The 115343-nt window shown below is 49.6% G+C and carries 102 protein-coding genes and 1 tRNA gene (1 of these 103 running past the window's edge); 53 read left to right on the forward strand and 50 right to left on the reverse strand.

What is annotated here, in order from left to right:
- Nucleotides 1-611 precede the first annotated feature (611 nt).
- From DCW36_RS17285 to DCW36_RS17295, 3 genes are all read right to left on the reverse strand, one after another.
- Nucleotides 612-1256, reverse strand: coding sequence for a LolA family protein (locus tag DCW36_RS17285; protein WP_114781351.1), 645 nt, complete (start codon nucleotides 1254-1256; stop codon nucleotides 612-614).
- Between the two features lie 26 nt (nucleotides 1257-1282).
- Complete coding sequence (locus DCW36_RS17290; protein WP_114781352.1) at nucleotides 1283-3916, reverse strand: FtsK/SpoIIIE family DNA translocase; 2634 nt, start codon at nucleotides 3914-3916, stop codon at nucleotides 1283-1285.
- A gap of 77 nt (nucleotides 3917-3993) precedes the next feature.
- Nucleotides 3994-5025, reverse strand: coding sequence for a quinone-dependent dihydroorotate dehydrogenase (locus tag DCW36_RS17295; protein ID WP_114781353.1), 1032 nt, complete (start codon nucleotides 5023-5025; stop codon nucleotides 3994-3996).
- Nucleotides 5026-5299: 274 nt separating this feature from the next.
- Between DCW36_RS17295 and DCW36_RS17300 the strand changes: the two genes are divergently transcribed.
- Complete coding sequence (locus DCW36_RS17300; protein ID WP_125185327.1) at nucleotides 5300-5938, forward strand: hypothetical protein; 639 nt, start codon at nucleotides 5300-5302, stop codon at nucleotides 5936-5938.
- Between the two features lie 189 nt (nucleotides 5939-6127).
- Here DCW36_RS17300 and DCW36_RS17305 read toward each other — a convergent pair whose 3' ends face one another.
- The 4 genes from DCW36_RS17305 to xerD form a co-directional block, all read right to left on the reverse strand.
- A complete protein-coding gene (locus DCW36_RS17305) occupies nucleotides 6128-6433 on the reverse strand; it encodes a type II toxin-antitoxin system RelE/ParE family toxin (RefSeq protein WP_114781354.1) in 306 nt (101 codons plus the stop codon).
- The gene (locus tag DCW36_RS17310) at nucleotides 6426-6650 is read right to left on the reverse strand and encodes a hypothetical protein (protein ID WP_114781355.1); all 225 of its coding nucleotides are present in this window, start codon (nucleotides 6648-6650) and stop codon (nucleotides 6426-6428) included. Before DCW36_RS17310 ends, DCW36_RS17305 begins: the two co-directional genes overlap by 8 nt.
- Nucleotides 6651-6799: 149 nt before the next feature.
- A complete protein-coding gene (locus DCW36_RS17315) occupies nucleotides 6800-7267 on the reverse strand; it encodes a MaoC family dehydratase (protein WP_114781356.1) in 468 nt (155 codons plus the stop codon).
- 456 nt (nucleotides 7268-7723) lie between these two features.
- Complete coding sequence (gene xerD, locus DCW36_RS17320) at nucleotides 7724-8623, reverse strand: site-specific tyrosine recombinase XerD (protein ID WP_114781357.1); 900 nt, start codon at nucleotides 8621-8623, stop codon at nucleotides 7724-7726.
- A gap of 386 nt (nucleotides 8624-9009) precedes the next feature.
- Here xerD and aroQ point away from each other — a divergent pair, with 386 nt between their 5' ends.
- The 5 genes from aroQ to DCW36_RS17345 all read left to right on the forward strand — a co-directional run bounded on the left by aroQ (nucleotide 9010) and on the right by DCW36_RS17345 (nucleotide 13071).
- The gene (aroQ, locus tag DCW36_RS17325; protein ID WP_114781358.1) at nucleotides 9010-9465 is read left to right on the forward strand and encodes a type II 3-dehydroquinate dehydratase; all 456 of its coding nucleotides are present in this window, start codon (nucleotides 9010-9012) and stop codon (nucleotides 9463-9465) included.
- A gap of 66 nt (nucleotides 9466-9531) precedes the next feature.
- Nucleotides 9532-10593 (forward strand): aminotransferase class V-fold PLP-dependent enzyme, encoded by a 1062-nt coding sequence (locus tag DCW36_RS17330; RefSeq protein ID WP_114781359.1) that lies wholly within the window; start codon nucleotides 9532-9534, stop codon nucleotides 10591-10593.
- 308 nt (nucleotides 10594-10901) lie between these two features.
- The gene (locus DCW36_RS17335) at nucleotides 10902-11468 is read left to right on the forward strand and encodes a MarC family protein (RefSeq protein WP_114781360.1); all 567 of its coding nucleotides are present in this window, start codon (nucleotides 10902-10904) and stop codon (nucleotides 11466-11468) included.
- A gap of 79 nt (nucleotides 11469-11547) precedes the next feature.
- A complete protein-coding gene (gene rnhA / locus DCW36_RS17340) occupies nucleotides 11548-12012 on the forward strand; it encodes a ribonuclease HI (protein ID WP_114781361.1) in 465 nt (154 codons plus the stop codon).
- A gap of 342 nt (nucleotides 12013-12354) precedes the next feature.
- The gene (locus tag DCW36_RS17345) at nucleotides 12355-13071 is read left to right on the forward strand and encodes a tRNA1(Val) (adenine(37)-N6)-methyltransferase (RefSeq protein WP_114781362.1); all 717 of its coding nucleotides are present in this window, start codon (nucleotides 12355-12357) and stop codon (nucleotides 13069-13071) included.
- 24 nt (nucleotides 13072-13095) lie between these two features.
- On the opposite strand, the gene DCW36_RS17350 is transcribed toward DCW36_RS17345, so the two are convergent.
- Entirely contained in the window at nucleotides 13096-14436 is a 1341-nt protein-coding gene (locus DCW36_RS17350; protein WP_114781363.1) for a saccharopine dehydrogenase family protein, read from the reverse strand.
- 106 nt (nucleotides 14437-14542) lie between these two features.
- Nucleotides 14543-14935 carry a VOC family protein gene (locus DCW36_RS17355; protein ID WP_114781364.1) on the reverse strand — a complete coding sequence of 131 codons (393 nt, stop codon included), beginning with the start codon at nucleotides 14933-14935 and terminating at the stop codon, nucleotides 14543-14545.
- 149 nt (nucleotides 14936-15084) lie between these two features.
- Between DCW36_RS17355 and DCW36_RS17360 the strand changes: the two genes are divergently transcribed.
- Entirely contained in the window at nucleotides 15085-15927 is an 843-nt protein-coding gene (locus DCW36_RS17360) for an NHL repeat-containing protein (protein WP_114781365.1), read from the forward strand.
- A 72-nt stretch (nucleotides 15928-15999) separates the two neighbouring features.
- Here DCW36_RS17360 and lgt read toward each other — a convergent pair whose 3' ends face one another.
- The 3 genes from lgt to DCW36_RS17375 form a co-directional block, all read right to left on the reverse strand.
- Nucleotides 16000-16854, reverse strand: a complete 855-nt coding sequence (gene lgt, locus DCW36_RS17365; RefSeq protein ID WP_114781366.1) for a prolipoprotein diacylglyceryl transferase — start codon at nucleotides 16852-16854, stop codon at nucleotides 16000-16002.
- Nucleotides 16855-17187: 333 nt separating this feature from the next.
- On the reverse strand, nucleotides 17188-18612 hold the full coding sequence (pyk, locus tag DCW36_RS17370; RefSeq protein ID WP_114781367.1) for a pyruvate kinase: 1425 nt from the start codon (nucleotides 18610-18612) through the stop codon (nucleotides 17188-17190).
- 2 nt (nucleotides 18613-18614) lie between these two features.
- Nucleotides 18615-19043, reverse strand: a complete 429-nt coding sequence (locus DCW36_RS17375) for an IPExxxVDY family protein (protein ID WP_114781368.1) — start codon at nucleotides 19041-19043, stop codon at nucleotides 18615-18617.
- Between the two features lie 350 nt (nucleotides 19044-19393).
- Between DCW36_RS17375 and DCW36_RS17380 the strand changes: the two genes are divergently transcribed.
- The 4 genes from DCW36_RS17380 to nadE all read left to right on the forward strand — a co-directional run bounded on the left by DCW36_RS17380 (nucleotide 19394) and on the right by nadE (nucleotide 23768).
- Complete coding sequence (locus DCW36_RS17380) at nucleotides 19394-19630, forward strand: acyl carrier protein (protein ID WP_114781369.1); 237 nt, start codon at nucleotides 19394-19396, stop codon at nucleotides 19628-19630.
- Nucleotides 19631-19693: 63 nt separating this feature from the next.
- Nucleotides 19694-20947, forward strand: coding sequence for a beta-ketoacyl-ACP synthase II (gene fabF, locus DCW36_RS17385; RefSeq protein ID WP_114781370.1), 1254 nt, complete (start codon nucleotides 19694-19696; stop codon nucleotides 20945-20947).
- Nucleotides 20947-21687, forward strand: a complete 741-nt coding sequence (rnc, locus tag DCW36_RS17390) for a ribonuclease III (protein ID WP_114781371.1) — start codon at nucleotides 20947-20949, stop codon at nucleotides 21685-21687. Before fabF ends, rnc begins: the two co-directional genes overlap by 1 nt.
- 197 nt (nucleotides 21688-21884) lie before the next feature.
- Complete coding sequence (gene nadE / locus DCW36_RS17395; RefSeq protein ID WP_114781372.1) at nucleotides 21885-23768, forward strand: NAD(+) synthase; 1884 nt, start codon at nucleotides 21885-21887, stop codon at nucleotides 23766-23768.
- 237 nt (nucleotides 23769-24005) lie between these two features.
- On the opposite strand, the gene rpsT is transcribed toward nadE, so the two are convergent.
- Together rpsT and DCW36_RS17405 are read right to left on the reverse strand one after the other, a co-directional pair.
- Entirely contained in the window at nucleotides 24006-24269 is a 264-nt protein-coding gene (gene rpsT / locus DCW36_RS17400; protein ID WP_114781373.1) for a 30S ribosomal protein S20, read from the reverse strand.
- Nucleotides 24270-24517: 248 nt separating this feature from the next.
- On the reverse strand, nucleotides 24518-24937 hold the full coding sequence (locus DCW36_RS17405) for a hypothetical protein (protein WP_114781374.1): 420 nt from the start codon (nucleotides 24935-24937) through the stop codon (nucleotides 24518-24520).
- Between the two features lie 187 nt (nucleotides 24938-25124).
- Here DCW36_RS17405 and DCW36_RS17410 point away from each other — a divergent pair, with 187 nt between their 5' ends.
- On the forward strand, nucleotides 25125-26024 hold the full coding sequence (locus DCW36_RS17410) for a YheT family hydrolase (RefSeq protein WP_394344818.1): 900 nt from the start codon (nucleotides 25125-25127) through the stop codon (nucleotides 26022-26024).
- Nucleotides 26025-26075: 51 nt separating this feature from the next.
- Here the strand turns inward: DCW36_RS17410 and rsmG are convergent, their stop codons facing one another.
- The 3 genes from rsmG to DCW36_RS17425 form a co-directional block, all read right to left on the reverse strand.
- Nucleotides 26076-26714 (reverse strand): 16S rRNA (guanine(527)-N(7))-methyltransferase RsmG, encoded by a 639-nt coding sequence (gene rsmG, locus DCW36_RS17415; protein ID WP_114781376.1) that lies wholly within the window; start codon nucleotides 26712-26714, stop codon nucleotides 26076-26078.
- A 347-nt stretch (nucleotides 26715-27061) separates the two neighbouring features.
- A complete protein-coding gene (locus DCW36_RS17420) occupies nucleotides 27062-27670 on the reverse strand; it encodes an RNA polymerase sigma factor (protein ID WP_114781377.1) in 609 nt (202 codons plus the stop codon).
- Nucleotides 27661-28764 carry a glycosyltransferase family 2 protein gene (locus tag DCW36_RS17425; protein ID WP_114781378.1) on the reverse strand — a complete coding sequence of 368 codons (1104 nt, stop codon included), beginning with the start codon at nucleotides 28762-28764 and terminating at the stop codon, nucleotides 27661-27663. The genes DCW36_RS17420 and DCW36_RS17425 overlap by 10 nt, the downstream gene beginning before the upstream one ends.
- A 375-nt stretch (nucleotides 28765-29139) precedes the next feature.
- Between DCW36_RS17425 and tgt the strand changes: the two genes are divergently transcribed.
- From tgt to DCW36_RS17440, 3 genes are all read left to right on the forward strand, one after another.
- The gene (gene tgt, locus DCW36_RS17430) at nucleotides 29140-30270 is read left to right on the forward strand and encodes a tRNA guanosine(34) transglycosylase Tgt (protein WP_114781379.1); all 1131 of its coding nucleotides are present in this window, start codon (nucleotides 29140-29142) and stop codon (nucleotides 30268-30270) included.
- Between the two features lie 156 nt (nucleotides 30271-30426).
- Nucleotides 30427-31503 (forward strand): LptF/LptG family permease, encoded by a 1077-nt coding sequence (locus tag DCW36_RS17435; RefSeq protein WP_114781380.1) that lies wholly within the window; start codon nucleotides 30427-30429, stop codon nucleotides 31501-31503.
- On the forward strand, nucleotides 31503-32453 hold the full coding sequence (locus DCW36_RS17440) for a DMT family transporter (RefSeq protein WP_114781381.1): 951 nt from the start codon (nucleotides 31503-31505) through the stop codon (nucleotides 32451-32453). The genes DCW36_RS17435 and DCW36_RS17440 overlap by 1 nt, the downstream gene beginning before the upstream one ends.
- Here DCW36_RS17440 and ispE read toward each other — a convergent pair.
- Nucleotides 32409-33218 (reverse strand): 4-(cytidine 5'-diphospho)-2-C-methyl-D-erythritol kinase, encoded by an 810-nt coding sequence (gene ispE, locus DCW36_RS17445; RefSeq protein WP_114781382.1) that lies wholly within the window; start codon nucleotides 33216-33218, stop codon nucleotides 32409-32411. The genes DCW36_RS17440 and ispE overlap by 45 nt on opposite strands.
- A 592-nt stretch (nucleotides 33219-33810) precedes the next feature.
- On the opposite strand from ispE, the gene DCW36_RS17450 reads away from it, so the two are divergent.
- From DCW36_RS17450 to DCW36_RS17460, 3 genes are read left to right on the forward strand one after another with little or no spacing between them, the layout of a single operon-like run.
- On the forward strand, nucleotides 33811-34440 hold the full coding sequence (locus DCW36_RS17450) for a sugar transferase (RefSeq protein ID WP_317127256.1): 630 nt from the start codon (nucleotides 33811-33813) through the stop codon (nucleotides 34438-34440).
- Nucleotides 34437-35093, forward strand: coding sequence for an acetyltransferase (locus DCW36_RS17455; RefSeq protein ID WP_114781384.1), 657 nt, complete (start codon nucleotides 34437-34439; stop codon nucleotides 35091-35093). Before DCW36_RS17450 ends, DCW36_RS17455 begins: the two co-directional genes overlap by 4 nt.
- On the forward strand, nucleotides 35083-36216 hold the full coding sequence (locus tag DCW36_RS17460) for a DegT/DnrJ/EryC1/StrS family aminotransferase (protein WP_114781385.1): 1134 nt from the start codon (nucleotides 35083-35085) through the stop codon (nucleotides 36214-36216). The genes DCW36_RS17455 and DCW36_RS17460 overlap by 11 nt, the downstream gene beginning before the upstream one ends.
- A 277-nt stretch (nucleotides 36217-36493) precedes the next feature.
- Here the strand turns inward: DCW36_RS17460 and DCW36_RS17465 are convergent, their stop codons facing one another.
- From DCW36_RS17465 to DCW36_RS17480, 4 genes are all read right to left on the reverse strand, one after another.
- Nucleotides 36494-37624 carry a trans-sulfuration enzyme family protein gene (locus DCW36_RS17465; RefSeq protein ID WP_114781386.1) on the reverse strand — a complete coding sequence of 377 codons (1131 nt, stop codon included), beginning with the start codon at nucleotides 37622-37624 and terminating at the stop codon, nucleotides 36494-36496.
- A gap of 175 nt (nucleotides 37625-37799) precedes the next feature.
- Complete coding sequence (atpC, locus tag DCW36_RS17470) at nucleotides 37800-38045, reverse strand: ATP synthase F1 subunit epsilon (protein WP_114781387.1); 246 nt, start codon at nucleotides 38043-38045, stop codon at nucleotides 37800-37802.
- A gap of 107 nt (nucleotides 38046-38152) precedes the next feature.
- Nucleotides 38153-39658 carry a F0F1 ATP synthase subunit beta gene (atpD, locus tag DCW36_RS17475; RefSeq protein WP_114781388.1) on the reverse strand — a complete coding sequence of 502 codons (1506 nt, stop codon included), beginning with the start codon at nucleotides 39656-39658 and terminating at the stop codon, nucleotides 38153-38155.
- A gap of 288 nt (nucleotides 39659-39946) precedes the next feature.
- Complete coding sequence (locus tag DCW36_RS17480; protein ID WP_128396991.1) at nucleotides 39947-40168, reverse strand: hypothetical protein; 222 nt, start codon at nucleotides 40166-40168, stop codon at nucleotides 39947-39949.
- A 618-nt stretch (nucleotides 40169-40786) separates the two neighbouring features.
- Between DCW36_RS17480 and DCW36_RS17485 the strand changes: the two genes are divergently transcribed.
- The 6 genes from DCW36_RS17485 to DCW36_RS17510 all read left to right on the forward strand — a co-directional run bounded on the left by DCW36_RS17485 (nucleotide 40787) and on the right by DCW36_RS17510 (nucleotide 46168).
- Nucleotides 40787-40859 (forward strand) — tRNA-Gln (locus tag DCW36_RS17485).
- Between the two features lie 150 nt (nucleotides 40860-41009).
- Nucleotides 41010-41939 (forward strand): ribose-phosphate pyrophosphokinase, encoded by a 930-nt coding sequence (locus DCW36_RS17490; RefSeq protein ID WP_114781389.1) that lies wholly within the window; start codon nucleotides 41010-41012, stop codon nucleotides 41937-41939.
- Nucleotides 41940-42172: 233 nt separating this feature from the next.
- Nucleotides 42173-42757: a 50S ribosomal protein L25/general stress protein Ctc gene (locus DCW36_RS17495; protein WP_114781390.1), complete on the forward strand. Its 585-nt coding sequence runs from the start codon at nucleotides 42173-42175 to the stop codon at nucleotides 42755-42757.
- 490 nt (nucleotides 42758-43247) lie between these two features.
- A complete protein-coding gene (gene pth, locus DCW36_RS17500) occupies nucleotides 43248-43811 on the forward strand; it encodes an aminoacyl-tRNA hydrolase (protein WP_114781391.1) in 564 nt (187 codons plus the stop codon).
- Nucleotides 43812-43931: 120 nt separating this feature from the next.
- Nucleotides 43932-45191: an MFS transporter gene (locus tag DCW36_RS17505; RefSeq protein WP_114781392.1), complete on the forward strand. Its 1260-nt coding sequence runs from the start codon at nucleotides 43932-43934 to the stop codon at nucleotides 45189-45191.
- 104 nt (nucleotides 45192-45295) lie between these two features.
- Nucleotides 45296-46168, forward strand: a complete 873-nt coding sequence (locus tag DCW36_RS17510; protein WP_114781393.1) for a hypothetical protein — start codon at nucleotides 45296-45298, stop codon at nucleotides 46166-46168.
- A 228-nt stretch (nucleotides 46169-46396) separates the two neighbouring features.
- On the opposite strand, the gene metG is transcribed toward DCW36_RS17510, so the two are convergent.
- Nucleotides 46397-48436, reverse strand: a complete 2040-nt coding sequence (gene metG / locus DCW36_RS17515; protein ID WP_114781394.1) for a methionine--tRNA ligase — start codon at nucleotides 48434-48436, stop codon at nucleotides 46397-46399.
- Nucleotides 48437-48957: 521 nt separating this feature from the next.
- On the opposite strand from metG, the gene DCW36_RS17520 reads away from it, so the two are divergent.
- Complete coding sequence (locus DCW36_RS17520; protein WP_114781395.1) at nucleotides 48958-49173, forward strand: hypothetical protein; 216 nt, start codon at nucleotides 48958-48960, stop codon at nucleotides 49171-49173.
- A 146-nt stretch (nucleotides 49174-49319) separates the two neighbouring features.
- On the opposite strand, the gene DCW36_RS17525 is transcribed toward DCW36_RS17520, so the two are convergent.
- The 3 genes from DCW36_RS17525 to msrB form a co-directional block, all read right to left on the reverse strand.
- On the reverse strand, nucleotides 49320-49664 hold the full coding sequence (locus DCW36_RS17525) for a hypothetical protein (RefSeq protein WP_125185328.1): 345 nt from the start codon (nucleotides 49662-49664) through the stop codon (nucleotides 49320-49322).
- A gap of 138 nt (nucleotides 49665-49802) precedes the next feature.
- Complete coding sequence (locus tag DCW36_RS17530; protein ID WP_240676226.1) at nucleotides 49803-50072, reverse strand: hypothetical protein; 270 nt, start codon at nucleotides 50070-50072, stop codon at nucleotides 49803-49805.
- A 121-nt stretch (nucleotides 50073-50193) separates the two neighbouring features.
- Nucleotides 50194-50745 (reverse strand): peptide-methionine (R)-S-oxide reductase MsrB, encoded by a 552-nt coding sequence (gene msrB, locus DCW36_RS17535; RefSeq protein WP_114781396.1) that lies wholly within the window; start codon nucleotides 50743-50745, stop codon nucleotides 50194-50196.
- 214 nt (nucleotides 50746-50959) lie between these two features.
- Here msrB and typA point away from each other — a divergent pair, with 214 nt between their 5' ends.
- Nucleotides 50960-52771 (forward strand): translational GTPase TypA, encoded by a 1812-nt coding sequence (typA, locus tag DCW36_RS17540; RefSeq protein ID WP_114781397.1) that lies wholly within the window; start codon nucleotides 50960-50962, stop codon nucleotides 52769-52771.
- 144 nt (nucleotides 52772-52915) lie between these two features.
- Here the strand turns inward: typA and DCW36_RS17545 are convergent, their stop codons facing one another.
- From DCW36_RS17545 to DCW36_RS17555, 3 genes are all read right to left on the reverse strand, one after another.
- Nucleotides 52916-54733: a hypothetical protein gene (locus tag DCW36_RS17545; RefSeq protein WP_114781398.1), complete on the reverse strand. Its 1818-nt coding sequence runs from the start codon at nucleotides 54731-54733 to the stop codon at nucleotides 52916-52918.
- Nucleotides 54734-54793: 60 nt separating this feature from the next.
- The gene (locus DCW36_RS17550; protein WP_114781399.1) at nucleotides 54794-56521 is read right to left on the reverse strand and encodes a hypothetical protein; all 1728 of its coding nucleotides are present in this window, start codon (nucleotides 56519-56521) and stop codon (nucleotides 54794-54796) included.
- 366 nt (nucleotides 56522-56887) lie between these two features.
- Nucleotides 56888-59668 carry a DEAD/DEAH box helicase gene (locus tag DCW36_RS17555; RefSeq protein WP_114781400.1) on the reverse strand — a complete coding sequence of 927 codons (2781 nt, stop codon included), beginning with the start codon at nucleotides 59666-59668 and terminating at the stop codon, nucleotides 56888-56890.
- Nucleotides 59669-60199: 531 nt separating this feature from the next.
- Here DCW36_RS17555 and DCW36_RS17560 point away from each other — a divergent pair.
- The 7 genes from DCW36_RS17560 (at nucleotide 60200) to DCW36_RS17590 (ending at nucleotide 69229) form a co-directional block, all read left to right on the forward strand.
- Nucleotides 60200-61186: a sulfatase-like hydrolase/transferase gene (locus tag DCW36_RS17560; protein WP_114781401.1), complete on the forward strand. Its 987-nt coding sequence runs from the start codon at nucleotides 60200-60202 to the stop codon at nucleotides 61184-61186.
- A 434-nt stretch (nucleotides 61187-61620) separates the two neighbouring features.
- Nucleotides 61621-63339 carry a dihydroxy-acid dehydratase gene (gene ilvD, locus DCW36_RS17565; protein WP_114781402.1) on the forward strand — a complete coding sequence of 573 codons (1719 nt, stop codon included), beginning with the start codon at nucleotides 61621-61623 and terminating at the stop codon, nucleotides 63337-63339.
- Nucleotides 63308-65041, forward strand: a complete 1734-nt coding sequence (gene ilvB / locus DCW36_RS17570) for a biosynthetic-type acetolactate synthase large subunit (RefSeq protein WP_205702961.1) — start codon at nucleotides 63308-63310, stop codon at nucleotides 65039-65041. Before ilvD ends, ilvB begins: the two co-directional genes overlap by 32 nt.
- Nucleotides 65042-65078: 37 nt before the next feature.
- Nucleotides 65079-65699 (forward strand): acetolactate synthase small subunit, encoded by a 621-nt coding sequence (ilvN, locus tag DCW36_RS17575; protein ID WP_114781404.1) that lies wholly within the window; start codon nucleotides 65079-65081, stop codon nucleotides 65697-65699.
- 99 nt (nucleotides 65700-65798) lie between these two features.
- Nucleotides 65799-66845, forward strand: coding sequence for a ketol-acid reductoisomerase (gene ilvC / locus DCW36_RS17580; protein ID WP_114781405.1), 1047 nt, complete (start codon nucleotides 65799-65801; stop codon nucleotides 66843-66845).
- An 8-nt stretch (nucleotides 66846-66853) separates the two neighbouring features.
- Complete coding sequence (gene ilvA / locus DCW36_RS17585) at nucleotides 66854-68125, forward strand: threonine ammonia-lyase IlvA (protein WP_114781406.1); 1272 nt, start codon at nucleotides 66854-66856, stop codon at nucleotides 68123-68125.
- Nucleotides 68126-68461: 336 nt separating this feature from the next.
- Nucleotides 68462-69229: an SDR family NAD(P)-dependent oxidoreductase gene (locus DCW36_RS17590; RefSeq protein ID WP_114781407.1), complete on the forward strand. Its 768-nt coding sequence runs from the start codon at nucleotides 68462-68464 to the stop codon at nucleotides 69227-69229.
- A 12-nt stretch (nucleotides 69230-69241) separates the two neighbouring features.
- Here the strand turns inward: DCW36_RS17590 and DCW36_RS22630 are convergent, their stop codons facing one another.
- Both DCW36_RS22630 and DCW36_RS17595 read right to left on the reverse strand, forming a co-directional pair.
- Complete coding sequence (locus tag DCW36_RS22630) at nucleotides 69242-69382, reverse strand: hypothetical protein (RefSeq protein WP_164891169.1); 141 nt, start codon at nucleotides 69380-69382, stop codon at nucleotides 69242-69244.
- Complete coding sequence (locus DCW36_RS17595; protein ID WP_114781408.1) at nucleotides 69358-70659, reverse strand: acetylxylan esterase; 1302 nt, start codon at nucleotides 70657-70659, stop codon at nucleotides 69358-69360. The genes DCW36_RS22630 and DCW36_RS17595 overlap by 25 nt, the downstream gene beginning before the upstream one ends.
- A 524-nt stretch (nucleotides 70660-71183) precedes the next feature.
- Here DCW36_RS17595 and DCW36_RS17600 point away from each other — a divergent pair.
- The 4 genes from DCW36_RS17600 to DCW36_RS17615 all read left to right on the forward strand — a co-directional run bounded on the left by DCW36_RS17600 (nucleotide 71184) and on the right by DCW36_RS17615 (nucleotide 79182).
- The gene (locus DCW36_RS17600) at nucleotides 71184-73919 is read left to right on the forward strand and encodes an outer membrane beta-barrel protein (RefSeq protein WP_114781409.1); all 2736 of its coding nucleotides are present in this window, start codon (nucleotides 71184-71186) and stop codon (nucleotides 73917-73919) included.
- Nucleotides 73920-74121: 202 nt separating this feature from the next.
- Nucleotides 74122-75627: an ATP-binding cassette domain-containing protein gene (locus DCW36_RS17605; protein WP_114781410.1), complete on the forward strand. Its 1506-nt coding sequence runs from the start codon at nucleotides 74122-74124 to the stop codon at nucleotides 75625-75627.
- A 239-nt stretch (nucleotides 75628-75866) separates the two neighbouring features.
- Complete coding sequence (locus DCW36_RS17610) at nucleotides 75867-77468, forward strand: hypothetical protein (RefSeq protein WP_114781411.1); 1602 nt, start codon at nucleotides 75867-75869, stop codon at nucleotides 77466-77468.
- Nucleotides 77469-77553: 85 nt separating this feature from the next.
- Nucleotides 77554-79182, forward strand: a complete 1629-nt coding sequence (locus tag DCW36_RS17615; RefSeq protein ID WP_128396992.1) for a hypothetical protein — start codon at nucleotides 77554-77556, stop codon at nucleotides 79180-79182.
- 151 nt (nucleotides 79183-79333) lie between these two features.
- Here the strand turns inward: DCW36_RS17615 and DCW36_RS17620 are convergent, their stop codons facing one another.
- The 5 genes from DCW36_RS17620 to DCW36_RS17640 form a co-directional block, all read right to left on the reverse strand.
- A complete protein-coding gene (locus DCW36_RS17620; protein WP_114781413.1) occupies nucleotides 79334-80095 on the reverse strand; it encodes an SDR family NAD(P)-dependent oxidoreductase in 762 nt (253 codons plus the stop codon).
- Nucleotides 80096-80098: 3 nt separating this feature from the next.
- Nucleotides 80099-80866 (reverse strand): type IX secretion/gliding motility protein PorT/SprT, encoded by a 768-nt coding sequence (gene porT / locus DCW36_RS17625; RefSeq protein WP_114781414.1) that lies wholly within the window; start codon nucleotides 80864-80866, stop codon nucleotides 80099-80101.
- Entirely contained in the window at nucleotides 80815-81537 is a 723-nt protein-coding gene (ubiE, locus tag DCW36_RS17630; protein ID WP_114781415.1) for a bifunctional demethylmenaquinone methyltransferase/2-methoxy-6-polyprenyl-1,4-benzoquinol methylase UbiE, read from the reverse strand. The genes porT and ubiE overlap by 52 nt, the downstream gene beginning before the upstream one ends.
- Nucleotides 81538-81694: 157 nt before the next feature.
- On the reverse strand, nucleotides 81695-83569 hold the full coding sequence (locus tag DCW36_RS17635) for an OmpA family protein (protein ID WP_240676227.1): 1875 nt from the start codon (nucleotides 83567-83569) through the stop codon (nucleotides 81695-81697).
- Nucleotides 83570-84778: 1209 nt separating this feature from the next.
- Nucleotides 84779-86035, reverse strand: a complete 1257-nt coding sequence (locus DCW36_RS17640; protein WP_114781416.1) for a tetratricopeptide repeat protein — start codon at nucleotides 86033-86035, stop codon at nucleotides 84779-84781.
- A gap of 246 nt (nucleotides 86036-86281) precedes the next feature.
- Here DCW36_RS17640 and yihA point away from each other — a divergent pair, with 246 nt between their 5' ends.
- From yihA to DCW36_RS17660, 4 genes are all read left to right on the forward strand, one after another.
- Nucleotides 86282-86887 (forward strand): ribosome biogenesis GTP-binding protein YihA/YsxC, encoded by a 606-nt coding sequence (yihA, locus tag DCW36_RS17645; RefSeq protein WP_114781417.1) that lies wholly within the window; start codon nucleotides 86282-86284, stop codon nucleotides 86885-86887.
- Nucleotides 86888-86940: 53 nt separating this feature from the next.
- On the forward strand, nucleotides 86941-87345 hold the full coding sequence (locus DCW36_RS17650; RefSeq protein WP_114781418.1) for an energy transducer TonB: 405 nt from the start codon (nucleotides 86941-86943) through the stop codon (nucleotides 87343-87345).
- Between the two features lie 22 nt (nucleotides 87346-87367).
- A complete protein-coding gene (locus DCW36_RS17655) occupies nucleotides 87368-87838 on the forward strand; it encodes a DUF5606 family protein (protein WP_114781419.1) in 471 nt (156 codons plus the stop codon).
- Nucleotides 87839-87905: 67 nt separating this feature from the next.
- Complete coding sequence (locus DCW36_RS17660; protein WP_114781420.1) at nucleotides 87906-88217, forward strand: hypothetical protein; 312 nt, start codon at nucleotides 87906-87908, stop codon at nucleotides 88215-88217.
- 7 nt (nucleotides 88218-88224) lie between these two features.
- On the opposite strand, the gene fbp is transcribed toward DCW36_RS17660, so the two are convergent.
- Entirely contained in the window at nucleotides 88225-89235 is a 1011-nt protein-coding gene (gene fbp, locus DCW36_RS17665) for a class 1 fructose-bisphosphatase (protein WP_114781421.1), read from the reverse strand.
- A gap of 1179 nt (nucleotides 89236-90414) precedes the next feature.
- Between fbp and DCW36_RS17670 the strand changes: the two genes are divergently transcribed.
- The 3 genes from DCW36_RS17670 (at nucleotide 90415) to DCW36_RS17680 (ending at nucleotide 92433) form a co-directional block, all read left to right on the forward strand.
- Complete coding sequence (locus DCW36_RS17670) at nucleotides 90415-91188, forward strand: enoyl-CoA hydratase-related protein (RefSeq protein ID WP_114781422.1); 774 nt, start codon at nucleotides 90415-90417, stop codon at nucleotides 91186-91188.
- A gap of 116 nt (nucleotides 91189-91304) precedes the next feature.
- On the forward strand, nucleotides 91305-91769 hold the full coding sequence (locus DCW36_RS17675) for a Fur family transcriptional regulator (RefSeq protein WP_114781423.1): 465 nt from the start codon (nucleotides 91305-91307) through the stop codon (nucleotides 91767-91769).
- Between the two features lie 25 nt (nucleotides 91770-91794).
- Nucleotides 91795-92433: a peroxiredoxin gene (locus DCW36_RS17680; protein ID WP_114781424.1), complete on the forward strand. Its 639-nt coding sequence runs from the start codon at nucleotides 91795-91797 to the stop codon at nucleotides 92431-92433.
- Nucleotides 92434-92621: 188 nt separating this feature from the next.
- Here DCW36_RS17680 and DCW36_RS17685 read toward each other — a convergent pair whose 3' ends face one another.
- The 7 genes from DCW36_RS17685 to DCW36_RS17715 all read right to left on the reverse strand — a co-directional run bounded on the left by DCW36_RS17685 (nucleotide 92622) and on the right by DCW36_RS17715 (nucleotide 97085).
- Nucleotides 92622-93494, reverse strand: coding sequence for an NHL repeat-containing protein (locus tag DCW36_RS17685; RefSeq protein ID WP_128396993.1), 873 nt, complete (start codon nucleotides 93492-93494; stop codon nucleotides 92622-92624).
- Nucleotides 93495-93727: 233 nt separating this feature from the next.
- Nucleotides 93728-93925 (reverse strand): hypothetical protein, encoded by a 198-nt coding sequence (locus DCW36_RS22890; RefSeq protein ID WP_240676228.1) that lies wholly within the window; start codon nucleotides 93923-93925, stop codon nucleotides 93728-93730.
- Complete coding sequence (locus tag DCW36_RS17695) at nucleotides 93922-94149, reverse strand: DUF2281 domain-containing protein (protein ID WP_114781426.1); 228 nt, start codon at nucleotides 94147-94149, stop codon at nucleotides 93922-93924. The genes DCW36_RS22890 and DCW36_RS17695 overlap by 4 nt, the downstream gene beginning before the upstream one ends.
- Before the next feature lie 79 nt (nucleotides 94150-94228).
- Nucleotides 94229-95176: a HipA domain-containing protein gene (locus DCW36_RS17700; protein ID WP_114781427.1), complete on the reverse strand. Its 948-nt coding sequence runs from the start codon at nucleotides 95174-95176 to the stop codon at nucleotides 94229-94231.
- Nucleotides 95166-95501 carry a HipA N-terminal domain-containing protein gene (locus DCW36_RS17705; RefSeq protein WP_114781428.1) on the reverse strand — a complete coding sequence of 112 codons (336 nt, stop codon included), beginning with the start codon at nucleotides 95499-95501 and terminating at the stop codon, nucleotides 95166-95168. The genes DCW36_RS17700 and DCW36_RS17705 overlap by 11 nt, the downstream gene beginning before the upstream one ends.
- Nucleotides 95498-95707 carry a helix-turn-helix domain-containing protein gene (locus tag DCW36_RS17710; protein ID WP_114781429.1) on the reverse strand — a complete coding sequence of 70 codons (210 nt, stop codon included), beginning with the start codon at nucleotides 95705-95707 and terminating at the stop codon, nucleotides 95498-95500. The genes DCW36_RS17705 and DCW36_RS17710 overlap by 4 nt, the downstream gene beginning before the upstream one ends.
- Nucleotides 95708-96110: 403 nt before the next feature.
- Nucleotides 96111-97085 (reverse strand): DUF6843 domain-containing protein, encoded by a 975-nt coding sequence (locus DCW36_RS17715; protein WP_125185330.1) that lies wholly within the window; start codon nucleotides 97083-97085, stop codon nucleotides 96111-96113.
- A 155-nt stretch (nucleotides 97086-97240) separates the two neighbouring features.
- Between DCW36_RS17715 and DCW36_RS17720 the strand changes: the two genes are divergently transcribed.
- Entirely contained in the window at nucleotides 97241-98494 is a 1254-nt protein-coding gene (locus tag DCW36_RS17720) for a 3-deoxy-D-manno-octulosonic acid transferase (RefSeq protein WP_240676229.1), read from the forward strand.
- Entirely contained in the window at nucleotides 98491-99414 is a 924-nt protein-coding gene (gene rsgA, locus DCW36_RS17725; RefSeq protein ID WP_114781430.1) for a ribosome small subunit-dependent GTPase A, read from the forward strand. Before DCW36_RS17720 ends, rsgA begins: the two co-directional genes overlap by 4 nt.
- 6 nt (nucleotides 99415-99420) lie before the next feature.
- Here rsgA and DCW36_RS17730 read toward each other — a convergent pair whose 3' ends face one another.
- Nucleotides 99421-100059 (reverse strand): fasciclin domain-containing protein, encoded by a 639-nt coding sequence (locus DCW36_RS17730; protein WP_114781431.1) that lies wholly within the window; start codon nucleotides 100057-100059, stop codon nucleotides 99421-99423.
- Between the two features lie 195 nt (nucleotides 100060-100254).
- On the opposite strand from DCW36_RS17730, the gene DCW36_RS17735 reads away from it, so the two are divergent.
- The 7 genes from DCW36_RS17735 to DCW36_RS17765 all read left to right on the forward strand — a co-directional run bounded on the left by DCW36_RS17735 (nucleotide 100255) and on the right by DCW36_RS17765 (nucleotide 109305).
- Entirely contained in the window at nucleotides 100255-100713 is a 459-nt protein-coding gene (locus DCW36_RS17735) for a peptidylprolyl isomerase (RefSeq protein WP_114781432.1), read from the forward strand.
- A gap of 249 nt (nucleotides 100714-100962) precedes the next feature.
- Complete coding sequence (locus tag DCW36_RS17740; protein WP_114781433.1) at nucleotides 100963-102270, forward strand: dicarboxylate/amino acid:cation symporter; 1308 nt, start codon at nucleotides 100963-100965, stop codon at nucleotides 102268-102270.
- 234 nt (nucleotides 102271-102504) lie between these two features.
- Nucleotides 102505-103221, forward strand: a complete 717-nt coding sequence (pxpB, locus tag DCW36_RS17745) for a 5-oxoprolinase subunit PxpB (RefSeq protein WP_114781434.1) — start codon at nucleotides 102505-102507, stop codon at nucleotides 103219-103221.
- Complete coding sequence (locus DCW36_RS17750) at nucleotides 103211-104218, forward strand: 5-oxoprolinase subunit C family protein (RefSeq protein WP_114781435.1); 1008 nt, start codon at nucleotides 103211-103213, stop codon at nucleotides 104216-104218. Before pxpB ends, DCW36_RS17750 begins: the two co-directional genes overlap by 11 nt.
- The gene (locus DCW36_RS17755) at nucleotides 104215-104985 is read left to right on the forward strand and encodes a LamB/YcsF family protein (protein WP_114781436.1); all 771 of its coding nucleotides are present in this window, start codon (nucleotides 104215-104217) and stop codon (nucleotides 104983-104985) included. The genes DCW36_RS17750 and DCW36_RS17755 overlap by 4 nt, the downstream gene beginning before the upstream one ends.
- Nucleotides 104986-105478: 493 nt before the next feature.
- Nucleotides 105479-106123 (forward strand): acetate uptake transporter, encoded by a 645-nt coding sequence (locus DCW36_RS17760; protein WP_114781437.1) that lies wholly within the window; start codon nucleotides 105479-105481, stop codon nucleotides 106121-106123.
- 431 nt (nucleotides 106124-106554) lie between these two features.
- Nucleotides 106555-109305 carry an alpha-d-galacturonidase gene (locus tag DCW36_RS17765; protein ID WP_114781438.1) on the forward strand — a complete coding sequence of 917 codons (2751 nt, stop codon included), beginning with the start codon at nucleotides 106555-106557 and terminating at the stop codon, nucleotides 109303-109305.
- Nucleotides 109306-109898: 593 nt separating this feature from the next.
- On the opposite strand, the gene DCW36_RS17770 is transcribed toward DCW36_RS17765, so the two are convergent.
- From DCW36_RS17770 to DCW36_RS17790, 5 genes are all read right to left on the reverse strand, one after another.
- The gene (locus DCW36_RS17770) at nucleotides 109899-111419 is read right to left on the reverse strand and encodes a sigma 54-interacting transcriptional regulator (protein ID WP_114781439.1); all 1521 of its coding nucleotides are present in this window, start codon (nucleotides 111417-111419) and stop codon (nucleotides 109899-109901) included.
- Nucleotides 111420-111561: 142 nt separating this feature from the next.
- Nucleotides 111562-112662, reverse strand: a complete 1101-nt coding sequence (locus DCW36_RS17775; protein WP_114781440.1) for a vWA domain-containing protein — start codon at nucleotides 112660-112662, stop codon at nucleotides 111562-111564.
- A gap of 514 nt (nucleotides 112663-113176) precedes the next feature.
- Complete coding sequence (locus DCW36_RS17780) at nucleotides 113177-114154, reverse strand: acyl-ACP desaturase (protein WP_114781441.1); 978 nt, start codon at nucleotides 114152-114154, stop codon at nucleotides 113177-113179.
- Nucleotides 114155-114334: 180 nt separating this feature from the next.
- On the reverse strand, nucleotides 114335-115294 hold the full coding sequence (locus tag DCW36_RS17785; protein WP_114781442.1) for a glycosyltransferase: 960 nt from the start codon (nucleotides 115292-115294) through the stop codon (nucleotides 114335-114337).
- Nucleotides 115291-115343 carry the 3' portion of an MATE family efflux transporter gene (locus tag DCW36_RS17790; RefSeq protein ID WP_114781443.1) on the reverse strand. 1126 nt of this gene lie beyond the right edge of the window, so only the last 53 of its 1179 coding nucleotides appear in the window; its start codon lies beyond the right edge, outside the window; it ends in the stop codon at nucleotides 115291-115293. Before DCW36_RS17790 ends, DCW36_RS17785 begins: the two co-directional genes overlap by 4 nt.

A 115343-nucleotide genomic window follows, 5' to 3' on the forward strand; every position in this document is an offset into this window, starting at 1 on the left:
CTGTTGCGACAGAGGGGAATACCTGTGGCTTATAAAATAACGTAAACCAGCTCTAAGAGAGAAATCTTGAAAAGGACAGACTCGTTGCAACAAAGTCGTTATTCGTTATTAATTATTGGGGAGGACATGAGGGAGTTAGAAAGTTAGAAAGTTAAAAAGTTAGAAAGTTTGGAGAATGTAGAGACGCGATGCTCGCGTCTCCTGTACGAACCACAAACAAACCTGATCCTGAAATTCTGTAAATTCTGATTCAGACAAAACATCCTGTTATACCACATCGAGAAAAACCTCTTTCATAACAACTCAACTTTTAGCAGGCGTTTCTACAGTTCGCCCACAAGATCCTTCACAGGACGACAAAAGGGGGAATAAATTTATGGAAGTATGAAAACATTACTGCTCCTGCCACCATTGCCTCTCCTCCTGGTAATCCATAAATCTTTTAATCTTGTTCAGACAATCACAAAAATCAATTAAATCACACGAATCAGTGGTTCAGACAAAAAAGCAAATATAAAATCACACCCATCATTTCATCACTATCATCAACGGTCAAAAAAAGAGGCTGCTCATCTCTGAACAGCCTCTTCCGGGTTATTAATGCAAGCTACTTATCTAAGGTCTACAACTGTAACACCTTTGTATTTGGCTTTGTTGAAGCTGAAGGAATCAGCAGCTAACGATGGGTTTGCTTCGAACTTCTTGATCACATAGGAATAGCGGTTGCCGTTGTTGCGGAACATCTCCCATTTCTTCAGGGTATTGTCTTTCTGGTTGATGAACAGACGTACTTTGTAGATTGGGTTGCTACGGTCTTCCGGAGCAAGTTCAATTACATCATATTTTACACCGTTCTCGGTTTCGGTGCCGGCATAGGCATACTTGTAGCCTTTTTTATACATATCAAAAATGTTGCTCGGCGACATAGACTCCGCTTCGGCATCATTTTCTGTAATCGTTACCTCGTTGGCATCCTGCAGGTACGTCCACATCAGTTTGCCATCGTTTATAATTTCCTGGCTGCTTACTTTCAGACGGTACTTTTTACCACTCACCAGCACATCGCCTTCCATGGTTTCTTTTACTTTGGCGGTTTTATTCTCCAGCGTTTGCGCAAAAGATACTTTAAACGCTTTCATGCTTTTGTACTTGGCACTCATCTGGTTCAGGATTTTACCAGCCTTGGGATCCTGCTGCGCGCTTGCCAGATTTACAAATGTCAGAACGATCAGCAGAACGGAAAATAGTTTCTTCATGTCAATAAGTTATATTATTTAGGTTGTTAACCCATCGTATTCAATAACTGTTCCAAACTGTACTCATCCGGAATTAAAACTTCGCGCGCCTTGCTGCCTTCGAAAGGTCCAACAATGCCGGCCGATTCCAGCTGGTCGATCAGGCGGCCTGCCCTGTTGTAGCCCAGCTTCAGGCGGCGTTGCAGCAGCGAGGTACTGCCCTGCTGGTGCTGTACAATAATGCGGGCGGCTTCCTCGAACATCGGGTCGCGTTGCGACGGGTCGAAATCGGTTTTCTCAGAACCGCTCTCATCGCCCACGAACTCCGGCAGCAGGTACGCATCGTTGTACCCCTGCTGCTCGCCAATAAAGTCGCAGATGCGGTCCACTTCCGGCGTATCCACGAAGGCACACTGAATACGGATGATGTCGGAGCCGATGGAAAAGAGCATGTCGCCCTGGCCAATCAGCTGATCAGCGCCGCCGGTGTCGAGGATGGTGCGGGAGTCGATTTTGGAGGTTACTTTAAAAGAAATACGCGCCGGGAAGTTCGCTTTGATGATACCCGTAATTACGTTTACCGACGGACGCTGCGTAGCCACCACCAGGTGAATACCAATGGCCCGGGCCAGCTGGGCCAGACGCGCAATCGGCGTTTCCACTTCCTTGCCTGCCGTCATCATCAGGTCGGCCAGCTCGTCTATTACCAGCACGATGTACGGCATAAAGCGGTGGCCTTTTTTCGGGTTAAGCTTGCGCTCCACGAACTTGCGGTTATACTCTTTCAGGTTACGGCAGCCGGCATCTTTGAGCAGGTCGTAGCGCATGTCCATCTCCATACAGAGCGAGTTGAGCGTGTTCACCACCTTTTTAGTATCGGTGATAATAGGCTCCTCCGAATCAGGCAATTTAGCCAGGAAGTGGCGCTCGATTTTATTGAACAGCGAAAGCTCCACTTTTTTGGGATCCACGAGCACAAACTTAAGCTGTGAGGGGTGACGCTTGTAGAGCAGTGAAGTCAGAATGGTATTCAGACCTACCGACTTACCCTGGCCCGTAGCACCCGCCATGAGCAAGTGCGGCATCTTAGCCAGGTCGGTGATAAAGACTTCGTTCGTGATGGTTTTACCAAAGGCAATCGGCAGATCCATATCGCTTTTCAGGAACTTCTCCGTCGACAGAATAGACTTGATGGACACCATTTCCTTTTTGGTATTCGGCACCTCGATACCGATGGTACCTTTACCCGGAATAGGCGCAATGATACGGATACCCAATGCCGCTAAGCTCAGGGCAATATCGTCTTCCAGGTTTTTGATTTTGGAGATACGCACCCCGGCATCCGGCACAATTTCGTAAAGTGTAACGGTAGGTCCGATGGTCGCTTTGATGCTGGCGATGCCGATGTTGTAGTGGCCGAGCGTTTCTACAATTTTGTCTTTGTTGGCTTCCAGTTCCTCTTTGGTTACCTGTATTTTGCTGCTGCCATAGTCGGTTAGCAGGTCGATGGTAGGATGTTGGTAACGGGCCAGGTCGAGTGTCGGGTCGTAGTTTTCTACGGCCAGACCGGTTTCTTCTTCGGGCGCTTCTTCTATTTCGAGGTCGAGTTCATCTTCGTCTTCTTCGGCGCCTGCTTCCTCTTCCTGCTGAAGCTGATCAGCAAAAGCAGCATCTATATCCAGTTCCAGGGTTGGCGTGGCATTTTTAGGGGGCTCCGCCTTCAGCGACTCCAGCTCCATTTCCAGCGCACGGCTGATGGCCTCATCTTCGTCCTCATCCAGCTCCTCTTCGTCCGGCTCCTCCTCGTATTCTTCTTCCAGCACTTCTTCCTCCTCCTGTTCAAGAGCTGCGGAAGGATTGTTATAGTGGTTAACGCCAGGAACACGGCTGTGCATCACATCGCTTAGCGAGGTTTTGTTGCCTTTTTCCACCTCCACAAGTTCATCGTCAGTTGTTCCTTTACTCCAGTTGATGCTTGTAACATTAAAGAAACCAACAATGAATACCACCAACAGGAAGCCCAGGAAAGGACCTGTGCCCCAGCCAATCAGGCTTGTCATCCAGATGGCGCTCTCGATCCCGATGCCGCCTCCCAGGAAACCGGCGGTGTCTACTTTACCGAGTGTAAGCACGGTGTAGCCCATCGTCAGGCAGAGCCACAGCATGGTAAAACTGCAGAAGCCCAGCACATACGACAACGAAACCGTTACACGCTTAAAAACAATGCGACAGCCTGTAAAAAAGGCTACAGGTATTGCCATAAAAGCCCCAATACCTACCCATTCAAAAATAAACAGGTGCGATACCCAGGCTCCCACAAGACCAAGCCAATTCTCTGCCTCCTGCCCCGACTCTTTCAGGCCGGTACCGGTAACAGATTGCACTACACTCTGGTCGGCGTGGCCGGTGAACAGGTAGGAAACAAAGGCAATGGTAAAGAAGAAAGACAGCAGCAGAAACGTAAAGCCGACCAAGAGCTTCAGGCGCTTGTCCTTCAGGAAGGCAAACTCAAATGTTGGGAATTTCAGTAAGCTTGGGAGCTTAATTCTGAACTTCGACTTCTGTTTTGGCGGCTTCTCTCCTTTGGGCAAATTGACTTTGCGGGGCTCGTTGCGTCCCCGTACCTCGTTTCTTGCCCTCCCTGCGCTAGGCGCATCGTTTCTGTAAGTGTTCTTTGCCATACCCTCTACATGTTAAGATTTCAAATTTAGCACTTTTCAGCTGAAACCCGGCACGAAAAACGGTACGAAATAAGAAATTATCTGGAGAGCAGTTTCTTGTTGATCTGTGTTATCAGCGCCGGTCCTTCGTAGATGAATCCGGTATACAGCTGCACCAGGTCGGCTCCGGCATCGAGCTTTTCCAGCGCATCTTCAGCCGTCATGATACCGCCCACGCCAATTATTTTCTGCTCCTGCGGCAGGTGCTGGCGCAGGTACCGGATAATTTCGGTTGATCTGGCAGTAAGCGGTTTTCCGCTCAGGCCTCCCATGCCTATTTCCTGCACCCGTTGGGCCGGTGTGGCAAGTCCTTCGCGGCTGATGGTGGTGTTGGTGGCGATAATGCCGCTCAGGCGGGTGCTGGTGGCAATCTCGATGATATCGTTGAGCTGCGGCTCGTTCAGGTCGGGTGCTATTTTGAGGAGCAGCGGCTTTGGCTTCGGCATTTTGCTGTTCTGCTCCTGCAGCGCCATCAGCAGTTGCTGCAGCGGCTCTTTCTCCTGCAGCGCCCGCAAATCGGGTGTGTTGGGCGAGCTGACGTTCACCACGAAATAATCGACCACATCATACAGCGCCTTAAAGCAGTAAAGGTAATCGCTGGTGGCCTGCTCGTTGGGGGTAACTTTGTTCTTGCCGATGTTGCCTCCCACAATTATGTTGCTCTTGCGGTTCCGCAGGCGCTCTACCGCCGCATCCACGCCCTCGTTGTTGAAGCCCATGCGGTTGATGATGGCTCCGTCCTGCGGCAAACGGAACAAACGCGGCTTTGGATTACCGGGCTGCGGCTTTGGCGTGAGTGTTCCGATCTCGATAAACCCAAAACCCAGGTGCGAAAAGTCGTCGACCAGTTTGGCATCTTTATCAAAGCCTGCCGCCAAGCCCACCGGGTTCGGAAACTTCAGCCCGAAAAGTTCCCGCTCCAGCCGCGGGTCCTGCACCTGAAACAGGCTCCTGCTGATGCTTTTGGTAAAAGGCAGCTTATAGCCAACATTCAGGAAATCAGTGATAAGGTAATGGACTTTCTCGGGGTCGAGTTTGAAGAGAAGCGGGCGAATCAGGCTTTTGTACACGGCAGCAGGGATTTTGGTTTTCTGGGTGCAAATATAGGGAGAATAGAATTAAGATTTGGGTGAGATTTGTCAGTTGTTGGGGAGGGAGTTAATCATGGGGAATGAAGGTACGAGTTGCAAACTCGCACCAGCGGAGGCGCAACAGTAGCCGGGTATCGACCACCGACGGTTTTGTTGGTAGATTTAAAAAAATCTATATAAGTTACTTTAAAGCTACAGTTAAAATTATTACATTTCTACCCTATAGAATATTCCTTTCTGAGCATCTGCCAATATGAAGAAAATTTACCACTGCACCTGCATTATTTTCGCGTGTCTCCTGCTAGCGGGCGTGACTGCGCATGCGCAACGAAACGATTATGTAATTACTACCCAGGGTGATACGCTTTTCGGCACTGTTTCAAATGTTAAACTCACCTCCATTAAATTCAAGCATAATGGAAAAGGAAAAGCAGAACAGATTTTCTCTCCTCAGGCAAAGGAATTCAGGATAATGGATGACGTTTTTGAATCCAAAGTAATACCAAACAATGGCTTACCATTGTTTTTGGAAAGATTAGAAACGGGAACCATTTCTCTGTACAAGTACCACGTCTATGATTTGCAGACAAAAAATAGCCCCAGCGTACTTTTACTTTTTCCTCCCGGACAACCGGTATCACGTAACCTCTCACTTAATAACAATAGTGGCCATGTAACCAGATTGTTTGCAAGCAAAAATGATGGCCCTTTAGTTGAAGTCAAATCAAACAGAAGTGACTTTTCTTCTGGTACGCAGCGGGAAGAAGCTTTTGAAGATCTGATAAGTGACGATCCTGAAATACTCGAAGAATACAGTGCCTCCGTTTTCAATAATCTATTTTTACGTTCTATTGTTAAGAAGTACAATAAAAGCAGCTTAGTCAGGAATTAGCTGCTGTAGGGTAGGTACGAGTTGCGAACTCGTACCTATTAAAATAAAAAAGCTGCACAAGACACACCTTATGCAGCTCCTCCTCTCTTGGTTGAGTTCCCCACTACACCAAGAAATGCGAGCACCTAATTGGGGCGAACACATGGGTTCGCCCGTACTGCCTTCTCTAGGCGTAGTTTGCACCTACACCTAATTATCACGCTCCTTAAAATCTTCCGGCTTTCGGCTGGTATGAAAAACGGATACTACAAAAACAATTTTCTTACTTTCATCTACCCAATAAACTATCAGGTACGGGAATAACTTTACCGGAGCAACATGCAGTTCATTCCCATACCTGCTTGGATAGACATAGGGATTGGAACCAATAAAAGAAAGGTAACGGTCTATCTGTGTGAGGAAACGCTCACCAAGTCCCTGCTGCTTCTCTTCATACCACGCATAGGCCTCTTTTACTTCCTGCTCCGCCCTCGCTAACAGCTGAACGTCAAGCACGTTTTAGGTCTCTTTTTATTTCTTCCCAGGAGCGGGATGTGGTTTTACCATCCAGAAAATCGCGCTTTGTCTGCAGCAGGCCCTCTACATCCTCTTTAGAAAGATTAATAGCGCCCCCCTCATCAATTCTTTGATAATCATAGTTCAGGCTATCCAGGAAAGCCAGCAGCACTTTCTCTTCCTGCTCGTTATGGAAATTAAAGGTTAAAGTAGTCATAGTGTAAATATACTACAATTTTCCCCAGGATGTTCTGTCCAAGGCAGCTGCACAAGCCAACCTCTCGCTGGTGCGAGTTTGTAACTCGTACCTACACCTACAAAAACAAAAAAAGCTGCACAAGCCAACCTCATGCAGCCCCTCCCCCTCTACCCGTTAAAATGATATAAAAACGTCACCACGCCCGTATACGCCGGTTTCTTGCTGTCTTTTATCTCCAGCGTTACCTCAATCTGGGCTTTGGCGATGCCGCGGAGGTTTTTCAGGGAGAGTAGTTTGGCTTTGAGGCGCACCTGGCTGTCGACGAGCACGGGCTGGTTGAAGCGCAGGCTTTCGATTTCGTAGTTTACCTGCATCTTCAGGTTCTCCACATTAATAATCATGCCCCACAGGTAGGGCAGCAGCGAAACCGTGAGGTAGCCGTGGGCGATGGTGCCGCCGAAAGGCGATTCGGTTTTGGCCCGCTCGGCGTCCAGGTGTATCCATTGGTGATCGAGGGTGGCGTCGGCGAACTTGTTTACCTGCTCCTGCGTGATGGTGTGATAATCTGATACGCCCAGCTCTGCTCCTTCGTACTGCGCGAATTCTTCAAAATTTCTGATTGTTAGCTTACTCATTCTACCTATCGGTTTATATTTTTATAGCTGCTCCGTTTGCCCCGCCACCTGGCAGAGCCAAAACATAAAGATATAAGATTTTACTATATATGCTGCAGAATATTCTGTTATCAAATCAGCAGCAGTGGCTATGGTGGCAGGAGCAGCAGACTCTTTTTTGTCTGAACCGGGATTAAGCAGATTATTGGGTTAACAGGATTGCTGTTTGTCTGAATTTGGATTCGTCAGATTTTGGGATTAACTGGATTTTTTTTCTGAACAAGATTAAGAAGATTTAAGGAATAACAGGATTTGGTTTGTTTGTGGTTCGTGCAGGAGACGCGGGCACCGCATCTCTACAGATAAAACGCACGTTGCAATCTCAAACTCCCTGAAAGGGTTGAAGATTTTCAACCCCTACAAAAATTACAAAATTTCTACCTCTCTACCTCCCAAACTCCTAAACTCCCAAACTCCCTAACTCCTAGGATGATAATCCTTAATTACCTGCTTCAGGTAGTCGCGGTCGAGGTGGGTGTAGATTTCGGTGGTGGTGATGGACTCGTGGCCCAGCATTTCCTGCACGGCCCGCAGGTCGGCGCCGCCTTCTATCAGGTGGGTGGCGAAGGAGTGGCGGAAGGTGTGCGGACTTACCTGCTTCTGGATACCGGCTTTGGCTGTCAGGTCTTTGATGATGGTGAACACCATGACGCGCGTCAGTTTGGCGCCACGGCGGTTCAGGAACACGTAATCTTCGTGGCCTTTTTTGATGGTGAGGTGGCAGCGGATGCCGTCGAGGTAGAGGCGGATGTGCTTGAGCGCATCGCGGCCGATGGGCACCAGCCGCTCCTTGTCGCCTTTGCCTGCCACTTTCAGGAAGCCCATGTCTTCGTAGAGATTGCTCAGCTTTAGCTCCAGCAGTTCCGTTACCCGCAGCCCCGAACTGTAGAGGGTTTCGAGGATGGCGCGGTTGCGGGTGCCTTCGGGCGTAGAAAGGTCAATGGCATTGAGCAGCTGCTCTATCTCATGGAAGGCCAGCGTGTCGGGTAGTTTTCGGCTGAGTTTGGGCGCTTCTACGGTTTCGGTGGGGTCGTGGGGCAGCATGTCTTCCATGATCAGGAATTTGTAAAAGGCCCGTATGCCCGACAGAGTTCTGGCCTGCGAGTGCGGCGTCATGCCCAGTTCGGCAATCCACTCCAGGAACTCCCGGATAATGGCAGGTGTCATCTGCTCGGGCGCCACCTGCAGCCCCTTTAGTTGCAGGAAGTCCAGCAGCTTGTTTATGTCGCGGGTATAGGCTTCTACGGAGTTACCCGACAGCGACCGCTCCAGTTGCAGGTACTGCTCGAATTGTTTGATACAGACAGACCAGATCATGATTTAATTCAGATAAAATAAACGTAAAATTTTCTTCAGCACCACCCACCACAGCTTTTGCTGCCATGTATTAATTAACAGTCACTTTAGGAACAGGTCGTGATCCAATGTCATCAACTTAAGAAATTTTGCTGTCATCTCGACCAACGGGAGAGATCTGATATTTTCTTTTGTTTACTTTCCAAACCAGATCTCTCCCGTTGGTCGAGATGACAAATTCACTTAAGTGGAGTCATCCCTGGAAAGTGGTGAAATAAATATCTGTCCCTGCCGTTTTTTCTTCCGGAGCGGCGCAAGCTTTTTTAGCACATTATGTTTAAGCAAAGATAGTTAATCTTAACTTTGCAGCTTCATAACTTTACCCTTAATCACGCAATACCCCCTATATGAAAATACTTATCCTGAACGGGCCTAACCTGAACCTGCTGGGCATCCGCGAAAAAAGCATTTATGGCGGCCAGTCGTTTGAGTTGTATTACGAAGAGCTGCAAAAAGCATTTCCGGCACTGGAGCTGTCTTACTTTCAGTCCAATACCGAAGGAGTTTTGATTGACAAACTGCACGAAGTAGGTTTCAGTTACAAAGGCATTGTGTGCAACGCCGGCGGCTATACCCACACCTCCGTTGCGCTGGCCGATGCCATCAAAGCCATTGAAACGCCTGTGATTGAGGTTCATATCTCGAACGTATTTGCCCGTGAAGCCTTCCGCCACCGCAGCATGATCGCTCCGAACTGCGTGGGCAGCATCAGCGGTTTTGGCCTGGAAAGTTATCGGCTTGCGCTCCAGTACTTTGAGCGCATGAAGCCAAAACAAATCGGTTTCGGCAGCAAAAACGTGTAACAAAGGCTTCGGTCGCTTCGTCTGTAAAGGCTTTAGTATATTAACCTGATCTCTTAGCACTCCCACATGCTCAATTTTTATCCTGGTCCTTCAAAAGTTTACCCTGACGTGCGCCACTTCATGCAGGAGGCCTACGACGAAGGCTTCCTGGGCACACCACACCGGGGGGACCAGTTTGTGCAGTTGTCGCGGGCAACGGTTGCCCTGCTGAAACGCAAAATCAATATTCCGCAGGATTACTACATTTTCTTTACCTCCTCGGCTACCGAGTGCTGGGAAATTTTAATCCAAAGCCTGACAACCAGCAAAAGCTACCACATCTACAACGGCTCGTTCGGCGAGAAGTGGCACGAGTATGCAAAACGCATCCGGCCAAAGGCGGAGGGATTGAAGTTTGATGTGAATGAAGCGATGCCGGTAGAGCAGTTGGCCATCGGGTCTGACACGGAACTGATTTGCATTACCCAGAGCGAAACAGCCAACGGCACCCAGGTTTCCAACAGCAGCATCATCACGCTCCAGAACCGCTACCGCGACAAACTGATTGCCGTAGACGCCACCTCGTCGATGGCTGGTCTGAACCTGAAAATGATGAAGGCCGATATCTGGTTCGCTTCCGTGCAGAAGTGCTTCGGGTTGCCCTCGGGCCTGGCTGTGATGGCCTGCTCGCCGCGTGCCATTTTCAGGGCCAAGCAAAAGGCAGACCGGGCACATTACAACAGCCTGCTGTTTATGTACGAAAAGATGCTCAACTACCAGACCACCTACACCCCCAACGTGCTCGACATTTACCTGCTCCGGCGTGTGCTGGAGAACAGGCCAACCGTAAAGTTGCTGGACGAAGAGCTGACCGAACGCGCAAACAACCTCTACACATTCTTTAGTGAGTTCTCGGACTTTAAGTTGCTGGTCGAAAACGAAGAAGTGCGCTCCAAAACCGTGCTGGCCCTGCAAGGCAGCGAACGGCTGATTGATGAACTGAAAAAAAGAGCCATGCACCACGACATCCGCTTAGGCAACGGCTACGGCGAGTGGCAGCGCAATACTTTCCGGATAGCCAACTTCCCGGCCATCCTGGACGAGGAATTTGAGGAGCTGAAACGCTTTTTCCTGCACTACTATGGTTAGTTTGGGAGTTAGAAAGTTAGAAAGTTAGAAAGTTTGGGAGTTTGGGAGTTTAGGAGTTAGAAAGGTAGAAAGGTAGAGAGGTAGGAATTTTGTAGGGGTTGAAGATTTTCAACCCTGTAACAGAGAGGTAGAGTGGTTGGGGGTATGGCTGTAGAGACGCGGTGCCCGCGTCTCCTGCACGAACCACATAGGCAAACCCAATCCTGTTATTCCTTAAATCATCTTAATCCTGTTCAGACAAAATCTGAAATCAGACAAACCTAAATCCGTGTCATCCTTAAATCTGTTTAATCCGTGACTCAGACAACATGTTCAGTTTAAAGGAGATTGCTTCTGTAACACTCACACTTTTCGCCGTTATCGATATACTGGGGTCAATTCCAATCATCATAGATTTGCGCAAGCGCGAAGGACGTATCGAGTCTGAAAAAGCGACCATCGTTTCAGGTATCCTGATGATCGCATTCCTCTTCCTGGGGCAGTCTATCCTGAAGCTGTTTGGTATTGATTTCGAGTCGTTTGCGATGGCAGGCGCCATTGTTATTTTCCTGATCGGGCTGGAGATGATCCTGGGCAAGAACTTTTTCCATACCGACCCTGAAACCAAAAGCGGTTCCATCGTACCTCTTGCGTTTCCGGTTATAGTTGGAGCCGGCACCATGACGACGCTTCTTTCGCTCCGCGCTGCTTATTCGCTCCCCAACGTACTCACAGGCATAGTTTTAAATCTTGTGTTTGTTTACATCGTGCTGAAGACATCCGGTTATATCGAGCGGAAACTGGGAAAAGACGGCGCTAATGTGCTACGGAAGGTATTTGGTGTTATTCTGCTGGCTATTGCCATTAAGCTGTTCAAAACAAACCTGCCTGCCTGACAAGAACACATCCCGCAAGAAAATACTTTTCCTCTCCAAAGGGGGGAACGCAAAATTACTTTAGCTTAAATTTGAAGATATGATAGAGCTTTTTACTGATGGTGCTTCACGTGGAAACCCGGGTCCGGGTGGCTATGGTGTTATTTTGCGCTGGAAGCAGCATGTAAAAGAACTGACTGCCGGCTACCGGAAAACCACCAACAACCGAATGGAACTGCTGGCCGTGATCGTGGGGCTGGAGGCCATCACTAAACCCGGCATTCCGGTTACCATTTACTCCGACTCCAAGTATGTGGTGGATGCAGTAGAGAAGCGCTGGGTTTTCGGCTGGCAGAAAAAAGGCTTCGCCGGCAAAGCCAACGGCGATCTGTGGGCACGCTTCCTCAGGATCTATGCCAAGCACAACGTAAAATTTGTCTGGATACGCGGCCACGCCGGTCACCCCGAAAACGAACGCTGCGACGAACTAGCCGTCCAAAGCGCCCTCTCCCCCAACCTGCTCATCGACGAAGGTTTTGAATCCGGGATGTTTAACAGCAAGTGAGGAAGTTTGAGAGTTAGAGAGGTAGAAAGGTGGTGATTTTGTAGGGGTTGAAGATTTTCAACCCTGTAACAGAGAGGTAGAAAGTTTGAAGTTTAGGAATTTTGTAGGGGTTGAAAATCTTCAACCCTTTAAGAGAGTCTGGAGTCATGTGTACGACTGTAAAGACGCGGTACCCGCGTCTCCTGCACAAGCCACAAACAAACCAAATCCAGTTATTCCTTAAATCTTCTTAATCCTGTTCAGAAAAAAAATCCAGTTAATCCCAAAATCTGACGAATCCAAATTAAGACAAATAATCACATAAATCATTTAAATCAAAAAAATCAGCGGTTCAGACAGCACATGCCCAACACCTATTTCCAGTTCAAGCAGTTCCGGGTAGAGCAGGAGAACTGCGCCATGAAAGTTTGTACCGATTCGTGTGTGTTTGGTGCAGCGGTAGTGGTGGCAGGTGCAGAACGCATTCTGGACATTGGCACCGGCACCGGACTGCTGGCGCTGATGGTGGCGCAGCGATCTGAGGCAAAAATAGAAGCTGTGGAGATAAACGCAGCAGCACAGCAGCAGGCAGCAGCCAACTTCGGGCAAAGTCCGTGGGCCGACAGGCTGCAGTTGCACCCGGTCAGCCTGCAGGAGTTTGCAGCCCGTAACCAGGCGCAGTATGATGTGATCCTCTCCAACCCGCCTTTCTTCCTGGATTCGCTTAAATCAGGCGACGCAGCAAAGAACACCGCCAAGCATACCGGCGAATTGCTGTTTGAAGATATCCTGGCTTTCGCACAGCGGCACCTGACCCCGGATGGTAAGCTTTACCTGCTGCTTCCGCCCGCAGAGGCGCTGCATTTTGCACAGCTGGCTACGCACTATCAGCTCTATCTTTCCAACACCTTGGAAGTGTACACGCGGGTAGAAGGCAAATGCATTCGCCACATCCAGACCTACACGTTTCGTCCGGCAGCTGCGCCTGCTTTCCAAAAGCTTTACATCCGGGAAAAAGACGCCACAACCTACACGCAGGACTTTGCAAACCTGCTCCGCGATTATTACCTCATTTTTTAGCTTAAAAAGGTTCTGCTGCTCCTGTCACCACTCCCTCTCCTGCTCCACAAAGTTTACTCCGTACTGCTTCAGTTCTTCCAGCACCGGCTCGTATATAGCGGGATGGATCGGGATAACCACCCCACGCTGCGAAATCCGGCCCTGCAGCAGCAGCTTGGCTAGTATGCCCACCGGTAAGCCCACGGTTTTAGCCATTGCCGTATGCACCTCGTCTTCCCCCTTCACCACCAGGGAGGATTTCAGTTCCCGCTTTTTCCCGTTCAGTTCATATACAAACTGGTGCTGCATCACGATCATATCTTTATCGCCAGACTCCAGCCGCCACTTCTTCTGCAGAATTTTCTCAAGCACCTGGGCAGGAGTCGCGCGGGCAAGTGCTACGGGCGCATCGGTAAACAGCCCCAGCCATTCCAGCTTCTGTAGCACGTCGCTCCCGATGGGCAGGTTCAGGTAAGCCCCCACACGCTGCTGCACCTGCTGCAAATCTCCTGAAGCCGGCGGCAGGAAGGCTTCTGTAAACTGGCGGCAGGTCAGGTTTTCGGAATTCTCCAGTTGGTAGCTATCGTCGGTCATGCCGAGCTGCACCAGGGCATCCCAGGCAGCACAGTAGCCGGGGCGGCGCAAAGTACCGCGCAGCATGGTGGGGATTTCAGTTAGCCCGTACGGTTCCCGGTAACTGAGGGAGTCGCGGTTGGCGTAGCCTTCGAAAGCGCCATAGCCCTTCACCTGTATGGTTTCGGTGCGCCTGAACAGCTGGGGGTACGGAATGTACTTGTAAGTCCCGTCCTGAATATATTTGGAAGTGCTCTGCCCTGCCAGCACCACATTGCGCGGGTTCCAGGTAAACTTATAGTGCCAGGGGTTGTTATCCGACTCCGGCGCCACCAGCCCGCCTGTATACGACTTAAAGGAAAGTAACCTAGCCCCTTTGCCCCGTAGCTGCTGCAACACCGCCATCGCCGACATATGATCGATGCCCGGGTCCAGGCCTGACTCCATCAGCAGGAGCAGGTTTTTCTGCAGCGCTTCCTCGTGCAGCTCCCGCAGCACAGGTGTTACGTAAGAGGCGGTGAGCAGATGCTTCCCCTGCTTCACACACTCCTTTGCCACCTCCGGGTGGAACACCGCCGGCAACATCGAAATAACCAGGTCTGCCTTGCTCACTTCTGCTGCGCGTTGCGCTCGGTTATGCACATCAAAAACCAGCACCTCGGCATACGGCAGACCGGCAACCGTTTGCTGCAAGTGCTCCACCGCCACATCGCCGATGGTAAGATGCCAGCCATTGGCAGCAGCATGTGTAAGCAGGTAACGAATCAGCGAAGCGGCAGAACGACCGGCGCCAAGCAGCAGAATTTTTTTCATAAGCAGCAATTTAATGCATCAACCAGCATTACGCTCTTTATTTACCCCAAACTTTCCCTATTGTTTTACCAGCTATCCCTTATCAGTTGAAAATTTATCCGGACACCTACCTTTCCCACATTCCCTCCATCACAATTTCGAGCAGGTGCTTATCCGGGTCGCGGAAGTAAAAGGACAGGTAGCCGCCGCCCCAGTCGTATTCCAGTTCTATCGGGATACCGGCAGCACTTATCTTTTCTTTCCAGCCCTCATACTGGTGCTGCGTCACCTCGAAGGCAACGTGCAGCTGGCCCTCCCCGAAGTGCGGCGGCAGGGTTTTGCTTTCACGGGCCACCGCTGCAATAAAACAAAGCAGCACCGAAGAGCCTGCCCTGAAAAAAACATGCCGACCTGCCACTTCGCCAATCAGCTCGAATCCAAGCTTGTCCTTATAAAACTGCCTGCTCCGCGCCAGGTCCGCCACATACAGGCAGGTTTCTTTTATTTTTATGACTTCCATTGCGAGTTGATAAAGGTATTATTAAGCGTTTCTGCAGTACAAAAACGGAATCTGCAACAATTAGCCTGCGCCACCTGTAACCATACGTTGTTCTGTTCACGTTAAATAGGCCAGCCATACAGCACCCCGTCTGTTTAACCTATTATACTATGAAGCTTATGTTTAAGGTACTTATTGTATTCTTGTCTGTGATGGCAATTGCGCTGTTTGTGCTGAGAAAACCTTACGAAGTTAAACCGGCTGCACCCGCTGCCTTGAAAAAAATTGCCACCCTGCCCTACCAGGTACGGGAAAGTTCGGGCATTGAAGTGCTGCCCAACAATGAATACATAACCCACAACGATGCAGGAAATAAACCTTACCTGTACAAGCTGAACCAGAAAGGAAAACTGACCGGAACCATTAAACTGCAACTTCCCAACGTAGACTGGGAAGACCTGGCCCGTGACGATAAAGGAAATATTTACATCGGCGACACCGGCAACAACAATAACAAACGCAGGGAGCTTGCCATTTATAAAGTTAATATCAATCACCCCTCAAAACTCGAAGCCATCCGCTTTACGTTCGAAGACCAGACCCAATTTCCTCCGGATAAAAAAGACATGAACTTTGACTGTGAAGCAATTTTCTGGCATGGGGGCAACATCTACCTGGTTTCCAAGGACCGGGGCAGGAAAAGAACAGCTAAGGTGTACCGGCTAAAGGATAACCCCGGCACGCAACAGGCAAAGCTGATTGGCTCTCACGAGGTAAACGCAGAAATATCGGGTGCTGCCATCAGCCCCAATGCCGATAAAGTAGCGCTGGTAAGCGAAGCAAAGCTGCACCTCTTCCGGCACGTGAAGAACCCCGAGAAATACTATGAAGCCGACTACAAGGAAATCAACCTGCCGGGAGCAGGCCAGACAGAAGCGGTTGCTTTTATTACCGATACCGAACTTGTGCTAACCAGCGAAGGCGGCAACCTGTACCGCTATTCAATTGAGTAAGGCTGATGACGTGACAAAAAAAGCGAGAGGCTGACATTTCTGCCAGCCTCTCGCTTTTTTATTTTATCAGAACTACACCCTGCTTTTCTGCGGTGCCTGTCCGACAGGTGTGCCATTTGGCTGCACGGCCACCGGGTTACGCCACACCCTGTACAGGATAACCAGCCCGATCAGAATAAGCGGAATACTCAAAAGCTGCCCCATGTTCAGGAACATGGCTTCCTCCCACTTTTCCTGTGCTTCTTTCAGGAACTCGATCAGCAGGCGCGAGGTAAACAACACCGTCACGAACAAACCGAACAGCAGCCCGCGGGGAATACCGCCTCTGTACTTGCTCCACAACAGGTAGAGCACTACAAAAATCGCAAATGCTGCCAGCGACTCATACAGCTGTGTAGGGTGGCGGGGCACCAGCGGCGTAAACTCCGTATTACGGACAAATTCAAAGGCCCAGGGCAAATCGGAAGGCCTGCCAACAATTTCTGAATTCATCAGGTTGCCCAACCGGATAAGCGCACCGCCCAGCGCCACCACGATCACGATGCGGTCCAGCACCCACAAATAATCCAGCTTCAAACGGCGGCTGAACAGCCAGAGGGCAACCAGAATACCAATGGTAGCGCCATGGCTGGCGAGTCCGCCACGCCATATTTTCAGGATCTCAATTGGGTTGCTCAGGTAATAGTCCGGGTCGTAGAACAGCACGTGCCCCAGCCTGGCGCCCAGCACCGTACCCACAATCATGTAGAGCGTAATCACGTCCACATCGCCTTCGGTACGGCCTTCGGCTACGTAAATTTTGGTAAGAATGCGCTGGCCAATTACAAAGCCCAGGGCAAAAAGCAGCCCGTACCAGCGGATGGAAAGGGGACCAATGGAAAAAATTTCAGGATCTACATTCCAGGTAATATAATGGAGTAAGCTCATAAGGCAGTTAAATGTCGCTCCAAAGTTACAATAAAACATGGAGGGGAAAAAAATAAGAATGCAGGCAAATGCTGCCAGCCCGGTAGATAACGCTTGAACCAAACGCCACCATATAGCCACCCCAAACTTTTATACTGTAGCCGATTCACCCGCTGCTGCTGCCTGAACCAGGAAAGAGCAGTAGCACATTAAAAAATCAGCACCATATATTCTGCTGCAGCTGCCACCATTGCCACTGCTCCTGCCCGAAAACAAAAAAAGAGGAATAGTCCTGGACCAGGTAAGATCCAGGGCATTTCCTCTTTACATCAATAAAATAAAACCAGCTACTGTTTATGCTACACTCAGTCGGATCATGTTCGTGCGGCGTTTCGCGGTCATTGGCGTGCTGGCCAGGTTGATAAAAATATCGCCCGGAGCTACATGGCCGCTGTCGAGCAGCACCTGCTTGATATCAGCAATGGTAACATCCGTAGACTCGAACTTGTCGTAGTAGAAGCCCCTGATGCCCCACACCAGGTTGAGTGTGCTCAACAGCCTTTTGTTATCCGTAAAAATAAACACATCCGACTTCGGACGGTGCTTTACCAGTTGCAGCGCCGTGTAACCGGATTTGGTCATCCCGATAACGGCACGGGCGTTTGTATCGCGGGCCAGGCCGCATGCGTTGGCTACCAGGCTGTCGCTCAGGAAAGTAGGTGAAGCCGGGCTCAAAGGCGGCATTTTGTTGAAAATCGGCGCGCTCTGCTCCACGTTCAGAATGGTAGAGATCATACTGCGGATAGTTTCCACTGGGTAAGCACCCACAGCCGACTCAGCGCTCAGCATCAGGGTATCGGCACCGTCAATTACAGCGTTGGCTACGTCGTTTGTCTCAGCCCTGGTCGGACGCGGATTCACGATCATGCTTTCCATCATCTGGGTTGCCACAATCACGGGCTTGGCCGCTTTGTTACATTTTTCGGTCAGCATTTTCTGCAGCATCGGCACCTGCTCCATACCCACTTCCACACCCAGGTCGCCGCGGGCAACCATTATGGCGTCGGTAGCAGCAATAATTTCGTCGATGTTTTTAATGGCTTCCGGCTTCTCGATCTTGGCAATCACGCGGGTATCTTTGCCACGCTCCTTAATAATGCGCTTAATTTCATGGATATCCTCCACACGACGCACAAAAGAAAGCGCCACCCACTCCAGGTCCTGGTCCAGGCCAAAGTGCAGGTCGCGCAGGTCTTTTTCGGTTAACGACGGAGCCGACACCGACGAGTCCGGCAGGTTGATGCCTTTACGGGGTTTCACGATACCGCCGTAAACCACCTCTGTTTCCACTTCCATCACGCCATCGGTTTCGATTACCTTCAGTTCCAGTTTACCGTCGTCGAGCAGGATGGCGTCGCCTGGTTTCACGTCTGATGCCAGACCGGTGTAGATGGTCGACAGTTTATGCTGGGTGCTGATGGAGCCGTCGCAGGTAAGCTTGATGCGCTGTCCTTCCTTAATTTCCACGCTGCCGTTTTCTACATCGCCCAGGCGGATTTTAGGTCCCTGCAAATCCTGCACAAGACAGATATTGGTATTATGCTGGCGGTTAATTTCGCGTACGAAGTTTATAACTTTCAGGTGCTCTTCGTGGGCACCATGAGAGAAATTCAGACGGAAGGCATTTACGCCTGCGTTTACAAGTGCCAGCAGCCTTTCATAATTATTGCTTGCCGGGCCTACAGTGGCTAAAACTTTTGTTTTGTTGAAAAATTCCATACTCAGAAGATCAGATTATCCTTATTATATAATGTTAATGGGTCTATTTTTTTGACATGCTGTACTACCGGGTTCAGGTGCAGTTTGTCTACCAGTTCCTGCGAACAGAAGTCTTTCAGTGCGCCTGCTACCTGTACAATATAATCAAACTCTTTAATATCGGGGAGAAGAAATGTGCCTCTCGCGGGGTTGGAATCCAGTGCTTTATTCCGGAACAACCTTACCACACTGTGTTCGGTATGATACTGGTAATTGGAAATTAAAAAACGGACATGCCCCTGCAACTGGTAGCACAAATCTGTTTGTTTAACCAGCCGGAACTTGAGCAGCTTGTTAAGCAGCCAGGCAAGTTTGTACTCCTTGGTGGCAGTTGCCACTCCATAGAGTTCAAACCCATAGTCGTATTCAGTGTCGAGGCGTAGTTTTTTCATAGAAATGCAAAGAACACCAAAAATAAGATTCTTCCGAAGAAAACTACACAGAAATGTAAAACTTTTAGCGGGAGATATATATCATCTTTTTGAATACCCATTTTACTTGTAAATATCAAAAAGGAAAATAGGGCTTTAGAGCCACACAAAGCACATTTACAGAATATATAACCACCTAGCAGCGTAAAACGTTACCCTGTAACAGGCTCTTAAAATCTATGGAAAAGTTTTAGCACGAGCCTTCCGAAGTGCCCCGTACAAACTTTAAACAGGCGCATCAAGTAATTTTTTTTGATATTGTCTTCCGAAATATATTTCTTTGCACAGTGTTTTAAAAAACTATAAGAAAAATGTCAGAAATCGCAGAAAAAGTAAAGGCTATTATCATCGATAAGCTTGGTGTTGAAGAAGCAGAGGTAACTCCAGAGGCTAGCTTCACAAACGACCTTGGCGCTGATTCACTAGATACTGTTGAGCTTATCATGGAATTCGAAAAAGAATTCAACGTATCTATTCCGGATGATCAGGCTGAAAACATTGCCACAGTAGGTCAGGCTATCAGCTATCTTGAAGAGCACGCTAAATAATCTACCTGTTCCCTTTATTTTATTTTAGTTAAATTTCTACTATCTATCCTCTACTAACAGCTTATGGAGCTTAAGAGAGTTGTAGTCACTGGGCTGGGCGCACTCACGCCAATTGGAAGCACCGTTTCAGAATACTGGAATGGCCTGTCGAATGGCGTGAGTGGCGCTGCGCCTATTACACGTTTCGACGCAAGTAAATTCAAGACCCAGTTTGCCTGTGAAGTAAAAGGATACTCCCCTGACAACTACTTCGACCGCAAAGAGGCCCGCAAAATGGACCCTTTTTCCCAGTACGCCATGGTGGTAGCAGAAGAGGCCGTAAACGACTCTAATCTGCTCAATGGCACCTACGATCCTGCCCGCGTGGGTGTGATCTGGGGTTCCGGCATTGGTGGCCTGCGTACCTTCCAGGAAGAATGTGTTAATTTTGCAAACGGCGACGGCACTCCCCGTTTCAACCCGTTCTTCATCCCGAAGATGATTGCCGATATCAGCGCCGGTCACATCTCTATTAAGTATGGTTTCCGCGGACCCAATTTCGTAACGGTGTCTGCCTGTGCTTCTGCCACAAACGCCCTGATCGATTCGTTCAACTATATCCGCTTGGGTATGGCGGATGTAATTGTGAGCGGTGGTTCTGAGGCTGCTGTAACCGAAGCCGGTGTAGGTGGTTTTAATGCCCTGAAAGCCCTTTCGGAGCGTAACGATTCTCCCGAAACTGCTTCCCGCCCCTTCGACAAAGACCGCGACGGTTTTGTATTGGGAGAAGGCGCCGGAGCACTGATCCTGGAAGAATATGAGCACGCCAAAGCACGTGGCGCCAAAATTTACGCCGAAGTTATTGGTGGCGGCATGTCTGCCGATGCGTATCACATCACGGCTCCACACCCGGATGGTTTGGGTGCGCTCACGGTAATGCAGAATGTACTGCGCGATGCCAACATCAAACCCGAGGACGTTGATTACATCAACGTGCACGGCACTTCTACGCCGCTGGGCGATGTAAGCGAGGTTAAAGCTATTCAGCAGGTGTTCGGAGAGCATGCGTATAAGCTCAACATCAGCTCTACCAAGTCCATGACCGGGCACTTACTGGGAGCGGCTGGTGCAATCGAGGCTATTGCTTCTATCCTGGCTATCCAGAACCAGCTGGTACCTCCTACCATCAACCACTTTACTGACGACGAAAGCTTCGATCCTGGTCTGAACTTTACATTTAACAAAGCACAGGAGCGCGAAGTTAAGGTAGCTTTAAGCAATACCTTCGGATTTGGCGGCCACAATACTTCAGTTTTATTCCGACAATTGAAAGATTAGTGTTTGGACCTATCAAGCCGGTAAGGCGTATATACCAACGTATTTTTACAAAAGATAAAGACCTGGTACGTGCCATTGCCGGTATTATAGGCGTCACACCCGATAATATACGCCTGTACAAGCTTGCCCTTACCCATACCTCGTTTGCACGCCAGGCGGCTGCCGGCAAGCATGAAACAAACGAGCGCCTGGAGTTTTTGGGCGATGCTGTATTGGGCGCCATTGTGGCCGAACACTTATTCAAGAAGTTCCCGTACGAAGACGAAGGTTTCCTGACCGAAATCCGCTCCCGAATTGTTAACCGCGAATCGCTTAACCACATTGCCTTAAAAATCGGCCTTAACCTGCTGGTGAAGGTCGAAACTTCCAGCTACAACAACCGCCACAAATCGGTTCATGGCAATGCCCTGGAAGCATTGGTAGGCGCTATTTACCTGGACAAAGGCTACGACAGAACCAAGCTGTTTGTACTCAACAAGCTGATCAAGCCGTACATCGACCTGCACAGCCTCACCACCACCACTTCCAATTTCAAGAGCAAGCTGATTGAGTGGGCGCAAAGCCAGAACCTCGACATCCGCTTCGAAATTGTAAACCGCAAGCAGCAGGGCAACACCACCGAATTTACCTGCGAGGTGTACATCGACAACAAACCGATTGCCGTGGGCGTGGGCCTTTCCAAGAAAAAAGCAGACCAGTCTGCCGCCGAAAAATCGCTGGAGTTCCTGAATATATCCTAGCTTACCAGCTGCTTTTCTCCGCACCTACTTTTTCGCCTTTCCTTTAGCTAGCAAAAGCTTTCTGCAGCTGCCACCACAGCCGCTGCTCCTTTACTGGCACCGCCCCCTGCTACTTTGTAGTTTTCCCTGCTCCGGGGTACTAATTTATTCCAACAAAGCTTAACTTGCCTTCCTTTAGTTGCGTTAGACAACCTGATATGGAAGATATAAGACTAATACTGGCGGGGGCTGCCCTAAACCAGACCCCAATGGCATGGGAGGAAAACCTCCTGAACATCAAGAATGCCATCGACGAGGCGAAAACCCATAACACCGATATTCTGCTGCTACCGGAGCTGTGCATTACAGGCTATGGCTGCGAAGATCTGTTCCTGAGCCCCTGGTTTGCCGACAGCGCCTTCGAAAAGCTGCTCGAAATAAAGGAGTGGTGCGACGGCCTTACCGTTTGCGTTGGCATCCATATAATCTTTGAACGGGATGTGTACAACACGGCCTGCGTTATCCGCAACAAAGAAATAGTGGGCTTTACGGCCAAGCAGTTCCTGGCGCGGGATGGGGTGCATTACGAGCCGCGTTGGTTTACGCCCTGGCCGGCCAACGAGGTACGGGAGTTCGAGATGATGGGGCAGCGCTACCCGCTCGGCGATATTATTTATGAGGAGAAAGGCATCAAATTCGCTTTCGAAATTTGCGAGGATGCCTGGCGACCGAATCGCCCTGCGGAACGCCACATGCCCAAGGGTGTGCAGTTAATCCTGAACCCGAGCGCCAGCCACTTTGCCCTCAGCAAAACGGATCTGCGGTACCGGCTGGTGGTAGAGGCCTCAAAGAAGTACCAGTGCGCTTACCTCTATGCCAACCTGCTGGGTAACGAAGCCGGCCGCATGATCTACGACGGCGAAGTACTGATCGCACAGAACGGCAAACCGATACGTCGCAACGACCTGCTCTGCTTTAAAGATGTAGACCTGGAAGTGGCCGAGGTGTGCTTCGGGGAGAATCCTGAGATAACAGACATCATAGAGTACCTCCCGCCGATTGATGAGAACAAAGAGCTGATTGCCGCCCTGAGCCTGGCCCTGTTCGATTACATGCGCAAGAGCCGCAGCCGTGGTTTTGTGCTCTCGCTGAGTGGTGGCGCCGACTCTTCGTGCTGTGCCGTAGCCGTGGCCGAAATGGTGAAGCGGGGTGTTCAGAGCCTGGGTGTTCTGCTGTTTGTGGCTAAAACACGCATGTTCTCGATGCACGACATGGATTATTTTGACTCTATCCCGGTAGAGCAGGCGATAAAGGAGCTGACGGGTCTCTTGCTTACCTGCGCCTACCAGGGCACCGTTAACTCCTCCGACGAAACCTACAACTCCGCCAAAGAACTGGCCGACTCCATTGGCGCCGTTTTCCACAGCTGGACCATCGACGATGAAGTGAGTGGCTACATTTCCAAAATAGAAGATGCAATTGAGCGGCCCCTGACCTGGGAGCAGGACGATATTACACTGCAGAACATACAGGCCCGGGTACGTGCTCCTGCCATCTGGATGCTGGCCAACATCAACAACGCGCTGCTGCTGGCGACCTCCAACCGAAGCGAAGCAGCCGTAGGCTATGCTACGATGGATGGCGACACGGCCGGCAGCATCTCGCCTATTGCCGGCATCGACAAGGCCTTTATCCGGCAGTTCCTGATCTGGATGCAGGAGGCGCTGGGGTACGAGGGGCTACAGCATGTGAACCAGCTGCAGCCAACCGCAGAACTACGCCCGGCCTCCGAGTCGCAGACCGACGAAAAGGACCTGATGCCTTACGATATTCTGAACCTGATAGAGCGGCTGGCGTTTCATGATCGTTTATCGCCCAAGCAGGTCTTTGAGCACCTGATCACGAATGATGTAGCCGGCACAGAACAGGCCGAAGCCTATGTGAGAAAATTTTATGCGCTGTGGTCGCGCAACCAGTGGAAGCGTGAGCGCTATGCCCCCTCCTTCCACCTCGACGATTACAACCTGGACCCACGAAGCTGGCTACGCTTCCCGATCTTAAGCGGCGGCTTTGGCGAAGAGCTACGTACCATCAACGATTAAGCTTAACCCGATTTTCAGAAACCGGCACTTTGCATGAGCAGAGTTGCCGGTTTTCTTTTTGCGGTAACACAAAGGCTGCAACCGTACTGGACGTTACTGCATATAAATTTCAGCAGCAGTGAGTGTGGTGGGTGGTGCAGCACAAATATTTTCGATCAAATGGCAATGCAAAACCTTTAACAACACAAAAAGCCTTACACGTTCGTGCAAGGCTCTCAGAGAAGTTGTCTACAAAAACTAAGCAGCAGTAGCTAAGCTGTTAACGTATTTCGTTAACTTAGACTTGTTGTTGGCAGCTTTGTTTTTGTGGATGATGTTTTTCTTAGCCAAACGGTCAATCATAGAAGAAACTGTCTTCAACAGCTCTTGCGCCTCTGTCTGGTCAGTCGTATTTTTCAACCTCTTGATATAAGTACGGGTTGTTTTCGCCTGATATCTGTTACGAAGACGTTTCGCCTCGTTTGATCTGATTCTTTTTAATGCCGACTTATGGTTAGCCATATGAATTTATGATATGTTTTGTGCTTTAATCTAATCCGTAAATGAGTTTGCAAAGGTATAGGTTTGAAATTTAAATTCCAAAGCCCGGCCCGATAAATATCTGCTAAAAGCTTTTCGTTACCGGCTCCAAAAGTACAACGGAATTCCTGTATTTCCAGCATTCTTCCCTGTTTTCCGGGAGAAGGGACAAAAAAAACCTCCGATGCAGTTTACTTGCTGCACCGGAGGTTTCCTGCATTAGCTGTTAATTACTGATGGTCCTTGTGTACATCTACGTCAACATCCACATCTTCCACTCCACGAAGCCGCTCCTGAACCTTGTTTTCGGTTCTTTCCCAACGACCTTTCAGCTCATTCCACTCGCGTTTCGTTTCTTCGTCCCAGGTACTGCTTCTGGCTTCCAGTTCTGCCTCGCGCCTGTCGTACTCGGCGTTCAGCTCAGCCCACTCCTGCTCGGTAGCAGTTTCGGCCTTGGCTTCGTTCTCATTTACCCAAACTTCAAAATCATTATATTCCCTGTCTGTTTCAACAGCTGCGTCGGTTGCTTCGGTTTGCATTTCGTCTATCTCGGCGTTTGTTTCTTCTCGTGTTTCCTGGCTACAGGCAAACATAAATACACCGATCATTAATGCATATGTTACAGTTTTCAGTTTTGCTAATATTTCCATAAGTTTAAAACATTTTTGTAATAAAGCTTGTTACGTAATAAACAGAATAATGATATACACTTTTTGTGTTAATCGTTAAAAAAAGCTGTTTATCATCTAATTTTAATATTTAATCCAGCAGTTTTTACGCATCATGCCGCTTTTGTCGTCCAGTTTCAGATCGCCGTTTTACCTGTTTAACGGCCACATGCAAACCATCATACCTGCCCTGTTCAGGCAGGTGGAGGGGGTTACGTATGAGCGGGAGCGGCTTTTTACCCCAGACGATGACTTTATTGATGCAGACTGGTCGCGGGTAGGCTCAGATAAACTGCTGATCCTCTCGCACGGGCTGGAGGGCGATACGGAAAGGCCTTATATCAAGGGCATGGTGAAAGCCTTTAACCAGCGTGGCGTGGATGCGCTGGCCTGGAACTACCGCAGCTGCAGCGGCGAGCCCAACAAATTGCTCCGCTCCTACCACCTGGGCGCCACCGACGACCTGGATTTTGTGGTGAAGCACGCGCTGCAGGCAGGCAACTACAGCACCGTCTACCTCGTCGGCTTCAGCGCGGGCGGCAACATCAGCCTGAAGTACCTGGGCGAGGCGCCGGAACTGGTGCCGCAGCAGGTAAAGCGGGCCGCCGTTTTTTCGGTACCCATCGACCTGAAAAGCTCTGCTAAAAAAATTTCGAAAATTTATACCCGCCGCTTCCTGAAGTCGCTGGAGCAAAAGCTGGCGCAGAAAAAGAAGCTGTACCCGGAGGCGCTCGATCTAAGTGATTATAATTTGATGTGGTCGTTCCTGGAGTTCGACAACCGCTTTACGGCCCCGATCCATGGCTTTGCGAGTGCCGACGACTATTATGCCCGCTCCAGCTCCAAGCAGTTCCTGCCAAAGATTAAGGTACCAACGCTGCTGGTGAACGCCCTCAACGACCCATTCCTGGCGAAAGAGTGCTTCCCGGTAAGCGCCGCAGAACAGAATCCGCACTTTTATTTCGAAGCGCCCGCAGGCGGCGGACACGTGGGCTTTGCCGAAGATTTCAGAAACGATCTTTACTACTCAGAGGCCAGAGCATTGAAGTTTCTGCTGGAAGAGGAGTAGATTTGAAGAAAAGAAGTCTGCTGCACCTGCCACCACAGCCTCTGCTGCTGCTTATGGCATCGGCACATACACGACCTTCTTCGTCTCAAAGAATTCTTCGTTAAAATAATCTTTCAGATCAAACAACTGGGTAATCAAACCCGATTCGGCAATCTCTTCGGTTAAGTCGCCACCTTTGAGGTAGTAAAGCCCTTTGGTGGGCAAATCGGTTTTCTTGAAGCTGTTGGCTATCCAGGGGTAGAAATTGGCCAGGCGGGTAACGGCACGGCTCACGACAAAATCAAACTTTTCACGCACCTGCTCTGCACGCGTGTGAGCGGCTGTTACATTGTGCAGGTGCAGCTCCCGTGCAATCTCCTCCACCACATGGATCTTCTTCCCGATAGAATCGACCAGGTGAAACCGTACCTCCGGGAACATGACAGCCAATGGCAAGCCTGGTAAACCTCCGCCCGTACCTACATCCAGCACCGCCGTATGCGCCGGAAACTGCACCACTTTGGCAATACCCAGCGAGTGCAGGATGTGGTGCACGCCCAGTTGGTCGATATCTTTCCGCGAGATCACATTGATTTTCTCGTTCCACTCCCGGTACAGCTGCCCCATCTGCTCATACTTTTCCAGTTGATCATCGGTTAACTCCGGGAAGTAACCCGCAAGCAGTGTTCGTATAGCAGTTGTGTGTGGCATGTAGTTGTCTGAACCTTTGATTTACGGTGATTTTTATGATTTACCTGATTTTGATCGTACACGATTAATCGTCAGAATCAGGATTTACGGAATATTAGAATTATCAGGATTGGAGTTGTTTGTAGCCCGTACAGGCTCGTGGTTCGTGCAGGAGACGCGGTGCCCGTTTCTCTACAGCCATACCCCCTACCTTTCAACCTCTTAAACTCTCTAACTCCTAAACTTTCTAACTCCCAAACTCTCAAATCCAACAGCAAATTTAGCAATACTTCTGAAAGAACGAAGCCCCGGCTACAATGGCAGTGGCCGGGGCTTCTAATCAATAATCAACCTTATTTCAATATTTTCTAAATCAGATGTTTTTTGTTCTTCACCATGTCATAGAGCAGCTCGCGGGCGCGGTGCAGTTGTGCTTTCACGGTGCCGAGCGGTGCATTTAGCTCTGTGGCTATTTCTTCGTAGCTTAGTTCGTTGAAGTAACGCAGTGTTACGAGTTTCTGGTATTTTTCGGGCAGCTTGGCCACCACGTACTGCATAATCTCGATCTTCTGGTTCTTAATAGCTTCTTCCTGCGGATTCAGGTTTTTGTCCTTGAAGTCGATGGTGATCTCGTCGCCATTGTCAATTTTAATAGCCGAGTCGATGGACATGGTTTTGATCCGGTTCTTACGGATAAAGTCGATGCAGTTGTTGGTGGCGATCCGGAAAAGCCAGGTACTAAAGGCGTACTCCGGGTTAAACTTGTGCAGGTTGCGGAATGCTTTGGCAAAAGCCTCAATGGTCAGGTCTTCGGCATCGTCGGGATTGCGCACCATTTTCAGCACCACGTGGTACACAGGCTTTTTATAGATACTCATTAATTCGGCATACGCTTTCTCGTCGTGTTCTTCAACGGCAGCCTGAATTAACTTAAAGTCGTGTTTCGCTTTTGCGGAGAATTGTTTATTTACTTCCATCTGATTTTCTTAAACATTAATACAGAAACCCCAAGGAACAGGTAGTTAAAAAAATAGACCACATCCAGAACAGGCAACAGCAGCAATGGTATCTTCTCTTCGAGCCTGCGGGCAGCCAGTGCATACACCGGCAACACGATCAAATACCTGAGAGCAACTATGGCGGCCAATATAGCTAAATAGCTATAAAAAAAGGGAGTCACTAGTAATAGTACGTAAAAAAGAATATTACAAACAACAAATGTCCCGATTCTTATTCTTACGTCCCGCTTATATACCCTCCCGACAGACATGTGCCTTCTTTTCTGGACAAGCCACTCCCGAAACGTCTTTTTGGGAATACTAACTGTCTGCGCTTCCTTGTTAATAACAATACTTACTTTACTATTGTTTGCGGCATCGCGAATGAACAGGTCATCATCGCCACCGGTAATTTTAATATGGGATGCAAATCCTTTGTTTCTAAAGAAACACGCTTTGGTATAAGATAAGTTTCGGCCGACGCCCATATAGGCGTGTCCCTTATTTGCTTGAGACAAATACTGAATTGCGGTCAGGAAGGTTTCATATCTGATGAGATGATTTAAAAAACCTTTCAGTTGCACGTAGGGCGAGTATCCCAGCACCACATCGGCGCCTGTTGCATAGCCATTTTGCACTTTCGCTATCCAATGGCTGCTGCAGGGGCGGCAGTCGGCGTCGGTAAACAGCAGATGTTCGTACTTTGCGGCCCTGATGCCCAGTGCCAGTGCATATTTTTTAGCGTTCAGGTATTCCGGTGTTTTCTGAATGGTGACAATTTTAATGAAAGGATACTGCTTGGCCAGCTCGTACAGGTAAAATTCGGTGTCGTCGTCGGAACGGTCGTCTACCACCACCAGCTCGTATTCCGGGTATTCCTGGTCCAGCAGCAGGGGCAGGAGCTCCATCAGGTTCTCCAGTTCGTTATGCGCCGCCACGATAACAGAAACAGGTTTTCGCTCGGATGTTTCCGGGTCGCTGTATTTGGTTAACGGCAAAAAGTAGTATAAATTATAATAAAGTTGCACCAGCACACAAAAAGCCAGCGCCCCCAGGAGTATAGGTACGATCAAATTTTAGCAGTTAAATGGTTGAATGGCTTAATTGTTAAATTGTTTGCAAGCGCCTCCCTTTGGTTACCGTCGGCACGTTAAAATTTCTAATTTCTTCCAAGGAAGCGCCAAAATTAGCCATTCTTCAGCCAATTACAAGCCACTTCTACATGAACAATTCAGGAGAGGACACCAACCTACAACAACTAAAACCAGGAAAACCGGCACATTAACACATTCACCAATTAGCGCCTTAAAAAAATGGTTTGTGGCAGGGTAGTTTGTATCTTTGCGGGTTCAAAAACAAGCATCAGCAGGCAGCACACAAACTGGTAACGAAACCGACAGCTGCCTGTGGCGTTATTTTTGTAGCTATAACGCCGGCACTCTAACACTATGCAATTTACATTAGTCGCAAACGATACACAGTCCAAAGCCCGTGCGGGGGTGGTGCAAACCGAGCATGGCGCCATCGAAACGCCCATCTTTATGCCGGTAGGTACGGCAGGCACTGTTAAAGCAGTACACCAGCGCGAGCTGAAGGAAGATGTGAAGGCCGAAATAATCCTGGGCAACACGTACCACCTGTACCTGCGCCCGGGCCTGAACGTGCTGGAGCAGGCAGGCGGACTGCACAAGTTTAACGGCTGGGACCGCCCCATCCTCACCGACAGCGGCGGCTACCAGGTTTTTTCGCTGGCTGGCACGCGAAAGATAAAAGAAGACGGTGTGAAGTTTAAATCGCACATCGACGGCTCTACGCTGCACTTTACCCCGGAAAACGTAATGGACACGCAGCGTACCATCGGGGCCGACATTATCATGGCCTTCGACGAGTGCACCCCCTACCCCTGCGACTACACCTACGCCAAAAACTCAATGGAGCGCACACACCGCTGGCTGCAGCGCTGCGTCGACCGCTTCGACAGCACCGAACCGAAATACGGGTACAACCAGACGCTCTTCCCGATTGTGCAGGGCAGCACCTACAAAGACCTGCGGGCAAAATCGGCAGAGACCATTGCTTCTTTCGGACGGGAAGGAAACGCCATCGGCGGCTTGTCGGTGGGCGAACCGGCCGAGATGATGTACGAGATGACGGAGCTGGTGTGCGACATCCTGCCAAAGGACAAGCCGCGTTACCTGATGGGCGTAGGCACACCGGCCAACATCCTCGAAAACATTGCGCTGGGCGTGGATATGTTCGACTGCGTGCTCCCCACCCGCAATGCCCGCAACGGCATGCTTTTTACAACACAAGGAATCATTAATATCCGTAACCAGAAGTGGGCAAACGACCACACGCCGATAGATGCGGAACTGGGTGGCTATGCAAGCACTTTTTACAGCAAAGCCTACCTGCGCCACCTGGTGCACAGCACCGAAATGCTGGGCGCGCAGATATCGAGCGTGCATAACCTGACGTTCTACCTGTGGCTGGTAAAGCAGGCTCGCCAGCAGATCCTGAACGGAACTTTCCGGGACTGGAAAGATTTAATGGTAAAGAAACTGATGACAAGACTTTAAATTAGTTAAGAGTTAAAAGTTATGAGTTAAGAGTTGTTATCTTCTGTAAGGATAAGCCTTACTTGCTACAGCAGCAGGCAGACCTGCTAACATGTATAGTAAAACCAACTCAAATTTCCACTCATAACTTTTAACTCTTAACTCATAACTTTAAAAATGAAGTTACTCGATAAGTATATCCTGAAGAAATTCCTCACCACCTATGTGTTTGTGGTGCTGATACTGGTGGCGATTATCTGCGTGATTGATTTTACGGAGAAAAACGACGACTTTATCAAGAACAATGTATCGGCTCATGAGATTTTCTTCGACTATTACCTGAACCTGATCCCGTTCTATGCCAACATGCTCAGCCCGATCACGGTGTTTATTGCGACTGTTTTTGTTACGGCCAAACTGGCGGCACATACCGAGATAGTGGCTATCCTGAGCAGCGGCGTCAGCTTTAAACGCTTACTGGTGCCGTACATTATTGGCGCTTCCCTTATTGGTGTGATGATCTTCGGCCTGATCGGGTGGGTGATTCCGAATGCGAACAAAAAGAGTGTGGCCTTCCAGGTAAAGTATATCAAGAGCCCGTTTACCTACGAAGGACGCAACATCCACATGAAAATTGCGCCTGATACCTATGCCTACATGGAAAGCTATAATAACACGCACCATGTGGGTTATAACTTTGCCTTAGAAACCATAGAAGGCACCACCCTTAAAAAGAAGCTCACCACCTACTACATCTCCTGGAAACCGGAAATCGAAAAGTGGCACATGGACAACTACACGCTCCGCACTTTCGACGGCGAAAAGGAAACGCTTTACAAAGGAACCGCGCTCGACACTACGCTGAACATGTACCCCAAGGATTTCGAAAGCACCTACAAACTGGAGCAGACCATGACCCTGACGGAGCTGAACAAGTTTATCCGGCAGAAGAAAGAGCGCGGCGCAGACGACATCGAAACCTACCTGATCGAGAAGTACGAGCGGTACAGCTACCCCTTTGCCATCATCATTCTTACCGTCATTGGTGTGATTGTAAGTGCGCGTAAGGCGAGAGGGGGCGTGGGCGTGCAGATTGCCTTAGGGTTCTTCCTGGCCTTCGTGTTCATTATCTTCGTGATCACCAGCCGCAGTTTGGCGCAGGTAGGAGACCTGGCACCGCAGTATGCGGCCTGGGTACCGACATTTATTTTTACCGGCATTGGTTTCTTACTCTACCGTTACATTCCCCGTTAATGCCACGTCTTAAAGATTACCTGGAGCTCCACTTTATCATATTCCTGTGGGGCTTCACCGCCATCCTGGGCAAGCTGATCAGCATCCCAACCGTAGAACTGGTTTTCCTGCGAACACTGATTACGGCTGTGGCACTTGGCGCCATCATTTACCAGCGGGGCACCCGCTTCCGGTTGGGCTGGCGTGCCGGTCTCTCCATTATGGGCGTTGGGTTGATGATTGCCGCACACTGGATTCTTTTTTTCACCTCGGCACGGGTGGCTTCGGTGTCTATCTGCCTGGCTGGTTTGGCAACATGCAGCCTCTGGACCGCCATCCTGGAGCCGGTGTTCACAAAGAAAAGAGTGAAGCCCCACGAGATCTTGCTGGCCCTGCTCATCATGCTGGGGCTCTACATCATTTTCCGGTTTGAATTCGACCATGCAGTGGGTATAACCATGGCGGTTGGTTCTGCTTTGTTTGGCTCTCTTTTTACGATCATCAATGCCCGGCTGGCCAAAGTATACCCTTCCACCACCATCTCCTGCTACGAAATGATCGGTGCCTGCATCGGCACGCTGCTGTTCTTCCCGCTGTACATGTCCTTGTTTGCAACCGACGGAAAACTCGACTTCAGCCTTGGCCTGAATGACTGGCTGTTCCTGCTGGTGCTTACCTTAGCCTGCACCGTATACGCCTACACAGCCGCAGTTCGCCTGATGCAGAAAATTACCGCGTACGCCATGAACCTGACCGTCAACCTGGAACCTGTTTATGGCATCATGCTGGCCTGGTTTATTTTTGATGAAGATAAGCAGCTATCGGTGGGTTTTTATTACGGCGCAGGTGTTATTCTACTGAGTGTCTTTATTTACCCGGTGCTTGATACTTATGCAGAACGCAGGGTAAAGCGAAAAGCAGAACAGTTAAAGCACGCCTTCCCAAACAAGATAGTGATTGGGAAAGACTAGGTTTGCGCGAACGTCTCCTTTAAACAAAGCATACACAGCCGACCCGGAACCGGTCATGGAGGCAAAGGCAGCACCGGCTTCGTACAGGTTTTCCTTCAGAGCTGCCAGCTCCGGGTATTTCGGAAACAGCGCCGTTTCAAAATCATTTTTAAGTGTATGCTTCCAGGTATGCACCCCCTGCTTCAGCACGTCGGTTATGCTTACAGTTGGTTCTGTTGGCCTGATGCTGCCGTACGCTTCGGCCGTTGTAATGTGAATACCCGGATAGACAACCACGCAGGCATATCCGCTTAAATCCAGTTCAATGGGCGTAAACACATCGCCTTTCTCCGTTGCCAGTACCGGTTTGTTCCGGATAAAGAAGGCACAGTCGCTGCCGAGGGTGCGGGCATAGTCTTCCAGTTCATCCTCGGTTAGCTTTAGTTCAAAGAGCTGGTTCAGCAGCTTCAGGGCGAAAGCAGCATCGGCAGAGCCTCCTCCCAGTCCGGCACCCATCGGGATAACCTTATGCAGGTGCATCTGCACGGGCGGCAGTCCGTACTTTTCCTGCAGCAGTTTGTAGGCCTTCAGGCACAGGTTCGTGTCCGGGTTACCAGGCACAGGCAAACCGCTCATGGTAAAATTCAGCTCAGGCGCAGGCAGCACCTCCAGCGCATCGCACCACTTCACCGGGTAAAACACCGATTCTAAATTATGAAAGCCATCCGGTCGTTTTGCCGTAACAAACAACCCCAGGTTTATCTTCGCATTCGGAAAATCAAGCATAGGTGCAAAAATAGTTATTGGTGGTTAGTTATCTGTTATTGGGGAGGAAAATTTGGGAGTTTGGGAGTTGAGGAGTTTGGGAGTTTAAGAGTTTAGGAGGTAGAAAGGTAAAGAGGTAGAGAGGTAGTTATTTTGTAGGGGTTGAAAATCTTCAACCCTGTAACAGAAAGGTAGAGCGGTTGGGGGTATAGCTGTAGAGCGGTTGGGGGTATAGCTGTAGAGCGGTTGGGGGTATAGCTGTAGAGCGGTTGGGGGTATAGCTGTAGAGACGCGGTGCCCGCGTCTCCTGCACGAACCACAGACAAACCTAATCCTGTTCTTCCTTAAATCTTCTTAATCTTGTCCAGACAAACCTAATCCTGAAAATCCTAAAATTCTGTAAATCCTGATTCAGACAAATAATCGTGCAAGATCAAAATCAGGTAAATCAGAAAAATCACTGTAAATCAAAGGTTCAGACAAGCAGCAGAGGCAATGGAGGCAGGAGCAGAAAACTTTTTTGGCTGCTAAATCCACTAAACAATTCAGCCATTTAACAATTTAAGCCTCCAGGCAACTATTCGGAACCATATAAAGTTGTAACTTCGTAGAAGTGGCAAAAGCAGCAATGTACCTAAAGCTCGTAAAACCTATTACTGATGTAACGCTGGCAGCGGTGATGCTCTTCCTGAGTATCCCCCTCCTGTTGCTGGTAGCGCTGTGTTTAGCGGTCGCGAACAAGGGAAAAATCCTTTTTAAGCAGCAGCGCCCCGGTCTGCATGGCAAGCCTTTTTACCTCTACAAGTTCAAAACCATGGCTGACCTAACCAATGCCGAGGGCGAGTTGCTTCCGGACGAAGAGCGCATGACCAAAGTGGGTAGCTGGATCAGGAAAACGTCACTGGACGAGCTACCACAGCTTTACAACGTACTTCGTGGGGAGCTGAGCCTGGTAGGTCCCCGCCCGCTCCTGATGGAGTACCTCCCGCTTTACAACGAAGAACAGGCAAGGCGCCACCATGTTAAACCGGGCATTACCGGCTGGGCTCAGATCAACGGACGGAATGCTATTTCGTGGGAACAGAAATTTGCGCTGGATGTGTGGTACGTGCAGCACCAGTCGTTTAAAACAGATGCCCTGATTTTGTACAGAACCTTCCGGAAAGTGTGGAGCGGCGCCGGTGTGAACAGCGAGGGCTTTGCCACCGTTCCTAAGTTTACAGGAGAAACAACCATCGCATGAAAAACATAGCCATCGTAGGTGCCGGCGGACTGGGCCGCGAAGTACTGGTGCTGCTGCACCAGATAAATGATGTTGCGCCGCAATGGAACATCCTGGGCTTTTACGACGACGATACCTCTCTGTCCGGTACGCATATCAATGGCCTCCCCTGGCTTGGCAACATCCCGGACCTGGCAGATGCAAAAGAAGAACTGAGCGTGGTGATTGCCATTGGCCTGCCGAAAATAAAACAGCAACTAGCCGAACGACTGCAGCAGAACCCGCTGCTCTCTTTCCCGGCCCTGGTACACCCGCTTGCACAGCCAAAGCCTTACCAGTTTGTGCAGCTGGCAGAGGGCGTGGTGGTATTCCAGGGAGCTGTGCTTACCACCAACATCCGCCTCGGAAAGCATGCGCTTGTTTATTTAAACTGCACCGTCGGCCACGACACCACCCTGGGCGCGTATGTTTCGCTGATGCCGGGCGTTAATCTGGCAGGCAACACGATACTGGAAGAAGGTGTTTTTGTTGGCGCCAATGCCGCCATTCTTCAGGGGCTGCATATCGGCAACCACAGTCACATTGGGGCAGGCGCTGTCGTAACTACTGCCATTCCGCATAACTGTACAGCGGCAGGCGTACCTGCCAAAATCATAAAATCGCATGAACTATAAGCCTGGCCGCATCTTCTTATCAGTGCCGCACATGGGCGGCCATGAACGTAACTATGTGCTAAAGGCGCTGGAAGATAACTGGGTAACTACGGCCGGCCCTAACATCCCGGGCTTTGAACACGACATCTGCCAACACACCAACGCCCGTCACGCTGTAGCTCTAAACTCCGGCACAGCAGCCATTCACCTGGCCCTGCGCCTGCTCAACGTGCAGCCCGGCGACGAGGTACTTTGCTCCACCTTCACGTTTGTAGCCACAGCCAACCCCATTCTGTATGTAGGCGCTACACCTGTTTTTATCGAAAGCGAAGCCGAAACCTGGAACATGTGCCCCGACACGCTGGAGCAGGCGATACAGGCACGACTGAAGCTGGGGAAGAAACCAACCTGTATCCTGCTGGTGCACCTCTACGGCATGCCTGCTAACATGAAAGACCTGCTGGAAGTAGCGCAGAAGTACGATATTCCGGTTGTGGAAGATGCTGCCGAAGCACTTGGCTCCCGCTACAGCGGCCACCAACTCGGCACCTTTGGACACATCGGTATTTTCTCGTTTAACGGGAACAAGATTATCACGACCTCCGGCGGCGGCGCCTTAGTTACGGCAGACGAGCAACTGGCAGAACAGGCGCGTTTCCTGTCGACTCAGGCCAAGGAACAGGCTCCGCACTACGAGCACACCACCATGGGCTACAACTACCGCATCAGCAACATTGCAGCCGGTATCGGGCGCGGACAAATGGAGGTGCTGGAGAAACGGGTAAAGCAGCGCCGGGAGGTGTTCAGTTATTATAAGCAGCACCTGCAGCGCGAAAGCATCAGTTTCCTGCCCGAGCCCAAAGGCAGTTTCTCCAACCGCTGGCTTACCACCGTGTTACTAGATGCTACCTCCGGTAAATCACCTGAAGAACTGCGCCTAGCCCTGGAAGCACAGAACATCGAAGCCCGCCCGCTCTGGAAACCCATGCACCTGCAGCCGCTGTTCAAGGATGCCCCCTACTTTGGTAACGGATTAAGTGAAAAGCTTTTTGGCAAAGGCCTCTGCCTTCCCTCCAGCAGTAGTTTAACAGAAGAGGACCTGGAGAAGGTGGTGAAGGTGATTTTGCGGGAGGTTAGGGAGTAGGAGCTGAAATGTAGAATAAAATAGTTCCTTTGATTAAGCTTCTGCTGATTTGAGGCAGGGCACCCGCAAGGGGCGCCCGTACAACTTTAGCTCAATCAGCAGCTGTAAAGCTATCGTGTGCATCCCTCTTATCGTAAGGGCGAACCCACGTGTTCGCCCCTTTCTGGAGATGTTCGTCCGATTTTTTTCAGGTGTTTGCCCTCAATCTAGAGAAACACTTTTAAACTGATTCTGACTTTTTTGGGTACACTCACCAGGCATCTGATTCCTTCCGAACTCAAACCCGCTCCAACGCCTGCTCCAGATCCGCTAGCAGTTCCTCCCCATCTTCTATGCCGACTGATAACCGAATTACACCTAAAGTAATGTTCAGCTTCTGAAGCTTTTCGGGGCTGAAAGAGCGGTGCGAGGTGCGCAGCGGGTGCGAGATGGAAGTGGTAACGCCTGCCAGCGAGGGTGCAAACGGGATGTGCTGCAGGGCCTGCATAAAGGTATTGACCGTTTCTAAATCATCGGCGATCCGGAACGATAACATGCCGCCGTACAGGCCGTTGCCCTGCACTTTGGCCAACTCATGCTGCGGGTGCTGCTCAAGTCCCGGGTACCAGACCTGCTCTACTTTCGGATGCTGCTCCAGGAACCTGGCAATTTCCAACGCTCCCTGGGAGTGCTGCCGCATGCGCAGCTTCAGGGTTTTGAGGCCGCGTGCTCCCAGCCAGCTTTCGAAAGGGCTCAGATTCACGCCGAATGTCATCACTACCTGCTTCGCCCGTTTCAGGTCCTCCTCCTCCCGGCAAACTACCACACCTGCCGTTACGTCGCTGTGGCCCGATAGATATTTAGTCACACTGTGCATCACCATGTCGGCGCCAAGTGCTAAGGGTTTGGTGATAATGGGTGAAGCAAAGGTGTTATCTACCACCAACTTGATGCCTGCACGTTTCGTTTCAATTGCCAGTTTCTGAATATCCAACACCTGCAGCAGCGGATTGCTGATGGTTTCGGCTAACAGCAGTTTCGTATTGTCCTGCACATAATTGCCCAGGTTGTAAAGCTCATCACCCGGCACAAAGGTTACGGCAATGCCAATTCTGGTCAGCTCCTGCGATAACAGCGAGGCAGAGCCACCATAAATTTCTTCGGCGCACAGCACATGGTCGCCGGCCTGGCAGTAGGTGAGCACGGCCACCAGGATAGCCGACATACCCGAGGAAGTAACCACCGCCCCGGCACCGCCTTCCAGTTTGTTTACCTCTGCGGCCAGTTCGTCGGTGTTCGGATTGCCGAACCGGGAGTACATATACTGGTTGCCAGGCTGCTCGAAATAAGCTTCCAGCTCGTTCAGATCTTCAAACGTGAAAACGGATGTCTGGTAAATGGGCGTTATTTTCGGATGAAATTGAGTCATGCTGCAGGATTTATGTTTGCTCTCCTAAAGTTAAAAATATTTGTCTGAACCGTTGATGGTAATGATGGAAGGATGGGTGTGATTTTATATTGCCACTGCTGCCCATTACCGTGAAAACGAAAAGCGCCTCCTGCTCACGAAGAACAGGAGGCGCTTTTTGCTGATGAGCTATAGCTTAGTCTTCTACAGATTCAGCAAGTACAATGATATTGTTATTCAACACCTCTACCACACCGCCATCCACGAAAAAGAACTCCTGCCCTTTCTTGGTGGTGATGCGTACCCGGCCGCTTTCCAGGGTGCTGATAAGTGGCGCGTGCATGTCCAGCACCTCGAAAGAACCGTTGGTACCCGGAAACTGTGCGGCATCCACCTCACCGGCAAATACTTTTTTGTCTGGTGTGATTATCTCTAAATACATCTTAAATAAGTTAAGAGTTAAAGAGTTAAGAGTTAAGAGTTAGAAATTATGGGTTTAACAGGTTCTGCAACTCATAACTCTTAACTTTTAACTCTTAACTAAAAAACCTATTTTACGTCAGCCAGCATTTTCTCGCCTTTGGCAACGGCATCCTCGATAGTACCTACGAGGTTGAATGCTGCTTCTGGCAGGTGGTCGTGCTTGCCGTCCATGATTTCGTTGAAGCCGCGGATGGTGTCTTTGATGTCTACGAGTACACCTTTGAGGCCTGTAAACTGCTCGGCTACGTGGAATGGCTGCGACAGGAAACGCTGCACACGACGCGCTCTGTGTACTACCAGGCGGTCTTCTTCAGAAAGTTCGTCCATACCAAGGATGGCGATGATATCCTGAAGTTCTTTGTAACGCTGCAGAATTTCTTTTACGCGCTGTGCAGTACCATAGTGCTCCTGACCTACGATGTCCGGGGTAAGGATACGAGAAGTAGAATCCAGTGGGTCCACCGCAGGGTAGATACCAAGCTCGGAGATCTTACGGGAAAGTACGGTAGTAGCGTCCAGGTGAGCAAACGTTGTTGCCGGCGCAGGGTCAGTTAAGTCGTCGGCAGGTACGTAAACGGCCTGTACCGAAGTAATGGAACCACGCTTGGTAGAAGTAATACGCTCCTGCATGGCACCCATCTCGGTTGCCAGTGTTGGCTGGTAACCTACCGCCGATGGCATACGACCAAGAAGAGCCGATACCTCAGAACCCGCCTGCGTAAAGCGGAAGATGTTGTCTACGAAGAACAGGATGTCGCGGCCCTGGCCTGAACCATCACCGTCGCGGTAGTATTCGGCAAGTGTAAGACCAGACAAGGCAACACGGGCACGTGCCCCTGGTGGCTCGTTCATCTGACCGAACACGAAGGTAGCTTTAGAATCTTTCAGGGCTTCCTGGTCAACTTTAGAAAGGTCCCAGCCGCCATGCTCCAGCGATTCCATGAAGGCATCACCGTAACGCACGATACCAGCTTCGATCATTTCACGAAGTAAGTCGTTTCCTTCGCGGGTACGCTCACCCACACCGGCAAACACAGAAAGACCGGAATATGCTTTTGCAATGTTGTTGATCAGCTCCTGGATCAATACGGTTTTACCCACACCGGCACCACCGAACAGACCGATTTTACCACCTTTTGCATAAGGCTCGATCAGGTCGATAACTTTGATACCGGTATAAAGTACTTCAGAAGCTGTAGTCAGGTCCTCGAAACGAGGAGCCGCACGGTGAATTGGCAGAGCGTTTGTGCTTACCGGTTGCGGAATACCATCGATTGCCTCACCAATCACGTTGAAAAGACGACCTTTGATGCCTTCGCCGGTTGGCATGGAAATAGGAGCACCCAGGTCAACTACTTCAGTACCACGCGAAAGACCTTCGGTTGCGTCCATTGCAATGGTACGCACACGGTCTTCGCCCAGGTGCTGCTGACACTCCAGAATTACTTTCTGGCCATTGTCTTTCGTCACTTCAAGGGCATCCAAAATATTTGGTAGTTTAATGTTTTCACCCACAAAGCTAACGTCCACAACCGGACCGATAACCTGGGTAATTCTGCCAATATTCGCCATTTGACTTTATATAATGATTAACTTTTGTAACAGGGTTGTTTCAGGCTGCAAAACTAACCTATAAATCTCTTAAATCACACAACAATTTAAAAAAATTCAGCACTTTAGGTTTAATTGTGAAAAACACAACTTCAGCAGGGTTTCAACAACATTCCACACTATAATATAAAGAGAGGCTCGAACAAGCAGTACACCGGGTAATATTTACAGCTATTTATACGTGAGGTTAATACAAACAGAATCTACCCTGCTTACCATGCAAGGGCAGCAGTACAAGCCGGAAAGGTATCAGAGGTTTTTAAGCTGCTCTATCTGGTCGTCGTTCAATAGGATATATCTGTTGTTAAAGGGGTTGGCAAAAAACTTTTCGGCAATTACATATTCACCAGACGTAAGCTTAAGGATGTTGTAGCTAAAAAGGCTGTTGGAACGCTCTAACACAAGTTCAGAGGCACTTAAGTCGAGCTCGCGTCCACATGTAGTTGTGACAAGTTCAGAATTTTTTGTCATGGTTGAGTACATAGAAAAAGAAGTATAAATGAGACAGATAATTTCATTACGGATAATTGCCCGCTTGGTGACAGCCTTTGCACGTAAATATTCAGATATTCTGGTTTCTGCCCGGAAACACCAGCGAGCCCCGGATAATAACCAGAGCGTTCAAAAACGGTACTGCACCTGCCACCACAGCCTCTGCTCCTCTACGATGGCCGCTGCACAGCCACCCCGCTATTTTGAAGCGGTAGTACCTTTTCTACCTCCCAGTTAAGTCCGGCAAGCTGCCACCGACAGAAAATTTCAAAAAAAACATTTACCGGCCTGGCAAACCCCGGAACGGACCAAACTTTCGACAGCTCCGGAAAACGAGCTTTTGCTTAAGCGGACACTGCACGATAAAAATTTAGAAGTCACCATTTTAGACATATAAACCGGCCACAACCACCACATCCGCGGCAAACATTTCCACCGCATTCCACTACCCAAAAAGCACCCCGGCACGGCCCTGGAGCAGATTCCGGACTATTTTTTTCAAAAATTTTCAGTCAAAATTTTGCGAAAAAGAATCGCCTCCCTATATTTGCATCATCAAACGACAACAGAACAGCAGGTTCAACGTCAAGTAGAGATTGTCCGATGGTGTAACTGGCAACACGTCTGATTTTGGTTCAGAAGAGTCCAGGTTCGAAACCTGGTCGGACAACATAAAAAGAGCAACATACAGCAGTGTGTTGCTCTTTTTGCTTTTCCCCCTCTCCTGCCTAGGCAATATTTTTGAAAAACAGGTGCCATTATTTTCGTAGCTTTGTAGCTAAACCACCTAAAACTCCTTAAAATTTAATTCTGCTGTATCATGCCACTGGTTAAAATTTTCTCTGGTACCGCCTCTAAATATCTGGCTGAAAAAATAGCTACTTCGTTTGGCACCAAACTAGGCGACCTCAGCCTGCAACACTTCAGCGACGGTGAGCTGGCTCCACACTTTAATGAATCCGTTCGGGGCGCCGAAGTGTTCCTGGTGCAGTCTACGTTCCCTCCGGCCGATAACCTGATGGAGCTGATGCTGATGATTGATGCCGCCAAGCGTGCCTCTGCCCATAAAGTGATTGTGGTAATCCCTTACTTCGGGTATGCCCGCCAGGATCGCAAAGACAAACCGCGCGTTTCTATCGGAGCCAAAGTGGTGGCCAACGCCATTCAATCGGTTGGCGCCGACCGCATCATGACCTGCGACCTGCACGCCGGCCAGATCCAGGGCTTCTTTGATATACCCGTAGACCACCTCGACGGCTCTGCTATTTTTGTGCCTTACCTGCGCAGCCTGAACCTTGGCAACGACCTGATCTTTGCTTCGCCTGACGTAGGCGGTGTGGTAAGAACCCGTTCTTTTGCCAAAAACTTCGGGGCCGAAATGGTTGTCTGCGACAAGCACCGCAAGCGCGCCAACGAGGTTGCCTCCATGCAAGTGATCGGTGACGTAGAAGGAATGGATGTAGTGCTGGTAGACGACATGGTAGACACGGCTGGTACCATTACAAAGGCAGCAGACCTGCTCAAAGAAAAAGGCGCCAAAACCGTTCGGGCCATTGCTACTCACCCTATCCTGTCGGGCCCCGCTTACGAGCGTATCGAAAACTCGGCACTGGAAGAACTGGTAGTATCCGATACCATTCCGCTGAAGCAGCAAAGCTCCAAGATTAAGGTGCTTACCTTCTCCGACCTGTTTGCAAGAGCTATCAACAACGTGGTTACGCACGAGTCTATCAGCTCGCTGTTTATATAAATTGTTTAATGGTTGAATTGTTAATGGTTGATTTTTTTGGATAGATCGCCTTTGTTAGACAGGTTAAAACTTTTTTCAATTGGAGATGGAATGTAAATGTCTCATTTAAGAGGTTGAACAATTTAGCCATTTAACCATTAAGCCATTCATCAGAAAAAAACAATTTAACAATTGAGCAATTTAACAATTTATTTCCCTACCTTTGCAGCCACAAAAATTTAAAAACATTTATAATGAAGCAATTAGAGATTATAGGGTTTAAAAGAGCAAATCTCGGTAAGCAGGTTTCCAAAGATCTGCGCAATGAGTCTTTTGTACCAGGAGTACTTTATGGTGGTGCTGAGCAAGTTCACTTTTATGCTCCAGCTATCCTTTTCAGAGACCTGGTATATTCTCCGGAAGTATACGAAGTTGACCTGAACATAGAAGGTACCCACTACAGAGCGATCCTGCAGGACTTACAGTTTCACCCGGTAAACGAAATGCTGCTGCACGTTGATTTCCTGGAGCTTCAGGAAGACAAACCGGTGAAAATCGACGTTCCTGTTAAATTCGTAGGAACATCGCCAGGTGTTATTGTTGGTGGTAAACTGGTTACCAAACTGCGTAAGCTGCGTGTGAAGGCGCTTCCTGCGAACCTTCCTGACAGTGTAGAAGTTGACATTTCTGACCTGGAGCTTGGCAAGTCTATCAAAGTTAGCAAAGTAAAACCGGCTAACTACGAAATCCTGACTAATGCCAACGCCCCTATTGCAACAGTTACTATCCCACGTGCCCTTAAGAGTGCACAGGCAGAGGAAGCTCGCGGTAAAAAATAATTTCCCGCTTTTAAGAGCAACGAAATCCTGTCCTGCACTGCGCAGGGCAGGATTTTTTGTTTGTCTGAACCGCTGCTGGTCGTGATGGAGTGAGGTATTCAAGACAGGTAACTGGATTTAACTGATTTAAACTAATTCCTTTTTGTCATCCCCTGGGATCTTGTAGGCAAGCTGCAGAAACGCTTATTTCGAGCTTCGTTTCCACTGCTGATAAAAAATATATGGTTTAAACTGTTTATATCCTAATCTATAGAAATAGCTTTCCTTTTAAAACTCTTGTAGCTGGCCTAAGTGCAGTTTGTCCACAAGATCCCAAGGGGATGACAAGAGGAAGATAACAAGCGTGGAAGCGAGTAGATATTATCTGTTCTAATATAAAATCATAAGAATCAATCAATCACGACCATCAACGGTTCAGACAATGCTAAACCGTATAAAACAGTGGCTGGGCTTCTCTCCTGAACCTGAAGCCACTCCCGAAGACACAACGATGAAATACCTGATTGTAGGCCTTGGCAACATTGGCCCCGAATACGCTGAAACACGCCACAACATTGGCTTTATGGTGCTGGACTACCTGGCTAAAAAATACGACGGGCAGTTTGATACCGGCAGGCACGCTTTTGTGGCTGAGATAAAAATGAAGGGCCGCACCTTTGTGCTGGTAAAGCCAACCACGTACATGAACTTAAGCGGCAAGGCGGTCGGGCATCACCTGAATTCGCTCAAGCTCCCGGTAGAAAACATGCTGGTCATTACCGACGACATTGCCATACCGTTCGGGAAAATCCGCATCCGGGCCAAGGGCAGTGCCGGTGGCCACAACGGGCTGAAGCATATCGAGCAGACACTGGGACATAACAACTATCCGCGCCTGCGCTTTGGTGTAGGCGATGCCTATTCCAAAGGCAAACAGGTAGATTATGTGCTTAGCAGGTTCAGCGAAGACGAGCAAGCCGAACTTCAGACGCTTATCGAAAAAGCGGCTGAGGCAGTTATTTCGTTTGGCACCGTGGGCCTGGAAAGGACCATGAATTTTCACAACATCAAGTAAAGAGCTGCGCTGCAGGTTTATCAAAACCTCACAGCTTTTGCAGGCTGTGAGGTTTTTGCTTTTACAGCTTTTCCGATTTTTTAAAGAACATATTAATGCCACCTGACACAAAATTTAACTATGAAAAAAGTAGTACAGCTTTACCGGAACGCATTTGGCGGGCTTTCTGAGCCGGCCTGGATGCTCTCGCTGGTAATGTTCATAAACCGGAGCGGCGCCATGGTGCTGCCGTTCCTGGGCCTCTACCTGACAGAAGAACTGGGTTACAGCCTGCAGGACACCGGTATCATCATCGGCATCTATGGCTTTGGCAGCATCTGCGGCGCCCTGCTGGGCGGCTGGCTCACCGATAAAACCGGGCATTTCTTCGTGCAGTTCTTCAGCCTGACTTTGGGCGGACTGCTGTACTTTGTACTCCTGCACCTGCACCAGTTTGAGTACCTGGCAGCGGGCGTATTTATCCTGAGCCTGGTGAACGACAGCATGCGGCCAGCCAACGCGGCCTCCATTGCTACGTATGCCCGTCCCGAAAACGTGACCCGCGCTTTCTCGCTGAACCGCATGGCCCTGAACCTGGGTTTTTCAGTTGGTCCTGCTATTGGCGGACTACTGGCGGCTTTGTCGTACAACTGGCTTTTTATTGCCGACGGCACTACCTGCATTGTGGCGGGCATCTTTTTTTACCTGTACTTCCGGCGGCAGCAGGGGCACCGGCCCGTACAGGCACAGCCTCATGCCGGCGCTGGCGCTGTCGGTTCGCCCTACAAGGACGGGGTTTTTATCCTGTTCATTGTGCTGTGCTGCTGCTTTGCCACCGTGTTTTTTCAGCTGATCTCTACCCTTCCGCTCTATTACCGGCAGGTGTACAAACTCCCGGAGCTGCACATCGGCGGCCTGATGGCGCTGAACGGGTTGATCGTGTTCCTGCTGGAGATGCTGGTGGTGTACCTGCTGGCGGACAGGGTAAAGAAATCGCGGCTGATAGCGGGAGGTCTTTTGCTGCTTGGGCTGTCTTTTGTGCTCCTGAACCTGGTGCAGCACATGGCAGTACTGTTTGTGTCGATGTTTCTGCTGAGTGTAGCCGAAATTCTGGCGATGCCGTTTATGGCGACCATCACCACAGAACGCTCTACTGCCCAGAACCGGGGCGCTTATATGGGTCTGTACACTATTGCCTATGCGACGGCACACATACTGGCTCCCGTGCTTGGCACCAGGCTAATTGCATCCTACGGCTTTGCCACACTCTGGTGGGCAGCAGCTGCAATGGCTCTGGTGACAGCAGCAGTCCTCTATTTTGTGGTGCAGCGCCTCGAAAATGCAAGGTTACAGGAGCCTGCAGCTGCGCCACCGGCTCTGGGTAAGGCCGTCATCAGTTAATGCATGCAAAAACAGAAACGTAAGCGACTGTGGTAACTTCAGCTTTGCCACAGTCGCTTTTTTTCATAAATAAAGCTTTACTTTGTGATTGACAGCAAAACCACATGAACCTACTGTATCTTACCTTTGGCCCGTATATCAAGAACCACTACCAGGCAAACTTTTCGATACTCTCCTTCCTGCAGCATCGGCAGGAAGTAAGGTCAATTTATGTGTACACCGATTACCCGGCGTATTACCAGCACCTGGGCGGGCATGTGCAGGTAGTTACCATCAGCGAAGCGCAGCTGCAGGACTGGAAAGGACCCTACGACTTTTTCTGGCGCGTGAAAATAAAAGCCATCGAAGACCTGATCCTGCGCCAACCGGAGGAAGCCGTTGTCTACCTCGACTCCGATACCTTTCTGCACAAGCCGGTGCAGGCATTCAATGAGCAGCTGAACCAGGGCGTTGCGTTTATGCATGAACGGGAAGGCGCCCTGCACCAGCTTCGCAGCAAAACCGACAAGCGCATGTGGCAGCAGGTAAAAGGCATGGATTTTGGCTCGTTTAAACTAAGCGAAAAGCACAGCATGTGGAACGCCGGTGTGGTGGCTGTGCCTGCCAGCAAAAACAAGCAGGCTATTGCCCTCGCCCTGGAGCTGTGCGATACCATGTGCCGCGAACAGGTAACGCCCCGGCTGATAGAGCAGTTCGCCCTGTCGGTTGCGCTCGACGAAACCTATGGCCTGCGCGAAGCCAAACCCTGGATCGGGCATTACTGGGGCAACAAAGACGAGTGGAACAACGAAATAAGCCGCTTCTTCCTGGAGTCGCTCCTGAAAAACTTTTCACTCGAACAGGACATCGACCGTATGCGCAGCTACGACTTTCGGAAAATTGCGCTGCACAAGCACATCAAAAACACCCGCCGCAGGTTAATAAACTTCATCGATTCAATTTTCCCGCCGAAGGATAAGCAGTTTGTGGAGGAGTAGGTCTGATACTAAATCGTAAAAAGGATCTTCCATTGCACGTCCTCCAGTAGCAGGCCTATGTGCAGTTCGCCCACAAGATCCCCTACGGGGATGACAGAGTGAAATTGTTTTGTGGAACCGGCTAAATACTATCTGGTGTAAATAAGCAGAAATAGCAGCAACAAAAACAAAAGCAGCAGCACCGGGAAGATGCTGCTGCTTTTGTTTTATAAATAGCTGAACTAAATTTTAGCTCACTCCTCCCCCATTTACCACAGCCTTGCTTGGCTGCACAAAAGCGAGCGAGCCGTCGGCGTTTTCAGCCATCAGGATCATGCCCTGGCTCGTGATGCCTTTGATTTCGCGCGGTGCCAGGTTTACCAGGATGCTTACCTGCTGCCCGATGATCGCTTCCGGAGCATAGTATTCGGCAATGCCGCTTACTACGGTGCGCTGGTCAATGCCGGTATCAACGGTTAGTTTAAGCAGTTTTTTGGTTTTAGCTACTTTTTCTGCAGCTATGATAGTACCGATGCGGATATCAATTTTCGAAAAATCTTCAAACGCAATATTCTCTTTGGCAGGCGCGGCCACGGCATTTGCCAGCACATTTGCCTTTTTAGTATCGAGCAGTTTCTGTACCTGTGCTTCTACGGCGGCATCTTCTACCTTATCGAACAGCAGCTCGGGCTTGCCCAGGATATGGCCTGCGGGTAACAGGTCGGGTGCTCCGGCTTCGGCCCACTTGCCAAATGGCCTTTCCAGCATAATGGCCAGTCGTACGGCGGAGTCTGGCAGGAATGGCTCCATCAGGATGTTCAGGCTGCCGGAAATTTGCAGGGCGATGTTCAGAATCGTTTTCACACGCTCCGGATCGGTTTTGATCAGTTTCCAGGGCTCGGTGTCGGCCAGGTATTTATTGCCCACACGCGCCAGGTTCATCAGCTCACTCAGTGCATCCCTAAAGCGGTAGCGCTCCAGGTAGGTAGAAATTACCATCGGAAAATTCTGCAGCACGCCCAGCACCTCTTTATCGTAGTCGGTCAGTTCGCCGCGTGCCGGTACAACGCCTTCGTAGTATTTATGGGTAAGCACCACGGCCCTGTTGATAAAGTTGCCAAGGATGGCCAGCAGTTCGTTGTTGTTGCGTGCCTGGAAATCTTTCCAGGTGAAGTCGTTGTCTTTTGTTTCGGGGGCATTGGCGCACAGCACATAGCGCAGCACATCGGCTTTGCCCGGGAAATCCTGCAGGTACTCATGCAGCCACACCGCCCAGTTGCGGGAGGTGGAAATTTTATCGCCTTCCAGGTTCAGGAATTCGTTGGCCGGCACGTTGTCGGGCAGCACGTAGTCGCCGTGCGCCTTGAGCATTGCCGGGAAAATGATGCAGTGGAACACGATGTTGTCCTTGCCGATAAAATGTACCAGCTTTGTTTCCGGGTCCTTCCAGTATTTTTCCCATTCCGGCGTCAGGTCTTTAGTCGCGGAGATGTACCCGATGGGCGCATCGAACCACACGTACAGCACCTTTCCCTCCGCCTCTTTCAGCGGTACCGGCACGCCCCAGTCGAGGTCGCGGGTAACGGCGCGCGGCTGCAAGCCCTGGTCTATCCAGCTTTTGCACTGCCCGTACACGTTTGATTTCCAGTCCTGCTTGTGGCCTTCCACGATCCACTCGCGCAGCCAGCCTTCGTACTCGTTCAGGGGCAGGTACCAGTGCTTGGTTTCGCACAGCACGGGCTTTAGGCCGCTCAGGGTACTTTTCGGGTTAATCAGGTCCGTGGCGTTCAGCGAGGTGCCGCAGGACTCGCACTGGTCCCCGTAGGCATTCTCGTTTCCGCACTTGGGGCAGGTACCTACAATGTAGCGGTCGGCGAGGAATTGCTGCGCCTTCTCGTCGTAGTACTGCTGCGTGGTCTGCTCAATGAACTTGCCGTCGTTGTAGAGCTTCAGGAAGAAATCGGACGCCGTTTCGTAATGCGTTTTGGAGGAAGTGCGGCTGTAGATGTCGAAGGAGATATTGAAATCTGCAAACGTATTCCGGATGAGTTCATGGTATTTGTCTACGGCCTGCTGCGGCGTAATGCCTTCTTTTTTGGCACGAATGGTAATCGGAACGCCGTGTTCGTCGGAGCCACACACAAATTTCACATCGCGCTCCTGCGAGCGCAGGTAACGCACATAAATATCAGCCGGCAGGTACACCCCTGCCAGGTGCCCGATGTGTACCGGTCCGTTGGCATAAGGTAATGCCGAGGTTATCGTATATCGTTTATAGTCGGTTGCCATATTTTTTACTTGAAAAGGCAAATATACGAATAGCTGGTTTTAGAAAGTTAGAAAGTTTGGGAGGTAGAGAGGTAGAGAGGTAGAAAGGTAGAAAGGTAGAAATTTTGTAGGGGTTGAAAATCTTCAACCCTGTAACAGAGAGGTAGAGCGGTTGGGGGTATGGAGGTAGAGACGCGGTGCCCGCGTCTCCTGCACGAACCACAGGCAAATCCAAACAATCCTGGTATTCCTTAAATCTTCTTAATCTTGTTCAGACAAACCCAATCCTGAAAATTCCTTTAATCCGCTTAATCCTGATTCAGACAAAAAGACAAACATAAAATCACAAAAATCATTTCATCACTACCATCAACGGTTCAAAATCAGGTTAATCAAAAAAATCACCGTAAATCAAAGGTTCCGACAAACAGCAGCGGCTGTGGTGGCAGGTGCAGCAGAGCGTTTCCAGGGTTTGGGGGCTCAACTTTCAGCTGTTTTTCACATTTTTTTCGTACTAAAGATATCACCTTACCCATACCCACATGAAACACATGCATAACCCCAAGACCCGGAAAGGGGATGGCGACGCGCTGGGAGAAAATAAAAATCATAACCAGAAGTTGTCGGACAAGCCTGCCCCCCGAGATGCCGACCATGAATCGGATACCACACCACCCGAAAACGAAGTGTACATCGACATTGAGCCTGATGAACTGCACCCGGACGAGGAGCCGCTGGATGTAGACGAAAAGGAATAGCGAACAAAATACCGACAGCCAATTTTTGCTGCGCAGAGGCTGTGGTGACAGCCGCAGCAGACCTGAAGAAGCACACACACATAAAAAAGCAGTGGCTCCTTGTTTAAAGGAACCACTGCTTTTTTTGATCCATAAAACATTTTGATTTAGCGGGGAGACCTTATTTGCTGGGGCCATCCTGTATTGTGCCGGGTGGAGTCTATCGGTGCGTTTGGCGTTCGTGTTGGGCGCAACTGGGGAGGCGTAGTAGCCGGTGCATCGGTACCGGAACCCGCTTCTTCGATGTTCCGTTTCCGGTTGATCTCGCTGGACTGCTTCTCCATTCGCTCCCGCATCAGGTACATGTTGTTTTGTCCGGTATGCTGCAATCTTACCCTTTTTTCATGGTCCGGATGGGGCGCCATATCGGCATTTCCTCCCTCCGACAACGACGTACAGGAAACGAGGCTCACCATCAGTACGCCTAGCAGCTGCTTTATATATGTTTTCATAGCTCTTAAAATTATACCATAAGCATCCCTGAAAAGAGACGCATTATTAAGTATACGGGTAAAAAAGTATAAAAGCCTAAAACATGGCAACTGCCACTGTGCTATAACAGGAGCAGAAAGAAAACAAGGCGCTATAAACTATTCAGCCTGCTTGCCTTGCAGAACATTATAGCCCACCTGCGTCAGCATCAGGCCATCGGGCGCGGGATTGACGTAGGCTTCTTTGGCCAGGTGATGCTCCGCCTCTTTCTGTACATCTTTGTAATTAGGATATTTCTCCTGCAGGTAGGGGTACAGTTGCTGGTAGGGCAGCACCTCTCCTGCCTTTATGTTTTTTTCCTTAAAAGCGTCCAGTATGCAATTGGCAGCTCCTTCTATATTGTCTGCTTCGGAGTGTAGTTCTGTCATGGTTTTATCTTTTTAGTTTAGCATAAAGTACGGCGGGCTCCGAAAGATTGTTAATTGTAAGCGCGATAATGTTCAATCACCGGAATGTTAATTTAATCCAGGCTGGCAATAGCGCTGCAGCTTATGGTTTTTTCTCGAAGTCGAGCGCTAGGGAGTTGAGGCAGTAACGCAGCCCGGTTGGCTTTGGACCATCCCGGAAAACATGCCCGATGTGGGAGCCGCAACGGGCACATTCCACTTCGGTTCTCACCATGCCTAACGATCTGTCTTTTACCTCTTTTACTCGCTCTTTCGCAATGGGCGCATAAAAGCTGGGCCACCCGGTACCGGACTCGAACTTGGTATAGGAAGTAAACATGGGGTTATGACAGGCAGCACAATAGTAGATGCCTTCCGCTTTGTTTTTGTTATACTCGTTCCTGAAAGCCGGCTCCGTCCCGTCTTCCCGCAGCACATGGTACTCCTCCTTTGTAAGCAGCCTGCGCCACTCCGCCTCCGTGTGCACTACGGTATCGGTCAGCGGTTCGCTGTTCAGCGCTTTCCGGACATAATCGGGCAACGGATCCTGGCCGGCGGTGGCTGTGGTGTAGGAAAGTTCCGTTGATTTTTCCTGCTGGCTGCAGGATAGCAGGCTGAACGAAGCCAGGAGCGTAAAAAAATAAATTGCATTCATACTTCTGTTTACGGTCCGGAAACACATCCGGCTTACCCGGATCAGAAAATATCTAACTCCTTAGGAAACAAACTTTAAGCTGCCTGTGTTGGAGTAGTAGCCCGTAAAATGCCGGCCTGAAATAATTAATTAATAACCTAACCTGTTTATTTCGAGCGACCTAGTGAAAGTATGAAGCCTTTTTAGTACTTTTGCGGCTCGAAAAACCAATTCAATGCAAAATATTCGAAATATTGCGATTATCGCACACGTAGACCACGGCAAAACTACGCTCGTGGACAAGATCATCCATGCTTCCAAGCTATTCGCAGAGCACCAGCAGTTTGACGACCTTATTCTGGACAACAACGACCTGGAGCGCGAGCGTGGTATCACGATCGTTTCTAAGAACGTGTCGGTTCGTTATAAAGACGTTAAAATCAACATTATCGACACCCCTGGTCACGCCGACTTCGGCGGTGAGGTAGAGCGTGTGCTGAAAATGGCTGATGGTGTACTCCTGCTGGTAGACGCCTTTGAAGGAGCCATGCCACAAACCCGTTTCGTACTGGGCAAAGCGATCCAGCTGGGCCTGAAACCAATTGTGGTGGTAAACAAAGTAGACAAAGAAAACTGCCGCCCGGATGAGGTGCACGAGCAGGTATTCGACCTGATGTTCAACCTCGACGCGACTGAAGACCAGCTGGACTTCGTAACGCTCTACGGTTCTTCAAAGCAAGGCTGGATGAGCCTGGACTGGCAGAAGAAAACCGAAGACATCACGCCTTTATTAGATGCCATCATCGAAGTAATTCCACCTGCTCCTTACCACGAAGGTACGCCGCAGATGCAGATCACTTCCCTCGACTACTCTTCTTTCGTAGGTCGTATCGCGATTGGCCGTGTGCACCGTGGCGTCCTGAAAGAAGGAATGCCGATCAGCTTGTGCAAAGCCGATGGCAGCATCAAGAAAGGCCGCATCAAAGAACTACAGGTGTTCGAAGGACTTGGCAAAAAGACCGTACCGCAAGTAGAATCCGGTGAAATCTGCGCCGTAACCGGTATCGAAGGTTTTGACATTGGCGATACCATTGCCGATGCCGAGAATCCGGAGCCATTAACCCGTATCTCCATCGACGAGCCAACCATGAACATGCTGTTCACGATCAACAACTCGCCTTTCTTCGGTAAAGAAGGTAAGTTCGTGACATCGCGCCACCTGCGCGACCGCCTGTTCAAGGAAACTGAGAAAAACCTGGCCCTGCGCGTACAGGAAACCGACCGCGAAGATACTTTCCTGGTTTTCGGACGTGGTATCCTCCACTTGTCTGTACTGATCGAAACCATGCGCCGTGAAGGATACGAGCTGCAGGTAGGTCAGCCACAGGTAATCTTTAAAGAAATTGACGGACAGCGCCACGAGCCAATCGAGCACCTGGTAGTAGACGTTCCGGAAGAAACTGCCGGTAAAGTAATTGAGCTGGTAACGCAGCGCAAAGGCGAGCTGACGATCATGGAGCCGAAAGGCGACCTGCAGCACCTGGAGTTCAACATCCCGGCCCGCGGTCTGATCGGTCTGCGTAACAACGTGCTTACCGCCACAGCTGGTGAGGCCATCATGAACCACCGCTTCCAGAGCTACGAACCATTCAAAGGCCCGATCCCGGGACGTAACAACGGTTCTATCATCTCGATGGAAACTGGCCCAGGTACGGCTTATTCAATCGACAAGCTGCAGGACCGTGGTGTGTTCTTCGTAGATCCGGGTGTGGATGTGTATATGGGCCAGGTAATTGGCGAACACAACCGCCAGAACGACATCACGGTAAACATCCAGAAAGGCAAGAAGCTGACCAACATGCGTGCCTCCGGTTCTGACGACAACGTAAAAATTGCGCCAGCCAAGCAATTCTCCCTGGAAGAAGCCATGGAATACATCCAGAAGGATGAGTACCTGGAGGTAACGCCGAAGAGCATCCGTATGCGTAAGATTTACCTGGATGAGACTGAGCGTAACCGCAAGTCTAAAGCAGAAGCGGAAGCGTAAGCAGAAGTTTCAACTACATAAACAAAAAAGCGGCTGCCTGAGAAATCTGGCAGCCGCTTTTTTGTTTCCTGCCGGCTGTTTGCCATAGAAAAAGGAGGAGCTGTGGGTGTGGTGGCAGCTGCAGAAGACAAAAAACGCTCAGCATTACTTTCCCCGCTCCAGCAGAAAGCCGAATTTCTCCAGCCTTGCCCGCAGTACTGCCATATCGGTTTCTTTCACCAGGATGTGGTATTGTTCTGCCTTTATGACCAGCTTCTTCAGCACCTCGTCGCGGGCCAGCAGGGCGATGAGTTCCTTGTTGTCGGCCGGGATGCTGAACACGCGGAATTTAGCTTGTTTCTGCAGCGGGTTGTACTTGTCGAGCAGCTCCTGGAAGAAATTCTCCCACACCTGCGGCGGCTTCGGCTCGATGTGTACCCGGAATACCTCTATTTTGTTTTCGATGTCTTTACGGGTGGCGCAGTCTTTCAGGAAGGTCTGGTAGTCGACTTTGTAGCGGGTGGCAGTGCTCTTGGAAGCTACTTTCTCCAGCATCATGGTCGTGACCTTATCCTCGCCGGTGTAGTTGATGATGAGCAGGTCCTCCTCCAGGTACAGTTGCCCGGATTTCTCTACTTTGGGCGGTTCGTAGAATTCTGTCTGGCCCAGCACGTAAGCGCCCAGCGGCGTGAGGCGCACGTAACGCAGGCCGTCCCACACTGAAATATAGTCCAGCCCGTACTGTTCTGCCGCCTCATTTTTGGGATAATCGTACGCAATGTCTGCAAGGCCGAGGGCTGCGAAGAAGAACACGGCCGCCTTCAGCAGCGGGTATGAAATGAGGTCAGGGTAGCCGCTCTCTTTGGGGTGATACCTGTCTTTAAAGTTTCCGTACTGGCTCTTTACCACTATCTCGAGGTAGAGGTAATTTTGTGCAACCGGGTAAGATACAGGCATAATCGGCGGAAAAAAGAGCCCCACATGACGCTTGAGGTTATCAAACGTATACCAGTCGCCCTGCGGCAGATGTTCCAGGACAGAAACCAGCACCTTGTTGATGCCCGCAAATTCATAATTGTTCTTTACATACCCGGTGCCTTTCAGGTGTAAGAGCAGGCTGTAAAGCGCAGACAGGTGTCCTGCTTCAAAATTAGCTACAATAGTCTTCAGCAGCTCCGGAACGTTTGCCGTCACCTGCTCTTGTTTACCTGTAAGCGTCAGCGCATCCGCCACCAGCTGCGACCGTAGATTAATTAACTCTTTGTGCTCTTTATCCTCAGGGAAAAATTCGCGGCTGTTGCAGAACTTCCGCATCTTGTTCACAGAGCCAGCCATTGGTTTGCCGGTGTTGGTGTACTTCACATCGCCCTGCAGGTAGTACGCCAGAAAGAGCGGCATCTCTTCCAGAATGGTATTATTATCTTCGTAAATAAAATCAACGTCCTCTGGCTTCGCAACAGGTTGTAGTCTGAATTCATCTGGTACCGGTATGTGCGAGAGCAAGTGTCGCCTAATATCCGGCACCAGAAAAAACATTATTTTATACTTCTGCGGCTGTCCGTAGGTTTGATAGACAAATTCCGACTTAAAGGAAAAGCACAGAAAAAGTGGCTCTATTTCAGGCTCAGAACTGTACTTCTTTTGCGAAAGGGCAATTTTCACTCCGTATTCCTTTTCCAGGTCGTAATTCATTGCCGGCCCTTCCAGCAATAGCCTTTCCCAGACCTGGGGCAGCGGCACGGGTAATGCATCGCGGAAGAGGTTGAACAGTTCCTTGTCGTACAGCACACCGGCAAAAGCCACCACAAGTTCCTGCTTCACGAGCTTTTTCTTTTGCAGCATTGACGTATCGTACCTCTTATTCTGCAGCAGTTTCTCGTTTTGTTGCAGGAAACCCAACAGAAAAGCATTATAGAATTTCTCCAGATTAGCTTTGTTGTAAGCTTTATCTATTACTTCTAAAAATTCATCAAATGTATTCATACAACATTGTCTTGCTACCGGGTAGTCTGAGACCTTACCAGGTTTGCGGTTCATTAATCATTAATCCTGAAACAAATACCCGAACTGCCGCAGCCGCGCCCTGAACTTCGGCACATCTGTATCCTTCACCAGCACCTGGTATTCCTCCGCCTTCTGCACCAGGCTCTTCAGCACTTCATCCCGTGCCACCAGCGCAACCAGTTCTTTATCCTCCGGGGGCAAACGGTAGATGCGGCAGTCGTGGCGCAGGCGCAGGCGGTTGTGGCGCGCCAGCAGGCTTGCCATAAAATTCACCCACACAGGGGGCAGCTCCGCACTTATTTCTTTTTCGAAGCTGCTGATCTTGTTCTCGATGTCTTTGCGCGTGTTGCAGCCGCTCAGGAAACTCTCGTAGCTTACTTTGTACAGGTTTTCGCCGGTTTTACCGGCGTACTTCTCCAGCAGGAGCACATTCATTTTGCTGGTGCCGGTCACGCTGATGAGCAGGCGGTGCTCGTCCAGTTCAAACCCGACGGCACCCGCTTCCGCTACAGGCGGCTGGTAGGCTGGGTTGCGGCCGCAAACGTAGGCACCCAGCGGCGTGAGGCGAACATAAGCAAGCCCGTCAAAAGCAGAAACAGCATCGGCTGACGGCAGTGTGTAGGCAATATCTACCAGACCCAATGCGGCGTAGAGAAAGAACGAGCCTTTGATGAGGGGTTCTGTGATGAGGGAAAAGTACGTGGTATCATCCACAAAGAGTTCGTTTTTCCGGACTCCCTGCTCCACGTACAGCAGGTTCCGGACCATGTACATTTGGAAAGGCAGCAGCTCCGGCCTCCGGTAGCGGATGTGGGCCACCAGGTTATCTGCCGTTACCCACTGCATGTAGGGAAGCTCCGGCAACGTTTCGAAAAGGACTTTGTTGACAGTTGAAGATTCGGTAATAAGCGTTTTTTTCCCTTTCAGGTGGAAGAGCAGGTGGGGCAGATTCTGGTACCACCATTGCTTATAGCGTTCAAATGCTTCCTTTAGCTGCTCATGCACCTCCGTTGACTTTGGTTTTTTAGGCAGGCAGATACTTATAAACTGTAGCAGGAGGCGCGTACGCAGGTAGCTCAGCTGTTTATCAGTTGGGTAAAATTCCTGTATCTGCAGTTGCTTCTGCACCCGCTTAATATTAGGAATTGTCAGCTTTTCCTTCGGGTTCTGCTCCAGGTAGGTGCGCAGTGTGATGTACTCATCGAAAAAAGCAGGCGCCCCGAACACCTGCACTTCTTCCGGCAGTTCACGCACCGGTTGCAATTCCGCGTTTACGGGTGGCTCGGTGATGGTTTTTACATGGCGGCGGATGTCCGGGTCCAGGTCGAGTTCCAGGTCGTAGTAAGGCAGCTTTTTATCGGAGCCGGTTGTGCTTTTGTAACCTACCTTCAGGAACAGGCATACCGGCAGCAGCGATTCGAGGGGCACCTTTATGCGTGCCTCCGGGTTAACTAACTGCACGCCGTACTTTTCCTCCAGAAAATCGACGCGCTGCTTCCCGTCCCAGATAACAGAAAGAAAAGCCTTTGCCAGCTCCTCTGGCTGCACGGCCAGGAAGGCTTCAAACAAATCCTGGTAAAAATAAACAGCAGCCATGGCTTCCGTAATGCCTTTCCGGTCCATGTAGCTGACCGGCACAACGCCATGCTTCCGGAACAGCTCCTGCTGCGATTGTACAAAATCCCGCAGGAATTCATCATATACACGCGTGAGTTGCGTGGTGCTGTAACTGTTGAGGATTTTGCTTATTTCTTTCGTGGAGGACATTGAAACTTTGTCTTAACCTTTGATTTACGGTGATTTTTTTGATTAACCTGATTTTGACCGTTGATGGTAGTGATGAAATGATTTTTGTGATTTTATGTTTGTCTTTTTGTCTGAATTCGGATTCGTCAGATTTTGGGATTAACTGGATTTTTTTTCTGAACAAGATGAAGAAGATTTAAGGAATAACAGGATTGGGTTTGTCTGTGGTTCGTGCAGGAGCCGCGGGCACCGCGTCTCTACAGCCATACCCCCAGCCTTTCTACCTCTCTGGTACAGGGTTGAAGATTATAGGGTTGAAAGTTTTCAACCCTACAAATCACTACTTCTCTACCTTTTTACCTCCCAAACTCCCAAACTCTCAAACTCCTAAACTCCCAAGATAAACTCCACATCCTGCTCGTTAAGCGATTTGATGGAGGCGCTGTCGCTGGAGACGATGCTGTCGACGAGTTCTTTCTTTTGTTCCTGGAGCAGCAGTATTTTTTCTTCGATGGTGCCTTTGGTGATGAGTTTGTAGCTCATCACGGTTTTCTGCTGCCCGATGCGGTGGGTGCGGTCGATGGCCTGGTTTTCGGCGGCTTTGTTCCACCAGGGGTCGAAGATGAACACCATGTCGGCGGCGGTGAGGTTGAGGCCGACGCCACCGGTTTTGAGCGTCATCAAAAATACTTTGCAGACGGGGTCGTTCTGGAAGCGGTTCACGAGCACCTGCCGGTCGCGGGTGGCGCCAGTCATGGATACGTAGTCGATGCCGGCATTTTCGAGTTCTTCGCCAATTATCTCCACTGCCGCTATAAAGTTGGCGAACACCAGCACCTTGTGCCCATTGGCGGCGGCGTCGAGTACCTGCTCTATCAGCAGCTCCCGCTTGGGCGACACAATCTGGCCGTCGGTTTTGGATTCAGGGATGGTGGCAATCTGGCGCAGCTCGCTCAGCGCCTGCAAAATAAAGAACTGCGACTTCTGCACCCCGTTCTGCTCAATCTGGTTGTTTATAGACTCGTAGAAGTACTGGCGGCGCTGCTCGTAAAACTTCTTCTGCTCGTTGCTCATCTCCACATACAGCGTCTGCTCCATTTTGGCGGGCAGCTCCTTGAGCACGTTCTTCTTGAGGCGACGCAGGATGAAAGGGTAAATCTTGCGGCGCAGCTGTTCGGTCGCGTCTTTGTCGTTGTCTTTCTGGATGGGCAGCGCGTAGTGTTCGTTAAAATCTTCGGCCGAGCCGAACATGGCGGGGTTCAGGAAACGGAACAGCGCGTAGAGCTCGCCCAGGTTGTTTTCGATGGGTGTACCACTGAGAGCCAGGCGGTGCTTGCTCTGCAGCAGCATGACGGCTTTGGTGGTCTGCGCCTGTAGGTTCTTCACGTTCTGCGACTCGTCCAGGATCACGTAATAAAACTCCCGTTCCTTAAACGCCTCGATGTCGTTGCGCACCATGGCGTAGGTGGTGAGGACGAGGTGGTGCTCCATGGCTTCGTCGAGGTTGCGGTTGCTGCCGTAGTAGGTGTAGGTGCTGATGGCGGAGTTGAACTTGCGCACTTCGTTTTCCCAGTTAAACAGCAAACTTTTAGGCATCACCACCAGCGACGACACCTTCTGCTTCGGGTAAATCTTAGAAAGCAGCGTGATCGTCTGCAGCGTTTTGCCCAGGCCCATGTCGTCGGCGAGGCAGCCCCCGAGGCCGGTGTCGTGGAGGTAGTTGAGCCATTTGTAGCCCTGCACCTGGTAGGGGCGCAGCTCGGCATTAACTTTCGGCAGCTTCGGCTTCTGGTCTTTGAGTTTGTTAAAACCCTGAAACACCTCCCGCGACTTCTCAAATGTTTGGCTCTCGAGCTGCTCCCCCAGCAGTTCCTCTACCAGCGGCAAATCGAAAAACGAAAGCTTCACTCCTTTCTTCTGTTTCCGGAAAATGCGCTCCAGCTTCTGGATATAAGCCTGGTTGATGATGGCGTTGGTGCCGTCGGAGAGGGTGATGTAGGCATTTTTGCGGTACTGGTTGATGGCATCGAAGAGGTTGAACTCCTGCCCTTCTATCTCCAGCGACGCATCGCCCTCGAAAAAGTCGATGCCCGAGCCCAGCTTCACGTTGAGGCGGGGCTGCACCGGGCGCACCTTGTATTCTTTCAGTTTTTCGGCCCCGAACAGCGCGTACTTGCCCAGCAGCAGCGGCAGGTCTTTCTGGATAAACTCCTTGGCCACATCTTCGGGAATGATGAGCAGGTTTTCGTCTATTTCGAAATTGGTGCCGCGCCTGCCTTTCCTGTGCTTGCGGAGCATGTAGGTTACCTCGCTCAGCAGCTCGTCGGTATCTGTTTCCGCCAGCTCCCGCACTACAATGGCATGCTCCATCTCGTTGAGCCGCGCCACCTTGCTTATTTCGTAGCGGTCGAGCAGGTCGATATCGAAACCGGGCAACGTGTGCGTCACGCGCAGGTAGAGCGAGTTTTCGGGGTCGATGCGCTCGAAAGCCAGGCTCGGCTGCGCCGTTAGCGGCTCTTTGCCCAACACCAGCTGGAAGTCCTGGTAGCGTACCTGCAGGTTATCGAAGTAGCTAAAGGCCAGCGACAGAAACTTTTCCAGCTCCTTCTTCGGCACTTTTGTCGTAAAATAGGGCAGGTTACCGAAAGCGTCGCCCACCGGCAGCACCTCGTAAACGTGTCCTTCGGCAAACACATGATTTTCGTTCAGGAGCTGTTCCACGAGCAGTACCTCTCCCTCGTACTCGAGCTGCAGTTTGCTGGTAATATGCGTGTCGGTTTCGTCAAGTTCCAGTTCCAGCTTTCCATGGTCGGGTTTGAACGTTACCGGATCGCCGTGCCTGTCCACTACGTTGGGGCAGTCGGCCAGCTGGCGGACCAGGTAGTCGTGTTCGGCCAGGTAAATGTTATCCGACGGTTTCTCCCAGTCAATCACGAAGTCGTTGTGTTCCCGGATGCTGTCGATGGAGCGCAGCACATCGCGCACGGCGCCGCTGTAGCTGCGGTAGTCGGGCTCCACAGTGGCGCCCGTCGCATCGGTGGTGGTGATGTAGGCGCCAAAGGCGTCGAAATTCAGCCTGAAAAACACATCAGGAGCTTTCTTTGCTTTTGGAGGTGCTACAGTCTTTTTCTGCAGCCTGTCGAAAATAGAGGGCATATCTTTAGCCATGGGCGCTGATCTGTTTAAATTCTGATACGAAGGGCAGCTTTCACTTAACTACAGCAACAGCATACGTAAATGTACTGGCATTGTATGTCGGGGCTGCGCTGCCAGGTGCTACTAGAGGTCAATATTAAAAAATAATCAGACACACCCGCAATTACTACCTGCCCGGTACATTGCCAGCGGATGCAAACAGGAGCAGTGGCTGTGGTGGCAGCTGCAGAAAACTTTTTTGCTGCCTGTCCCATGGCGGATGAAGCGGCAAAGCGGCATTGAAGCCAGGAAAGCCTGTAGCATCACAAAATAACTATTCTGCACCTGCCACCACTCCTTCTGCTCCTCTAAAACAAGTACGGAAGCAGTACCCGCACTTTTTTCTGCTGCTGCGAACAAGTTTAAAAAAATGTTTGTTAGTATTTCAAAGGGCGCTATTAACTAACTGAGCATCTGCACCTTCAACAAGATACTCCGGCAATAATTTACGCTGGTTAATTCCGGACCTTCATTTTTGTAACCTTAAAACCCCAGCCTTTGCTTATGAACAAGTCGACATACAAAGCAGGAACCAGGCATTTACTTTTCCTGCTAGCTATCATTCTGGTTTCGCTGGCCCCGCTTATGGCCTGCGAGAACGAGGCCATAGAAACGGCACCAGCAGGCGGAGGAAAAACCGAGAATGTGATCATCGTGGTGATAGATGGTCCGCGCTATTCCGAAACCTGGGGCGATCCTACCTATACCCTCATCCCACAGATGGGCCGGAAGCTTCGTGAGCAGGGTACCTTGTTTACAAACTTTTATAACATGGGCTTTACCAAAACCAACCCGGGCCATACCGCCATTGCCACAGGTGTGATTCAGGACATTGAAAATAACGGAAACGAAATTCCGCAGTACCCCTCTTTGCTGCAGCTCTGGCTGCAACAAACCGGCAAGCCTGCTTCCAGCGCCTGGCTGGTTACAAGCAAAGGCAAGCTGAATGTGCTGGCAAACGCGCAGCACCCGGACTGGAATAATAAGTACACGCCTTCCACCAACTGTGGTGAAAACGGCAAAGGGCAAGGCTACCGGAATGATGCGCAAACGATGCGCGAAATTCGGAAAGTGCTGACAACCGACGAGCCAAACCTGATGTTCATCAACTTCCGGGAGCCCGACGGTTCGGGCCATGCCGGCCGCTGGAACAATTACCTGAAAGGCATAAAAGACACCGACGCCTATGTAGCCGAAATCTGGGATATCATCCAGAACAGCAAACACTACCGAAACAATACCGTGTTACTGGTAACGAACGACCACGGGCGGCATTTGAACAACCACCTCGACGGCTTCAAATCGCATGGCGACGACTGCGAAGGCTGCAGGCACATCAGTTTGTTTGCCATCGGGAACAATGTCCCAAAAAACAAACAGGTTACCACGACCTACGATCAAACCGATATTTCTGTAACTGTTGCCAGCATGCTTGGGTTTGAAATGCCGTATGCAAATGGCGAGAAGATAAAAGAGCTGCTGCCAGAGTAACCCTGGTTCAGGCCTGTACGAACCCTATCCTCCGAGCCCAGCCGGGAGACCGGGCAGCAATTTCCTGTTTGTTTATCCGGACAGGATTTTTCTGTTTCAGGCAGCTACAGGAAGAAGTGGCGCAGGAATCCGCGTCGAACACCAGCAATAACAACAACTAAAAAATTCGTTTGAGATTGTAACAAAACATCCTTTATTTTATTGGATTACAGCTGTTTAATTTATTAAATTGCAAGATTAGAAATAGTAAGGATGTAGAAAGCAGATTTCATCAGCAACACCCGATTACTGTACTTTGTAAAAGTAAATAAGCTGTTTACGCTGCCTGCACCTGTTGCCGGTAGCTAAATCACTGAAAAAGAAACGCAAAGGAGCAGGTCCGGTAACATCCTACCTGCTTTCTTATTCTCATACTAAAACCTTTTACAAGCAAAATGGCATTAAATAAATACAGTCGCATCTACACCCAGGACGACAGCCTGCCGGCAGCACAATCTATGCTGATTGGTTCAGGTATACCAGAAGCTGACCTTCGTAAACCCTTTGTCGGTATTTGCTCGACCGGTTTCGACGGCAATCCCTGCAACATGCACTTAAACGACCTTGCCGACAATGTGAAGCTTGGCGTAAACGGCCTGGATATGGTTGGGCTGCGTTTTAATACCATTGGGGTGAGCGACGGGATTACAAACGGTACCCCAGGCATGCGTTTTTCGCTCGTATCGCGTGAAATAATTGCCGACTCCATCGAAACAATTTCCGGTGCCCATTATTACGATGGCCTTATAACGGTTGTAGGCTGTGACAAAAACATGCCCGGTGCGCTAATCGCCATGGCCCGCCTGAACAGGCCTTCGATCATGCTGTATGGCGGCACGATCAAAGGCGGTGAATTTAAAGGTGAGAAGCTCAATATCATTTCCAGCTTTGAGGCGTATGGCAAAAAACTGAACGGCCAGATATCGGAAGAAGATTTCCGGGGTGTTATCCGCAACGCCTGTCCGGGTCCGGGTGCCTGTGGCGGTATGTATACAGCTAATACGATGGCCGCAGCTATCGAAGCATTGGGTATGAGTTTGCCCTACTCTTCTTCCAGAACAGCCTCAAGCGCCGATAAAAAAGAAGAATGCCTTAAAATAGGAAATTACTTAAAGAACTTACTCCAGAAAGACCTGAAGCCAAGCGACATCCTGACCAGAGCTTCGTTTGAGAATGCCATGGTGCTGATCACTGTTTTAGGTGGCTCAACCAACGCAGTTATTCACCTGATCGCGATAGCAGATGCAGCCGGTATTAAACTGACGGTAGACGATTTCCAGGCAGTAAGCAACCGCACACCGGTACTTGCCGACCTGAAGCCAAGCGGCAAATACCTGATGGAAGACCTGGCCATGATGGGTGGTGTACCGGCCGTCATGAAAACGCTGCTCGAAGCAGGTCTGATAGACGGAAGCCAGCTGACCGTGACCGGTAAAACTATTGCCGAGAACCTGGCTGATGTGAAGCCACTGGGTGAAGAGCAGGATCTGTTAAGACCTTTCTCCAACCCGATTAAACCGGACGGCCACATCCAGGTGCTGTACGGTAACCTGGCTACCAAGAGCGGGGTTGCTAAAATAACCGGCAAGGAAGGTACGCGCTTCGAAGGGCCAGCCATTGTGTTTAACTCCGAAGAAGAACTGAACGAAGGTATTGCGCAAGGCAGAATTAAAGCCGGCCAGGTAGTGGTGATCCGCTACGTAGGTCCGAAAGGTGGCCCGGGCATGCCGGAAATGCTGAAGCCGACTTCTGCCATTATGGGTGCCGGTCTGGGCGACAAAGTAGCCCTGATCACAGACGGACGCTTCTCTGGCGGTACACATGGTTTCGTGATTGGGCATATTGCCCCCGAAGCCTTCGATGGCGGTAACATTGCCCTGGTGGAAGACGGCGACATCATCACGCTGGATGCGGTAAACAATACCATCCACCTGCATGTAGATGAGGCCTTGCTGAGCCTCCGCCGCGAGAAGTGGGTAAAGCCAGCCCCGAATGTTACCAAAGGCGTACTGCTCAAGTATGTCAGAACCGTTAGCGATGCAAGCCACGGATGTATTACAGATTTACAAGAAGCCCATGTTAATGAAAGAGAAACAAGCGACCGAACTGCTTGATGCAAAAGAAGCAACAACCATAACCGGAGCTGAAGCACTTTTACTGGCTCTGATACAGGAACAGGTAGATACGATCTTCGGTTACCCGGGTGGTGCTATCATGCCGATCTACGATGCCCTGTACGATTATCAGGATAAACTGAAGCACGTACTCGTACGGCACGAACAGGGAGGCATCCATGCCGCCCAGGGCTTCGCCCGTTCGTCCGGCAAGGTGGGTGTGGTATTTGCCACCAGCGGTCCCGGCGCCACGAACCTGGTAACCGGTCTGGCCGATGCCCTGATCGACAGCACGCCGTTGGTTTGTATTACCGGCCAGGTGTTTGCGCACCTGCTGGGCACCGATGCCTTCCAGGAAGCAGACGTTATCAGTATCTCTGCGCCTGTAACCAAATGGAACTACCAGGTAACCGATGCCAACGAGATTCCGGAGGTACTGGCCAAGGCATTTCATTTTGCCAAAAGCGGACGTCCGGGGCCGGTGTTAATAGATATTGCCAAAAACGCGCAGCTCCAGAAGTTCGAGTTTAAAGGCTATACCCCCTGCTCCCATGTGCGCAGCTACCGTCCGAAGCCGATTGTACGGAAGGAATATATCGAGCAGGCGGCAGCGCTTATCAACGCAGCCGAAAAGCCGTTTGTACTTTGGGGACAGGGCGTTATATTAGGTTCTGCCGAAGAGGAGTTTAAAACGTTTATCGAGAAAGCCGGAATTCCGTCTGCCTGGACCATTATGGGTGCCGGCGCCCTGCCAAGCGACCACCCGCTGAATGTGGGCATGCTGGGCATGCACGGCAACTACGGTCCGAACGTGCTGACAAACGAGTGTGATGTGCTGATTGCCATCGGCATGCGCTTCGACGACCGCGTAACCGGGCGACTGGACAAATACGCCAAGCAGGCAAAGGTCATCCACCTGGACATCGACCCGTCGGAAATTGATAAGAACGTAAAAACGACCGTTCCCGTGTGGGGCGACTGCAAGGAAACCTTACCAGCCCTGACAGAGCTGGTTGAGCAGAAAGAACACAAGGAATGGCTGCAGAAGTTTAAAGACTACGAGCAGCAGGAAGTAGATGCCGTTATCCGGGAGGAGCTCTTCCCGACTGCGGGCGAAATGACGATGGGCGAAGTAATTCAGCATCTGAATGAGCTTACCGGAGGCGAAGCCATCATTGTAACCGATGTGGGCCAGCACCAGATGGTCGCCTGCCGTTATGCCAAACTCAACCATACCCGCAGCAACATCACGAGCGGTGGCCTGGGTACCATGGGCTTTGCCCTGCCGGCTGCTATCGGCGCCAAATTCGGAGCACCCGACAGAACGGTGGTAGCCGTCATGGGTGACGGCGGTTTCCAGATGACGCTGCAGGAGCTGGGTACCATTATGCAAAGCGGTGTCGATGTGAAGATGCTGATCCTCAACAACCAGTTCCTGGGCATGGTAAGGCAGTGGCAGGAGCTATTCCACGACAGACGCTACTCGTTCGTGGACATTACCAGCCCTGACTTCGTGGCCTTGGCCAGCTCATATCGCATTGCCGGCAAGAGCGTAAACAAACGCGAAGACCTGCACGAGGCCTTAAACGAAATGCTGACGCACAAAGGCTCTTACCTGCTGGAAGTTATGGTAACCAAGGAAAACAACGTGTTCCCGATGGTACCGCAGGGCAGCAGTGTGAGCGAAATCAGGCTTAAATAGTCTTCAGTAACAGGAGAAACCGGATTAGAGAAACACTATGGATAATCAAGCACATAACGAGAAGCAGGAATATAATATCACGGTTTACACGGAGAACCAGATTGGTTTGCTTAACCGCATTGCCACTATTTTCTCCCGCAGAAAACTGAATATTGAAAGCCTGAATACTTCTCCCTCCGAAATAGAAGGAATTCACCGTTTCACGATCGTCATACACGTTACCCCGGAAGTGGTACGGAAACTGGCAGGCCAGATCGAAAAGCAGGTAGAGGTACTGAAAGTGTACTACAATACCAACGATGATGTAATCTGGCAGGAAATGGCCCTGTACAAAGTGCCAACCGAAGTGATTGCGGAAAAAGCACTGGTAGAGCGCCTGCTGCGTGTAAACGGAGCCCGCGTAGTGGTGATTAGGAAAGACTACACGGTATTTGAAACCACAGGCCACCGCGAAGAAACCGATAACCTGATCAAGGTACTGCAGCCGTTCGGCCTGATCGAGTTTGTTCGCAGCGCCCGCATTGCGATTATCAAACACAGCGAAGGCTTCAATAGAAAGCTCCGTGAGTTTGAAGGAAGAGAACCGCACCATGATGTTGTAGAAAACGAATACCTCGACCGCAAGGCAAAAGGTTTGTACGACGTGATGTATCCGTAAGCGTTTTTCACTTTTAATCAGATATTTATTAGTGCGAATCGCTAAATAACTTTTAACTTTACCCATTAAACATTTTAACCTTAACAAGCTAACACAAAAATGGCAACAATTAATTTTGGAGGAGTAGACGAAACAGTAATTACCCGTGACGAATTTCCTCTTTCTAAAGCGCAGGAAGTTCTTAAGGACGAAGTTATCGCAGTAATTGGTTACGGCGTGCAAGGTCCTGGTCAGGCGCTTAACCTGAGAGACAATGGCTTTAATGTAATCGTTGGTCAGCGTAAAGATTCTCCTTCATGGGAAAAAGCGATTAGCGACGGTTGGGTTGAAGGTGAAACACTTTTCTCTATCGAAGAAGCAGTGGAGCGTGGCACAATCATCGCAAACCTGCTTTCTGATGCCGGTCAGATTGCTGTTTGGCCAACTATCAAAGAAAGACTGAAGCCAGGTAAAACATTATATTTCTCACACGGCTTCGGTATCACATTCCACGACCAGACTGGCATTGTACCTCCTAAAGACGTTGACGTAATCCTGGTTGCTCCTAAAGGCAGCGGTACCAGCCTGCGCAGCCTGTTCCTTTCAGGTGGCGGTCTGAACTCTTCATTCGCTGTTTTCCAGGATGCTACTGGCAAAGCTTATGAGAAAGCAATTGCAATGGGTATCGGCGTTGGTTCTGGTTACCTGTTCGAAACAGATTTCAAAAAAGAAGTATACAGCGACCTTACCGGTGAGCGTGGTGTGCTGATGGGTGCCTTAGCAGGTATCATCGAAGCACAGTACGAAGTACTGCGTTCTAAAGGACACTCTCCATCTGAGGCTTTCAACGAAACAGTAGAAGAATTAACCCAGAGCCTTGTGCCACTGGTAGGTCAGAACGGTATGGACTGGATGTTCTCTAACTGCTCTGTAACGGCTCAGCGTGGTGCCCTTGACTGGAAAGGTAAATTCAAAGAAGCTACTCAGCCTGTTATTGAAGAGCTTTACGAGAGCGTAGCTACTGGTAAAGAAGCAGCCCGTACTATCCAGAGAGGTTCTACGCCAGGATACCGTCAGGAACTGGAAGCAGAACTGAAAGAACTGCGTGAATCAGAATTATGGCAAACCGGAGCTGTGGTAAGAAAACTGCGCTCAGGCAAGAAGTAATAAAATTAATGGATAAAGATATAGCCACATTGGGTACCGGCGTACAGTTAGAGAAGGTAGAGAAGGCAGCCAAAACCCTGAAAGGTGTAATTTCTAAAACTCCCCTGATACAGAACTTATGGCTGTCTCAGAACTATAACGCCAGTATTTATTTAAAGCGCGAAGATCTGCAGGTAGTGCGGTCTTATAAGATTAGGGGAGCTTACAACAAAATGGCATCGTTAACGCCGGAAGAGAGTGCACGTGAAATTGTGTGCTCAAGTGCCGGTAACCATGCCCAGGGTGTAGCCTATGCCTGCCAGCTGCTCGGCATCAAAGGCTATATCTTTATGCCATCTAACACCCCTGCCCAGAAAGTAAACAAAGTACGCCTGTTCGGCAAGGACAAGGTAGAAGTAGTGCTCACCGGCGACACCTACGACGATACGTTTAAGGCCGCCAAAGAATTCTGCGACAGCAGGAACAGCACCTTTATCCCGCCTTTCGACGACATGGCCATTGTAGAAGGTCAGGCCACAGTTGGACTGGAGATACTCAAAGATGCCAATTTTGGGATAGATTATTTGTTTATGCCGATAGGCGGCGGCGGTTTAGCCTCGGGCGTGGGCAGTGTGTTCAGGCAACTGAGCCCCGGCACCAAGCTGATTGGCGTACAGCCGCTTGGCGCTCCGTCGATGTACCAGTCCATCAAAGAGAATAAGCGCCTGGCCCTTGACCGCATCGACAGCTTTGTAGATGGTGCGGCTGTAAAAAGTCCCGGTGCACTCACGTTCGAGATCTGCAAAGAAATACTCGACGACATTGTACTGGTACCGGAAGGGCAGATCTGTGTGGACATCCTGAAGATGTACAACGAGGAAGGCGTGGTACTGGAGCCTGCGGGCACCTTATCAATCTCCGCGCTAAAATCGTATGCCGATAAAATCGTTGGCAAAAATGTGGTTTGCGTAATCAGTGGCAGCAACAACGATATTACCCGCATGGAGGATATCAAGGAGCGCGCCATGCAGCACCAGGGCCTGAAGCATTACTTCATGATTAACTTTAATCAGCGGCCTGGCGCTTTGCGGCGCTTCGTAAACAACGTGCTTCACCCCGACGACGACATTATCCACTTTCAGTATATCAAAAAGAACAACAAGGAAAAAGGTCCTGTGTTTATAGGCGTCGAAGTAAAGCACCCGCATGATGTTGAGAACATTAAACTCAAAATGATGGAGGAAGGCTTTACCTACGAATACCTGAACGGCAGGCAGGATTTCCTGAACCTGCTGGTGTAAACGCCCCCAGGAAATTTACAATATCAAGAGCTCCCCGCTCGAGGCAACTCGGGCGGGGAGTTTTGTTTTTGGCTTAGCCCAACGTGTAACTGTATAAAATTTTGCTATATAAGAATTCCATTGTTAAAAGTTTATTGATTACTTTAGCAGGTATAATAACAGATAGTAGAATCTATCTTCCGTTTCAGAAACTTCTTTTAGCTGGCCTAAGTGCAGCTAGCCCACAAGTTCCCTTCGGGATGACAAAATGGAGAATACTTTATGGAAGTGAGTAAATACTACCTGGTATAACAACTCATTCAGAAACTTAGCAAACAACCATAATCAAAATTAGTTATGAGTATTCTTAAGCAATTTGAACTTACCGGGAAAACAGCCCTGGTAACAGGCAGCGACACAGGTCTTGGTCAGGCAATGGCTATTGCACTGGCAGAAGCCGGCGCAAACATTGTAGGCGCTTCTAACGTGGAAGCCATCAAAGGCGGCGACACCGAGAAAGCCATCCGCGAGTTGGGCCGCGAGTTTACAGGTTATGTAGTAGATATCTCCGACAGAGATGGTTTATACAATTTCATCAACGAAGTAAAAGCAAACCACACCATCGATATCCTGATCAACAACGCAGGTATGATTCTGCGTCAGCCGGTAGCGGAGCACCCGGATGCCTGGTGGGATAAAGTTATCTCTGTGAACCTGGATGCGCAGTTCATCCTGACCCGTGAGTTTGGTAAAGACATGATTGAAAGAGGAAGCGGAAAAATTGTATTCACCTGCTCATTGCTCAGCTTCCAGGGTGGTATCAACGTACCGGGTTACACAGCAAGTAAGTCGGCAGTAGCGGGTCTGGTGAAAGCATTTGCTAACGAGTGGGCTTCTAAAGGCGTAAATGTGAACGGTATCGCTCCTGGCTACATCGCAACCAACAACACCGAGGCGCTGCGTGCCGATCCGGTTCGTTCTAAAGCTATCCTGGACCGTATTCCTGCCGGTCGTTGGGGTGAGCCGCAAGACTTCAAAGGCCCGGTTGTGTTCCTGGCTTCGGAAGCAGGCGCTTACGTAAACGGTGCTATCTTACTGGTAGATGGCGGCTGGATGGCGCGCTAGTACATAAAATTACTACAGTAAAAAAGCTGAAAGATTTGATTTCTCAAGTCTTTCAGCTTTTTTGTTTATAGCTGCCAGCAGCAGAGGGTGTGGTGGCAGCTGCAGCAGAATTTTCCCCTCTACTCCCCCTACTTCAATTGCTTCTTCAGCCACTCCAGCGACTCCTGATTGGTTTCCTCGAAGCGCCAGTGGCCTGAGATGGGTGTGATCGCAATGGTTTTGGGTGCTGTAACCGAATTGACAGCGGCATATACCGAGGTCGGCGGACACGTATTGTCGTTGTAGCCCCAGGAGTAAAAGCCCGGAGCTTTAATTTGCCTGGCAAAGTTTACCACATCGTAGTAGCTGATGGTCCGCAATTTATCGGGTTTGTTTGTGATGGGCTGGTTACGTGGGCTGAGCAGGTGCGGCCATCCTCCTGCCCTGCCATGCAGGTAGCCCGTCATATCGCTCAAAGCAGGGTAAAAAGCAGCCAATGCCGTTACTCTTTTATCCAGTGCTGCTGTCACCATAGCCAGTGCTCCTCCCTGGCTTCCGCCGGTAACCAGTACGTTTTTCCCATCGAACTCCGGCAGACTTGTCAGAAAATCCACGGACCGCACGCAGCCCAGGTACACGCTTTTATAGTAGTAATTGTCGCGGTCGTCGAGGCGGATGTACATGTAGTCGCCAAAGGCATTGCTGATGTTTTTATAAGTATCCTTGTCGAGCATGGGGTTAATACCGTGTATCTCGATGCTGAAACTGATAAAGCCCTGCTCCGCAAAACCGGTATAAGGAGTAGTAGCTTTAACGCCCGCGCCCGGTGGCGCAAAAAGCACCGGATACTTCCCGGGGGCTTTGGGTTTGCACAGGTAACCATACAGGCGCTGGCCTTTTTTGTAGTTTTGCAGGTTCACCAGGAATACATCCACGGTGGTGGTAGAATACTCGGGCAGTGGCGTAATTTCAGCATCCATCGGTACTTTGGCAGCTTCTGCTTTGGCGGCGTCCCAGAACGTTACAAAATCGTTGGGTAAGGGAACGGTAGGTGCAATTTTTTCGGGCGAAAAGCCGACTTTCACCATGTCGCTGTAGGTTTTGCCATCGTGCTCCGTCCGCACCACCAGCTGCAGGAAGCCGGGTTGTTTGCTTGTGCCCAGGTCTATTTTAGCACGGCCTTTTTTCAGTACCACACTCCCTTTCTTTTCAGCAGGCAGCATTTCAGGACCAAATTCATAATTTACGGTAATGTCTTCCAGCGGCACGCCGTACTTCAGCACGCTTACTTCAACGGTAGCATTTTGGTTTACACTGTATTTCCAGTCTGCAGCACTGGGAGTGAGTACAATATTAACTAGTTTAATAGGTGCTGGCGAATTCTGGGCAGCAGCAGAGAGAATAAATAAAAAGCAGGCAAACAGTAAGAACAGGTGAGAAAAGACTTTCATGGCAACAGGTGTTTGGATATTCGGGAGCATCAGGTTTGAAAATGAATGACAGGCAAAAATAACGTAATTCACCTTACAATCAGTCATTCCGTTTTATTTACTCCTGCACCTGAGCAGCAGCCTGTTGCAGCATATGTTAGTCTATAGTTTTTTTGGTAGTTTTTAAACTGTCACAAAAACAGCTAAAAATTAGATAACTTCTTGATTCTAAATAATAACGAAATCAGGACTGAAACTATCGTTGAACAATTTAAACATCGGCAACAAAATTTTCATATTAAACGCATTGAACAATGGAATAAATCTAATATATTTATAAAAAATAGCACCTATTTTATCACAATCCAATTCTCCCGAGCAGTCGCCAGTCTAACCCATCAGTTTTATCACTGTGCAAACTAGTCTCTTAGGGACACTCAGGAAGCAATGTTGCCCGCATTCCTTCTCCTTTTACCAATTTTCCGATAGTTCCGCTTACGCCTAACGAGTACACTTAAAAACTTTTAAGACTTACGTTTAATTGTATGCAAAAAATTATCTTTCTCCTGCTGCTGGTACTGGTAGTATCGGTAAGCCAGGCACAAAACCGGGGTGCTGTAGCAGGAACGGTAACGGATGGCGAAGATGCTTCGCTCCTGGAGTATGCCACAGTAGCCGTAGTAGAACCCCGGGATTCGTCGCTGATCTCGTACACGCTGACGACCAAAGAAGGCACATTCACGCTGCGTAACCTGCCGGCAGAGCAGCCCCTGAAAGTGATAGTTTCGTTTGTGGGCTACCAGAACTTCCGCAAGATTATTCAGCTGCAGAAAGGTGAAACGCTGGATTTTGGAAGCATAAAGCTAAGCAAAAATGTTCAGTTGGCAGAAGTAACGGTTACCGGGGAGCGGCAGCCGGTTGTTTTCAAAAAAGACACCATCGAGTTTAACGTTGAAGCTTTCAAGACCCGCCCCAACGCCGTGGTAGAAGACCTGCTCAAGAAACTGCCCGGCCTGCAGGTAGATATTGACGGTACCATTACCGTGAACGGACGGAAAGTATCGAAAATAACGGTTGATGGAAAAGACTTCTTTGCCAGCGATATTACCGTGGCTTCTAAAAACATAGACGTTTCGCTGGTTGACAAGGTACAAGTAATCGACGACCGCGAAAATGACCCGGACCGCCTGAAAAACGATGCAGAGGTAGATAAAATTATTAACCTGAAGCTGAAGCGGGCCATCAAGAAAAGTGTATTTGGCAAAGTGTATGCCGGCCAGGGCACTCGCGACCGTTTTGAAGCAGGGGGTATGCTGAACATGTTCCGCGACACGCTGCAGCTGAGCGTAATTGGGTTCGGCAACAACGTAAACCGGGCTGCCTTCTCCAACAGCGATCTGCATAGCCTCGGCGGCTTCGGCAGGAGCGGCACCTCCACCTACGAGGCGGGTGTGGATGTGGGCGGCAGAAGCTGGGGCATACAGAACATCGGGTCCGGTGGCTTTAACCTGAACTACGATCTCCCCAAAAAGCTAAAAACCAACCTGATGTATTTTTACAACAATTCGGTAAATAACAGTGAGAGCGATGGTTATTCTATCCTGCCGGTAAAAACAGACACAACTTTATTCACCGACAGAAGCTCCAGGTACACAAACTTCCAGACAAGGCACAACATAAACGGACTGCTACAATGGACAGTAGATACCGCCTCTAATATTCGGTACCAACCTAAAGTTTCTTTCAACGAATATCGTAGCATATCCAGGGAAAACAGCCTTACCGAAAACAACTATGGCAATACTGTAGCTACACAGCTCAACGATGGCAGAAGAAATGGCAACAGCATGGGCTATGAACACAGATTAGCTTATTACCGCCGCTTCAAAAAGAAAGATCAGTCCATAAATATCACAAATAACCTGCGCCTTAACCCCAGCAACAGTACCAACCTAATACTGGCACACGCTGTCCAATACAAACACCGGAACGGCAATATACTAACAAACAATATCCCTAGCAACCAGGAGCTTTTAGTCGAAGAGGCAACCAACTCCGGCAACTTTGATATTTACTACCGCCACCCGCTTTCGAAGAAGGTAGTCTCCGACTGGACTCTGAGCACCCTCTACGAAGGCAACATACAGGAAAGAGCAACTTATAAGTATAACCCCGAAACTCAATTGACCGAGGAATTCCTGCCCGACCAGAGCTCAGATGTACAGCGTGATCAACTGACGTACCGTATCCGCCCAGGCCTAACCTGGAACATTTCTAATAAAAAGCGGTTGCAGGCATCGGCTGTTCTGCAAAAGCAGAATGTCTTTAATACCTTCAAAAGCATTGACCAGGAAATAAACAGAAGCTATTACCACGTGCTACCAAGCCTTAGTTATTCTGCTGGGCAGTTATCGATTAACTACAACATGAATTTGCGGCAGCCTTATATCTCGCAGTTACAACCAGCTGTTATGGTCTGGGGCTTGTACAGGTCGTCGGGTAACCCGGATCTGCGGCCAGTTAAAAGCCACTCTGTTTATATGTCGTACCGAAAAAATATACCGGCATCGCAGATCGATTACAACATAAGTACCAATGCCTCCCTCGACGAAAACTCAATTATACAAGCCACTATCGTAGATGCCTCAGAAGGCACTACTTTTAATAAACCTATTAATTCGGGTGTATACAGTTATACCTGGAGCCATATGCAGGTAAGCAAACGTTTTAAGAAGGTGCATGATATCCAGGCCAGAATTTCCTTGTCGCTTAATATGAACACCAATATGCGGCCAATATACATGAACAAGCAGGAAGACACGCAGCACCAGTACAGCCCGGGCTTAAGCAGCTATTTCTCCCTGAGCTGGAAAGAGCTTGTGCAGCTGGAGCCAAACTATTCTTACTCCAGAAATTTCAACAGGTACGCCGTCAACACCGAAAACAATATCAACTCGTTCAGCCACCGATTGAACAACATGATACGGGTATCGTGGCCTAAGAAAGTAATTTGGGAACTTAACCAACAATACACCTACAACTCGCTCATACAGCGTGGCTTTCAGAAATCAACTAACCTGTTGCATGGGTCTGTGTCGTTGCAGATGCTCCCAAAAGACAAAGGGCAGCTGAAACTAACCTGCTTCGACCTCCTAAACGAGAACAGAGGTATCTACAGCTATGTGTATGACAGAGAGCAATCTACCGGCACCCAACTCGTGCTGCGCCGCTACTTCATGCTCACGTTCCAGTACAACTTTAACAAGACGGTAACGAAGTAAATTATCTGAACCGTTGATGGTAGTGATGAAATGATTTTTGTGATTTCATGTTTGCTTTTGAGAATGGATTCATGAATTAATAGAACTCAACTTATTCTCAGTCGTCTGCAAGAGGTAATGTAAAATCACATACATCATTCCATCACTACTATCAACGGTCTAAAATAGTATCTTTGCAGGCAAAACAGATTCTGAAACACCAATGCCTGCTCAAAAGCCACTGCTCTCGCTCAACAACATCACCGTTCGCTACCTGACCAATACACTCTTCACCGACCTGACTTTCCGTGTGAATAAAGGGGAGCTGTGGGCGCTGGTGGGCGAGAGTGGTTCGGGCAAACGCGACCTGCTCGATACCATTGCCGGCAAAAACAACGTGACCAGGGGCAGCGTGACGCATCATTATTTCCAGGAGTACGTGCAGCAACTGGAAAAGCACAACCCGCTCACCACCTTCCTGGACCTGCAGGCAACCGTGCCGCAGAAGCACGATTTCACGAACCTGTGCAACGTCCAGAGCTTTTACTACCAGCAGCGCTACAACTCCTACGACTCCGAAGACGCCCTCACCGTAGAACGCCACTTAGCAACTATTAAACCGGCCGCAGGAGTGCCCGCTTTCTGGACATTGGAAAAAGTGATCGCCAGGTTCAACCTTACCGACCTGCGCCACAAGCACCTGATCAAGCTTTCGAACGGCGAAACAAAACGGGTGCTGCTGGCGGCTGCGCTACTCAAAAATCCACGCCTGCTGCTCATGGACAACCCGCTGATGGGGCTGGATGTAGACGCCCGTGCCGCCTTTAATGAAACGCTACGCCAGATTGCTGCTTCCGGCATTACGGTCATTATGGCCACCTCGCCAAAAGAAGTACCCGATGCCATCACGCATGTAGCTGTTTTGAAAAAGGGGAAATTAGAAAAGACAGAGAAGCGGGAGGAGTATGAGCCGGAGCAGGTTGTATTCACGCCACCCCCTGCCCTGCCCGAAGCAGAACTGCTCGATTTACTGTCCTACAACCCGCCGGCGGTTTACGATTCTGTTGTGCAGATGAACAATGTTTCCATCAAATACGGCGACAAGCAGGTGCTCGACGGGGTGGACTGGCACATCCGGCAGGGGGAGCGCTGGGCGCTGCTGGGGCACAACGGAGCCGGTAAAACTACTTTGCTCAGCCTCATCAACGGCGATAATCCGCAGTCGTACGCCAAAAAGATAGCGCTCTTTGGCCGCAAACGGGGCAGCGGCGAATCGATCTGGGACATCCGCCGGCGCATCGGTTTTGTGTCGCCGGAGCTGTTCCAGTACTTCCCCAAAGGCAGCACCTGCCACGAAGTAGTAGAATCGGGAATGTACGACACGCTGGGCCTGTTCAGGCAAAGCGAACAAGCCAATGCCGCCATTGCCCTGCGCTGGATGCGCCTGCTCGAAATCGACCAGGAGGCGGCGAACTCGTTCCAGGAGGTCTCGGCGAGTACCCAACGGCGTGCGCTGCTGGCGCGGGCGCTGGTCAAAAACCCGGCCCTGCTTATCCTCGACGAACCCTGCCAGGGCCTGGACCTGCACGAACAGCTCCAGTTCCGGCAGCTCCTCGATGCCATCTGCGCCCACAGCCCGACCACCCTCATCTATGTAACACATTACCTGGAGGAACTGCCGCAAAGCATTACCAACGTACTGCACCTGGAGAACGGGAAAGTGGTGTAACCACACAAAAACCGGCCCTCGGGCTTCAGGTAAGGCAGTGGTGGCAGGAGCAGTGAACTTTTTGCACCTGTCCGGGCAGATTTTAATCTGCAGCCACTCCCACCACTGCCTTTGCACATCAAAAGACCCGCCATGTACACCTTCCGGTTGACTCCCGGCCTGTCGTGCGCATTCATATGAAAACATTGTAGCGATTTTACGTTAGATAGGGGCAGAAAACACCGACTGAACCCTTTTATATGATAGCTAGCTTCAGACAGGTAAGTTTACCTGTCCTTATCGCTGTACTTTCGTTTGGCTGTGCACGTAAGCAATTTTTCGCTCCCACCCCCCTGACAGATGCAGCACAATATGAGCTTTTAAAAAGTGACGCGCAGGCCAACGTAGATAGTGTAACACTGAAGGCAGGCAAACACTACAAAGCAAGCCGCCTGCACAACCTATTCTGGGGCAAACACTACCGCCCACTCTGGACTGCACCGGTCCGGGTAAAGGTTTTTGACATGGATGTGGCCAAAGGCGGTCTTAAGTTTGATAAGCTAGGCGGCGGCATGCAAACCACCAGCCTTACCCTGGTAGATGAAAACGGCTTTTCCTACGCCCTCCGCTCCATTGACAAAGACCCGATCGATCTCCTGCCCGGCTTCCTGAAAAAGACCTTTGTTGCCAATGTGCTCCGCGACCAGACCTCTGCCATAAACCCGTATGCTGCACTGGTACTGCCCACCCTGATCGAAGCCGCCGGTATTCCGCATTCCACGCCGGAACTGGTGTATGTGCTGCCTACCGATACCTCTTTCGGGGAAAACAGCGAAAGATTCCAGGACCGCCTGTTCATGATCGAAGAAAAATACACCGACAAAAAATCCATAACCTCTGCCCTCGGCAAAGCCATCGATGTAGTCGGCTCAGACAACATGCTCCACGAACGCTTTGACGAAGACGATCATTTTATCGACCAGCAGGCCTTCGGTAAAGCCCGCCTCTTCGACATTTTTATCAACGACTGGGACCGGCACGAGGGGCAATGGAACTGGGCGGTGTACAAAGAAAACGGCGAAACCATTTACCGGCCCATTCCCAAAGACCGCGACAACGCCTTCTTTAAATTTGGGGATGGCATCATTCCCTGGCTGTTCAGCAGGAAATGGGCGCCCCTACGCAAGTTCGAAACCTTTACCCGGGACTATAAAGACGTGTATGCCCTGCACATAAATGCGAAGTTTATCGACAGCCGCGCCCTGTCTAAACTCACCTCCCGGGACTTCGATTCGATAGCGCTCGAGCTGCAAAGCGCCCTGACCGACGAGGTAATAGAGCGGGCTGTTCGGAATTACCCGGATGCAGTCTACAAACTGGAAGGAGCAACAACTATTGCCAAACTAAAGAGCAGGCGCGACCAGCTTCCTTACGCGGCACGCGAGTTCTATAAGGTCCTGGCAAAAAAGGTAATGGTGATCGGAACAGACGAAGAAGACCTGTTTGAGGTAAAACGACTCAACGACGAAGAAACCGCCGTTACTGTAAAACGTAACTCTGATAATAAACTGACTTATCATCGTGTGTTTTATCGCTCCGAAACCGACAGGATCATACTGCACGGTCTTGACGAGGATGATAAATTTAACGTAAGCGGCGAGGTTAAGAAAGGAATACCGGTTGTGATAGTGGGCGGAAGAGGAGAAGATGAGATAAAGGATACCTCACGCGTAAAAGGATGGAGCAAGCACACCATCGTGTACGACACCAAAAACGGGACCGACCTGGAAGGCGGACCTGAAACAAAAGACAACAGGAAAAACGATGTGAGCGTCCATGCTTTCGACCGTGAAGGATTTTAGAAAGCCACTACACCCGGACAACAGTAAAACAAAAACCAACCAGAAACCCACAAGTTTACACGCTCCCTACATGAACAAATACCAATTGAAAAAATACTTGCTAAAAATAAACCTGCTAATAGGCGCTACAGCCGCCATGCTTACCAGTTGCAGCGAACGATTCAGTCATACGGTGCAGCAAGTACCCGCTCCACCACAACCAGTTGCAGCCAACGTACCCGACTACAGCGACAGCACCATAGTAGTAGCTGCCGGCAAGCACTACGACCGCAGCAGGCTGCACACGTTCTTTTATGGCAAACACTATCGCCCCGCCTGGACCACCCCTGTCGAAGTAGAAGTGCTGGACATAGGCACAGCCAAAGGCGGATTAAAACCACTGCAGTTGGGCGGCAGCAGGCAAACCATCAACCTGCGCCTTGAAGACTCGGCAGGAACAGAATATGTGCTTCGCTCCATTGACAAGGAGCCCGCCAGCGCCCTGCCCGAAAAGTGGCAGAAAAGTTACATTGCCAACATTGCCCGCGATGCTACCTCTGCCACGCTTCCCTATGCTGCACTCACGCTCCCGCCTATGTTGGAAGCGCTCAACATCTACCATGTAAAACCAGAACTGGTGTACGTACCGCACGACCCGCGCCTGGGCGAGTACCTCGACGACATTGGCGGCATGGTGGCTTTGCTCGAAAAACGTCCATCTGGTGATCAATCCAACAACCCCACCATGGGCAACGCCGAAAAAGTGACCAGTACCCAATCCATGCTGGAAGACCGGATCTATGATAACGACACCCGGGTTGATGCCCGTTATTTTCTGCGTGCCCGCCTCTTCGATATGCTTATAGGCGACTGGAGCCGCCACGAAGACAACTGGCGCTGGGCCGAGTTTAAACAGGATTCCATGTTAATGTACAGGGCTATCCCCAGAGACCGCGACAATGTATTTTACAAACTGAATGATGCCATCATCCCCTGGCTGTTCATGCGCACCGGGCTCAAAAGCCACTTCCAGACATTCCGTCCCAAGATCAAGAACCTGTCAGACTTAAACAAAAGCGGGCACAACCTCGATAAGATCCTTCTGGCGGAGCTATCCCTGCAGGACTGGCAGGAGGTGGCTGACAGTGTGCAGCAAGCGCTGACGGATGAGGTAATTGAAAAGGCCTTCAGAAGGATGCCCGATACTATTTACGAAATAACAGCTCCGTCCATTATGGCAAAACTGAAAAGCAGGCGCGCCCAGCTTCCTGCTGCTGCTGCGTCTTACTACAAATACCTCTCCTGCAATGCAGTGGTAGTAGGCACCGATAAACACGAGCTTTTCGAGGTAAATGTGCTATCCGAAAACCAGGTGCAGGTGCAGGTTTATAAAACCAAAAAGGATGGCGATGTGCAGTACCTCTTCTTTGACAGGGTGTATGATGCCAACGTCACCCAGGTACTGCAGCTCTACGGGCTCGACGGCAACGATCAGTTTGTGGTGAAGGGAAATGTGGCGCCTAAAATAGAGATCAATATCTGGGGGGGTGCCGGAGAAGATGCCTACACCGTTACAACAGAAAACAAAAAGCTGGCAAAAAAAATAGCGATCGAAGACTCTATGTACCGCAACACCTACGATGTGGCTAAAAAAACAAAGGTAACGGTAAACGATAATCCGGCGGCAAACAAATACATAGGCGAAGGCTGGCTCCTGCGGTATTACCTCAACTGATTTTACTGGCTTAAAAAATCTGCTGCAGCTGCCACCACAGCCACTGCTCCTCCACTGGAACAGCTTTTCTTTCCTGCGTGAGCAGCAGCGGCTGTGGTGGCAGCTGCAGCAGAACTAAAACAGCAAAAAAGAGCGCTGCTGATTCAGGCCGCTACTCCTCCTCCTGGTTCCGGACTACCACCGTAGCCGATGCCTGGGCCGCCGGGAATACCAGCACTTCGGCCAGGTTCACGTGCGGCGGTCGTGTTACAATAAAGGCAATGATATCGGCAATGTCTTCTGCATACAAAGGTTTCAGGCCTTTGTACACGTTATCGGCCTTATCCTTGTCTCCCTTAAACCGCACCTCCGAAAACTCGGTGTGCACCAGCCCGGGGTTTATTTCCGATACCTTTATTCCCTCTTTCACCAGGTCAAGCCGCATGGCCTGCGACAGAGCATCTACGGCATGTTTGGAAGCGCAATACACATTCCCGTTCGGGTATACCTCTTTTCCGGCAACAGAGCCGATGTTTACGATGTGCCCGCTCCTGCGTTTTATCATCAGGGGAATAACGGCCTGGCTCACATACAGCAGCCCCTTCACATTAATGTCCATCATCGCCTCCCAGTCATCTACAGCTCCGTGCTGGATCGGGGACATGCCATGGGCATTACCGGCATTGTTAACCAGAACATCAATGGCTTTCCACTCCTCCGGCAAGCTGTTGATGGCCTCCTGAACTGCCTCCCTGTGCCGCACATCGAAGATAAGCGTGCGCACCGGAACCGAGGTAATCTCCTGCTGCAGCTCTTCCAGGCGTTGGGCTCTGCGACCTGTAGCAATGATATGGTACCCGTGCCGGGCAAGCAATAGCGCGGTAGCCCTGCCTATTCCGGATGTAGCACCCGTTACTAACGCAATTCTGGGCATCTGTTATTCGAAGAATAAGATAAACGAAACGTTATTGGTGGTCATGCGCTGCAGGTTACGGCTATAAATGTTATCGTCCGCAATGTGCTGGTTAATTAAACCATGCGAGAAACGCAGTTCCGGGGCAAACTTAAAGAAAGGATAAAACATATCTAGTCCCACCCCATATTCCAGCGCCAGGTCAAAATCCTGCGTCCGTAGTTCTTCGCCCGGCTGATCGTTCTTGCGGCTGTTCAGGTCGATACCCGGTTTTATGCCACCCACAAAATACATCCGGTAATTGGTCCTTCGTTTCGACTTATACTGCAGCAGCAAAGGTAATTCTATCACGGTAGCGCCCAGGGTAACATTTTCGGTTTTGGAGGCAGTCCCATCCGGTTGGGGTATGTTGGCGTACTCGATGGTACGGCTGTAAAAGCCAACTCCCGGCACAAACCTGAAATCGAGGTAATCGGCCAGCCCTACGTTCAGTACCAGTCCCGTATAAAAGCCCGGCGTGATTTTCGGATTAATCGTCATGGCACTGGCGCCTTTGCTCAGCTGGTTGGCATACTCCTGCGAATGCTCTACTTTGTAACTGGTAAGCGGCAGCGACAGGTAAAAACCGTAATGAACGCGTTTGGCGTCGTAGTTAGACTTGTTATCCTGCTTAATTTTAACTTGTGCAAGTGCAGTACCCTGGCAGCCCAGGAGCAGCAATACAATAAAAGCTGGTTTGGCTATTTTTTGCCAGTGTAGATGGAGCTTATTCCAAATGTAAGAGAATGCCATTTTGTTGATTTAAATCCAACCTGTTGAAAAATATTAATAAACGCCTGCCCATCCGGGAAAGCCTGCACCGACTCCGGCAGGTATGTATAGGCAGCCCGGTCCTTAGAAACGAAATTACCTACCACAGGTAGTATATTCTTGAAATAAAATTGATACAATTGTTTCATCGGGAAACGGGTAGGCTTCGAAAATTCCAGCACCACAACTGTACCTCCAGGCTTTAGCACCCGGTGCATCTCTGCCAGGCCCCGCGTCAGGTTCTCGAAATTACGTACCCCGAAAGCTACCGTAATCGCATCGAAAGTGTTATCCTGAAAAGGCAGGTTTTCGGAGTCGCCGTAGAGCAGTTCAATTTTACCGGACAATCCTTTTCGTACCAGCTTCTCACGTCCTACTGCCAGCATGCCTTCCGAAATATCAACTCCTGTTATTTTTTCCGGATTCAGACGAAGCGCTTCTATGGCAAAATCGGCTGTACCAGTGGCAATATCCAGGATCTGCTTTGGCTTTTCGGGCGCCAGTAACCGGATTGCCTTTCGCCTCCAGACAATGTCAATACCAGCGCTGAGAAAGTGGTTCAGGAAATCGTACTTGCCGGCAATGTTGTTAAACATTTCAGCAACCTGCGATTTCTTATTGTTATTCTGGTCTTTATAGGGTACTACCGCCATTGGCTCTTTATAAAATGAAAATCAGGCAAAAATACGGCTCCTGAAACTTTAATTCATAACATATCAGGTAAAATATAAAAAAAAACAGGTTGAGCGTTGGCTCAACCTGTTTTGTATGCTGCAACAGTAGCTCAATGGCTGCTGCCTTTACGGATTATTATCTGGTAGGGTTTGTTGTATTGTTTGTGCCTTCAGGTTGTCTTTCGATTACTCTGAATTCAGTTCTTCTGTTTAACTGCATGTTTTCGGCAGAAGTGTTAGGCACTGCAGGGCGACGCTCGCCATAGCTCACAGTTACTAAGCGTTGTGGAGAGATACCTTGTTTGATAAGGTAGTTGTAGGCAGCTTCCGCTCTGTTATCACCTAATTCCATGTTGTATTCATCGCTTGCACGCGAATCGCAGTGGCCTTCTATGCTTAAGTTGATCGTAGGATTGGCTTTCAGGATGCGGGCTATATTATCAAGCTCCTTGATTGATTCCGGGCGCAGGTAATATTTGTCGGTATCGTAGTAGATCTTCTGGAAACGATCAGCACCAGCAACAGCGCGAGTAGTATCAGTATACGGAACATAGAAGTTCTTGGTAATGGAAGTCGTGTCGTTAAGCGCCATTGGAACTTCAAACTCCTGGGTAGTAATATTTTTCCCGTCTTTCGATACCTGTACCTGGTAGTTACGTCCTGAAAGCACAGTTACTTCGTAGTTTCCGGAGTCAGGACGGGTAATATCGCGGTAAGAAATCGGGCGTCTGTCGGCTTGTGTACCGCTGAAGATCAGTTCAACGCCAGGGATTGCTAAGCTATCAGGTAACGAAAACACCTGGCCAACCAGACGCACGTTACGGATGTAGTTGATCGTATAGATATCTTTCTCGCCGTAGCCACCAATGCGGTAAGAAGATAAGTAAGCATAACTGCCATCAGGGCTCAGACGGTAGTAGGTATCATCGTCCGGCGTGTTAACCGGCGAACCTAAGTTAACAGGACGGCTCCACCTTTTGGCAACAGAGTCGAACTTGGCAGAGAAGATATCATAACCGCCCATGGTGTTGTGGCCTCTTGAAGCAAAGTACAAAGTACCATCTTCTGCCAGGTAAGGGCTATCGTCGTCGAAGTCGGTGTTAATGGTATTTCCAATGCTTTGTGGTTCTCCCCACTGGCCGTTCGACTGGCGTTTCGACACATAAATATCCAGGTCACCGCGCTCTTCCGAAAAATGGCTTGTAGAGAAATACAGTGTCTGGCCATCCGGCGTAATGTAAGCGTCAGATTCAAAATCTCTTGTGTTAATTTTGTCGCCAATGCTTACCGGAACTCCCCAGCTACCATCGGAGGCACGTTCGGAGTACATGATGTCGCCATTGTTCTGGCTGCGGTACAACAGCATTTTGGTATCGTTGTCGAATAACTGGATAGAGGCATCGTGTACCGTACTGCTCAGCGATCCGGCAAGAGAGCGGGGCTCTTCCCACCCATCATTTTCAATTTTTCTGGTCTCGAAGATGTCTTCGTAGAATTCGCCGTCAGGAGCTCTTCTGCTACCTGATGCGGCCTCGCTGCGGGAGGTAAACAGCAGGTATTTTTCGTCGGAAGAAATAACCGGGCTGTGCTCCGAGTAGGAAGAGTTGATGGTGCCGCCAAGGTTTTTCACGAAAACATCTTTCGGATTGGCCACCTCTCTTTTCGCGTTCTTGCTGTGCTGGATGAGCAAAGCAACTTCATCGCGACGGGCATCGTCTCTTCTTCGGATTTTTGGCTGGTACAGCTCATAGTAACGGATGGCATCATCGAAACGGTAGTTCAGGTGATTGATCCGGCCGAGCCAGTACTCAATATCACGGTCAATGTTTGGCTTTAAGGTGTAGGCACGCGTGATATAGTCCATGGATTTCTCCTTGTCGAACGTCACGTAGCTGACACCAGCCAGGTAAAGCGCCTCTGCATTGTTTGGATCATTGGCAATTACCCTCTCATAATAGGTCGCAGCTTGTCTGTAATTCTCTCTGTCGAAAAGCTTATTTCCACTACGCATGAGTTGTCGGTTGCTCTGAGCAGTTGCTACAGTAGCCATAAGGCAAGCAATAGCAATAAGCAGTGAAAGCCTGGGAAAAGTTCTGGCTAAGTTGTTCATGTTGTAAAGGGTTTGTTTGAGTTTGGTGGTTTTGTTATTCACTAGTTCTGTTACGATTATTCATTTCAGGCGGAGCACTTCAAATAAGTCCACCTCAAAAGACCAAGTTTCGCTTCTATACGGTATATCAGTTTAAAAGTATATTCATAAGCAACAGTTCTTTAAAATTTACATTTTCAGGCGCACGAAGATACATTTAATATCCATATATCTAAACCCAAAATATAGGTAAATATAAATATAAGTGCTTTAAAAAAAAATAATTCAACTATTTTTTGAAATATTGATGATACAGAAAATCGCATCCCTGTTTTTTGAGAAAAGATATGGTTTAAACACTTACCACAGTTGCCTAACCTGCAGGGGCGTCACCCTCCTTAGCTAACAAATTAATTATCAGCTCCTAACTTATCTTTATTGAAAACAAATTGCCCTGTAAGCGGCCTTAACAGCAGGATTTAAACAAACAAAACAGGCATGCCGCTGCTGCTGCCAACAGCTGCAAAACCAGCTACAGAAGCCGATTCAGTGTATTAACACGGCCCTGTAGCCTGGTATTTTTCAGAAAACAACCCCGGAAACGAAATCCAGTTTAAAACAAACAGACATGCAACACTACCACCTGAACAACAAGCATTTACACCACCTTCAATGCGTAGCCACCAATCGTTTCCGGAGTAGTTTCTGCCTGCATATCTTTAGCAGCAACCAATCTCCCGGCTCCTGCCTTACCCGTCCGGCTACTATACGCAATAGCCACCAGCTGTACTGATTTAATCCTATTAACTTCTACAGAATACCTTGCCCGAAAAAAGACACCCGGACCAGTATCGCAAATTAGCTCAATAAGAATAATCACATTAGTGAAGCAACCCTGACTACTCAGCCAGGGTAACAGGCGCAGTTAGCCCATAAAAACACAAACTTATTCGGTTATTTAGCTCCTGAAACAAAGGCTATGATCCGGTGTTATAAAATATCATGAAGGAATTATACCGTGGCGCATAAAACCCAAAACAGCCATGCAGCAGAGGCTATGGTGACAGGTGCAGCAGAACAAAAGCGGCGGTGTGGGCACCGGAAATAACGGAAGAAGGCTACACCTCCGGTTCAAAAATTTATGCTGTAGATATCTTTTGCACCAAAACCTCCGGGCCTGTCTGAAGAAAAGTATCCCCGTTTTAAGCTGTTGTCCAACGTAAAATAAATATCATCGAAGGGCGAGTTCACGGGCATGCCAACATTTTCGGCCTTACTCCATTCTGAACTGCTGATGCGCGATTTAAAAATATCGAAACCGCCAATCGAATTATGCCCCCTGGAACTAAAATAAAGCGTATTGGTGGTTACATCGGCAAACGGGGCGTCTTCGTCAAAACTGGTATTTATGTTGGGCCCCAGGTTCAGGGCCTCGCTCCAGGTGCCGTCGGTTTTCTTGTAACAGACATAGAGGTCAAGGCCGCCGTATCCTCCCTCCCGGTCGCTCGAAAAAAAAGCAAATTTGCCATCGTCGGTTACATGCACCGAAAGCTCTGCTGCGCCCCTGTTAAATGGCTTCCCCAGGCGCTCGGGCGTACTCCAGTCGCTCCCCTGCCACTTCAGGCAGAACAATCCTCCTCCCTTACCGGAATAATAGGTATAAAGCTGCTGCCCGTTGGGCGAAACGGAAACCACGGCGTGATGCTGCAGCTTACTTTCGGACTGCAGAAACTGCTCTGAGGGCTGCCACTCTCCATTTTTCAGGCGCGAAATCCTCATCTGCTCTACTCCTGCAGCCAGCCCGTTAGCTGAGAGCCTGCGGGTGGTATATACCATAGCCGTATCGCCTGGCAGCAGAACCGGCACATAATCTGATAACTCAGAATTGATTCCTGCCCCTGCATTCGCAACTTCCGCTACCGGTGGAAGCTCAGACAAAACAATACCGGCTTCACACTCATAAATCCTTTTTTGCAGCAGCGCTATGTTCTCCATATCCCGGCGTGCAGCCCGTGCCAGTTCTTTCCTGAAATAAGTTATGGCTTCCTCAAAATCAGAAGCAAGGTGATGCGCATCGCCTATTGCCACCAGAATATCTTCGGCCACCAACGGATCCAGTTCATAGGCTTTGTGCAGGTAGCGCTTAGCTTTTGAAGGTTCGCTTAGTTCGAGGTAACAAAGACCCAGCCTGTAAGCTGCCAGTTTATGAGCAGGCTTGTGCTGCAACACCTGCACATACAGGTCAGCTGCCAGTGCAAACTGCTGCGCTGCAAAAGCCTTGTCGGCTTTTTTTAAGACATCATTATCCACGCCGGCTAGTATTGGCTGCCCTGTCCGAACAACCACCAACACCACCAGACTAAAGAGTACAAACCAAATTCGCATCATTTTTCAAATGCTATCTTCCAATATCTTCCCACCCAGATTCGTTAAAAAGATCAGCTGCTGCAGTCACCATAGCCGCTGCTCCGGCAGAAATGGCGCATTTCAACCTACCGGTTTAAAAAATATATGGTAACTTTACCTGCCGGTTCAGGATTTTTGCCTGAAAGGCTGAAATTACTAAAAGAATAGCTGTAGTTTAATACTGTGGCTCAAAATTTTAATTGTTAGCAGCTTGCAAAAGCACACAGTATGGTTATAAAGGAAGCAAAGTTTTTAGTGAGCAACACGCGGGTAGATCTCTGCCCTGCACCCGACAAGCCGGAGTACGCTTTTATCGGCCGCTCGAATGTTGGAAAATCGTCGCTCATTAACATGCTTACGCACCAGAGCAAACTGGCCAAAACATCTTCGTCGCCTGGCAAAACGCAGCTGATCAACCACTTTCTTATTAACAACGAGTGGTACCTGGTAGATTTGCCGGGCTACGGTTATGCCAAAGTCAGCAAGGACTCCAGGGAGAGCTGGCGCAAAATGATCAACTTTTACTTCCAGAAGCGCGAGAACCTTACCTGTGTATTTGTCCTGATCGATTCGCGGCACGAGCCCCTGAAACAGGACCTGGATTTTATTAACCAGCTTGGCACGATGGGTGTGCCTTTTGTGTTAGTGTTTACAAAAACCGACAAGCAGTCCAGCATTAAAACAGACGCTACGATAGCTGCGTATGTACGTACCCTAAAGAAAACCTGGGACGAGTTGCCCCGCATGTTCAAAACATCATCGGTAGACCAGACAGGACGCGACGAAATACTCAAGTTCATTGATGAAGTAAACGCACAGGTACAGTCGCAGTAGCTTTAGGCAGGATTTTTGTTTTGTAGTACTACAGTAATTTAAATACTTTTAATATGACACGTAAATTTTCGATATTGTTTTTAGGATTTGCCTTTGCGGCAGTCACCGCCTCAGCACAAACCGTAGCCCAGAAGCCCGAAACTGAAAAGCAGGAAAAAGTATGGGTACCGGAGAAAACACCTCCTGTTGCAGAGCATTACGAAGGCGGCGTGGAAGCCATGTACAAGTTTATCAACAGCGAACTAAAATATCCGCCGCTGGCCAAACGCAACCGCAAACAAGGTACCTGCATCATTGGCTTTACCCTGAATGAAGACGGCTCTACCTCAGGTTTTAAAATATTAAGTGAAGTAGGCGCCGGAACCGGCGATGAAGCACTGCGGGTGGCCAGGCTGTTAAAATTTAATGCTCCTGGTTATAGTATAGTAGGCAGTGTGCCAATTATGTTTAAATTGTAACAAAAAAGTTTAACCCTTTATTATGCCGATCGATTTAAAACAAGTTGCAGCCATTTCTGGCATGAACGGACTTTACCGGGTGGTGAAGCCAACACGCAGTGGTGTGATTATAGAGAGCCTTTCTGACAAACCAACCCGTTTGGTAGCGCAGGCACGTCACCGTATGTCGTTGCTGGACGAAATTTCTATTTACACCACCGATGAAGAAACAACTGTTCCGCTAGCCGAAGTGTTTGAGCGTGTACATCAGAAATACGGACAGGAACTGCCACTAAGCGAAAAACCAAGCAACGAGGAGTATAAATCCTTTATGGAAGATGTGCTGCCGGAGTACGATGAGGAACGCGTGTACGTTTCTGACATGAAAAAACTGGTGAACTGGTACCAGATCGTTAGCAAACACGTCGGTTTTTCAGAGGCAACCTCAACAGATGGCGAACCAGCGGATGTATCGGCAAATACCGAAAGTACAGAAGACAAAGCTAAAAAATAACGGAAGGCCCTTCTCACCGGAGGGCCTTCTTCTTTTAACCCCTTACTCCCTTTCCCCGTTTTCTGTTATGGAAGACTATTCACCTGTTGTATTTTCGGGCGCAAAAAACCAGTTGCAGAAATATTTCGATGTAAAGCGGCTCAAGGCCTCCACCTTACCAGAATTGGAACAGCAGATAGCCTCGGTGGTAGGCAACCTGCTCCGCACCGACCTGAACAAACTACTCCACATCCTGTACCGGATAGATGTAGACGAACACCAGGTAAAAATAGCTCTAACCTCAGCTTCGGAAGAGGAAGTTGCTTTTAGAATAGCCCGTTTAATAATAAAGCGGGAACTGCAAAAAGTGCAGACCCGCTTTATTATTAAACAGCGCTAGTAAAATACTAGGCAACCACCGCCTTTTCGGCAGCCAGCAACTCTTCCACTTTCTTCACCATCTCTTCAGACCCGATGATCAGCGGGCACCGCTGGTGCAGTTCAGTTGGTTGAATCTCCATGATCCTGCGCGATCCGTCTGTTGCCCGGCCACCTGCCTGCTCAATAATAAAGGCAAGTGCATTGCCTTCATACATCAGGCGCAGTTTTCCTTTTGGAGCTTTTGCTGTAGGCGGGTACAGGTATACCCCACCCTTGAGCAGGTTCCGGTGGAAATCAGCCACCAGTGATCCAATGTAGCGCCCGGAATAGCTTTTTTCTTTACAATACTCGAGGTACTTTTTATAACCTTCCGGAAAGCTGTTAACACCGCCCTCGTTACAGGAATAAATTGTCCCGGTTTTTGGCGTTACAATGTTTGGGTTAGAAAGGAAAAACTCACCCAGCGAAACATCATAGGTAAAACCGTTAACCCCGTGACCTGTGGTATAAACCAGCATGGTGGAAGACCCATACACCACATAACCCGCTGCTACCTGGCATGTGCCGCGCTGGAGGCAATCCGCCTCTGTACTCTCGTCACCGGGCTCGCTTATTCTCCTGTAAATAGAGAAGATGGTACCGATCGATACGTTTACATCAATATTAGAGGAACCATCCATCGGATCGATGGCCACGATGTATTTCCCTTTTGAATTGCCGGTCAGGATAATATCATCCTCCTCTTCCGAAAGAATAGCACAAACCTCGCCCCCATTACGCAACGCCCGGATAAATCGAATGTTGGCAATCACATCGAGTTTCTGCTGCTCCTCCCCCTGCACATTCTGGTTACCGAAAGCGCCAGTCACGCCAATCAAACCGGCACGATTGATTTCCTTGTTAACAATTTTGGCTGCCAGTGCAATGTCGCGAAGCAACTGCGAAAGTTCACCGGTAGCATACGGGAACTCCTCTTGTTTTCTCATGATGAACCTGTCGAGCGTTGTGCCTACAGGCAGTGCGAGTTTGTCATTCATAAACAATGTAACGATTTAGCTATAAGATAAATTAGTTTTAATGTATGGTAATGAGGCTGCAGGAATAGTAGGCTTTACACGACAAGCGCACAAGACAATCGATTGCACATTGCGTACAAAAAATATATTCTCCGGCGAACCTGCCTGCCAAAAATTCAAATCGACAATACTTTCTATTCTTACCACTGTACTTACGCCTAAAAGAAATGCCAACAAATACTGGCCGATAAAGTTCAGTTAACTTATCTAAACCTGAAAAACGTTCTCTTAAAATTCAGGAATAAAAGTTACAAAAACAAAACAATCTAGTTGTTACAGCTCCTTAAAATAACAAATGTTAGCAAGTTTATAACATAAGGCACATATCCGCAGAGGTTACAATCACACACAGATCCTAAAGCCGGCAGTTTTATTCCTGAACAAGTTGCTCCTCAACTGTTGATCCTACTAATTTATTAATAATATTTGGAATGATTGCAAAAAAATAAGCAAAACCTGTTTTTTTAAATATAATACCTGCTTAATTTTGAGGCCTTTATAAAAGGAGACGCACTCCCAAACAGCTGGTGGTGATCTGCCATAGAACGATGGTCCGAATGCCTTTTTGCTGAAAATTAACTTGCTTAAATATATTTTTTTCTTAATTGGGGCATTCCGACGAACTATTCTAAAGTAAGTCCGTAGTTGTAAGACTGTCGGCTTGTTCCGGAACAAGCGCTGGTTTAATAATTCTATAAAAATATAATGATAATTTTAAAATATTAATATTAAATATTATCAATAAGAAAGTTTTGTTAGCTTTGCAGCACCCGAACTTACTGCTTTACTATTGATACTACTACCATCAAGCTATGCAAACTCCAGATAAAGTAACACGCCCGTTTTTACTTAAATTATTACTCCTTTTCGCGCTCCTCTTGTCAGGGGCTATGTTAAAAACTCCAGGATTTAAGGGAACTGCAGGAAACAAAACTACCAATAACTTACTACCTCCACACACACAGGAAGACAAAGATCAAGCTGACGACTATTACTCAAACCGGGTTAACCGGAATATTTCTTCGGTTGCTTTATAAGCCCTGTTTGAGTAGCAGCAGCACCATTGGCTTAGCTGGGCGCCTTGCTTAAGGCACGGACAAAATCTGTATATTTACCTTTGGTACTAAAAGCCCGCTAGCTATGGAATTTATTCGCATAACCCCACAGGCGCACCCCTATGTCGCCTTAATCCAGCTTAACCGACCCAACGAATTAAATGCCTTAAACCTGCAGCTCATGCGCGAGTTGCGGGATGCCTTGCAGCAGCTAGACCACGATACTGCTGTTAGGGTTATTGTAATCACCGGCAACGAACGCGCCTTTGCCGCCGGTGCCGACATCAGGCAAATGGCAGAAAAATCAGCAGTAGATATGCTGCAGGCCGACCAATTCTCGACCTGGGACCAGATCCGGAAAACAAAGAAACCTGTTATTGCTGCCGTTTCCGGCTTTGCCTTGGGTGGAGGCTGCGAGTTGGCCATGACCTGCGACATGATTGTTGCCTCAGAAACGGCTGTGTTCGGTCAGCCTGAAATTAAGCTTGGGGTAATGCCGGGCGCTGGTGGTACCCAACGCCTTACCAGGGCCATCGGCAAAGCAAAAGCCATGGAAATGGTGTTAACAGGCAAATTCATATCTGCCCCGGAAGCCGAACGAATTGGGCTGATTAACCGTGTAGTGCCGGTTGAGTTGTACCTGGACGAAGCCTTTAAACTGGCCTCCGAAATTACAAAAATGTCCCCGGTGGCAGTACAGTTAGCCAAAGAATCGGTCAACCAGGCTTTTGAGGCAACGCTGCATGAAGGGCTTTACTTTGAACGCAAGAACTTCTACCTCTGCTTCGCCACAGAAGACCAGAAAGAAGGCATGCAGGCCTTTGTGGAAAAACGTGCCCCAAACTTCCAGGGAAAGTAGTACTCCTTACTCGATAAGCCACCTTCCGCCCCGGCTACACTTGCACCTTCTTCTTCTTTGCCGTATCTTTACAGGAATATTTATCAAGTAAGAATTTTTCTTAACTGAGCAGGTAAATGCAGTTTGCAGACAGGCAGGAACTTCGGAAACGACTAAGCGAAGCGGGCTTAAAAGCTACGCACCAGCGTATTGTGGTGTACGAAGCGCTGATGGCACTGCACGGGCAGCATCCTGTGGCAGAAGAGGTGTACCGGCACCTGCAGCCGGCGAACCCGAGTATTTCGCTGGGTACGGTGTACAAAACACTCGATACCTTTGTAGAAACCGGTTTTATCCGGCGGGTGCTCTCGGAAGAGGGCGGCAAACGCTACGATGTTAACACCATTGCCCATAACCACATTTACTGCAGCAACACCAAAGAAATTCTTGATTTTGAAGACGATGAACTGTCGCAGCTGCTGACCGATTTTTTCAGACGCCGACACCTGGAAAACTTTGATATCCAAACAATTACCGTGCATCTAACGGGAAAGAAGAAAGCTCCCGGACAACAAATACGCATTACCCAAGTATCAAAATAGATTATTAACTTAAAAACTATTGAAAATGGCAGTATTAGTAGGTAAAAAAGCGCCTTCCTTTAAAGCGACAGCCGTGGTGAACGGCGAAGAGTTCGAAGAAAATTTCTCGTTGGAGCAATACCTGGGCAAAAAACATGTCCTGTTCTATTTCTACCCAATGGACTTCACGTTTGTGTGCCCTACCGAAATCCTGGCCTTCCAGGACAGAATCGCTGATTTTGAGCGCAAGGGTGTGGCCGTGGTAGGATGCTCTACCGATACCCACGTTACCCACTTCGCGTGGCTCAACACGCCACAGGAGCAGGGTGGTATACAGGGCGTTACCTATCCGCTTGTGGCCGATGCCTCTAAAACCATTGCACAGAACTACGATGTGCTGGCCGGGCATTACGAGTACAACGAAGAAGGCGAAGTTACGTTTGTGGGCGAGCCTGTGGCTTACCGTGGCCTGTTCCTGATCGACAAAGAAGGTATTGTACGCCACCAGGTGGTAAACGACCTGCCACTTGGCCGCAGCATCGACGAGGCGCTCCGCATGGTAGATGCCCTGCAGTACTTCGAAGAAAAAGGCGAAGTTTGCCCGGCCAACTGGGAAGAAGGCAAAGAAGCCATGCAGGCTACCAAAGAAGGTGTTTCCAACTACCTGGCAAAAAGAGCACACTAAGCACTCCCTACACAGGTTTTGCACAAAAGAGGCTGTCCGAAAAAGGGCAGCCTCTTTTTTATTTCTGACCCTGCTGATGAGGAGCAGAGGCAATGGTGGCAGGTGCAGTAACATTCTGCTGCACCTGCCACCATTGCCTCTGCTCCTGCAAGACTGCAGTATTGCCTGCATTGCAGTAGCAGCATCGGCTACAACTTCTTTTTCTCCCCCTTCTTCAGCTTGGTTATTTTAAAAATCACGCCTTCTTCGTTGCAAACCATCATGTCGGTGCTGTTTAGGAAAACAATTCCCTCCGATTTGCCCAGGCCTGGTATTTTAAGGCAGTTTACTTCTCCATTCGTAAAGTTATTCCTGCCATTCAGCTGCAGCAGGTATATTTCTTCATACCCCAGCAACGCCACTGTTTTTCCATCGGTGCTTATGTCGGCCGACGAGATCTTGGAATTGATTTGCAGGCTGTCGATGAGCTTTGCTTCGTGCTTACCAGGCAGGTCGGGCAGGCGGTATACCCGCACATAATCCTGGCACGTGCTGTTTTTGTTGAATAAATAAAGCTGCCCGTTGTGCCAGAAAAAGGCTTCGCAGTCGAACAGCTCACTGCCTTCTGCCGCCGGAAACTTCTTTTGATCTGAAAAGGTGAAGTGAATGACCTGGTGCGCCGCTTTGGGGTCGCTCTCACGCACTTTCACAATCCGCAGGTTCTGCCGGTCGCCCCCATTGTTGCCAAAGTCGCCAATGTAGAGGTTTCCCTTGTTGTCGTGCGCCAGGTCTTCCCAATCGTCGTTCTTCAGATCTTTCAACTCCAGCTTTGCCAGCAATTTCCCTTCTGGTGTTATTTTGGATAACTCTGCCCCCGTTGCGCTATCGCCATGCGTCCAGAGGTTGCCGTCGCTGGTAATCTCCAGCCCGGAGCTTTCGTTTATTTCATCGTGCATCTCCTGCCCCTGTTCCAGCACATACACCCCGATTAACTCCTTGCATTTCGCCGGACATTCATTCACCTGGCTATAACCGGTAGCCAGTAAAAGTGAAAATAAAAATGTACTTATTAACCTTCCCATAAATCATCCCTCCATTTTTTTATAATTTCACAGGGTATTCTTTACGGTCTGAACGTAAGGAAGTTAGTAGCTGAGGCTACAGAATTTTCAGAAGAGGAGGTGGCGTTTGTTTTTATTTTAGGTCAAGAAGGTCAATTAATCCCCGGTTGACCTCTTGTATCTCAAAATCAGTTAGTTGCCCTAACTTCCCGATCACCAGTTCTTTGTCAATAGTCGTAATTTTGCTAAACGGATCAGGGAAGTCTTTTTGATTCCATTTTCTTTGGATGGCTCAAGTCTGACGTCAAATTTTTCTGCCACTTTAGCTGAGTAGTAATAAACGAAACAGTTATATCCTCATCAGAACCAAACAATACTAACGCAGGTCTGTTTTTTGTTCCTGTTAAATTTGTAAAAGGAAAAGGAATTAGAACAAAGTCTTCCTTTTTCATTTGTAGCGCTCTTTCAGGTCCGATGCGGAATAGAGGTCTTCTTCATCCTCCAGGAACTTGAAAGATGTTGAATCCGCTGCTACCTGCTTAATTCCTTCTACTAAATTTCTATCCTCTAGCTTGTTCAAGAGGAATTCTGCAAAATCTGACACTTCTTTTAATTTTTGGTCAGGAAGCCTGGAGAGCCGATCTATCGTCTTTTGTATTAATATTTCTCTTGTCATCACATCAGCCTTTTTTCTAGTTAACGCATTTTTAAATCCATTTGTGCTGTCTAACCCTTTTTAGCTGTTGTGTGCTGTTTTATTCTTTTAGTCCTACCTGATTGTATCTTTCTTCAAGCACCTCTCTGTAAGCGATCTTCATATTATCAGATAAAAATGAACGGTCTATCCAGCTTAGCGCTTCAGATTTATTCTTTACCATTCGGTTAAAAACCCTCTGTATTTGCTTATCCGTAAGCCCCAGCCCTGTACCTAACTGCTCAAAGTGTTCTCGCTTCAACTTTTTTTTCTTACCTACTAAGCTGAGTGCCAGCTCTTCATCATCTTCAGGATTTACGATAGAAACATTCAGTAGATCATATGCAGGCGCTAATACCCAACCGGAAGGGCTTTCAATCATGGAGAAATTCTTCAGGTGCATATCATTATTTCCAGTAAGAAAGGAGAAAAGTGCCAATTCAAAATAGAAGATCTTATCCAGTAGCGTATTGCTAGAATAGCTTTCAAGTGCTTTTCCAATTCTTTCCATGGAGCTTTTATATTTATCGAATGCCTCCGTGATCTGGAACATATCGAGCATATGGATCTTTTCTCCAGTTTCTGTCCGGTCTATACGTCTGGTTATATAGGAGAGTTCTCCCGAGGCCAGCCGGATCAAAGAAGAGGGTACAACCCGAATTCCGAAGCTTTCAGCTATTCGCATAGTTACGTGTTCATTTCCAGGCATTTCAGGAAACTGATCAGATGGAGGTTTAAAAATAAAATTACCTCCTAATGCACCAACTACAGTTAAACGAGCATCCGATTTTTCTTTGGTTTCTTTTACCAATGACATAGACAATTTCGCCTGAACACCTGGTACCGCAACACTGCGTTCCACCACATTTTTCGCAAGCTCATCCATTTGGTCTAGCGAATATTCTATTAGTGGAGGTGTTGGAGTTCCAAAGAACTCTAAAGAACATTTTTTATGAAAGTCATGTCCTGCTTCTACAGGCTCATAGCAATACAAGCACCTATTCTCCATCTACTTCTTGTATTGGTTCAACACTTACAGCACCGATACAATTCTGACAACATGCCAGCAATAATCCCATTCGATCATTCCGATTTATTTTCCAACTTTCGGAAGCGATGTTCAATAACCACCCTTCAGGAATCAATCCTTCAAAAAATGGAAAAAGTCGTTTATCGGTATAGGGCTTATCTGTTACTGGCATTGTGAATGTAATAAAATCATTTGGATGCTCTTTCACATATTGCGCATTATACTGAAAAACATATTCACCTTCATTTGTCTCCGTAACGATGCCAGCCAAATGTTCTTTATAATACACCTTTCCGCGTCTCATTCACTCAAATCTTTCCTATTCACAGGAGCTAATTCATGCCCAAACATGCGGAGAACCAGGTTTACTTTATCCATATTCAGATTCGTTTTACCTTGTTCAATTTTACGTATCACTGTTAATGCAACTCCTGCACGTTCAGCAAATTCTTCTTGAGTAAGATTAACTCCTTTTCTACGTTCTTTAACAAACTCTGCTAATTGTTTCATTATATGCTTTAGAATATAACAATGTACGAAATTAATATATTATATTCAATTACATATAATAAACTTTAAGAACAGATAATTATATGTTTTAGCATACACTCAAAAGATAATGCCTATATTATATTTTATAACATATAATACAGGCGTTAAATGGACTGTGACTGAATTTAAATTCTAACTTTACAACCTCACTATTAAATGTTTTTCAAATTTTTATCAATGATTCTGTTAACGTTAGCAGGCAATATAAAAGAACTTTTCTTGGAGGAGTATGGTACGCAACGTTTCGCAGCTACCTAAAGGTGGCGATTTAAAAGCACTTCACTGTCAAACAAAGCACAGCCTTTGATAGAAACACAAGCCTTCACCTAACCACTTCACTGCCGCTTTCTGTTAGTTGCTGTTATAAGCCGTTTTTCTTTCGTCTTGCATTTTGTAAGCTGTCAACATAGTCGTTACTAAAGTCATTTAAGTTTTTCATGTCATTGTATGTGCCAACTGAAAGCCCTAAAAAAACTTTACTGTTATTGTCGTCTGAGCCACCCATGCCACCCATGGTTCCCATTGTCCCAGGATTAAAAACAGCTAAACTGTCTCGTGGTGGTTCATGGGGATTTTTTTCTGTTGTCCATTCCTCATTAAAATCTCTTGTGTCCAGCACGCCCAGTTTTCGTCTCTGTCCGTTTGGAGAAATGTAATAGTATTCTTGATTGATTATTCCTTGTTCGTCTTTGAATTGAGTAAATAAAACTCCCGTTTGAGGTATTCTATAAATTCGTCTGCCATCTTCGTATTCAGGTTTTTCTCCGTCTGATTGATTAAAAATGACAAGAACATTTCCTTTGTATCCTTCAGGAATTAAGTAAGTTTCCTTTTCAGGGCGTGTAAAATATGAACTGGCAAAAGAAAATAAATACATACCGACAACCACAACAATTAAAGTCAATGGAAAAGATAGTAGTCCAAGTATGACCTTTGAAGTCTTTGGTTTTCCTGTCGGTTTTGGTAAACGCCAATCAAGAAATAGCAGTTGAAGAATAGAACCGCCAATCCATAAATAGAGAATTGGAATGCTAAAGGCACCAATCCACGGTCCCAATGCCAACGCAACACAATATGCCCAACCAAGTGAAAGCATAAAAGCAGTTAGAATGATAAAAACCAGCCGTAATAAGAATGAATTTACCCGAAACAGATGTATGATTGTATTGCCTGTTACGCTAAGTCCAACTGCGAGTGGAACAGTCCAAAAAACAAAAGCATAAGTGTCACCTTTGCCAAACCAGTCTTGTCTGTATAATACAATTGTCACAGCAACCAAACATGTCAATATGTTTATTAGTCCGCTTAGAAGTTTTATAATAAATGGTCTGCTCACTGTCGTCTTTTAAAATGGCTTTTAACGATATTATATACCGCCCCCCTCCTTCCCCCTACCAAATATAACAGATAAACCGAATACTACAACCGCCTGCAGCCGCCAATCCCCGCCAAACCGCTATATTTGCAGCACGAACCAAACACCTGTACCCTTTGCCAAAGCTACTCTACAACATCGGGCTGAAAGCCTACCGTGCTGCCATTGCGATAGCGGCTCCTTTTAACCAAAAGGCCAGGCTGATGCGGGAAGGGCGTGTGAAGCAATTCGAGAACCTGAGGCAGGCCCTGCAGCACAACCAGGCGCCGGTGGTGTGGTTTCATTGCGCCTCGCTGGGCGAGTTTGAGCAGGGGCGGCCGGTGATCGAGGCGTTCCGGGAGGCCTTTCCGGGCTACAAAGTGCTGCTGACCTTCTTCTCCCCTTCCGGCTACGAAGTGCGCAAAAACTACAGCGGCGCCGACTTTATCTTTTACCTGCCACTCGACAGCGCTTCCAATGCCCGCCGCTTCCTGGAGCTGGTACAGCCAAAGCTGGCAGTGTTCGTGAAGTACGAGTTCTGGCACTATTACCTGCAGGAGCTGCACAAGCGAAATATTCCGGCACTTTCCATCTCCGCTATTTTCCGGCCCGGGCAGGTGTTCTTCAGAGGCTATGGAGGCTTCTACAGAACCATTCTGCGCAACTTCACGCACATCTATACCCAGAACCAGGAGTCGGCACAGCTGCTGCAAAGCATTAACATCACCCATGCCAGCGTTGCCGGCGACACCCGTTTCGACAGGGTGCTGCAGACGGCAGCAACCGTAAAGACGATACCGGTGGTAGCTGATTTTGTGCAACAGCAGGAGGTGTTTGTGGTAGGCAGCAGCTGGCCGCCGGACATCGAAGTACTGCTTCCGCTCATCCAAAAGTACCGGCAGCACATCAGATTCATCATTGCGCCGCACGAAATAAGCGAAAGCAGCATCGGCAAACTGATGGAGCAGCTGGGCGAAGGCGCTATTCGGTATTCAGAGGCTGTGGAGGCTGGTGCAGCAAACGTTAACGTGCTCGTAATTGACAACATCGGCATGCTTTCCTCACTTTACAGCTACGGCACCTATGCCTACATTGGCGGCGCCTTCGGCAAAGGACTGCACAACACGCTGGAGGCGGCGGTGTTCGGGCTGCCGCTCTTCTTCGGTCCGCGCTACAGCAAGTTTGAGGAGGCAAAGGAACTGGTGGCCCTGGGCTGTGCTTTCCCGGTGCAGGATGCGGCAGGTCTGCTGGCGGCATTTGAGCAGGTGCACCTTACCCCCGGATTACGCCAAAGCATATCCGAGAAGGAAAAACATTACGTAAAACAAAAGGCAGGTGCCACCGCCACCATTCTCACAGATGTTAAACGCCTGCTAAAACAAACGGCATGAAAGGAGTAGTTGTAAAATCCACCGGTTCCTGGTACCTGGTACGCGACGAGAGCGGCACGCTGTACCGGGCACGCCTGCGCGGCAAGTTTAAACTGAAAGGGATGAAAGTCAGCAACCCGCTGGCCGTGGGCGACCGGGTGGAGTTCGATGTGGAGGATGTGGAGGAAAAATCGGCCGTTATTCATAAAATAGAAGACCGCCGCAACTACATCATCCGGCAATCGACACACAAGTCGGCACATGCCCATATCATTGCCGCCAACCTCGACCTGGCGCTGCTCGTGGTAACGCTGGTGTCGCCGCGCACCTCGTTCGGTTTTATCGACCGCTTCCTGGTTACCGCCGAAGCCTACGACATACCCGCCATGCTCATCTACAACAAAACCGACATGTACGACCAGGACATGGAGCGCTACCAGCGGCAGATCAGCCATATGTACGGGCAGATTGGCTACAACACGCTGGCCGTTTCGGCACTGAAAAACGAGGGGATGGAAGCCGTCAGGCAACTGATACAGGGCAAAACCAGTCTTTTCTCGGGCCACTCCGGTGTGGGAAAATCGAGTATTATCAACCAACTCGTACCGGACCTGGCGCTTAAAACTTCCGAGATTTCGTCCTTTTCGGATAAAGGCGTGCACACCACCACGTTTGCCGAAATGTTTGAGGTAGACCCGGAAACGTTCATCATCGATACGCCCGGAATAAAAGAGTTGGGCATTGTGGATATCCCGAAAAACGAGCTGAGCCATTTTTTCCCGGAGATGCGGGAGCGCCTGAACCAGTGCCGCTTTAACAACTGCACCCACACCAACGAGCCGGGCTGTGCCGTTGTAGCGGCTGTTCGCGAGAACAGGATTGCCCTGACGCGCTACGAAAGCTACCTGAGCATGCTGCAGGGCGAGGATAACAGGAAGTAGCTGTGTTTACTCGTACTTTTTGGCAGGCTCCAGCACTTTGTCCACTACATGCACCACGCCATTGCGGCAATCGGCATCCTGCATGGCCACAATGGCATCGTTTATCCTGACTTCGCCCCCTTTCTTGGCCACCTTCAGCTGCTGTCCGCCTGCTGTAATGAGCGTGGCGCCATCCTGCAGGTCTGCGACCGTCAGTTTTCCGGCAATGAGGTGGGTGCTTACCAGTTGCTGCAGGCGCTCTTTGTTCTCCGGCTTCAGCAGCTCTTTGAGCGTTTGCCCGTACTTTGCTTCAAAGGCAACATCGCTGGGCGCAAACACCGTGTAAGGTCCCGTGCCATTCAGTTTCTTTACCATACCCGACAACTTCAGCAGCGCCGAAAACTCGGTCAGCGTGTCTACCCGCGAAATGTTTTCCGGGATATTGTGCGACGGCACCATTGGGTACTGGTTCAGCGGAACTGTCTTTAAGATGTGTACGACTTCCTTCGTGTCGGCAGGCATTTTGGGAAGAATTTCGCTGCTGTCAGTAGCGGAGAGATCTTCAGCCTTGACCTGCTTCCCGCTGTTTGCTTCCGTACCACAGCCTGCGAAGGATATTACCAGGAACAAAGCAATACCCCAACCCCCTAATTCATTATAACTCATTGCTTTGTAAACTTTTCACCATAGAATAACCCTCACCTGTTTTAACTCCAATTCTGCAACTTGAGTTACACATATTTGCCATAAAACATAACTTTTTAATCCATTTTTATAGCCTTCCGGGCATAATAGGGCAGGCTTCGGTTAAATTCCGTATTTTTGCAGCAGTTACTGTATGTTACATTAAAAGAAAGCAATATGAAAACCGCCGAAATACACACCTCCAAGGGCGTCATGAAAGTAGAATTTTACGAGAAAGATGCTCCTAAAACCGTTCAGAACTTTACAGACCTGGCAAAAAAAGGCTTTTACGACGGCCTTACGTTTCACCGCGTTATTCCTGATTTTGTGATACAGGGCGGCTGCCCCAACACACGGGAAGGCGCAAAAGGCGTGCCCGGCACAGGCGGCCCCGGTTATAAAATAGATTGCGAACTGACCGGCGAAAACCAGTACCACGACCGCGGCGTTCTGTCGATGGCGCATGCCGGACGCAACACCGGCGGCTCGCAGTTCTTTATCTGCCACAGCCGCAAAAACACCGCCCACCTCGACCGCAACCACACCTGCTTCGGCAAAGTGGTGGAAGGCCTGGATGTGGTAGACCAGATCAAAGCAAACGACCGTATCGAGAAAATTGTCGTAAACGAAGACTAACACACCCTGTGTTATATTTACAGATAAAAGCCGCCTGCAAAGCGGCTTTTATTGTGAAGTACCTGCTCCCTGTTTCGATTTATCCTGAAATTTAGGCTGCCTTTTTACCCCCTGCGTCAGATTTATACTTAGCTTTATAGTTGCTTACCGCTACTTCAGCAGATTAACAGCTGACGGGTCAGGTGTACAGCACAACAGCAAATTAAATAATAGCCGCTGCCTTACCGGCCGCCGGCCCACTTCTGGCTTATGAAGAAATTAGCATTACACTGGCAGATTATTATTGGAATGGGATTGGGCGTGCTCTGGGGAATACTGGCCAGTTCAGCCGGGTTCATCGATTTTACCATCGACTGGATAAAGCCCTTCGGCACCATTTTCATCAACCTGCTCAAACTGATTGCCGTGCCGCTGGTGCTGGTATCGCTTATCACCGGCGTTGCCAGCCTCTCCGACATTAGCAAGCTCTCCCGCATCGGCTCCAAAACCATCGGCATTTACCTGCTCACTACCTTAGTGGCTGTTGTACTCGGGCTTGTGCTGGTAAACACCTTTAAACCGGGCAATGCCTTTTCGGCGCAAAAGCGCGAGGAGTTTAAGGAGCAGTACGCCTCCGCCACCACCCAACGCTCTTCCGATGCCGAAAAAGTAAAGCAGGAAGGGCCACTGCAGCCTTTGGTAGATATTGTGCCCGCCAACATCTTCTCCTCCATCACCGACAACGGCAAAATGCTGCAGGTTATCTTTTTCGCGCTCCTGTTCGGCATTGCCCTCATCCTCATTCCTCCGGACAAGGCACAGCCTGTTGTTGCTTTTTTTGACGGGGTAAACCTGGTGGTCCTGAAGATGGTGGACCTTATTATGCTGGCTGCTCCGTATGGGGTATTTGCCTTGCTGGCGGGGCTGGTGGTGGAGTTCGCCGGCGACGACCCGGGTGCGGCGCTGGAGCTGCTGCTGGTGCTGGGCTACTATGGCCTGGTGGTTATTGCCGGGCTGGCGGTACTTATTTTTGTGGTGTACCCGCTGCTGGTTATTACGGTCGGCAGAACCAAATATACCGACTTCCTGAAAGGCATTTTCCCGGCCCAGATGCTGGCTTTCTCCACCTCGTCGAGTGCCGCTACCCTGCCTGTTACCATGGAACGTTGCGAAAAGAACCTGGGCGTTTCCAAAGAAGTGGCCAGTTTTGTGCTGCCGCTTGGCGCCACCATCAACATGGACGGTACCAGTCTCTACCAGGCAGTAGCAGCCGTTTTCATTGCACAAGCCTTCGGCATGGACCTGGACCTGTACACGCAGTTGGGCATCGTACTTACGGCCACGCTGGCGTCCATTGGTTCGGCTGCCGTGCCGGGTGCCGGGGTGGTGATGCTCGTGATCGTGCTGCAGCAGGCAGGAATCCCTATTGAAGGGATCGCGCTGATCCTGGCTCCCGACCGGCTCCTCGACATGTGCCGCACCACCGTAAACGTAACCGGCGACGCGGCCGTGTGCATGATGGTAGCCAGAACCGAAGGAGAATTAAGCCCTGTTCCGGAAGAACACATCAACGCCTGATCACCTGAACCAGGTAAATTATTGCTCAAACATGAGGAGCAGAGGCTGTGGTGGCAGGTGCAGCAGAATAAAAAACACCTGAACCGGCAAAAAATAGAGTGCTGCAGCTGCCACCACACCCACTGCTGCTGGGCTGGAGCGGCAAAACCCGGTAAAAAGCAATTTTTTATTACCTGAACCAACTGCCATCACCACTGTCTGCGTATAGTGGACGAACCATCAAACCAAAAGTAGATGCGCCCATTTCAGTTGTACCCACTCGGTGATACCGCCATTGTGCTCCAGTTCGGAGAAGAAATAGACGATAATATTTTCCCACGGATCAGGGCAATAGCCGCTTACCTGGACCAGCACCCCTTCCCGGGGATGATGGAGTACGTACCCGCCTACACCACCATCACGATTTACTACGACCCCTGGGTCATCAGCGAAAAAGGAAAGTATGATCCGTATGCCATGGCTGTTGCGCACATGCAGGAACTCCTGCCGCAGGCAGCGCAGGAAAAGAAACAGAAAGCCCGCACAATCAAAATACCGGTGTGCTATGGCGGCGAATATGGGCCTGACCTTGAATTTGTGGCCGATCACAACAAGCTGTCGCCGAAGCAGGTCATCCGGCTCCACAGTGGCGCAGATTATATCGTGCACATGATTGGCTTCGCTCCGGGTTTCCCGTACCTGGGCGGCCTGCACAAAAAGTTAGCCACACCACGCAAAGACATGCCGCAAGCCCTCATCCCCGCAGGCTCGGTGGGAATAGCCGGAAACCAGACGGGCATTTACCCCATCGAAACCCCGGGAGGCTGGCAGCTGATTGGCCGTACCCCCCTGGAGCTGTTCAACCCTAACCGGGAAACGCCAAGCCTGTTGCGTGCCGGCGACATTGTTCGCTTTGAACCTATTTCCGAGAAACAGTTTAACGCCCTAAAGGAGAAGCAGCATGAGTCTTGAGATCATAAAACCCGGCGTATTAACCACCATCCAGGATGCGGGCCGGTACGGGTATCAGAAAGATGGCATCCTGGTTAGTGGCGCCATGGATACCGTTGCCCTCCGGATTGCGAACCTGCTGGTGGGAAACCTGAAATCAGACGCCGCTCTCGAAGCAACCATCACAGGTCCGCAGGTAAAATTCGCCTCAGACCAGTTAATAGCCGTTACAGGTGCCGACATGGCGCCTGCTGTGGACGGCACGCCCATTAAAATGTGGCGTCCGGTATTTGTAAAAAAAGGCAGTACGCTCAAACTTGGATCAGCTACCACAGGCTGCCGCACCTACGTTGCCTTTTCCGGGAGCTTTGCCATACCGAAGGTGCTGGGCAGTTACGCCACCTACCTCCGGGCCGCTGTAGGCGGTTATGAGGGAAGAGCTTTACAAGCCGGCGACGTGATTCCCTGCAATGAATTTCCGGAAAAAGTACTGCCGCTGCTGGAGCAGTTGCAGGCCTCCGGAAACGGACATTCCTTCTGCGAAACCAAATGGGCCGTCGATCCGCATGTGCATCCGGTGTACCAGGAAAACCCTGAAATCCAGGTGCTGCGTGGGCCGGAGTATGACCGGCTATCGGAACTGAGCAAAATGTACCTCTGGAAGGAGAAATTCCAGGTTACGGCGCAGTCGGACCGGATGGGCTACCAGTTGCTGGGAGTTACGCTGTCGCTTTCGCACAAAACAGAACTGATATCAACAGCCGTTACGTTTGGCACCGTGCAGGTGCCGCCCAAAGGCAGCCTGATCATCCTGATGGCCGATCGCCAGACAACAGGCGGCTATCCGCGCGTTGCCCAGGTAATTACAGCCGACCTGCCCCTGCTGGCCCAGGTGCCGCCCGGGAAGGTTATCCGGTTCAAAGAAGTGTCGCTGGAGGAAGCCCAGATGCAGTACCTGAAACAGGAATACCACCTGGAGCAATGTAAACAAGGACTCGAATTTAAATTCAGAGCATGAAACCTGCCTTATCCGTCGACCTGAACTGCGACCTCGGCGAAAGCTTTGGCGCCTACCGTTTAGGAAATGATGCCGACATGCTCGACCTCGTGACTTCGGCCAACATCGCCTGCGGCTTCCATGCCGGCGACCCCTCCGTCATGAAAAAGACAGTGCAACTGGCACTTGCCAAACAAGTAGCCATCGGCGCACACCCGGGCTTACCAGACCTGGTGGGCTTTGGCCGCCGCGAAATGGCCGTTACGCCGGAAGAGGTTTTTGACATGGTGGTGTACCAGGCTGGAGCCCTGGCAGCGTTTGTAAAAGCAGAAGGCGGCACGCTGCATCATGTAAAACCGCACGGCGCCTTGTACAACATGGCAGCTGTAAACAGCGGTCTGGCCGAAGCCATTGCAGAAGCAGTTTATAAGCTATACCCGGAGGCGGTACTCTACGGCCTGGCCGGTAGCGAACTGGTAAAAGCAGGGAAAAAACTGGGTCTTAAAACAGCCAGCGAAGTTTTTGCCGACCGCACCTACCAGCAAGACGGCACCCTGACCTCCCGCCGCCAACCCAATGCTCTTATCACCGACCAGGAACAGGCGGTAAAGCAGGTAATAAGCATGGTGAAAGAAGGAAGAGTCATGTCGGTACAAGGCACAGCCGTTCCCATCCAGGCCGACACCATCTGCATCCACGGCGATGGTCCACATGCTATTCCATTTGCCCGCCGGATACGGGAAGCGCTTCTTGCCGAAAACATTGCTGTTGCTGCCCAGCTTCTTTAAAGCTCCTCCGAAAGTTGTAATTATATTATGCATTTACCGGTTTTTCCGAAATTTTTCGGGATCTACGACATTGCCTGCGCTTATTTTGTTGGGTTTAGCTCTGCAGCACCTACCACCACAGCCACTGCTGTTCCTTTAAAATGAAAATAGCAGCACAAGCCACCCACCCTCTCTAGAAAAAATGCTATCATGAACAAGGCAAACTCCTTCGCTATAAATGATTTATATCATCTGTCGTTCGCAACGCCTGTTTCTGTTTTTTACCTAATATTGGTCCCGTAAACGCTATTACATTTTCTTTTAAACAAAGGCAACTAATACCATATAGGAAAAAGGATCTTCCATTACGATTCTGCTATTAGCAGATGTTTCTGCAGCTTGCCCACAAGATCCCGAAAGGGATGACAAGAAGGAGAAATATTTATATGGAAGCGAATAAATAGTATTTGCCATAATCTAGCAACAACTTATTAAACAACACTTTACAGGCAAAATGAACGAGAGTACAACAATCAGAATTACAGATTCTTCCGCCAATCCGGCACCACTCGGCTTAATAGGCTTCGGTTTAACCACCATCCTGTTAAACCTCGCCAATGCAGGCCTCATCCCGTTAACCAGTATGATCATGGGAATGGGAATATTTGTAGGGGGCATCGCCCAGGTTTTTGCGGGCTTAATGGAGTGGAAGAAAAACAACACCTTCGGCACCGTCGCCTTCACCGCTTACGGCTCCTTCTGGCTTGCGCTTGTTGCTACCTGGGTTTTACCCAACATGGGCCTCGCCGAAGCAGCAGATCCCGTTTCGATGGGCTGGTTTCTCCTTTTCTGGGGGTTGTTTACCGCAGGCATGTTTGCAGGCACTTTCAGGTTAAACCGTGCCCTGCAGGTTGTGTTTGGCACCTTGACCCTGTTATTTTTCTTATTTGCCCTGGCCGACTTTACCGGCAGCCACCAGATCAAGGTAATAGCCGGTTACGAAGGAATTGTGTGCGGACTTAGTGCGGTGTATGCCTGCCTGGCACAGGTACTAAACGAAGTCTACGGGGAAACTGTATTGCCTTTGGGAGCTGTAAAGAAACCAAAGGCCGCTAAAAAATCTGCTGTACCAGCAGCCAGAGCCTTAGCTACAGCTTAATTTTTTCTGCTACACCCGTCACCACACCCACTGCTGCTGGCTACCTGTACACGCGCCTTCAGACAGGCAGGAGCAGCAGCGCAAAAGCCTGTACCGAGCCGGAAAGCCTCGTACAGGCTTTTGCGCGCTCCGGGCAGCTCTTCCTTTGGCATTTTCTGCACAACACCTCAGTAAAACCAATTTTCCTATACCTCCCTCCTCCCGCTGAAAAAGAAGTAATTTTGCTGCCATAAACTGTACTTTACCCGTAGCAGCTTTACACCATGAAGGCTTTTTGAAAGAAATCTCCTGTTATAAGCGGCTTTCTCCTTATTTACTTTTATATTTAAATGTTATTTTCATTTATAAAACAGAAATAAATGAAAACTGCATTTTCCTGCTTAAAACCATTGTTTACATTTACCAAAGACACTCATTTAGAATTATACCAGATGAAGCGTTTCTTCTTGCTACTCCCCCTCTTGTTCCTGCTTTTTGTTTCCTGCAGCAAAACTTCCGTTAGTTCCTCCAAACAGGAAGCCGTCTCCATTGTAATCCCGGAGGCTGCTCATGCCAGGCTAGCCTATGGTGCAGAACGCTTACGCACAGCCCTGGAAGAAAAAGGCTACCAGGCGCAGGTAGTAACGCAGCAGAAAGCAGCTGGGAAAGGCCGTAGAATCGTTATAACGCAGGCACAAAGTACTGCTGCACCAGCCACCACAGCCTCTGCTCCCGGTAAGGAAGGCTTTACCATCTCCTCCGATAATAACACGATGACCATTACCGGGGCCGATGCGTCCGGAGCGCTTTACGGCACGATGGAAGTAATTGAGCAGTTGGAGGAGCAGGGCCAGCTGCCTGCCACCCTACAACTCACCGACCAGCCCGAGATGGTGCTGCGCGGCACCGCCATCGGCGTTCAGAAGCCCTACTTTTTGCCGGGCCGCCACGTGTACGAATATCCTTACACCCCCGAAACGTTTCCCTGGTTTTACGACAAGGCCCACTGGATAAAGTACCTGGACATGCTGGTGGAGAACCGCTACAACTCCCTCTACCTCTGGAACGGCCACCCCTTCGCCTCCCTCGTGCGCCTGCCGGATTATCCGTACGCTGTGGAGGTAGACGATGCTACCTTTAAGAAGAACGAAGAAATGTTCCGCTTCCTGACCGAAGAAGCCGACAAGCGCGGCATTTGGGTGATACAGATGTTCTACAACATCATCGTTTCCAAGCCATTTGCCGAACATCATAACATCAAAACTCAGGAACGCAACCGTCCCATCACGCCCCTGCTCTCCGACTACACCCGCAAATCCATCGCTGCTTTTGTGGAAAAATACCCGAACGTAGGCCTGCTCATTACCCTAGGCGAAGCCATGGAAGGCGTAGGCCAGGACGATGTAGACTGGTTCACGAAAACGATTATTCCGGGTGTGCAGGACGGGCTGAAGGCGATTGGCCAGACCACGGAACCACCCATCGTCCTACGCGCCCACGACACCGACGCCCCCCGCGTGATGAAAGCGGCGCTGCCCCTGTACAAGAACCTCTACACCATGGCCAAGTACAACGGCGAAGCCCTCACCACCTACACCCCGCGTGGCAAATGGGCCGAACTGCACCGTACCCTGAGCAGAATCGGCACCGTACATGTGCAAAACGTACACATCCTGGCCAACCTGGAACCTTTCCGCTACAGTTCACCGGACTTCATCCAGAAATCGGTGAAAGCCATGCACGAGATTTACGAGTCGAACGGGCTGCACCTCTACCCGCAGGCATCTTACTGGGACTGGCCTTATGCTGCCGATAAAACCGACGAGCGCCTGCTGCAGGTAGACCGCGACTGGATGTGGTACAAAGCCTGGGCTCGCTACGCCTGGGATTCCAAACGCAACCGCCAGCAGGAAGTCGCCTATTGGTCGCGCGAACTGGGCGATGTGTTTGGCATGCAACCGGAAAACGGAAAGCATGTGCTGGAAGCCCACGAGCAGGCGGGCGAGATTTCGCCTAAACTGCTCCGCCGCTACGGCATCACCGACGGCAACCGCCAGACGCTCACGCTGGGCATGCTCATGACACAGCTCATCAACCCCTACCGCTACGGCCTGTTCACGCTGCTCTATGAGTCGGAAGCACCGGAAGGCGAAATGATTATCGAGTATGCGGAGAAGGAATGGAAAAAGGAGCCGCACATCGGCGAAACCCCGATTCAGGTAGCCAACGAGGTAGTAGCCCACGGACGCAAAGCCGTAGAAGCCATCGAAAAAGCGTCGGGGGCAGTTACTAAAAACAAAGAAGAATTTGAGCGCCTGAAAAACGACATGTACTGCTACAACGCCCTGGCCAACCACTACGCCGAAAAAGCACGGGCAGCGGTGCAGGTGCTGCAGTACAAATATTCAAACAACATTTCGGACCTTGAAGCAGCACTGCCGCACCTGGAGCGCAGCGTGCAGCACTACCGCGACCTGACCAAGCTGACCAAAGACACCTACCTGTACGCCAACAGCATGCAGACCTACATGCGTAAAATTCCGCTTCGCGGCGCAGACGCCACGTATATTCACTGGGATGAGCTGCTGCCGGTGTACGAAAAGGAGCTGGCTACTTTCAAAAGAAGCATCGATTCCCTTCGAACGGCAAAAGCGGCAGGTCCGCGCAAAATTGTACCTTTCAAAAATGTGCCGGTCACCATCCACTCTAAAACTGAAGGTGCTTACACGGTAGCCTCCGGTCAGCAGATTTTTTCAGATACTGTGGTACGCATCACCGCCGTGGCTCCAGAACTTCAGGGCCTGAAAGGCATCCGGTACTCCAGGGAAAAACAAATCAAAGAAGGCACCAGCATCCGCTTTACCACCAGCAAACCCGTGAAGCTGCTGGTAGGCTACTTCAATAAGAAAACGGCCGCTTTCGCTGCTCCCGATACCACTTTTGCCAAAGCCCCCGAACTGGAAACCGACGCCAGCGCCAACGACTACGGCCAAAGTGACATCCGCATCTCAAACGCCGTCGTGGCCGGCGACATGCCACCGGTTAATGTACACTCATATTACTTCAAACCCGGCACCCACACCCTCAACCTCCCGAAGGGCGCTTTACTGCTCCTCGGCTTCATGGACGGCGACCGTGAAATAAAAATACACAATGCCGGACTGGCCGGTGGCGGGAATGACATTGACTGGCTGTTTGAGTAGGTTGAGTAGGTAAAATGGCGCGGGCGTCCTCGCCCGTGTCTACTATTCCGAGGCCTTTGGCCGCCGTGAAACACGAAATTCCTAAAGTTTTTATAAAGATTTCTGCCCTCAGACACTCGCAGGAGCTGCGCACACTGCGAGGTCTTTTGAAAGTGTCAATGGTACCGAAGGGAGAGATCTGGTAATTTGCACTGTTTACAAAACCCGAATGCCCGCTGGAGCGACATGGTCCGCTGGAACAGGTTGTTTAGTTTAGTTGAGTAGAGAGGAATGTTTGGAAAAAAAGAGAAAGGCAGTGAGGTTGATCAGCTCACTGCCTTTCTCTTTTCTGCTTCAAGTTTCCAACTTGGAGCTTTTTATCGTGAAAGCTTTCAGCTTTCGTGTCGGAATTTACCTGTTTCCAAACTCTGGCATGTAAAAAACTTGCTTTCGCTAGTGCGAGCTTGTTGCTCGTACTTACAGCAGTCTTGTTGCCTTGAGCTACTTGTATTTGGATTCCAAAGTATTAAGAAAGTACGAGCTACAAGCTCGCACTAGCGCACCTGTTTTTGATTCTTCCGAACAAAATTAGCCATCAATGGATTTTCCCAACTCTAATAATTATCATCATCCTCCTCCCCAAACGACGGCATGGTGAACATGCCGCTGAGCAGGTCTTTGAACTGCAGCCCGGTAGTGAGCTTGTTTTTGCTGAGCTGGCTGTGTTCGGCCAGGCCGTGCAGCGCAAACTCCATCAGGAAGAGCTTTTCTTTCTCGTCTGCTTTCGGTTGCTGTTTTTCTACCAGCTCTGCCAGGCCGGGAACATTTTGTAAAGCTGTTTTGTAATCCGCATCCGACGCGTCGTTCAGGATATCCAGCGTATTGCCGTCGCTAAACCAGCCAACAATTTTCTTGTAAGGGCTCGGCGTGTTCTTTGCTTTCTTGGCTTTGTCCGGGTCGGGGAAGTATTTCAGGAATTGGGTGCGGATGGCTTTTCCCATCAGGATTTGCGCCACATGCCCGGCTCCCTCCTGCTCGCCTTCGTATACCAGCTCCACTTTACCGGTTACCGACGGGATGGTGCTCATAAAATCCGACACGCGAATATAAGTACTGGTCTCGCCGTTCATCAGCGCCCGGCGCTCGGCAGCGCTCACCAGGTTCTCGAAAGCAGAGATGGTTAAACGGGCAGACACGCCACTTTTGGCATCCACATATTCACTCTCACGGGCTTCAAAGGCAATCTGCTCTACCAGGTCGCTTACCAGTTCGTTTGTCTGTACCAGTTTCTCCTGCTCTTTTTTGATGTGCGCCTCCTGCTTCGTAATCTTCCGGCCCACCTCAATGGTTTTAGGGTAGTGCGTGATAATCTGGCTATCGATGCGGTCCTTGAGCGGCGTGACGATGGAGCCACGGTTGGTATAGTCTTCAGGGTTGGCCGTGAAAATGAACTGGATGTCGAGCGGCAGGCGCACCTTAAAGCCACGAATCTGGATATCGCCTTCCTGCAGGATGTTGAACAGTGCCACTTGGATGCGTGCCTGCAAATCGGGCAGCTCGTTTATCACGAAAATGCCGCGGTGCGAACGGGGTATCAACCCAAAGTGAATTACGCGCTCGTCGGAATACGGCAGCTTCAGGGTAGCCGCTTTAATCGGGTCCGCATCGCCAATAAGGTCAGCTACCGACACGTCAGGGGTAGCCAGTTTTTCGGTGTAGCGGTCGCTGCGGTGAAGCCAAGAGATAGGAGTATCGTCGCCGTGCTCGTGCACGTAATCTTTGGCGTAGCGCGACAGCGGGTGCAGCGGGTCATCGTTCAGCTCCGAGCCCTGCACCACAGGAATGTACTCGTCCAGCAAATCCACCATCATGCGGGCAATACGGGTTTTGGCCTGCCCCCGCAAGCCCAGCAGGTTCACGTGATGCATCGACAGGATAGCCCGCTGCATATCCGGAATAACCGTTTCTTCATAGCCCCAGATGCCCGGAAACACCTCCTCTTTCTGCTGCAGCTTCTGGATAAGGTTGTGGCGCAGTTCCTGTTTTACGGTTTGTGGTTTGTAGCCGGCTGCTTTCAACTGGCCCAGTGTTTTTATCTTGAGTAAGTTTTCGGATGGGATGTCTTTATAACGCATGTAGTTTTTGTTATTTCTTTCGGATGAAAAATAAATGGCGTGTTTCTGTCTGAATCAGGATTTACAGAATTATTAAATTTTCAGGATTTGTTCTGCATCCTGTTAATCCAAAAATCCTGTAAATCCTGATTCAGACAAACCTCTAAAACGTCTTCCGCCTGTTCTGCTTATAATCCCGGAACACCATGTGGCCCAGACCTTTCAGGCTGCTGTAGTAGGCCTGGCCGTTGTTAACTTTCGTGAACTCGTCTACGAACTGCTGCAGGTAAGGGTCGGAGGCAATCATGAACGTGGTGATGGGAATTTTTAGTTTGCGGCACTGGGCGGCCAGGTTGATAGTTTTGTTTACCACTTTGCGGTCCAGGCCGAAGCTGTTTTTGTAGTAGCGGGTTCCTTCTTTCAGGCAGGTGGGTTTGCCGTCGGTAATCATGAAGATCTGCTTGTTGGGCGTTTTGCGCTTCCGCAGCAGGTCCATCGCCAGTTCCAGCCCTGCCACCGTGTTGGTGTGGTAAGGGCCCACCTCCAGGTAAGGCAAATCCTTGATCTCTATCTGCCAGGCATCGTTACCGAACACAATCACGTCCAGAAAATCTTTCGGGTACTTCTGCTTGACCAGCTCGGCCAGTGCCATGGCTACTTTTTTGGCAGGCGTGATGCGGTCTTCGCCATAGAGGATCATGGAGTGCGAAATATCGATCATGAGCACCGTGGCGGCCTGCGTTTTATGCTCCGTCTCGGTTACTTCCAGGTCCTGCTCCGTGAGCATAAAGTCGGAAAGGCCGTGGTTTATCTGGGCATTGCGCAGCGAGTCGGTCATGGAAATTTGCTCCAGGGAATCGCCGAAACGGTATTCGCGCATGTCGGTACTGGCCTCATCACCCGCACCGGTATGCGGAGTGGCATGGCTCCCTTTGCCCCCTTTCTTCAGCTTACCGAAAATTTCTTCCAGGGCACTTTTCCGGATGCTCTGCTCGCCTTTGGCACTTATTTTTAAGCCACCTTTTTTCTGGGGATCGTCGTCGAGGTAACCATTCTTTTTCAGGTCCTCTATAAAATCGCCCATGCCGTAGCTGTCGGAGGTGAGGCCGTACTGCTTGTCGAGCGAGTTCATCCACGACAGCGCTTCCGCCACATCGCCGGAGGTAATGGTTATCAACTGCAAAAAAATCTTCAGCAACGACTCAAAGCCTGGCTTATCGTCCTGCGGTGGTACATAATCTGAAAAACGGAATCCTACACTCATATTCTGATACATTAACTAAACTGCTGCTTACAGCAGCCATACGCTACAAACTCCACTACACTTACGTCCTTTCTCTTATACCAAATAGTAAAAAGGTCCTTCCATTATGATTCGGCTTTTAGCAGATGTTTCTCCAGCTAGCCCACACGATCCCCCGAATCAAGTTCGGGATTTTCAACCTCCGGGATGACAGGAGGAAGAAATAGTTATATGGAAGCAACTAAATAATACTATGTAATATTAGCCACTTTTATGCAACTTTAATTCTGCTGCACCAGCCACCACAGCCTCTGCTCCTTCCGGGCTCCAGTCGAAGCAGAAGGTGGGGTGGTAATACATACGAAATAATCTACTAAAATTTTAGCAAACAGAAAAACTATTCCGGCTTGTATTGAAAAGATGGCAGATGAACCTAAAGAACATTCCGCCTACCTTTTTGTTTGGAACTGGCATAAAAACACAGAAGCCTGCTACAAGTGTAACAGGCTTCTGTGTTTTATAGATCTATGTTGGACTAATCTATCCAGCGGAATTTATACTCGAGCGTCGGCGCCTTCATGCGATCGGCTACACGCTTTAGCCTGTTTGGTAAGGCCATCACATAATCCCGGGCTCGTTCGCCAGCCTCGTTCAGTCCACCAATGCTTTCGATTTTCCAGTCCTTAATCAGTTCGTCGAGGATGTTGGTATAATCGGAAGCGGTATAAACGCCGATGCGTTGGGCAGCATCTGTAAAATGGCCGAAAGTTTTGCCAACTTCCACACCCAGTTCGCGCATGTAGTGGGCAGGCATTACGATCTTTTTACGCATCATGTCTTCAAAAGCCAGCATCATCTCGCTTGGGTCGGCTTCAAATATTTTTCCTACAAATGCCTTGTACGCTTTGGCATGACGGGCTTCGTCGGCGGCTACGTGTCCGCAGAGCTTTGCCAGCACGGCATCGCCCTGTTTCTTGGCAATCTGGGCTACGCGGCGGTGCGAAATATTGGTGGCTGTTTCCTGGAAACTGGTGTAAACAAAACTGCGGTAGGGGTCGTGGTCGGTTTGTATGTCGAAACCGTCGGCAATCAGGTACTGGGTAGAGGCTTCCATTTCGCGCATGTTGATGCGGCCTGTCAGGTACAGGTAGCGGTTCAGCAGATCGCCGTGGCGGTTTTCCTCGGCTGTCCAGCTGCGGTTCCAGCGCATCCAGGGGCTGTCCGGATTTTTAGACAAACCTTCTATCTGCATCAGCCAGCTTTCGTAAGTAGGAAGCGCTTCTTCTGTAATGGTATCGCCTACCAGCACAGCCAGTAAGTCGTAAGACAAATCGCGGGCACGTTCCTGCAGATTTTTAATCTCGGAGAAAAAGTTTTCAACGCGGGCATCCGGAAGCAAGTCGGCTGGTTGCCAGCTTTCTTCAACCGTTTTCATAAATTCAGTATACTTCTCGTATACGAAATCTTCCATCCATTTTAATACTTCGTTCCGTGAGGCGACAGCTGTAATCATTTCTTAATTAATATTATAAACGTCAAATATACTTAAATAAACCAATATCATGGTAAGGAATAAGAAAATACTAACATCTGTTTTTCGTCTCCTCCTGAATACCGGGAGTTTATACTTACGTAAAACCGCCAGGTATGTCAGATAAATTATCAGTTTATGTTTGTTAATTCCGGACAGCGTTCAGCGTTTGTACTTTAACCTGTAGTAAATATGACGAACCGAACTTAAATTAATTTTATACTTGTTAAATAGCCTGAGCACCCTGTACAGGGGCGGTAAAGGCTGCAGGAGCTGCAGCATGTTTAGCAGTATTTCCGCTTCTGTAAAATTGCCTGTAAAGTAAGCCTGCCGGGCCTCGTACTGCAGCCGTTGTGCCAGCGCTGCCTCTTCTTCCGGGGTTTGCACCAGCGCCATGGCCTTTTCGCATACCTTTACGGTAGAACCCAGCAACCTGTTCCCGCGCCTGTACCACCCCCGCGACATGGCATGCGCATGCACCCGCCGTTTGGTCGTCACCTCATCTAAAAAATAATATTTGTAGTGCCGTGATGACCTTACCCAGAAATCGAAGTCTTCGTAAGCCAGCGTTTCGTCGTAGCCGTTCAGCTCTTCCAGCACTTCACGCCGGATGAACATGGTAGGCGGACAGATAAAGTAGCGGGCCACCAGGTAGCTGAAGATGTCGCCGGAGGGGGCGAAGGAGGTTACGTTTCCCTGTGCATCGCGCTGGCAGTGGTAGCCCAGGTGGCGGGAGTCATCGTCGATGTACTCGGCATCGGAATACACCACGCCGTAATCAGCAGAGACTGTGGTGAAAGCAGCAACCTGCTTTTCGATGCGGTCGGGCAGCAAAACATCGTCGGTGGCGAAGTCGATGAGAAAGGCGCCGGAGGAGGCGCGAAAACCCATGTTAAAAGCGGCACAGTTGCCCCTGTTGTGGCCCGTGCTGATGAAGCGCAGCTGCGGGTGTTTCCGGCAGTAAGCTTCGATAAGGGCAACGCTGTTGTCGGTGCTGCAGTCGTCTACGATGATAATCTCGAGGTTCGGGTAGGTTTGCGCCAGCACCGAGTCGAGCGCCTCGGCAATAAAGCGTTCGTGGTTGTAGCAAAGGCAGATAACAGAAACTAGCGGTAGAGTCATTTTAGCCGGATGTACTTATGGTAATAAATCATACTGAAAGCCAGCACAG

Origin of the sequence: Botryobacter ruber (assembly GCF_003347595.2) — a bacterium.
In the GTDB taxonomy this organism is placed as follows: Bacteria; Bacteroidota; Bacteroidia; order Cytophagales; family Hymenobacteraceae; genus Pontibacter; species Pontibacter ruber_A.

What these genes read in the sequence shown, in the direction of transcription:
- DCW36_RS17285 (WP_114781351.1), bottom strand. Translation starts at nt 1,256, where the DNA reads ATGAAGAAACTATTTTCCGTTCTGCTGATCGTTCTGACATTTGTAAAT.
- DCW36_RS17290 (WP_114781352.1), bottom strand. Translation starts at nt 3,916, where the DNA reads ATGGCAAAGAACACTTACAGAAACGATGCGCCTAGCGCAGGGAGGGCA.
- DCW36_RS17300 (WP_125185327.1), top strand. Translation starts at nt 5,300, where the DNA reads ATGAAGAAAATTTACCACTGCACCTGCATTATTTTCGCGTGTCTCCTG.
- DCW36_RS17310 (WP_114781355.1), bottom strand. Translation starts at nt 6,650, where the DNA reads ATGACTACTTTAACCTTTAATTTCCATAACGAGCAGGAAGAGAAAGTG.
- DCW36_RS17315 (WP_114781356.1), bottom strand. Translation starts at nt 7,267, where the DNA reads ATGAGTAAGCTAACAATCAGAAATTTTGAAGAATTCGCGCAGTACGAA.
- xerD (WP_114781357.1), bottom strand. Translation starts at nt 8,623, where the DNA reads ATGATCTGGTCTGTCTGTATCAAACAATTCGAGCAGTACCTGCAACTG.
- aroQ (WP_114781358.1), top strand. Translation starts at nt 9,010, where the DNA reads ATGAAAATACTTATCCTGAACGGGCCTAACCTGAACCTGCTGGGCATC.
- DCW36_RS17330 (WP_114781359.1), top strand. Translation starts at nt 9,532, where the DNA reads ATGCTCAATTTTTATCCTGGTCCTTCAAAAGTTTACCCTGACGTGCGC.
- DCW36_RS17335 (WP_114781360.1), top strand. Translation starts at nt 10,902, where the DNA reads ATGTTCAGTTTAAAGGAGATTGCTTCTGTAACACTCACACTTTTCGCC.
- rnhA (WP_114781361.1), top strand. Translation starts at nt 11,548, where the DNA reads ATGATAGAGCTTTTTACTGATGGTGCTTCACGTGGAAACCCGGGTCCG.
- DCW36_RS17345 (WP_114781362.1), top strand. Translation starts at nt 12,355, where the DNA reads ATGCCCAACACCTATTTCCAGTTCAAGCAGTTCCGGGTAGAGCAGGAG.
- DCW36_RS17350 (WP_114781363.1), bottom strand. Translation starts at nt 14,436, where the DNA reads ATGAAAAAAATTCTGCTGCTTGGCGCCGGTCGTTCTGCCGCTTCGCTG.
- DCW36_RS17355 (WP_114781364.1), bottom strand. Translation starts at nt 14,935, where the DNA reads ATGGAAGTCATAAAAATAAAAGAAACCTGCCTGTATGTGGCGGACCTG.
- DCW36_RS17360 (WP_114781365.1), top strand. Translation starts at nt 15,085, where the DNA reads ATGAAGCTTATGTTTAAGGTACTTATTGTATTCTTGTCTGTGATGGCA.
- lgt (WP_114781366.1), bottom strand. Translation starts at nt 16,854, where the DNA reads ATGAGCTTACTCCATTATATTACCTGGAATGTAGATCCTGAAATTTTT.
- pyk (WP_114781367.1), bottom strand. Translation starts at nt 18,612, where the DNA reads ATGGAATTTTTCAACAAAACAAAAGTTTTAGCCACTGTAGGCCCGGCA.
- DCW36_RS17375 (WP_114781368.1), bottom strand. Translation starts at nt 19,043, where the DNA reads ATGAAAAAACTACGCCTCGACACTGAATACGACTATGGGTTTGAACTC.
- DCW36_RS17380 (WP_114781369.1), top strand. Translation starts at nt 19,394, where the DNA reads ATGTCAGAAATCGCAGAAAAAGTAAAGGCTATTATCATCGATAAGCTT.
- fabF (WP_114781370.1), top strand. Translation starts at nt 19,694, where the DNA reads ATGGAGCTTAAGAGAGTTGTAGTCACTGGGCTGGGCGCACTCACGCCA.
- nadE (WP_114781372.1), top strand. Translation starts at nt 21,885, where the DNA reads ATGGAAGATATAAGACTAATACTGGCGGGGGCTGCCCTAAACCAGACC.
- rpsT (WP_114781373.1), bottom strand. Translation starts at nt 24,269, where the DNA reads ATGGCTAACCATAAGTCGGCATTAAAAAGAATCAGATCAAACGAGGCG.
- DCW36_RS17405 (WP_114781374.1), bottom strand. Translation starts at nt 24,937, where the DNA reads ATGGAAATATTAGCAAAACTGAAAACTGTAACATATGCATTAATGATC.
- DCW36_RS17410 (WP_394344818.1), top strand. Translation starts at nt 25,125, where the DNA reads ATGCAAACCATCATACCTGCCCTGTTCAGGCAGGTGGAGGGGGTTACG.
- rsmG (WP_114781376.1), bottom strand. Translation starts at nt 26,714, where the DNA reads ATGCCACACACAACTGCTATACGAACACTGCTTGCGGGTTACTTCCCG.
- DCW36_RS17420 (WP_114781377.1), bottom strand. Translation starts at nt 27,670, where the DNA reads ATGGAAGTAAATAAACAATTCTCCGCAAAAGCGAAACACGACTTTAAG.
- tgt (WP_114781379.1), top strand. Translation starts at nt 29,140, where the DNA reads ATGCAATTTACATTAGTCGCAAACGATACACAGTCCAAAGCCCGTGCG.
- DCW36_RS17435 (WP_114781380.1), top strand. Translation starts at nt 30,427, where the DNA reads ATGAAGTTACTCGATAAGTATATCCTGAAGAAATTCCTCACCACCTAT.
- DCW36_RS17440 (WP_114781381.1), top strand. Translation starts at nt 31,503, where the DNA reads ATGCCACGTCTTAAAGATTACCTGGAGCTCCACTTTATCATATTCCTG.
- ispE (WP_114781382.1), bottom strand. Translation starts at nt 33,218, where the DNA reads ATGCTTGATTTTCCGAATGCGAAGATAAACCTGGGGTTGTTTGTTACG.
- DCW36_RS17455 (WP_114781384.1), top strand. Translation starts at nt 34,437, where the DNA reads ATGAAAAACATAGCCATCGTAGGTGCCGGCGGACTGGGCCGCGAAGTA.
- DCW36_RS17460 (WP_114781385.1), top strand. Translation starts at nt 35,083, where the DNA reads ATGAACTATAAGCCTGGCCGCATCTTCTTATCAGTGCCGCACATGGGC.
- DCW36_RS17465 (WP_114781386.1), bottom strand. Translation starts at nt 37,624, where the DNA reads ATGACTCAATTTCATCCGAAAATAACGCCCATTTACCAGACATCCGTT.
- atpC (WP_114781387.1), bottom strand. Translation starts at nt 38,045, where the DNA reads ATGTATTTAGAGATAATCACACCAGACAAAAAAGTATTTGCCGGTGAG.
- atpD (WP_114781388.1), bottom strand. Translation starts at nt 39,658, where the DNA reads ATGGCGAATATTGGCAGAATTACCCAGGTTATCGGTCCGGTTGTGGAC.
- DCW36_RS17480 (WP_128396991.1), bottom strand. Translation starts at nt 40,168, where the DNA reads ATGACAAAAAATTCTGAACTTGTCACAACTACATGTGGACGCGAGCTC.
- DCW36_RS17490 (WP_114781389.1), top strand. Translation starts at nt 41,010, where the DNA reads ATGCCACTGGTTAAAATTTTCTCTGGTACCGCCTCTAAATATCTGGCT.
- DCW36_RS17495 (WP_114781390.1), top strand. Translation starts at nt 42,173, where the DNA reads ATGAAGCAATTAGAGATTATAGGGTTTAAAAGAGCAAATCTCGGTAAG.
- pth (WP_114781391.1), top strand. Translation starts at nt 43,248, where the DNA reads ATGAAATACCTGATTGTAGGCCTTGGCAACATTGGCCCCGAATACGCT.
- DCW36_RS17505 (WP_114781392.1), top strand. Translation starts at nt 43,932, where the DNA reads ATGAAAAAAGTAGTACAGCTTTACCGGAACGCATTTGGCGGGCTTTCT.
- DCW36_RS17510 (WP_114781393.1), top strand. Translation starts at nt 45,296, where the DNA reads ATGAACCTACTGTATCTTACCTTTGGCCCGTATATCAAGAACCACTAC.
- metG (WP_114781394.1), bottom strand. Translation starts at nt 48,436, where the DNA reads ATGGCAACCGACTATAAACGATATACGATAACCTCGGCATTACCTTAT.
- DCW36_RS17520 (WP_114781395.1), top strand. Translation starts at nt 48,958, where the DNA reads ATGAAACACATGCATAACCCCAAGACCCGGAAAGGGGATGGCGACGCG.
- DCW36_RS17525 (WP_125185328.1), bottom strand. Translation starts at nt 49,664, where the DNA reads ATGAAAACATATATAAAGCAGCTGCTAGGCGTACTGATGGTGAGCCTC.
- DCW36_RS17530 (WP_240676226.1), bottom strand. Translation starts at nt 50,072, where the DNA reads ATGACAGAACTACACTCCGAAGCAGACAATATAGAAGGAGCTGCCAAT.
- msrB (WP_114781396.1), bottom strand. Translation starts at nt 50,745, where the DNA reads ATGAATGCAATTTATTTTTTTACGCTCCTGGCTTCGTTCAGCCTGCTA.
- typA (WP_114781397.1), top strand. Translation starts at nt 50,960, where the DNA reads ATGCAAAATATTCGAAATATTGCGATTATCGCACACGTAGACCACGGC.
- DCW36_RS17545 (WP_114781398.1), bottom strand. Translation starts at nt 54,733, where the DNA reads ATGAATACATTTGATGAATTTTTAGAAGTAATAGATAAAGCTTACAAC.
- DCW36_RS17550 (WP_114781399.1), bottom strand. Translation starts at nt 56,521, where the DNA reads ATGTCCTCCACGAAAGAAATAAGCAAAATCCTCAACAGTTACAGCACC.
- DCW36_RS17555 (WP_114781400.1), bottom strand. Translation starts at nt 59,668, where the DNA reads ATGGCTAAAGATATGCCCTCTATTTTCGACAGGCTGCAGAAAAAGACT.
- DCW36_RS17560 (WP_114781401.1), top strand. Translation starts at nt 60,200, where the DNA reads ATGAACAAGTCGACATACAAAGCAGGAACCAGGCATTTACTTTTCCTG.
- ilvD (WP_114781402.1), top strand. Translation starts at nt 61,621, where the DNA reads ATGGCATTAAATAAATACAGTCGCATCTACACCCAGGACGACAGCCTG.
- ilvB (WP_205702961.1), top strand. Translation starts at nt 63,308, where the DNA reads ATGAAAGAGAAACAAGCGACCGAACTGCTTGATGCAAAAGAAGCAACA.
- ilvN (WP_114781404.1), top strand. Translation starts at nt 65,079, where the DNA reads ATGGATAATCAAGCACATAACGAGAAGCAGGAATATAATATCACGGTT.
- ilvC (WP_114781405.1), top strand. Translation starts at nt 65,799, where the DNA reads ATGGCAACAATTAATTTTGGAGGAGTAGACGAAACAGTAATTACCCGT.
- ilvA (WP_114781406.1), top strand. Translation starts at nt 66,854, where the DNA reads ATGGATAAAGATATAGCCACATTGGGTACCGGCGTACAGTTAGAGAAG.
- DCW36_RS17590 (WP_114781407.1), top strand. Translation starts at nt 68,462, where the DNA reads ATGAGTATTCTTAAGCAATTTGAACTTACCGGGAAAACAGCCCTGGTA.
- DCW36_RS17595 (WP_114781408.1), bottom strand. Translation starts at nt 70,659, where the DNA reads ATGAAAGTCTTTTCTCACCTGTTCTTACTGTTTGCCTGCTTTTTATTT.
- DCW36_RS17600 (WP_114781409.1), top strand. Translation starts at nt 71,184, where the DNA reads ATGCAAAAAATTATCTTTCTCCTGCTGCTGGTACTGGTAGTATCGGTA.
- DCW36_RS17605 (WP_114781410.1), top strand. Translation starts at nt 74,122, where the DNA reads ATGCCTGCTCAAAAGCCACTGCTCTCGCTCAACAACATCACCGTTCGC.
- DCW36_RS17610 (WP_114781411.1), top strand. Translation starts at nt 75,867, where the DNA reads ATGATAGCTAGCTTCAGACAGGTAAGTTTACCTGTCCTTATCGCTGTA.
- DCW36_RS17620 (WP_114781413.1), bottom strand. Translation starts at nt 80,095, where the DNA reads ATGCCCAGAATTGCGTTAGTAACGGGTGCTACATCCGGAATAGGCAGG.
- porT (WP_114781414.1), bottom strand. Translation starts at nt 80,866, where the DNA reads ATGGCATTCTCTTACATTTGGAATAAGCTCCATCTACACTGGCAAAAA.
- ubiE (WP_114781415.1), bottom strand. Translation starts at nt 81,537, where the DNA reads ATGGCGGTAGTACCCTATAAAGACCAGAATAACAATAAGAAATCGCAG.
- DCW36_RS17635 (WP_240676227.1), bottom strand. Translation starts at nt 83,569, where the DNA reads ATGCGTAGTGGAAATAAGCTTTTCGACAGAGAGAATTACAGACAAGCT.
- DCW36_RS17640 (WP_114781416.1), bottom strand. Translation starts at nt 86,035, where the DNA reads ATGATGCGAATTTGGTTTGTACTCTTTAGTCTGGTGGTGTTGGTGGTT.
- yihA (WP_114781417.1), top strand. Translation starts at nt 86,282, where the DNA reads ATGGTTATAAAGGAAGCAAAGTTTTTAGTGAGCAACACGCGGGTAGAT.
- DCW36_RS17650 (WP_114781418.1), top strand. Translation starts at nt 86,941, where the DNA reads ATGACACGTAAATTTTCGATATTGTTTTTAGGATTTGCCTTTGCGGCA.
- DCW36_RS17655 (WP_114781419.1), top strand. Translation starts at nt 87,368, where the DNA reads ATGCCGATCGATTTAAAACAAGTTGCAGCCATTTCTGGCATGAACGGA.
- DCW36_RS17660 (WP_114781420.1), top strand. Translation starts at nt 87,906, where the DNA reads ATGGAAGACTATTCACCTGTTGTATTTTCGGGCGCAAAAAACCAGTTG.
- fbp (WP_114781421.1), bottom strand. Translation starts at nt 89,235, where the DNA reads ATGAATGACAAACTCGCACTGCCTGTAGGCACAACGCTCGACAGGTTC.
- DCW36_RS17670 (WP_114781422.1), top strand. Translation starts at nt 90,415, where the DNA reads ATGGAATTTATTCGCATAACCCCACAGGCGCACCCCTATGTCGCCTTA.
- DCW36_RS17675 (WP_114781423.1), top strand. Translation starts at nt 91,305, where the DNA reads ATGCAGTTTGCAGACAGGCAGGAACTTCGGAAACGACTAAGCGAAGCG.
- DCW36_RS17680 (WP_114781424.1), top strand. Translation starts at nt 91,795, where the DNA reads ATGGCAGTATTAGTAGGTAAAAAAGCGCCTTCCTTTAAAGCGACAGCC.
- DCW36_RS17685 (WP_128396993.1), bottom strand. Translation starts at nt 93,494, where the DNA reads ATGGGAAGGTTAATAAGTACATTTTTATTTTCACTTTTACTGGCTACC.
- DCW36_RS22890 (WP_240676228.1), bottom strand. Translation starts at nt 93,925, where the DNA reads ATGAAAAAGGAAGACTTTGTTCTAATTCCTTTTCCTTTTACAAATTTA.
- DCW36_RS17695 (WP_114781426.1), bottom strand. Translation starts at nt 94,149, where the DNA reads ATGACAAGAGAAATATTAATACAAAAGACGATAGATCGGCTCTCCAGG.
- DCW36_RS17700 (WP_114781427.1), bottom strand. Translation starts at nt 95,176, where the DNA reads ATGGAGAATAGGTGCTTGTATTGCTATGAGCCTGTAGAAGCAGGACAT.
- DCW36_RS17705 (WP_114781428.1), bottom strand. Translation starts at nt 95,501, where the DNA reads ATGAGACGCGGAAAGGTGTATTATAAAGAACATTTGGCTGGCATCGTT.
- DCW36_RS17710 (WP_114781429.1), bottom strand. Translation starts at nt 95,707, where the DNA reads ATGAAACAATTAGCAGAGTTTGTTAAAGAACGTAGAAAAGGAGTTAAT.
- rsgA (WP_114781430.1), top strand. Translation starts at nt 98,491, where the DNA reads ATGAAAGGAGTAGTTGTAAAATCCACCGGTTCCTGGTACCTGGTACGC.
- DCW36_RS17730 (WP_114781431.1), bottom strand. Translation starts at nt 100,059, where the DNA reads ATGAGTTATAATGAATTAGGGGGTTGGGGTATTGCTTTGTTCCTGGTA.
- DCW36_RS17735 (WP_114781432.1), top strand. Translation starts at nt 100,255, where the DNA reads ATGAAAACCGCCGAAATACACACCTCCAAGGGCGTCATGAAAGTAGAA.
- DCW36_RS17740 (WP_114781433.1), top strand. Translation starts at nt 100,963, where the DNA reads ATGAAGAAATTAGCATTACACTGGCAGATTATTATTGGAATGGGATTG.
- pxpB (WP_114781434.1), top strand. Translation starts at nt 102,505, where the DNA reads ATGCGCCCATTTCAGTTGTACCCACTCGGTGATACCGCCATTGTGCTC.
- DCW36_RS17750 (WP_114781435.1), top strand. Translation starts at nt 103,211, where the DNA reads ATGAGTCTTGAGATCATAAAACCCGGCGTATTAACCACCATCCAGGAT.
- DCW36_RS17755 (WP_114781436.1), top strand. Translation starts at nt 104,215, where the DNA reads ATGAAACCTGCCTTATCCGTCGACCTGAACTGCGACCTCGGCGAAAGC.
- DCW36_RS17760 (WP_114781437.1), top strand. Translation starts at nt 105,479, where the DNA reads ATGAACGAGAGTACAACAATCAGAATTACAGATTCTTCCGCCAATCCG.
- DCW36_RS17765 (WP_114781438.1), top strand. Translation starts at nt 106,555, where the DNA reads ATGAAGCGTTTCTTCTTGCTACTCCCCCTCTTGTTCCTGCTTTTTGTT.
- DCW36_RS17770 (WP_114781439.1), bottom strand. Translation starts at nt 111,419, where the DNA reads ATGCGTTATAAAGACATCCCATCCGAAAACTTACTCAAGATAAAAACA.
- DCW36_RS17775 (WP_114781440.1), bottom strand. Translation starts at nt 112,662, where the DNA reads ATGAGTGTAGGATTCCGTTTTTCAGATTATGTACCACCGCAGGACGAT.
- DCW36_RS17780 (WP_114781441.1), bottom strand. Translation starts at nt 114,154, where the DNA reads ATGATTACAGCTGTCGCCTCACGGAACGAAGTATTAAAATGGATGGAA.
- DCW36_RS17785 (WP_114781442.1), bottom strand. Translation starts at nt 115,294, where the DNA reads ATGACTCTACCGCTAGTTTCTGTTATCTGCCTTTGCTACAACCACGAA.